Source organism: Methyloversatilis sp. NSM2 (genome assembly GCF_038066675.1).
GTDB classification, from domain to species: Bacteria; Pseudomonadota; Gammaproteobacteria; order Burkholderiales; family Rhodocyclaceae; genus Methyloversatilis; species Methyloversatilis discipulorum_A.
In genome coordinates this window covers 221,818-321,446 of sequence record NZ_JBBUKV010000013.1, presented here as the reverse complement: position 1 = coordinate 321,446, position 99,629 = coordinate 221,818, and the positions used below count along the sequence as shown (strand labels likewise).

Annotated in this window: 101 protein-coding genes (1 of these 101 running past the window's edge); 60 read left to right on the top strand and 41 right to left on the bottom strand. The window is 66.9% G+C overall.

From position 1 onward, the window contains the following. Nucleotides 1–235: 235 nt before the first annotated feature. Complete coding sequence (tyrS, locus tag WJU27_RS18450) at nucleotides 236–1,435, bottom strand: tyrosine--tRNA ligase (protein ID WP_341423035.1); 1,200 nt, start codon at nucleotides 1,433–1,435, stop codon at nucleotides 236–238. A gap of 105 nt (nucleotides 1,436–1,540) precedes the next feature. On the opposite strand from tyrS, the gene WJU27_RS18445 reads away from it, so the two are divergent. Then, the gene (locus WJU27_RS18445; RefSeq protein WP_341423029.1) at nucleotides 1,541–2,629 is read left to right on the top strand and encodes an anhydro-N-acetylmuramic acid kinase; all 1,089 of its coding nucleotides are present in this window, start codon (nucleotides 1,541–1,543) and stop codon (nucleotides 2,627–2,629) included. Nucleotides 2,630–2,641: 12 nt separating this feature from the next. Here the strand turns inward: WJU27_RS18445 and erpA are convergent, their stop codons facing one another. The 6 genes from erpA to rplM form a co-directional block, all read right to left on the bottom strand. Next, nucleotides 2,642–2,992 carry an iron-sulfur cluster insertion protein ErpA gene (erpA, locus tag WJU27_RS18440; protein ID WP_019916445.1) on the bottom strand — a complete coding sequence of 117 codons (351 nt, stop codon included), beginning with the start codon at nucleotides 2,990–2,992 and terminating at the stop codon, nucleotides 2,642–2,644. 33 nt (nucleotides 2,993–3,025) lie between these two features. Further along, nucleotides 3,026–3,427 carry a bactofilin family protein gene (locus WJU27_RS18435; protein ID WP_020166119.1) on the bottom strand — a complete coding sequence of 134 codons (402 nt, stop codon included), beginning with the start codon at nucleotides 3,425–3,427 and terminating at the stop codon, nucleotides 3,026–3,028. 23 nt (nucleotides 3,428–3,450) lie between these two features. After that, nucleotides 3,451–4,140, bottom strand: a complete 690-nt coding sequence (locus WJU27_RS18430; protein WP_296813749.1) for a DUF6776 family protein — start codon at nucleotides 4,138–4,140, stop codon at nucleotides 3,451–3,453. A 44-nt stretch (nucleotides 4,141–4,184) separates the two neighbouring features. Then, nucleotides 4,185–5,216, bottom strand: a complete 1,032-nt coding sequence (argC, locus tag WJU27_RS18425; protein WP_020166121.1) for an N-acetyl-gamma-glutamyl-phosphate reductase — start codon at nucleotides 5,214–5,216, stop codon at nucleotides 4,185–4,187. A gap of 124 nt (nucleotides 5,217–5,340) precedes the next feature. Then, nucleotides 5,341–5,739, bottom strand: a complete 399-nt coding sequence (gene rpsI / locus WJU27_RS18420) for a 30S ribosomal protein S9 (RefSeq protein ID WP_019916439.1) — start codon at nucleotides 5,737–5,739, stop codon at nucleotides 5,341–5,343. Between the two features lie 13 nt (nucleotides 5,740–5,752). Further along, the gene (rplM, locus tag WJU27_RS18415) at nucleotides 5,753–6,181 is read right to left on the bottom strand and encodes a 50S ribosomal protein L13 (RefSeq protein WP_020166122.1); all 429 of its coding nucleotides are present in this window, start codon (nucleotides 6,179–6,181) and stop codon (nucleotides 5,753–5,755) included. 477 nt (nucleotides 6,182–6,658) lie between these two features. On the opposite strand from rplM, the gene WJU27_RS18410 reads away from it, so the two are divergent. Next, nucleotides 6,659–7,081: an OsmC family protein gene (locus WJU27_RS18410; protein ID WP_020166123.1), complete on the top strand. Its 423-nt coding sequence runs from the start codon at nucleotides 6,659–6,661 to the stop codon at nucleotides 7,079–7,081. 10 nt (nucleotides 7,082–7,091) lie between these two features. Here WJU27_RS18410 and coq7 read toward each other — a convergent pair whose 3' ends face one another. From coq7 to WJU27_RS18380, 6 genes are all read right to left on the bottom strand, one after another. Beyond that, nucleotides 7,092–7,718, bottom strand: a complete 627-nt coding sequence (gene coq7, locus WJU27_RS18405; protein WP_198291263.1) for a 2-polyprenyl-3-methyl-6-methoxy-1,4-benzoquinone monooxygenase — start codon at nucleotides 7,716–7,718, stop codon at nucleotides 7,092–7,094. Between the two features lie 21 nt (nucleotides 7,719–7,739). Then, complete coding sequence (locus WJU27_RS18400) at nucleotides 7,740–8,312, bottom strand: CNP1-like family protein (RefSeq protein WP_341423027.1); 573 nt, start codon at nucleotides 8,310–8,312, stop codon at nucleotides 7,740–7,742. 1 nt (nucleotide 8,313) lies between these two features. Beyond that, nucleotides 8,314–8,901: a DUF3501 family protein gene (locus WJU27_RS18395; RefSeq protein WP_020166126.1), complete on the bottom strand. Its 588-nt coding sequence runs from the start codon at nucleotides 8,899–8,901 to the stop codon at nucleotides 8,314–8,316. A 13-nt stretch (nucleotides 8,902–8,914) separates the two neighbouring features. Next, nucleotides 8,915–10,258 carry a heterodisulfide reductase-related iron-sulfur binding cluster gene (locus WJU27_RS18390; protein ID WP_341423026.1) on the bottom strand — a complete coding sequence of 448 codons (1,344 nt, stop codon included), beginning with the start codon at nucleotides 10,256–10,258 and terminating at the stop codon, nucleotides 8,915–8,917. A gap of 93 nt (nucleotides 10,259–10,351) precedes the next feature. Then, nucleotides 10,352–10,771, bottom strand: coding sequence for a rubrerythrin family protein (locus WJU27_RS18385; protein ID WP_019916429.1), 420 nt, complete (start codon nucleotides 10,769–10,771; stop codon nucleotides 10,352–10,354). Between the two features lie 142 nt (nucleotides 10,772–10,913). Beyond that, complete coding sequence (locus tag WJU27_RS18380; protein WP_020166128.1) at nucleotides 10,914–11,492, bottom strand: RNA pyrophosphohydrolase; 579 nt, start codon at nucleotides 11,490–11,492, stop codon at nucleotides 10,914–10,916. A 146-nt stretch (nucleotides 11,493–11,638) separates the two neighbouring features. Between WJU27_RS18380 and WJU27_RS18375 the strand changes: the two genes are divergently transcribed. Both WJU27_RS18375 and WJU27_RS18370 read left to right on the top strand, forming a co-directional pair. Next, nucleotides 11,639–13,360 carry a proline--tRNA ligase gene (locus WJU27_RS18375; protein WP_341423025.1) on the top strand — a complete coding sequence of 574 codons (1,722 nt, stop codon included), beginning with the start codon at nucleotides 11,639–11,641 and terminating at the stop codon, nucleotides 13,358–13,360. A 2-nt stretch (nucleotides 13,361–13,362) separates the two neighbouring features. Continuing rightward, entirely contained in the window at nucleotides 13,363–13,974 is a 612-nt protein-coding gene (locus tag WJU27_RS18370) for a lytic transglycosylase domain-containing protein (protein WP_020166130.1), read from the top strand. On the opposite strand, the gene WJU27_RS18365 is transcribed toward WJU27_RS18370, so the two are convergent. Both WJU27_RS18365 and ffh read right to left on the bottom strand, forming a co-directional pair. Then, nucleotides 13,975–14,598 carry a response regulator transcription factor gene (locus WJU27_RS18365; protein ID WP_020166131.1) on the bottom strand — a complete coding sequence of 208 codons (624 nt, stop codon included), beginning with the start codon at nucleotides 14,596–14,598 and terminating at the stop codon, nucleotides 13,975–13,977. Between the two features lie 15 nt (nucleotides 14,599–14,613). Continuing rightward, nucleotides 14,614–15,969: a signal recognition particle protein gene (gene ffh, locus WJU27_RS18360; RefSeq protein WP_341423024.1), complete on the bottom strand. Its 1,356-nt coding sequence runs from the start codon at nucleotides 15,967–15,969 to the stop codon at nucleotides 14,614–14,616. A 37-nt stretch (nucleotides 15,970–16,006) separates the two neighbouring features. Between ffh and WJU27_RS18355 the strand changes: the two genes are divergently transcribed. From WJU27_RS18355 to WJU27_RS18290, 14 genes are all read left to right on the top strand, one after another. Beyond that, nucleotides 16,007–16,813: a cytochrome C assembly family protein gene (locus WJU27_RS18355; protein ID WP_020166133.1), complete on the top strand. Its 807-nt coding sequence runs from the start codon at nucleotides 16,007–16,009 to the stop codon at nucleotides 16,811–16,813. Nucleotides 16,814–16,816: 3 nt separating this feature from the next. Beyond that, nucleotides 16,817–18,091 carry an HlyC/CorC family transporter gene (locus tag WJU27_RS18350; RefSeq protein ID WP_341423023.1) on the top strand — a complete coding sequence of 425 codons (1,275 nt, stop codon included), beginning with the start codon at nucleotides 16,817–16,819 and terminating at the stop codon, nucleotides 18,089–18,091. 107 nt (nucleotides 18,092–18,198) lie between these two features. Further along, complete coding sequence (gene pilB, locus WJU27_RS18345; protein WP_341423022.1) at nucleotides 18,199–19,914, top strand: type IV-A pilus assembly ATPase PilB; 1,716 nt, start codon at nucleotides 18,199–18,201, stop codon at nucleotides 19,912–19,914. A gap of 56 nt (nucleotides 19,915–19,970) precedes the next feature. Continuing rightward, a complete protein-coding gene (locus WJU27_RS18340) occupies nucleotides 19,971–21,203 on the top strand; it encodes a type II secretion system F family protein (protein WP_020166135.1) in 1,233 nt (410 codons plus the stop codon). 10 nt (nucleotides 21,204–21,213) lie between these two features. Further along, the gene (locus WJU27_RS18335; protein ID WP_341423021.1) at nucleotides 21,214–22,071 is read left to right on the top strand and encodes a prepilin peptidase; all 858 of its coding nucleotides are present in this window, start codon (nucleotides 21,214–21,216) and stop codon (nucleotides 22,069–22,071) included. Nucleotides 22,072–22,237: 166 nt separating this feature from the next. Continuing rightward, complete coding sequence (locus tag WJU27_RS18330; RefSeq protein ID WP_020166137.1) at nucleotides 22,238–22,540, top strand: FmdB family zinc ribbon protein; 303 nt, start codon at nucleotides 22,238–22,240, stop codon at nucleotides 22,538–22,540. Beyond that, nucleotides 22,540–23,169, top strand: coding sequence for a DUF502 domain-containing protein (locus WJU27_RS18325; RefSeq protein ID WP_341423020.1), 630 nt, complete (start codon nucleotides 22,540–22,542; stop codon nucleotides 23,167–23,169). The genes WJU27_RS18330 and WJU27_RS18325 overlap by 1 nt, the downstream gene beginning before the upstream one ends. A 40-nt stretch (nucleotides 23,170–23,209) precedes the next feature. Next, entirely contained in the window at nucleotides 23,210–25,003 is a 1,794-nt protein-coding gene (gene aspS / locus WJU27_RS18320) for an aspartate--tRNA ligase (RefSeq protein ID WP_341423019.1), read from the top strand. A 7-nt stretch (nucleotides 25,004–25,010) separates the two neighbouring features. Next, entirely contained in the window at nucleotides 25,011–25,391 is a 381-nt protein-coding gene (locus WJU27_RS18315) for a ribonuclease domain-containing protein (RefSeq protein ID WP_341423018.1), read from the top strand. A 3-nt stretch (nucleotides 25,392–25,394) separates the two neighbouring features. Continuing rightward, complete coding sequence (locus tag WJU27_RS18310; RefSeq protein ID WP_232416089.1) at nucleotides 25,395–25,850, top strand: barstar family protein; 456 nt, start codon at nucleotides 25,395–25,397, stop codon at nucleotides 25,848–25,850. Further along, nucleotides 25,847–26,296 (top strand): dihydroneopterin triphosphate diphosphatase, encoded by a 450-nt coding sequence (gene nudB / locus WJU27_RS18305; protein WP_341423017.1) that lies wholly within the window; start codon nucleotides 25,847–25,849, stop codon nucleotides 26,294–26,296. The genes WJU27_RS18310 and nudB overlap by 4 nt, the downstream gene beginning before the upstream one ends. Nucleotides 26,297–26,365: 69 nt before the next feature. Further along, nucleotides 26,366–26,788 (top strand): Hsp20/alpha crystallin family protein, encoded by a 423-nt coding sequence (locus WJU27_RS18300; protein WP_020166143.1) that lies wholly within the window; start codon nucleotides 26,366–26,368, stop codon nucleotides 26,786–26,788. Nucleotides 26,789–26,897: 109 nt separating this feature from the next. Then, complete coding sequence (gene argB / locus WJU27_RS18295; protein WP_019916408.1) at nucleotides 26,898–27,800, top strand: acetylglutamate kinase; 903 nt, start codon at nucleotides 26,898–26,900, stop codon at nucleotides 27,798–27,800. A gap of 131 nt (nucleotides 27,801–27,931) precedes the next feature. Next, nucleotides 27,932–28,537, top strand: coding sequence for an HAD-IA family hydrolase (locus WJU27_RS18290; protein WP_341423034.1), 606 nt, complete (start codon nucleotides 27,932–27,934; stop codon nucleotides 28,535–28,537). Between the two features lie 52 nt (nucleotides 28,538–28,589). Here WJU27_RS18290 and WJU27_RS18285 read toward each other — a convergent pair whose 3' ends face one another. The 3 genes from WJU27_RS18285 to yihA form a co-directional block, all read right to left on the bottom strand. Then, nucleotides 28,590–29,141: a hypothetical protein gene (locus tag WJU27_RS18285; protein WP_341423016.1), complete on the bottom strand. Its 552-nt coding sequence runs from the start codon at nucleotides 29,139–29,141 to the stop codon at nucleotides 28,590–28,592. Between the two features lie 271 nt (nucleotides 29,142–29,412). Beyond that, entirely contained in the window at nucleotides 29,413–30,417 is a 1,005-nt protein-coding gene (gene hemB, locus WJU27_RS18280; RefSeq protein ID WP_341423015.1) for a porphobilinogen synthase, read from the bottom strand. A 233-nt stretch (nucleotides 30,418–30,650) separates the two neighbouring features. Further along, entirely contained in the window at nucleotides 30,651–31,277 is a 627-nt protein-coding gene (yihA, locus tag WJU27_RS18275; protein ID WP_020166146.1) for a ribosome biogenesis GTP-binding protein YihA/YsxC, read from the bottom strand. 108 nt (nucleotides 31,278–31,385) lie between these two features. Between yihA and WJU27_RS18270 the strand changes: the two genes are divergently transcribed. Then, the gene (locus WJU27_RS18270) at nucleotides 31,386–32,036 is read left to right on the top strand and encodes a c-type cytochrome (RefSeq protein WP_296813724.1); all 651 of its coding nucleotides are present in this window, start codon (nucleotides 31,386–31,388) and stop codon (nucleotides 32,034–32,036) included. Here WJU27_RS18270 and WJU27_RS18265 read toward each other — a convergent pair. After that, nucleotides 32,015–32,827: a ferritin-like domain-containing protein gene (locus WJU27_RS18265; protein ID WP_341423014.1), complete on the bottom strand. Its 813-nt coding sequence runs from the start codon at nucleotides 32,825–32,827 to the stop codon at nucleotides 32,015–32,017. The two genes, WJU27_RS18270 and WJU27_RS18265, sit on opposite strands and share 22 nt — an antisense overlap. Before the next feature lie 67 nt (nucleotides 32,828–32,894). Here WJU27_RS18265 and msrP point away from each other — a divergent pair, with 67 nt between their 5' ends. The 3 genes from msrP (at nucleotide 32,895) to WJU27_RS18250 (ending at nucleotide 35,150) form a co-directional block, all read left to right on the top strand. Continuing rightward, nucleotides 32,895–33,851, top strand: coding sequence for a protein-methionine-sulfoxide reductase catalytic subunit MsrP (msrP, locus tag WJU27_RS18260; RefSeq protein ID WP_341423013.1), 957 nt, complete (start codon nucleotides 32,895–32,897; stop codon nucleotides 33,849–33,851). A 2-nt stretch (nucleotides 33,852–33,853) separates the two neighbouring features. Further along, nucleotides 33,854–34,489, top strand: a complete 636-nt coding sequence (locus tag WJU27_RS18255) for a sulfite oxidase heme-binding subunit YedZ (protein ID WP_341423012.1) — start codon at nucleotides 33,854–33,856, stop codon at nucleotides 34,487–34,489. A 70-nt stretch (nucleotides 34,490–34,559) separates the two neighbouring features. Beyond that, nucleotides 34,560–35,150, top strand: coding sequence for a YqaA family protein (locus WJU27_RS18250; RefSeq protein ID WP_341423011.1), 591 nt, complete (start codon nucleotides 34,560–34,562; stop codon nucleotides 35,148–35,150). A gap of 4 nt (nucleotides 35,151–35,154) precedes the next feature. Here WJU27_RS18250 and WJU27_RS18245 read toward each other — a convergent pair whose 3' ends face one another. From WJU27_RS18245 to bioB, 6 genes are all read right to left on the bottom strand, one after another. After that, nucleotides 35,155–35,874 (bottom strand): PEP-CTERM sorting domain-containing protein, encoded by a 720-nt coding sequence (locus tag WJU27_RS18245; RefSeq protein ID WP_341423010.1) that lies wholly within the window; start codon nucleotides 35,872–35,874, stop codon nucleotides 35,155–35,157. A 32-nt stretch (nucleotides 35,875–35,906) separates the two neighbouring features. After that, nucleotides 35,907–39,002: an ExeM/NucH family extracellular endonuclease gene (locus WJU27_RS18240; RefSeq protein ID WP_341423009.1), complete on the bottom strand. Its 3,096-nt coding sequence runs from the start codon at nucleotides 39,000–39,002 to the stop codon at nucleotides 35,907–35,909. Nucleotides 39,003–39,139: 137 nt separating this feature from the next. After that, entirely contained in the window at nucleotides 39,140–40,336 is a 1,197-nt protein-coding gene (locus WJU27_RS18235) for an MFS transporter (RefSeq protein ID WP_341423008.1), read from the bottom strand. Beyond that, nucleotides 40,333–40,503 carry a hypothetical protein gene (locus WJU27_RS18230; RefSeq protein ID WP_304004409.1) on the bottom strand — a complete coding sequence of 57 codons (171 nt, stop codon included), beginning with the start codon at nucleotides 40,501–40,503 and terminating at the stop codon, nucleotides 40,333–40,335. The genes WJU27_RS18235 and WJU27_RS18230 overlap by 4 nt, the downstream gene beginning before the upstream one ends. Next, nucleotides 40,500–41,402: a methyltransferase domain-containing protein gene (locus WJU27_RS18225; protein ID WP_341423007.1), complete on the bottom strand. Its 903-nt coding sequence runs from the start codon at nucleotides 41,400–41,402 to the stop codon at nucleotides 40,500–40,502. Before WJU27_RS18225 ends, WJU27_RS18230 begins: the two co-directional genes overlap by 4 nt. 91 nt (nucleotides 41,403–41,493) lie before the next feature. After that, nucleotides 41,494–42,474, bottom strand: a complete 981-nt coding sequence (gene bioB, locus WJU27_RS18220; protein ID WP_341423006.1) for a biotin synthase BioB — start codon at nucleotides 42,472–42,474, stop codon at nucleotides 41,494–41,496. 23 nt (nucleotides 42,475–42,497) lie between these two features. Between bioB and WJU27_RS18215 the strand changes: the two genes are divergently transcribed. Then, a complete protein-coding gene (locus tag WJU27_RS18215) occupies nucleotides 42,498–43,256 on the top strand; it encodes a ComF family protein (protein ID WP_445928443.1) in 759 nt (252 codons plus the stop codon). A 19-nt stretch (nucleotides 43,257–43,275) separates the two neighbouring features. On the opposite strand, the gene WJU27_RS18210 is transcribed toward WJU27_RS18215, so the two are convergent. Further along, nucleotides 43,276–44,166, bottom strand: a complete 891-nt coding sequence (locus tag WJU27_RS18210) for a LysR family transcriptional regulator (RefSeq protein ID WP_341423004.1) — start codon at nucleotides 44,164–44,166, stop codon at nucleotides 43,276–43,278. A 201-nt stretch (nucleotides 44,167–44,367) separates the two neighbouring features. Here WJU27_RS18210 and WJU27_RS18205 point away from each other — a divergent pair, with 201 nt between their 5' ends. The 7 genes from WJU27_RS18205 to WJU27_RS18175 all read left to right on the top strand — a co-directional run bounded on the left by WJU27_RS18205 (nucleotide 44,368) and on the right by WJU27_RS18175 (nucleotide 53,834). Continuing rightward, the gene (locus WJU27_RS18205) at nucleotides 44,368–46,530 is read left to right on the top strand and encodes a xanthine dehydrogenase family protein molybdopterin-binding subunit (RefSeq protein WP_341423003.1); all 2,163 of its coding nucleotides are present in this window, start codon (nucleotides 44,368–44,370) and stop codon (nucleotides 46,528–46,530) included. A gap of 80 nt (nucleotides 46,531–46,610) precedes the next feature. Further along, nucleotides 46,611–47,069 (top strand): (2Fe-2S)-binding protein, encoded by a 459-nt coding sequence (locus WJU27_RS18200; protein ID WP_341423002.1) that lies wholly within the window; start codon nucleotides 46,611–46,613, stop codon nucleotides 47,067–47,069. An 11-nt stretch (nucleotides 47,070–47,080) separates the two neighbouring features. Next, complete coding sequence (locus WJU27_RS18195) at nucleotides 47,081–49,291, top strand: xanthine dehydrogenase family protein molybdopterin-binding subunit (protein WP_341423001.1); 2,211 nt, start codon at nucleotides 47,081–47,083, stop codon at nucleotides 49,289–49,291. 63 nt (nucleotides 49,292–49,354) lie between these two features. Next, the gene (locus tag WJU27_RS18190; RefSeq protein WP_341423000.1) at nucleotides 49,355–50,383 is read left to right on the top strand and encodes an XdhC family protein; all 1,029 of its coding nucleotides are present in this window, start codon (nucleotides 49,355–49,357) and stop codon (nucleotides 50,381–50,383) included. Nucleotides 50,384–50,507: 124 nt separating this feature from the next. Further along, a complete protein-coding gene (locus WJU27_RS18185; protein WP_341422999.1) occupies nucleotides 50,508–51,083 on the top strand; it encodes a nucleotidyltransferase family protein in 576 nt (191 codons plus the stop codon). 146 nt (nucleotides 51,084–51,229) lie between these two features. Continuing rightward, nucleotides 51,230–52,357: an HD domain-containing phosphohydrolase gene (locus WJU27_RS18180; RefSeq protein WP_341422998.1), complete on the top strand. Its 1,128-nt coding sequence runs from the start codon at nucleotides 51,230–51,232 to the stop codon at nucleotides 52,355–52,357. Nucleotides 52,358–52,424: 67 nt separating this feature from the next. Beyond that, a complete protein-coding gene (locus tag WJU27_RS18175; RefSeq protein ID WP_341422997.1) occupies nucleotides 52,425–53,834 on the top strand; it encodes a hypothetical protein in 1,410 nt (469 codons plus the stop codon). Here WJU27_RS18175 and WJU27_RS18170 read toward each other — a convergent pair whose 3' ends face one another. Beyond that, nucleotides 53,835–54,689, bottom strand: a complete 855-nt coding sequence (locus tag WJU27_RS18170) for a S1 family peptidase (RefSeq protein WP_341422996.1) — start codon at nucleotides 54,687–54,689, stop codon at nucleotides 53,835–53,837. A 114-nt stretch (nucleotides 54,690–54,803) separates the two neighbouring features. On the opposite strand from WJU27_RS18170, the gene WJU27_RS18165 reads away from it, so the two are divergent. The 19 genes from WJU27_RS18165 to WJU27_RS18075 all read left to right on the top strand — a co-directional run bounded on the left by WJU27_RS18165 (nucleotide 54,804) and on the right by WJU27_RS18075 (nucleotide 71,570). Further along, nucleotides 54,804–55,652 (top strand): urease accessory protein UreD, encoded by an 849-nt coding sequence (locus WJU27_RS18165; protein ID WP_341422995.1) that lies wholly within the window; start codon nucleotides 54,804–54,806, stop codon nucleotides 55,650–55,652. Between the two features lie 18 nt (nucleotides 55,653–55,670). Continuing rightward, nucleotides 55,671–55,973, top strand: a complete 303-nt coding sequence (locus WJU27_RS18160) for an urease subunit gamma (RefSeq protein WP_020166169.1) — start codon at nucleotides 55,671–55,673, stop codon at nucleotides 55,971–55,973. Between the two features lie 9 nt (nucleotides 55,974–55,982). Then, a complete protein-coding gene (locus WJU27_RS18155) occupies nucleotides 55,983–56,261 on the top strand; it encodes a hypothetical protein (RefSeq protein ID WP_020166170.1) in 279 nt (92 codons plus the stop codon). A 20-nt stretch (nucleotides 56,262–56,281) separates the two neighbouring features. After that, the gene (locus WJU27_RS18150; protein ID WP_029143877.1) at nucleotides 56,282–56,608 is read left to right on the top strand and encodes an urease subunit beta; all 327 of its coding nucleotides are present in this window, start codon (nucleotides 56,282–56,284) and stop codon (nucleotides 56,606–56,608) included. After that, on the top strand, nucleotides 56,605–56,820 hold the full coding sequence (locus WJU27_RS18145) for a hypothetical protein (protein ID WP_304004441.1): 216 nt from the start codon (nucleotides 56,605–56,607) through the stop codon (nucleotides 56,818–56,820). Before WJU27_RS18150 ends, WJU27_RS18145 begins: the two co-directional genes overlap by 4 nt. A 7-nt stretch (nucleotides 56,821–56,827) precedes the next feature. Continuing rightward, nucleotides 56,828–58,540: an urease subunit alpha gene (ureC, locus tag WJU27_RS18140; RefSeq protein WP_341422994.1), complete on the top strand. Its 1,713-nt coding sequence runs from the start codon at nucleotides 56,828–56,830 to the stop codon at nucleotides 58,538–58,540. Nucleotides 58,541–58,566: 26 nt separating this feature from the next. Then, nucleotides 58,567–59,061, top strand: a complete 495-nt coding sequence (ureE, locus tag WJU27_RS18135) for an urease accessory protein UreE (protein WP_341422993.1) — start codon at nucleotides 58,567–58,569, stop codon at nucleotides 59,059–59,061. Then, nucleotides 59,058–59,735: an urease accessory protein UreF gene (locus WJU27_RS18130; protein WP_341422992.1), complete on the top strand. Its 678-nt coding sequence runs from the start codon at nucleotides 59,058–59,060 to the stop codon at nucleotides 59,733–59,735. Before ureE ends, WJU27_RS18130 begins: the two co-directional genes overlap by 4 nt. Before the next feature lie 190 nt (nucleotides 59,736–59,925). Further along, a complete protein-coding gene (ureG, locus tag WJU27_RS18125; protein ID WP_341422991.1) occupies nucleotides 59,926–60,552 on the top strand; it encodes an urease accessory protein UreG in 627 nt (208 codons plus the stop codon). A gap of 66 nt (nucleotides 60,553–60,618) precedes the next feature. After that, entirely contained in the window at nucleotides 60,619–62,046 is a 1,428-nt protein-coding gene (gene trkA, locus WJU27_RS18120) for a Trk system potassium transporter TrkA (RefSeq protein ID WP_341422990.1), read from the top strand. Beyond that, a complete protein-coding gene (locus tag WJU27_RS18115) occupies nucleotides 62,046–63,494 on the top strand; it encodes a TrkH family potassium uptake protein (RefSeq protein ID WP_341422989.1) in 1,449 nt (482 codons plus the stop codon). Before trkA ends, WJU27_RS18115 begins: the two co-directional genes overlap by 1 nt. A 75-nt stretch (nucleotides 63,495–63,569) precedes the next feature. Next, nucleotides 63,570–64,637: a uroporphyrinogen decarboxylase gene (hemE, locus tag WJU27_RS18110; RefSeq protein WP_341422988.1), complete on the top strand. Its 1,068-nt coding sequence runs from the start codon at nucleotides 63,570–63,572 to the stop codon at nucleotides 64,635–64,637. Nucleotides 64,638–64,997: 360 nt separating this feature from the next. Beyond that, on the top strand, nucleotides 64,998–67,181 hold the full coding sequence (locus tag WJU27_RS18105) for a primosomal protein N' (RefSeq protein WP_341422987.1): 2,184 nt from the start codon (nucleotides 64,998–65,000) through the stop codon (nucleotides 67,179–67,181). A gap of 402 nt (nucleotides 67,182–67,583) precedes the next feature. Further along, nucleotides 67,584–68,360, top strand: coding sequence for a TlyA family RNA methyltransferase (locus WJU27_RS18100; RefSeq protein WP_341422986.1), 777 nt, complete (start codon nucleotides 67,584–67,586; stop codon nucleotides 68,358–68,360). Then, nucleotides 68,353–69,192 carry a methylenetetrahydrofolate reductase [NAD(P)H] gene (gene metF / locus WJU27_RS18095; RefSeq protein WP_341422985.1) on the top strand — a complete coding sequence of 280 codons (840 nt, stop codon included), beginning with the start codon at nucleotides 68,353–68,355 and terminating at the stop codon, nucleotides 69,190–69,192. The genes WJU27_RS18100 and metF overlap by 8 nt, the downstream gene beginning before the upstream one ends. A 30-nt stretch (nucleotides 69,193–69,222) precedes the next feature. Beyond that, nucleotides 69,223–69,651 (top strand): hypothetical protein, encoded by a 429-nt coding sequence (locus tag WJU27_RS18090; RefSeq protein ID WP_341422984.1) that lies wholly within the window; start codon nucleotides 69,223–69,225, stop codon nucleotides 69,649–69,651. Then, the gene (locus WJU27_RS18085; RefSeq protein ID WP_341422983.1) at nucleotides 69,648–70,829 is read left to right on the top strand and encodes a multidrug effflux MFS transporter; all 1,182 of its coding nucleotides are present in this window, start codon (nucleotides 69,648–69,650) and stop codon (nucleotides 70,827–70,829) included. The genes WJU27_RS18090 and WJU27_RS18085 overlap by 4 nt, the downstream gene beginning before the upstream one ends. Next, on the top strand, nucleotides 70,826–71,041 hold the full coding sequence (locus tag WJU27_RS18080; protein ID WP_296813691.1) for a hypothetical protein: 216 nt from the start codon (nucleotides 70,826–70,828) through the stop codon (nucleotides 71,039–71,041). The genes WJU27_RS18085 and WJU27_RS18080 overlap by 4 nt, the downstream gene beginning before the upstream one ends. A gap of 124 nt (nucleotides 71,042–71,165) precedes the next feature. Beyond that, complete coding sequence (locus WJU27_RS18075) at nucleotides 71,166–71,570, top strand: universal stress protein (RefSeq protein ID WP_296813690.1); 405 nt, start codon at nucleotides 71,166–71,168, stop codon at nucleotides 71,568–71,570. A 69-nt stretch (nucleotides 71,571–71,639) separates the two neighbouring features. On the opposite strand, the gene WJU27_RS18070 is transcribed toward WJU27_RS18075, so the two are convergent. Beyond that, nucleotides 71,640–72,773, bottom strand: coding sequence for a PilT/PilU family type 4a pilus ATPase (locus WJU27_RS18070; protein ID WP_296813688.1), 1,134 nt, complete (start codon nucleotides 72,771–72,773; stop codon nucleotides 71,640–71,642). Nucleotides 72,774–72,824: 51 nt separating this feature from the next. Further along, nucleotides 72,825–73,868, bottom strand: coding sequence for a type IV pilus twitching motility protein PilT (locus WJU27_RS18065; RefSeq protein WP_296813686.1), 1,044 nt, complete (start codon nucleotides 73,866–73,868; stop codon nucleotides 72,825–72,827). A 63-nt stretch (nucleotides 73,869–73,931) separates the two neighbouring features. Between WJU27_RS18065 and WJU27_RS18060 the strand changes: the two genes are divergently transcribed. From WJU27_RS18060 to WJU27_RS18045, 4 genes are all read left to right on the top strand, one after another. Continuing rightward, entirely contained in the window at nucleotides 73,932–74,621 is a 690-nt protein-coding gene (locus WJU27_RS18060) for a YggS family pyridoxal phosphate-dependent enzyme (RefSeq protein ID WP_296813684.1), read from the top strand. Between the two features lie 107 nt (nucleotides 74,622–74,728). Beyond that, on the top strand, nucleotides 74,729–75,694 hold the full coding sequence (gene corA / locus WJU27_RS18055) for a magnesium/cobalt transporter CorA (protein WP_341422982.1): 966 nt from the start codon (nucleotides 74,729–74,731) through the stop codon (nucleotides 75,692–75,694). A 74-nt stretch (nucleotides 75,695–75,768) separates the two neighbouring features. Continuing rightward, nucleotides 75,769–76,587, top strand: a complete 819-nt coding sequence (gene lgt / locus WJU27_RS18050) for a prolipoprotein diacylglyceryl transferase (RefSeq protein WP_304009884.1) — start codon at nucleotides 75,769–75,771, stop codon at nucleotides 76,585–76,587. Then, a complete protein-coding gene (locus tag WJU27_RS18045; protein WP_341422981.1) occupies nucleotides 76,584–77,045 on the top strand; it encodes a VOC family protein in 462 nt (153 codons plus the stop codon). Before lgt ends, WJU27_RS18045 begins: the two co-directional genes overlap by 4 nt. 50 nt (nucleotides 77,046–77,095) lie before the next feature. Here WJU27_RS18045 and WJU27_RS18040 read toward each other — a convergent pair whose 3' ends face one another. The 6 genes from WJU27_RS18040 to WJU27_RS18015 are packed head-to-tail and all read right to left on the bottom strand — an operon-like array spanning nucleotide 77,096 to nucleotide 84,191. Then, nucleotides 77,096–78,415, bottom strand: coding sequence for a TolC family outer membrane protein (locus WJU27_RS18040; protein ID WP_341422980.1), 1,320 nt, complete (start codon nucleotides 78,413–78,415; stop codon nucleotides 77,096–77,098). Nucleotides 78,416–78,418: 3 nt separating this feature from the next. Beyond that, entirely contained in the window at nucleotides 78,419–78,742 is a 324-nt protein-coding gene (locus WJU27_RS18035; protein WP_296813675.1) for a rhodanese-like domain-containing protein, read from the bottom strand. A 10-nt stretch (nucleotides 78,743–78,752) separates the two neighbouring features. Then, nucleotides 78,753–79,406, bottom strand: coding sequence for a protein-L-isoaspartate O-methyltransferase family protein (locus WJU27_RS18030; protein ID WP_304000769.1), 654 nt, complete (start codon nucleotides 79,404–79,406; stop codon nucleotides 78,753–78,755). A gap of 47 nt (nucleotides 79,407–79,453) precedes the next feature. Then, nucleotides 79,454–82,573, bottom strand: coding sequence for an efflux RND transporter permease subunit (locus WJU27_RS18025; protein WP_341422979.1), 3,120 nt, complete (start codon nucleotides 82,571–82,573; stop codon nucleotides 79,454–79,456). Continuing rightward, on the bottom strand, nucleotides 82,570–83,568 hold the full coding sequence (locus WJU27_RS18020) for an efflux RND transporter periplasmic adaptor subunit (RefSeq protein WP_341422978.1): 999 nt from the start codon (nucleotides 83,566–83,568) through the stop codon (nucleotides 82,570–82,572). Before WJU27_RS18020 ends, WJU27_RS18025 begins: the two co-directional genes overlap by 4 nt. Beyond that, nucleotides 83,565–84,191: a TetR/AcrR family transcriptional regulator gene (locus WJU27_RS18015; RefSeq protein WP_341422977.1), complete on the bottom strand. Its 627-nt coding sequence runs from the start codon at nucleotides 84,189–84,191 to the stop codon at nucleotides 83,565–83,567. Before WJU27_RS18015 ends, WJU27_RS18020 begins: the two co-directional genes overlap by 4 nt. A 241-nt stretch (nucleotides 84,192–84,432) precedes the next feature. On the opposite strand from WJU27_RS18015, the gene gcvT reads away from it, so the two are divergent. The 4 genes from gcvT (at nucleotide 84,433) to WJU27_RS17995 (ending at nucleotide 91,928) form a co-directional block, all read left to right on the top strand. Continuing rightward, nucleotides 84,433–85,548 carry a glycine cleavage system aminomethyltransferase GcvT gene (gene gcvT, locus WJU27_RS18010; RefSeq protein WP_341422976.1) on the top strand — a complete coding sequence of 372 codons (1,116 nt, stop codon included), beginning with the start codon at nucleotides 84,433–84,435 and terminating at the stop codon, nucleotides 85,546–85,548. Nucleotides 85,549–85,677: 129 nt separating this feature from the next. Next, on the top strand, nucleotides 85,678–88,575 hold the full coding sequence (gene gcvP, locus WJU27_RS18005; RefSeq protein ID WP_341422975.1) for an aminomethyl-transferring glycine dehydrogenase: 2,898 nt from the start codon (nucleotides 85,678–85,680) through the stop codon (nucleotides 88,573–88,575). Nucleotides 88,576–88,740: 165 nt separating this feature from the next. Continuing rightward, nucleotides 88,741–90,318: a choice-of-anchor I family protein gene (locus WJU27_RS18000; RefSeq protein ID WP_341422974.1), complete on the top strand. Its 1,578-nt coding sequence runs from the start codon at nucleotides 88,741–88,743 to the stop codon at nucleotides 90,316–90,318. 389 nt (nucleotides 90,319–90,707) lie between these two features. Beyond that, the gene (locus WJU27_RS17995; RefSeq protein WP_020166194.1) at nucleotides 90,708–91,928 is read left to right on the top strand and encodes an NAD(P)H-dependent flavin oxidoreductase; all 1,221 of its coding nucleotides are present in this window, start codon (nucleotides 90,708–90,710) and stop codon (nucleotides 91,926–91,928) included. On the opposite strand, the gene WJU27_RS17990 is transcribed toward WJU27_RS17995, so the two are convergent. The 4 genes from WJU27_RS17990 to WJU27_RS17975 form a co-directional block, all read right to left on the bottom strand. Beyond that, nucleotides 91,909–92,325: a DUF6691 family protein gene (locus tag WJU27_RS17990; protein ID WP_341422973.1), complete on the bottom strand. Its 417-nt coding sequence runs from the start codon at nucleotides 92,323–92,325 to the stop codon at nucleotides 91,909–91,911. The two genes, WJU27_RS17995 and WJU27_RS17990, sit on opposite strands and share 20 nt — an antisense overlap. Before the next feature lie 2 nt (nucleotides 92,326–92,327). After that, nucleotides 92,328–92,762 carry a YeeE/YedE family protein gene (locus tag WJU27_RS17985; RefSeq protein ID WP_296813657.1) on the bottom strand — a complete coding sequence of 145 codons (435 nt, stop codon included), beginning with the start codon at nucleotides 92,760–92,762 and terminating at the stop codon, nucleotides 92,328–92,330. Next, nucleotides 92,759–93,082, bottom strand: coding sequence for an ArsR/SmtB family transcription factor (locus tag WJU27_RS17980; RefSeq protein WP_020166197.1), 324 nt, complete (start codon nucleotides 93,080–93,082; stop codon nucleotides 92,759–92,761). Before WJU27_RS17980 ends, WJU27_RS17985 begins: the two co-directional genes overlap by 4 nt. Before the next feature lie 67 nt (nucleotides 93,083–93,149). Next, nucleotides 93,150–93,584 carry a YciI family protein gene (locus WJU27_RS17975; RefSeq protein ID WP_296813763.1) on the bottom strand — a complete coding sequence of 145 codons (435 nt, stop codon included), beginning with the start codon at nucleotides 93,582–93,584 and terminating at the stop codon, nucleotides 93,150–93,152. Between the two features lie 154 nt (nucleotides 93,585–93,738). Between WJU27_RS17975 and WJU27_RS17970 the strand changes: the two genes are divergently transcribed. The 3 genes from WJU27_RS17970 (at nucleotide 93,739) to WJU27_RS17960 (ending at nucleotide 97,720) form a co-directional block, all read left to right on the top strand. Next, entirely contained in the window at nucleotides 93,739–94,512 is a 774-nt protein-coding gene (locus WJU27_RS17970; RefSeq protein WP_341422972.1) for an MOSC domain-containing protein, read from the top strand. Between the two features lie 289 nt (nucleotides 94,513–94,801). Then, entirely contained in the window at nucleotides 94,802–95,785 is a 984-nt protein-coding gene (locus WJU27_RS17965) for a TerC family protein (RefSeq protein WP_341422971.1), read from the top strand. A 102-nt stretch (nucleotides 95,786–95,887) separates the two neighbouring features. Beyond that, complete coding sequence (locus WJU27_RS17960) at nucleotides 95,888–97,720, top strand: putative nucleotidyltransferase substrate binding domain-containing protein (protein WP_341422970.1); 1,833 nt, start codon at nucleotides 95,888–95,890, stop codon at nucleotides 97,718–97,720. Here the strand turns inward: WJU27_RS17960 and WJU27_RS17955 are convergent. Together WJU27_RS17955 and WJU27_RS17950 are read right to left on the bottom strand one after the other, a co-directional pair. Further along, the gene (locus WJU27_RS17955) at nucleotides 97,702–98,175 is read right to left on the bottom strand and encodes a GNAT family N-acetyltransferase (RefSeq protein WP_081629114.1); all 474 of its coding nucleotides are present in this window, start codon (nucleotides 98,173–98,175) and stop codon (nucleotides 97,702–97,704) included. The two genes, WJU27_RS17960 and WJU27_RS17955, sit on opposite strands and share 19 nt — an antisense overlap. A gap of 27 nt (nucleotides 98,176–98,202) precedes the next feature. Then, on the bottom strand, nucleotides 98,203–99,629 hold the 3' portion of the coding sequence (locus tag WJU27_RS17950; protein WP_341422969.1) for a 3'-5' exonuclease. 751 nt of this gene lie beyond the right edge of the window; only the last 1,427 of its 2,178 coding nucleotides appear in the window; the start codon falls outside the window, past its right edge — the gene reads right to left on this strand; the stop codon is at nucleotides 98,203–98,205.

Sequence of the window (99,629 nt, the reverse complement as noted above, 5' to 3'; positions counted from 1 at the left end):
CGACAGCTGCTCGCCGTTACAACCATGCCGTGCCCACACCTATCGGCTGTTTGTTTTGTTAAAGAACGTTCGCTGCTGAGCAACGAGAGGTGCGCATTCTACGGATAATTTCGAGGTGGTCAACACTTTCGCCAAAGATTTTTTAAGTTTTTTTGGCGCACCTCTTTCATGCGGCTACGGGAAAGTACAATTGAATAAAAACATCCCGAAAAATCAAGCCCGAGACGTGCGCGTCTCAGCGCACGATGAGGCGAGAAAATTTTCGCTTGCCCACCTGCGCCACGACCGTTGTACCTGCCGCGAGCACGAGTCCGCGATCGGAAACCTTGTCGCCATCGAGCCGGACCCCGCCCTGATCGATCATGCGCAGGGCCTCGGAGGTGGTGGCGGTGAGCCCGGCCGCCTTCAACGCCTGTGCGATGCCGATACCTGCACCCGCACTTTCGAGCACCACCTCCTCGAGGTCTTCGGGGATGCCGCCCTGACGGAAACGCGATTCGAAGTCGACCAGCGCTGCCGCCGCTGCCGCCGCGCCATGAAAACGGCCGACGAGTTCCTGCGCCAGCATCACTTTCACGTCTCGCGGATTGCGCCCCGCGGAGACTGCAGCACGCAGGCCCGCGATCTCGTCGAGACCGCGGAAGGACAGCAGTTCGTAGTAACGCCACATCAGTTCGTCGGACACCGACATGACCTTGCCGAAGATTTCGTTCGGCGGCTCGGACACGCCAATGTAGTTGCCCAGTGACTTCGACATCTTGTTGACGCCATCCAGCCCCTCCAGCAGCGGCATCATCAGCACGACCTGTTGCGCCTGGCCGTACTGCTTCTGCAGTTCGCGCCCCATCAGCAGATTGAAGCGCTGATCCGTGCCGCCGAGCTCGACATCCGCCTTCAGCGCAACCGAGTCGTAGCCCTGACACAAGGGATAGAGGAATTCGTGGATGGCGATCGGTTGGTTGCCGGCGTAGCGCTTGGCGAAATCGTCGCGCTCGAGCATGCGGGCAACCGTGTGCCGCGACGCCAGCCGGATCATGCCGTCGGCGCCGAGCTGATTCATCCAGGTCGAGTTGAACACGACCTCCATGCGGGACGGGTCGAGGATCTTGCCCACCTGTTCGCGGTAGGTTTCCGCGTTCTGCAGCACCTGTTCCGGCGACAGCGGCGGGCGGGTCACGTTCTTGCCCGACGGATCGCCGATCGCGCCTGTAAAGTCGCCAATCAGGAACAGGATCTGGTGACCGAGGTCCTGGAAGTGCTTCAGCTTGTTCAGCAGCACGGTGTGACCGAGGTGCAGGTCCGGTGCGGTAGGATCGAACCCCGCCTTGATGCGAAGCGGTCGCCCCGACTTGAGTTTCTCGACCAGATCCGCTTCGGGGAGCAGTTCTTCGACCCCCCGCTTGATCAACGCCAACGCCTGTTCCACTTCAACCATGACCGAACCCCGAATACACGCGCCTCGCGCAGGCAGTTGCCACGCGACGACCGACAAAGCGCTCGATGTTAGCGCAAGCGGGTCGGCGGACAGAAGGATGAGCCGATGAGCTCGCTGTACATCGGGCTGATGTCGGGCACCAGTCTGGACGGGGTAGATGCGGTGCTTGCGGACCTGGCCTCCCCGCGCCCGCAGGTGGCGGGACATGCGCACCGGGCCTTTCCAACCGCCTTGCGGGAAGAACTGCAGACGCTCTGCTCAAGCGGCGACGACGAAATACACCGGTCGCAGATCGCGGCGATCGAATTGGCGCACGTCTATGCAGGGCTGGTCCGCACACTGCTGAACCAGACAGGCGCTGCGGCTGCTTCAATCAAGGCCATAGGCTGCCACGGACAGACCGTCCGCCACATGCCGGCTCACGGCTACACCGTTCAGCTGAACGCACCGGCCATCCTCGCCGAGGAGACGGGTATTTGCGTGGTGTCGGATTTCCGCGCGCGCGACCTGGCCGCCGGCGGACAGGGCGCGCCTCTCGTCCCTGCGTTCCACGCGAGTCTGTTCGGATCAACGGACCGGGCGCGCGCAGTACTGAATCTGGGCGGAATGGCTAACCTGACGCTACTGGAATCCGCCCGGCCCGTGCGCGGTTTCGACTGCGGCCCTGCGAATGTGCTGATGGATGCCTGGATCGCGCATCGTCGCGGCCTTGACTACGACAGGGACGGCGCCTGGGCGGCGAGCGGCCAGGTCGACGCGGCATCGCTTGGGAGACTGCTTGCGCACCCCTTCTTCGCCGCGCCGCCGCCGAAAAGTTGCGGGCGCGAGCAATTCAATCTTGAGTGGCTGCTCGGACTGCTGCCGGAGCACATCCGCGACGAGGACGTCCAGGCCACGCTGGCGGAACTGACCGCACAGTCGGTAGCCGACGCGCTGAACACCGCGGGTTTTCGCCCGGACGATGTCGCGGTGTGCGGCGGGGGCGCGTTCAATCGTCACCTGCTGCAGCGACTCGCCTTACACGTCGGCTGCCCTGTGCGGAGTACGGCCGATGAAGGCGTACCACCCGAGCAGGTGGAGGCGCTGGCATTCGCGTGGCTGGCGCAGCGCACGCTGAACCGCGAGACGGGCAACCTGCCGGAGGTGACCGGGGCACGCGGCCAGCGCGTGCTCGGCGCGATCTGGCCCGCCTGAGGCAGCGGTCGATCAGACCGAGAAAGACGATCCGCAGCCGCAGGTCGAGGTCGCGTTCGGGTTCTTGATCACGAACTGCGCACCTTCGAGGCCTTCGCTGTAGTCGATCTCTGCGCCGACGAGATACTGGTAGCTCATCGGGTCGATCAGCAGCGTCACGCCATTCTTCTCGAGCGCGGTGTCGTCCTCGTTGGTCACTTCGTCAAAAGTGAAACCGTACTGGAAGCCGGAACAGCCACCACCGGACACGAAAACACGCAGCTTCAGATCCGGGTTGCCCTCTTCGAGGATCAGTTCCTTAACCTTGTTCGCTGCGCTCTCGGAAAAGACCAGCGGAAGGGGCATTTCAGTCACTGCATTCATGAGTATGTACTCCTGGTTGACGCTTCGCCGGCATCAGCTTCCGCTGGCCAGCTTCAATTCGACCGCGCGCGGCGCAGTCTCCTGATGTTCGAGTTGCCCCTTGACGATGGCGCCGAGGTGCACCTCCAGACGGTTGTAGACCACGTCACCGGAAATTCGTGCCTGCGGCTGCAGTTCCAGAAACTCGGTCGACACGATAGGACCTTGCACGGTCCCGTTGATCATCGCATGCGTGACGGTCACCGCACCTTCGATACGCGCATGCTCGCTCAGCACCAGCGTACTCGGCGCGTTGTCATCGGCACGTACGTTGCCGATCACCTCGCCATCGACGCGCAGGCCGCCGCGGAAATGGATGTCGCCATTCACACGCGTGCCTGCACCAATCAGGCTGTCGATGCGCTTGCTGGGTTTCTCAGGCTTCTTGCCGAACATGTCCCCTCCGATTCCGGCAACCGTCACAAGGATGCGGTCGCTCTTGCCCTGATCTGTCCATCCTGCAGGAAGCGAGCCTCGATGGAGAGCAACCTCGCCTCCTTCGGTACGGCGAGCACGCCGTCGACACGCTGGAAATGCCGGAAAGTCAGCCGGCTATTCTCGGCACCCGAATCCGGCGGGAAAGTGATGGTAGCACCCTGACCGGCACGGTCAATCGACGCCACGATCTGGTAAGTACCCTTCGTGTCGACGTCGGCCTTCCCTCCCTGGCGGACGATGAGCATCCGATAGCGGTACCGCCCGGCCTCTCCGTCCGGCTCCAGCACCAGCCGGTTGATCTTGAAACCCTGCTCGATACCGCTGGAACCCGCCCCGGCCAGGCTTTCGAAAATCAGAGCGTCTTCCCGCAAGCGTGCGTTCTCGCTCTCCAGCGAGCGTATCCGGGCGGCCAGCTGTTCCTGTGCCGTGCGTTCGATCTGCAGGCTGCTGTGTGCCGAGTCTGCCTGCTGTCGCATGCTCGCAAGCTCGGCATCCATGACCGCCAGACGCTCACGCAATGAGACGACCTCGGCTTGCATGTCATCGACGTCCAGCCCGACCCAGCCTCGACCGGCGTCGTAGATTCCGCGGGCAGCCGCCAGCGCCAACGCCATGACGCCGGCCGCGACTAAAAGCTTGAGCCACCAGGGCGCGTGCGAACGGATCGCCACCTGCCGCGCGGCGATACCGTGGCGGAAGCGCCAGCGGCGCGCCCTCAGGGCAAGACCGGAACGAGTTCTAGCCCACACGACTCGTCGAACCCGAACATCAGATTCATGTTCTGCACCGCCTGCCCGGCGGCGCCCTTGACCAGGTTGTCGATCACCGACAAGACCACGACCGTGTCGCCGCCCTGCGGACGATGAACCGCGATCCGGCAGGTGTTCGACGCACGCACCGAACGTGTCTCCGGATGACTGCCGGCGGGCAGCACATCAACGAAGCGCTCGCCGCGATAGCGGTTCTCGAACAGGGCCTGCAAGTCGCAGTCCTTGGTCAGTCGCGCATAAAGCGTCGCATGGATGCCACGAATCAATGGGGTCAAATGAGGTACGAAAGTCAGGCCCACGTCGGCACCGGCCACGGCGGCCAGCCCCTGGCGTATTTCGGGCAGATGCCGGTGCCCACCGACACCGTAAGCCTTGAAGTTGTCCCCAGCCTCCGCGAACAAGGTGTGCACCTCGGCCTTGCGCCCCGCACCGGACACACCCGACTTCGCATCGGCGATCAGCGTCGCGCGGTCGATGACGCCCGCCTCGATCAGCGGAATGAATCCGAGTTGCACCGCCGTCGGATAGCAGCCGGGATTGGCCACCAGCCGCGCCGTGCGCACCTGCTCACGATTGACTTCCGGCAAGCCGTAGATCGCGGTCTTCAGTACGTCAGGGCACGCATGCGGCATGCCGTACCACTTTTCCCACGCCGCTTCGTCCTTCAACCGGAAATCCGCGGCCAGATCGACCACTTTCACCCCGGCTTCGAGTAGCGCAGGCACCTGCTGCATCGCGATGCCGTTCGGCGTGGCAAAGAAGACGACGTCGCAGTTCTCCAGTCCAGCCTGGGCCGGGTCCGAAAAAGCGAGATCGACATGACCGCGCAGGCTGGGAAACATGTCCGCTACCGGACGACCCGCATCGCCGCGCGAAGTGATGGCCGACAGCTCGACCTCGGGGTGGCGCGCCAACAGGCGCAGCAATTCGACCCCGGTGTAGCCGGTTCCGCCAACGATACCCGCCTTGATACCCACTTCGATCCCTCCTGCGCCGACCCGTGCCGATCCATCCGGATCGATCACGGAAAAAGCGGAATGATGCCAGAAATGAAAAAAGCCGCCCGAAGGCGGCTCTTTCCGTGCGCCGGAGCGCGGTGTATCAGCGCTTCGAGAACTGCTTGCGACGACGCGCCTTGTGGAAGCCGACCTTCTTACGCTCGACTTCACGGGCATCGCGGGTGACGAAACCAGCCTTGCTCAGCGCCGGCTTCAGCGTCGCGTCGTAATCGATCAGCGCGCGGGTGATGCCGTGACGCACTGCACCAGCCTGACCCGATTCGCCACCGCCGGTGACATTCACGAGAATGTCGAAGGTGCTGACGTGTTCGGTCAGTTCGAGCGGCTGACGAACGACCATGCGGCCGGTTTCGCGCGAGAAGAACTCGTCCACCGGCTTGTCATTGACGACGAAAGCGCCCTTGCCCGGACGCAGGAACACGCGGGCAACCGCGGTCTTGCGACGGCCGGTGCCATAGTAATAATCAACTTTGAATGCCATGACCGTTCCGTCCTCAGATGTCCAGAGCCTTGGGCTGCTGCGCGGCGTGCGGATGCTCTGCGCCGGCGTAGCACTTCAGCTTCTTGATCATCGCGTAACCGAGCGGACCCTTGGGCAGCATGCCCTTGACGGCCTTCTCAAGCACGCGCGCCGGGAAGCGCTGCTGCAGCTTGGTGAAATTGGTTTCGTAGATACCGCCCGGGTAACCCGAATGGCGGTAGTACTTCTTGTCCTGCGCCTTGTCACCGGTCACACGCAGCTTCTCGACATTCACGACGACGATGTAGTCACCGGTGTCCACGTGCGGGGTGAAGACAGGCTTGTGCTTGCCGCGCAGACGGCGTGCGATCTCACTGGCGAGGCGCCCGAGTACCTTGTCAGAGGCATCGACAACGTACCAGTCGCGCACGACTTCATGCGGCTTGGCTGAAAAGGTTTTCATCTCGAACGTCCTGTGATTCTGGGCGAGATCGCCCAAAAGCCCGCGAATTTAACTCGCGAGTTCGAGCGTGTCAATCCCTGATAGACAACAAAAAAAGCGCGACTCCTGGGAGTCGCGCTGAATCCACACCAAAGGAGGAGGGTGGAGGAGACACCTGCGGCAGACATCGCATTGAACGACGCCCGCGAAACCTGTCCTGATTATTGATCACGCTCAACGCAAAGGCAAGAATTTTTTGCATCGCACAAAGACGGTGCGCCTGCCATTCCCGCACTACCCGCCAACGCCTGCCACACAAACAACCATTCAAATCATGTGGATAAAAGAGATACCTGCGGCCATCGATCAGAACCCAAGCCAGGAACACCGCTCACCGCACCGTCGCCCGCAAACCGGCTACCGCAGCGCACCAATCCCCATGGGCCGCGCGCCGCCCGACACCTGATTACAATCGCGCATCACTGAAGGGAGTGCGTAATGGACTGTGTGGTGAAGTGGGTGGACAACATGAGCTTCCTGGCCGAGACCGGCTCGGGACACATGATCAATATGGATGGCGCACCCGAAGCAGGCGGCCGCAACCTGGCGGCGCGCCCGATGGAACTGCTGCTGGCGGGCACCGGCGGCTGCACTGCATTCGACGTCATGCTCATCCTGAAGAAGAGCCGCCAGCAGGTCACCGGTTGCGAAGTTGCTCTGAAGGCGGATCGCGCGAGCGAAGACCCCAAGGTATTCACCCGCATCGGCTTTCATTTCAAGATCAGTGGTCGCGGCCTGAAACCCGAGGTGGTCGAGCGCGCGATTCACCTCTCGGCCGAGAAGTACTGCTCCGCGTCCATCATGATCGGCAAGACCGCGAAGATGGAACACACGTGGGAGATCATCGAAACCGGCGCCTGACGCCCCTCGCTCAGACGTAATAGGCGACGCCGGTCATGACCCGGGAGGCGGCCCGCATCGCTAGTCGGACGGGCGCCGGGAGTTGCGCAGCGCCGAGCCGCTCGGCCGTGTGCGCATGTTCGCGCTCGTCCTGGCGCATCTGTTCCAGTATCCGCCAGGATTTCTGGTCGGCCGGCGGCAGGCGGTCAAGGTGCCCCTGCAGGTGTGCTTCGACCTGCTTCTCGGTTTCGGCAAGGAAGCCCAGATTCCACTTGTCGCCGACCAGCCCGGCCGCAACCCCCATCATCAGCGCGCCGCCGTACCACAGCGGGTTGAGCAGGCTGGGACGGCTGCCCAGTTCAGCCATGCGCGAAGCTGTCCAGCTCAGGTGCTCGGTTTCCTCGACAGCCGCACGGCGCAGGGCGTCGCGCACGGCGGGCTCACGGCAGGTCAGGGCCTGCCCCTGGTAGAGGGCCTGGGCGCAGATCTCACCGACGTGGTTGATGCGCATCAGCGCGCCGACCTGACTGCGCTGCGTCTCGTCGAGTTCGGCCTCAGGCAGCTCACCGCCGGGCAGCGGCCGTCCGGTGCGCGCAGGCGCGGCCAGTGTGCGCAGAGCGCGATCAAGTTCGGTAATCAGGCGGTCGAGCATGGAGATCGTCGATGAAAGTCGGAATGTTCAACGATAGCCGGTCAGCGGCGTACCGGTGCGTGCATTGAAACTGTTGGCCAGCATTTCGAGCACCTTCTTCGGCTGCAGCGCGAAGCCATCCGCGCACATGTAGTCCGAATACAGCATGAAGGGGTAGGAGTTCAGGCGGTTTCCGCCGCCGATCGGAAGCCAGCGGCTGCCGCGCGTCGGCGCCCACTCGCGGTTCGAACGCAGGTTTGCATACATCCTGCGCTCACCTGTACCGCAGCGCAGCGCCTCAGCCGCGATGTTCTCGGTCCCGCTCGGCGCGACAACGCGGGATATGTAGCGGATGGCGCCGTCCTTGCCGACAGTCAGCGGCTCGCGCGCGATGTAGTAGCGGTTGCGCGTCGAGGCATTCAGATAGAACTCCTGCCACTCGACATTCTCCGGCAGCGGAGGGACTTCGTAATCGTCCTCGGTCACCTTGGCCGCCGGATCGACAGTTTCACCACGGAAGGGCTCAGGCTTCTGCCAGTCGGTGATCTGCGCATGGACCGCGGAAACACCTGCAAGAAAGATGAGGCCGGACAGCAACCGGCCAACGGGGAAAAACGGCATTTCAGTTCACCAGGTCAGCGCACAGCGATGTTCGCAGCGCCGCCGGCACAGGCGTAACGCCCGCACTGTAGTGCGGATGGTCGACGCCGACCGACAGGGCCGCGCCCTCGACGAGCGCGCGTTTCATTTCGGCAGTCAGTTCAAAGCGCAGAAAATGCACCGCCGAGGTCTTGACCGCGTTCTCGCGCTCAAGATCCTCGTCGGCGATCGCGGACACCGGAGGGAATCCATCGACCTGCATCCACACGGTGTCCTCGATGCCGATCAGTCGGGCGAGGTTCTGCGTTCGCTGCTGCTCGTCCGGATACTCGATCAACATCGTGGCCTTGAAGTTGCTGCCATCGGGGATGAGGGGATTGTAAGCGCCCAGTTCGTCGAGAATGCCCGCCTCCTCGAAAGTGCGTTCGATCCGCAGCATTTCCTGCACCTGATAGCGGACGGTCAGTTCGTCCTCGAACAGCAACGTCACGTGCTCGCCCAGATGCAGCGTGCGCTCACGCTTGTGCGCGATCACACGGGCCCGGAACTGCGGGCGCTCGCGCGCATACTGCTCGAGGCTCATCAGACTGTCGCGTGCGATTGCCGGCATCTATCACCCTCCCTCAGCCCAGTCCATAGGCAATGCACAACAAGGTCAGCGGATGCGCCTTCTGCGCGCGCGTGCCGCCCTGACTGTCGGCGATGCCCTGCATGATGTGGCGGCCGGCGATCGGGCAGTCCGAGCTGACGAAGTCAGGGTCGCCGCCCTGCATCTGCCGGAACACCGGCCTGCCGATCTTCATCGACAGATCGAAGAACTCCTCTTTCACGCCCCAGGTGCCGTCGTGACCCGCGCAGCGCTCGACCGTGCTGACCTGCGTGCCGGGCACCCGTTGCAGCATCTCGCGCGTCTTCTGGCCGACGTTCTGCACACGCGAGTGGCAGGGGATGTGATAGGACACGCGACCGAGTTCGCGCCTGAAATCGCTCTTCAGCAACCCGTCTTTATGCCGCAGTACGAAGTACTCGAACGGATCGAACATCGCATCGGCCACCGCGCGCACATCGGCATCGTCGGGAAACATCAGCGGCAGTTCCTGCTTGAACATGAGCGTGCACGATGGCACCGGCGCCAGGATGGCCCACCCTTCACGCGCGAGGCGTGCGAGTGGCGGAATGTTGATCGCCTTCAGTGCCTCCACCTGCTCCAGATCGCCCAGTTCGAGCTTGGGCATGCCACAGCAGGCTTCCTTCTCGACCAGAACGGAGGGGATTTCGTTGTGCGCCAGCAACTTGAGCAGATCGACGCCGATGCCCGGTTCGTTGTAGTTGATGTAGCACGTCGAGAACACCGCCACCTTTCCGGGCGTGCGCTGTCCGTCGCGCACGGCGAAACCGTCCGCCGGCTCGGCAATGCCGCGGAAGCGACGCGGCGCGTAAGGCGGCAGCTGGCGATCCTTGTGTACGCCGAGCACCCGCTGCATCAGCGAACGCGCAGCACCATTGCCGTTCACCGCATTGACGGTCTGCGCCACCACCGGAATGGCGGCGAGCTTGCCGATGGCATCGGTGCTGGTGAGCAGGCGGTCGCGGAAGCGCGTCTCGCCCTTCCTGAACTTGATCGCCTTGGCGCGCAACATGAGGTGCGGGAAGTCGAGATTCCACTGATGCGGCGGCACGTACGGACACTTGGTCATGAAGCACATGTCGCACAGATAGCACTGGTCCACCACCTCCCAGTACCGCTGCTTCGGAATCGCATCCACTTCACCGCTGTCGCCTTCGTCGATCAGGTCGAACAGCTTGGGGAAGGCGGTGCACAGATTCACGCACCGGCGGCAGCCGTGGCAGATGTCGTACGTGCGTTCGAGTTCCTGCATCAGCGCCGCCTCGTCGTAGTAGGCGGCACTTTTCCAGTCTATCGGGTGGCGCTTCGGTGGCTCCAGACTGCCTTCGCGAACGGTCATCGCACATCCTCCGGTCGACGCACGGGGCGGTGGACGCCGGCAACGCCCGCGCCCACCGTAGCGGAGCGCTGCCGGCCCGCGGCCGGCGCGCACTCAGTCGAGCAAGCCGTCGAGCGCCTTCTGGAAACGATTGGCGTGCGAGCGCTCGGCCTTGGCCAGCGTCTCGAACCAGTCGGCAATTTCCTCAAACCCCTCGTCGCGAGCGGTCTTGGCCATGCCCGGATACATGTCGGTGTACTCGTGCGTCTCGCCGGCTATCGACGCCTTCAGGTTGTCACGCGTACCGCCGATCGGGAGACCGGTCGCGGGATCGCCACAGGCTTCGAGATATTCCAGGTGCCCGTGTGCGTGACCCGTTTCGCCCTCGGCCGTGGAACGAAAGACGGCGGCGACGTCGTTCTGTCCCTCGACATCGGCCTTGGCCGCAAAGTACAGATAGCGGCGATTCGCCTGCGACTCTCCGGCAAACGCGCACTTCAGATTGTCCTCGGTCTTCGAACCCTTGAGTTGCATGGACGCCTCCTTCAACAATGGGTGAGGGATGCCCCGGAGGGCAGGGCCGCGCCGGCAACAGGCGAAGAAACGGCGCGACTTAGACCCAGTATAAGCAGGCATTGCGCCGCTTCAAGGACGGCGGATCGACTGAGGGGTGAGGTCAGGAAGACGAGTGCAGCGGATCCTGCAGCGCACCAGGGCCCGGAAGCGCGTGTTCGCCGGCGTCGTCGCCGTCGGGCTGCCGCATCGCACCACGCGGACGCGGTGGACGAAAAGCCAGACGCGCAAGTTCGGTGAGCGCCTGCTGGTAGACCTGACGCTTGAACTCGATCACCGAGTCGAGCGGAATCCAGTAGTCGCTCCAGCGCCAGGCATCGAATTCCGGGTGGTCGGTGGCGCGCAGGCAGACATCGCAGTCGCGACCGACCATGCGCAGCAGATACCAGATCTGCTTCTGGCCGCGGTAGGCGCTGCGCCATTCGCGTCGCACCCAATTGCGCGGCACGTCGTAGCGCAGCCAGTCGCGCGTGCGACCGACGATGCGCACATGCTGCGGACGCAGCCCCAGCTCTTCCCAGAGCTCGCGATACATCGCCTGCTCCGGCGATTCGCCGTGGTTGATGCCCCCCTGGGGAAACTGCCAGGCGTGCTCGCCTATGCGCTTGCCCCAGAAGACCTCGTTGCGCCCGTTGATCAGAATGATGCCGACGTTCGGGCGGTACCCTTCCCGGTCGAGCATGGTTGAACCTGCTGTGTAAGATTTTCCGTGGATTCTTCCACATTTCGCCGCCGAATTGAAGCAAACGACCTGGCGCGGGCCGATCCGCGCGAAACGGCTAGAATCGGAGGTTTATTGCCTGATCCGCAGCGGATTCCACTCCCTCCATGTACGCCAGCAAATTCTTCATTTCCACGCTCAAGGAAGCCCCCTCGGACGCCGAGGTCGTGTCGCACAAGCTCATGACCCGCGCCGGCATGATCCGCAAGCTCGCCGGCGGCATCTACAACTACATGCCGATGGGGCTGCGGGTGATCCGCAAGATCGAGGGCATCATCCGCGACGAGATGAACAGCGCCGGCGCCATCGAACTGCTGATGCCGCTGATACAGCCGGCCGAGCTGTGGCAGGAAACCGGCCGCTGGGACAAGATGGGGCCGGAAATGCTGCGGGTGAAGGACAGGCACGACCGCGACTTCATCATCCAGCCGACGTCGGAAGAGGTGGTGACCGACATCGCTCGCGCCGAAATCCACAGCTGGCGCCAGTTGCCGAAGAATTTCTATCACATCCAGACCAAGTTCCGCGACGAACGCCGGCCGCGCTTCGGCGTGATGCGCGGCCGCGAATTCACGATGAAGGACGCCTACTCCTTCGACCGTGACGAAGAAGCCGCCGGCCGCAGCTACGACATCATGTTCGACGCCTACATGCGCATCTTCCGTCGCCTGGGCCTCGAATTCCGCGCCGTCGCCGCCGACACCGGCGCCATCGGCGGCTCGCGCAGTCACGAGTTCCAGGTGATCGCCGACACCGGCGAGGACCTGATCGCCTGGTGCCCGGATTCCGACTACGCCGCCAACATCGAACTGGCGCAGGCGTCAGCGCTGATCGCCGACCGCGCAGCGCCGACCCAGGCGCTGGAAAAAGCCCCCACGCCGGGCACCGTGCGCTGCGAGGACGTCGCCACCCTGCTCGGCCTGCCGCTCGAACGCACGGTCAAGTCGGTCGTGCTGGCGACCGATAAGGAAGGCAAGACCGAACTGTGGCTGCTGATGCTGCGCGGCGATCACGAACTGAACGAGGTGAAGGCGTCGAAGCTGGCCGGCCTGAAGGACGGCTTCCGTTTCGCGACCGAAGCCGAGATCGTCGAGCATTTCGGCTGCAAGCCGGGCTATCTGGGCCCGGTCGGACTGAAGAAGCCGGTACACGTAATCGCCGACCTGACGGTGGCCAACATGAGCGATTTCGTCACCGGCGCGAACGAGGTGGACACCCACCTGACCGGCGTGAACTGGGGACGCGACCTGCCGGAGCCCGAGGCGGTGGCGGACCTCCGCAACGTGGTCGAGGGCGACCCGTCGCCGGACGGCAAGGGCCGGCTGTCGATACAGCGCGGCATCGAGGTCGGTCACGTGTTCTTCCTCGGCACCAAATATTCGGAAGCGATGAACTGCACCTATCTCGACGAAACCGGCAAACCGCGCATCATGGTCATGGGCTGCTACGGCATTGGCGTGACCCGTCTGGTCGGCGCCGCCATCGAGCAGAACCACGACGAGCGCGGCATCATCTGGCCGCAATCCATCGCGCCCTTCGAAGTGGTCATCTGCCCGGTCGGCTGGAGCAAGTCGGAACAGGTGCGCGCCACCGCCACTCAGCTTTACGACGAACTGAGCGAGGCGGGCTTTGACGTCATCCTCGATGACCGCGACGAGCGCCCGGGCGTCATGTTCGCCGACTGGGAACTGATCGGCGTGCCGCACCGGATCACGGTCGGCGAGCGCGGCCTGAAGGAAGGCGTGATCGAGTACCAGAACCGGCGCGACGCGGCGGCGCAGAAGGTGGCGCCGGATGCCGTGCGCGCGCTGATCGGCGAGCCGGTCTGACCATGAAGCGGCTGGCTGCGACCTTCGTGCTGACGCTGGCCCTGACGGCCGGCGGCGCGCGCGCGTCGCAGCAGTACGAACCGCTGGCCGACAGCGTGCGCGCGGCGCTGCATCTGGCCATCAGCGACCGCGCGGCCCCCGACCTGCCGGCGTTCTCATCGCCACAGAAGCAGTTGTGGCTCGGCACGATGTCGGAGCGACTGGCCAAGCGCATGCCGGACGAGGCCGGGCGCATGGAATTCCTGAAGACGGTGCATTACGAAGCCACGCGCGCCGGCCTGGACCCGCAACTGGTGCTGGGCCTGATCCAGGTCGAGAGCGGTTTCCGCAAGTACGCGGTATCCAGCGCGGGAGCGCGCGGCTACATGCAGGTGATGCCGTTCTGGGTGAAGCTGATCGGCAGCGAAGAAAGCAATCTTTTCCATCTGCGCACCAATCTGCGCTTCGGCTGCACCATCCTCCGTCACTATCTCGACATCGAGAAGGGCAACCTCTTCCGCGCGCTCGGCCGCTACAACGGCAGCCTGGGCAAGGCGGAGTATCCGAACATGGTGCGCGGCGCCTGGGAACGCCACTGGTCGTGGCCAGCCATCACGTCGGCCAGTAATCCCTGATCAGACCGACTCGGACAGCACCCGCCATTCGGTCACGCGCGCGACCAGTTCGGCCAGCGACCCGGCGCGCATCTTGTCCATCACGCGGGCGCGGTGCTGCTCCACCGTCTTCGCACTGATGCCCAGTTCGGCGGCGATGCCTGTGTTCGGCAGCCCGCGCACGACGCGATCGAGCACCTCGCGCTCACGTGCGGTGAGGTTCGCCAGGGCGTCGGCGACCTGCTGCACGCGCTGACGCCGCGCGTCCGCCGAACTCGCGCGGACCAGCGCCTCGGTGACCCGCAAGCGCAGCACCGCTGCTTCGATCGGCATCAGCATGAAATCGAGTGCGCCGGCCCGCAAGGCACGTACCGCAACGGTCACGTCGCACGGGCCGGACACGAAGATCACCGGCGCCCGATTGCCGACCACGCGCAGGCTGGACTGCAGATCGAGCCCGCTGATGCCGCGCAGCGACGCGTTCAGCAGCACGCAGGCGGCGCGCCCCAGCGCCTCGCGGTCCTGCAGCAGCACGCCGGCGCCGGAAAATCCCTGCACGTCCGCATCGACCCCGGTCAGCGCCTGGCACAGCGCCCGCCGCATCGCGGCGTCGTCGTCGACTACGCAGACCAGCGGACGCGCCATCGGATCGTCGGCGGCTCAGCGCATGCCGGGCAGCATGCCCTTCATTCCGCGCATCAGCTTCTGCATGCCGCCCTTGGAGAACTGCTTCATCATCTTCTGCGTCTGCTCGAACTGGTTCAGCAGGCGGTTTACCTCCTGCACCGAGGTACCCGAACCCGCCGCGATGCGACGCTTGCGGTTGGCCTTGATCAGTTCGGGCTTGGTGCGTTCGGCCGGCGTCATCGAGTTGATGATGCCTTCGATGCGACGGATCGCCTTCTCGTCCTGACCGCCCTGCAGTTGCTGGGCGGCACCGGCGAACTGCGCCGGCAGCTTGTCCATCAGCGCCGACAGGCCGCCCATCTTGCGCATCTGCGCGATCTGCGTCTTGAAGTCGTTCAGGTCGAAGCCCTTGCCGCTCTTCAGCTTCTGCGCGAATTCCTTGGCCTGGTCCTCGTCGACCTGGCGACGCGCTTCCTCGACCAGGCCCATGATGTCGCCCATACCGAGAATGCGCGACGCCATGCGCTGCGGATGGAATTCCTCGAGCCCGGTCAGCTTTTCGCCGACGCCGGCGAATTTCAGCGGCGCGCCGGTGACGTGGCGCACCGACAGCGCGGCGCCACCGCGTGCATCGCCGTCGAGCTTGGTCAGCACGACGCCGGTCAGCGGCAGCGCGTCCTTGAACGCCTTGGCGGTGTTGACCGCGTCCTGACCCAGCATCGCATCGACGACGAACAGCGTTTCGATCGGATTCAGCGCCTGATGCAGCGCGCGGATTTCATCCATCATCGCCTGGTCGATCGCCAGCCGGCCGGCGGTATCGACCAGCAGCACGTCGAAATAGCGCGTCTTCGCGAATTCGACAGCGGCGCGGGCGATGTCGACCGGCTTCTGGTCCGGCGTCGACGGGAAGAACTCCGCTCCGGCCTGCCCAGTGACGGTGCGCAGCTGTTCGATGGCGGCCGGACGATAGACGTCGCAGGACACCGTCAGCACCTTCTTCTTCTGCGTTTCCTTCAACCACTTGGCCAGCTTGCCGACCGTGGTGGTCTTGCCGGCGCCCTGCAGGCCGGCCATCAGCACGATGGCCGGCGGCTGCGTCGCAAAGTTGAGGCTGGCGGTGGCGCCGCCCATCAGCGCCGCCAGTTCGTCGTGCACCACGCCCACCAGCGCCTGGCCCGGCGTCAGGGAGCCGACGACTTCCTGGCCGACCGCCTTTTCACGGATGCGGGTGACCAGTTCCTTCACCACCGGCAGGGCGACGTCCGCCTCGAGCAGCGCCATGCGCACTTCGCGCAGCATGTCCGAAATGTTCTCGTCGGTCAGTCGCGCCTGTCCACGCAGCGTCTTGACGACCTTGGCGAGCCGTTGGGTGAGGTTATCCAGCATGAAAGAGCGGCGTGCGCCTTGGGTTAAACTGAAGCCAATGATTCTAATCGAACTGCTTCCTTCCGCCCTCTACGCTGCGCTCGCCTTCTGGTTCATGCGCCCGGCGCGAGCAGGCGCACACGCCGCGGCCGGCGGTGTGCGGCCGGCGGCACTGGCCGCGGCACTGCTGGTGCACGCCGCGGTGCTGTCGCTGCAGATCTTCCCTGAGGGCCGCATGCGCTTCGGTGCGGGAGACGCACTGGCGGTGATGACCTGGCTGGCGCTGGTGTTCTACTGGATCGAAAGCCTGTCATCGCGACTCGACGGTCTGCACATGCTGGCCCTCCCTGCCGCAGCGCTGTGCGCAGCGGTACCGGTGATCTGGCCCGGCCGGCACGACATCGGCAACGCCGACAATCTGCTTTTCCGCGCCCACTTCGTCATGGCGATGACCGCCTACAGCCTGTTCACGTTGGCGGCACTGCACGCGATGCTGATGTCGGCGGTCGAGCGCAACCTGCACCGCGGCCGCCTGATCCGTCTGCTGGAGAACATGCCGCCGCTGCTGGTGATGGAAGGCCTGCTGTTCCGCCTCATCACCATCGCCTTCGTGCTGCTGAGCGCCACGCTCATTACCGGCATTGCCTTCTCCGAACAGGTGTTCGGCAAACCGCTCGCGTTCAGCCACAAGACGGTGTTCGCCATACTTGCATGGGTGGTTTTCGGCACGCTGCTGGCCGGCCGTCATTTCCGCGGCTGGCGCGGTCGGCTGGCGCTGCGGTGGACGCTCGGCGGCTTCTTCGTCCTGCTGCTCGCCTATATAGGTACGCAATTCGTGCTCGAGGTCGTGCTCGGCCGCGCCTGACCGATGGATTCGATCCCACTTTCCACCCAGCTGATCGTGCTGGGTGTGCTGCTCGTGCTGTCCGGCTTCTTCTCGATGGCCGAGACGGCGATGATGGCCTCCAACCGCTTCCGCCTGAAGGCGGCTGCCCAGAACGGTTCGCGCGGCGCGCAACGCGCCCTCGACCTACTGGGGCAGACGGACAAGCTGCTCGGCGTCATCCTGCTGTTCAACAACCTGGTCAATGCCGCCGCGGCAACGCTGACTGGCGTCATCGCGATCGACCTGTTCGGCGAGGGCGAACTGGCGCTGGGGCTGGGCACGCTGCTGATCACCTTCATGATCCTGGTGTTCTCGGAAATTACGCCGAAGGTCGTGGGCGCGGGCTACGCGAACGCGATCGCGCCGGTGGTGGCCTTCGTGCTGACGCCGCTGCTCAAGGTGTTCTATCCGGTGGTATGGACGGTGAACCTGTTCGTGTCGGCGCTGCTGCGCATCACGCGGCTGCAGCCGGGCAACACGGACGAGGGGCAGACGCTGTCGGCCGAGGAATTGCGCGCGCTGATGACGGAATCGGGCCACTTCATCCCGGCCGCCCACCGGCGCATCCTGATCAATCTGTTCGAACTGGAGGACGTGACGGTCGAGGACGTGATGACGCCGCGCAACCAGATCGAGGCGATCGACCTCGAGCAGCCGCTCGAAGTGATCCAGCACCAGATCGCCACCAGCCATCACGGTCGGGTGCCGGTGTTCGAAGGCGACCTCGACCGGGTGCTCGGCGTGCTGCCGCAGCGGCGGGTGGTCAGCGCGCTGTCGGCCGGCGAACTGGATCAGGACGAAATCCGCGGCCTGCTGACCCGGCCCTACTTCGTGCCGTCGGCGACACCGCTTTACAGCCAGCTGCAGTTCTTCCAGGAGAACAGGCAGCGTCTGGCGCTGGTGGTGAACGAATACGGCGAGGTCGAAGGGCTGGTCACGCTGGAAGACATCATCGAGGAAATCGTCGGCAAGTTCACCACCGGCGTACCGGGCAGCGGACAGTCGCTGAGCTGGAACGGTGACAACAGCGTCATCGTCGATGGCGGGCGCAGTCTGCGCGAGCTGAACGGCAAGCTCGGGCTGACCCTGCCGCTGGATGGCCCGAAGACCTTGAACGGCCTGCTGCTCGAACATCTGCAGGACATTCCGGAATCCGGTCTGTCGGTGCGCATCGGCAATGTCGCGATGGAAATCCTGCACACCGAGGACCGCATGGTGCGTAGCGTGCGCCTGTTCAAACCACAGGACGCAGCCTGAGCCGGGGCTCAAGATGCGCCGACCACAAACCGTTTACAGATCAAGCCTGAATCGTCATCATCGAAGACGACACTTCAACACCGCTCGCACATTCCCCCTAACGCGCCATGGCCGCCACCGCTAAGAATGCACTGTCGGGTCTTGCCCGCGCGCTGGCGCAGAGCGGGCGGCTGACCGAGACCGAGGCCGAGAACCTGACGCGCGAAGGCGCGCAATCCGGCCACGGTTTCATCGCGCAACTGGTCGCCAGCGGCAAGATGAGTGCCCGCGACGCAGCCGCTTTCGCGTCGGAAACCTTCGGCTATCCGCTGCTGGACCTCGCGCAGTACGACCCGGACCAGTTCCCGGCGGACGCGATCGACAAGAAGCTGATGCGCACCCACCGCGTGCTGGCGCTGAAGAAGCGCGGCAACCGGCTGGCGGTGGCGATCGCCGATCCGTCGAATCTGCGCGCCATCGACGAAATCCGCTTCCAGACCGGCCTGGCCGTGGACCCGGTCGTCGTCGAAACCGACAAGCTCGCGACCCTCGTCGACAAGCTGTCGGAAACCGTCGAGAAGGCCCTGGAATCGATTGCTTCGGTCGACTTCGACTTCGACGGTGAGATGGCGCCGGAGGAAGATGCCGCCGCCAGCAACGACGCCCAGGTCGAAATCGACGATGCGCCGGTGGTGCGCTTCATCCAGAAGATACTTCTGGACGCGATCAACGAGGGCGCCTCGGACGTCCACTTCGAGCCCTACGAGAAGTACTACCGCATCCGCTATCGCACGGACGGGGTGTTGCGCGAGATCACCCAGCCGCCGCTGGTGCTGCGCGAGAAGATCGCATCGCGCATCAAGGTCATTTCCCGGCTGGACATTTCGGAGAAGCGGGTGCCGCAGGACGGCCGGATGAAATTCGTGCTGTCCAAGACCAAGGCGATCGACTTCCGTGTCAGTACCCTGCCGACACTGCACGGCGAGAAGATCGTCATGCGTATCCTCGACCCGAGTTCGGCCATGCTGGGCATCGACGCGCTCGGTTACGAGCCCGAACAGCGCGCCTCGCTGATGCATGCGATCGAGCGCCCCTACGGCATGATTCTGGTGACCGGTCCCACCGGTTCCGGCAAGACGGTGTCGCTATACACCTGTCTGAACATCCTGAACAAGCCGGGCGTGAACATTTCGACCGCCGAAGATCCGGCCGAAATCAACCTGCCGGGCATCAACCAGGTCAATGTCAATGACAAGGCCGGCCTCACCTTCGCCGCCGCACTAAAGTCCTTCCTGCGGCAGGATCCGGACGTGATCATGGTCGGCGAAATACGCGACCTCGAAACGGCCGAAATTTCGATCAAGGCGGCACAGACCGGTCACCTGGTGCTGTCGACGCTGCACACCAACGACGCGCCGACCACGCTGGATCGCATGCGCAACATGGGCATCGCCGCGTTCAACATTGCGTCCAGTGTCATTTTGATCACTGCGCAGCGGCTGGCGCGCCGGCTATGCTCCTGCAAGCAGCCGATGGACATTCCGGTCGAAGCGCTGCTGGAAGCGGGATTCACCGAAGCGGACCTCGACGGCAGCTGGCAACCCTATGCACCGGTCGGCTGCGAGCGCTGCAAGGGCAGCGGCTACAAGGGTCGGGTCGGCATCTATCAGGTGATGCCGATCTCCGACGAGATTGCGCATATCATCATGACCAACGGCAATTCGATCGACATTGCCGCGCAGGCACGCCGCGAGGGCGTCAAGGACCTGCGCCAGTCCGGTCTGCTGAAGGTCAGGCAGGGCGTCACTTCGCTGGCCGAAGTGCTCGCCTGCACCAACGAATGAGCGACGCCGCGCGCGGCGTCGCCGCATGAGCGGACTTATCCCGCAAGGAGCTTGATTTGGCCACCGCAACCCGCCCCGTACGCAAGGACAGCGGTTCCAAGGAAACGGTCTTCAATTGGGAAGGCAAGGACAAGAGCGGCAAGCTGGTGCGCGGAGAGATGCGTGCCGGTGGCGAAGCCATGGTCCAGGCCACGCTGCGTCGCCAGGGCATCCTGGTCACCAAGGTCAAGAAACGCAGCTTCGGCCGCGGCGGCAAGGTGACCGAAAAGGACATCACGCTGTTCACGCGGCAACTGGCGACGATGATGAAGGCCGGTGTGCCGCTGCTGCAGGCCTTCGACATCGTCGGCAAGGGCGCCGGCAACCGGGCGGTATCGAAGCTGCTCGGCGACATCCGGCTCGAAGTCGAGTCCGGCTCCAGCCTGAACCAGGCTTTCCGCAAGTATCCGCAGCATTTCGACCAGCTGTTCTGCAACCTCGTTGCCGCAGGTGAGCAGGCCGGTATTCTCGACGGCCTGCTCGATCGCCTCGCCACGTATCGCGAGAAGATCCTGGCGATCAAGGGCAAGATCAAGTCGGCGATGTTCTACCCGATCGCGGTCATCGTGGTGGCCATCGTGATCACCGCGGTGATCATGATTTTCGTCATTCCGGAGTTCAAGAAGGTTTTCTCGAGCTTCGGCGCCGATCTGCCGGCGCCGACGCTGTTCGTCATCGCGATATCGGACGCCTTCGTCGAGTACTCGTGGCTCATCTTCGGCGGAGCTTTCGCGGCGATCAGCGCATTCTTCTACATGCTGAAGCGATCGGTGCCGCTGCAGATCGCAGTCGACCGTCTGTCGCTCAAACTGCCGGTCCTTGGCGAAATCCTGCGCAAGGCAACCATTGCCCGTTGGGCACGCACCTTGTCGACGATGTTTGCGGCGGGCGTGCCGCTGGTCGAGGCGCTCGATTCGGTCGGCGGCGCGGCCGGCAACCACATCTACAAGATGGCCACGCGGCAGATCCAGAACGAGGTCAGCACCGGCACCAGTCTGACCGTCGCGATGCAGAACACCAATGTGTTCCCGGTCATGGTGATCCAGATGGCCTCCATCGGTGAAGAGTCCGGCCAGCTCGATTCGATGCTGTCCAAGGTTGCCGACTTCTTCGAACAGGAAGTCGATGACTCGGTCGATGCGCTGTCCAGCCTGCTCGAACCCATCATCATGGTGGTGCTCGGCACGCTGATCGGCGGTCTGGTGGTCGCCATGTACCTGCCGATCTTCAAGGTCGCCCAGTCGGTCTGAAACCCGAATCGTGAGCGGACTCGAATCGCTGGCCGAAAGCGGCCTGCTGCTGCCGCTGGTCGGCCTGCTCGGGCTGGCCGTCGGCAGCTTCCTGAACGTGGTGATTCACCGCCTGCCCATCATGATGGAGCGGGAGTGGGCGGCGCAGTGCGCCGACCTGCGCGGCGAACCGGCGCCGGAGTTCGACGCGCTGTCGCTGCTGGCGCCGCGTTCGCGCTGCCCCAAGTGCGGCCACGGCATCGGTGCGCTGGAGAACATTCCGGTGCTGTCGTGGCTGCTGCTGCGCGGCCGGTGCAGGGGCTGCGGCATCGGCATCGGCGTCCGCTATCCGCTGGTCGAACTGCTGACCGGGCTGCTGAGCCTGGCCTGTGCCTGGACGTTCGGACCAACATTGCTGCTGATCGGCGCACTGGCCCTGGTGTGGGCACTGATCGCACTCACCTTCATCGACCTCGATACCCAGTTGCTGCCGGACAGCATCACGCTGCCGCTGATCTGGGCCGGACTGCTGCTCAACCTGCTCGGCGGCTTCACCGATCTGCAGTCGGCGGTCGTCGGCGCAATCGCCGGCTATCTGGTGCTGTGGAGCGTCTACTGGGCGTTCAAGCTGGCCACCGGCAAGGAGGGCATGGGTTACGGCGACTTCAAGCTGCTGGCCGCGCTCGGTGCCTTTCTCGGCTGGCAAATGCTGCCCGTGATCATCCTGCTGTCGTCGCTGGTCGGCGCCGTGGTCGGCATCGCACTGATCGTGCTGCGCTCGCATGGCCGTGACGTACCGATTCCGTTCGGGCCCTATCTGGCCGCCGCCGGCGTGATCGCGCTGTTCTTCGGCACCACGATCAACCGCACCTATCTGGGGCTGATGTAGGCATCTGCCGGGACTTGAATCCCCAGAACGGGCGCCCCATTTCTCCAGCGCAGCGTCCATTTCGCGCACCCGCTCCGGCCACGCGTGGGGCTGGCGATTTCCTGGCGCGAAATGTGCATGTGCAACAATGCCTTAGTCTATAATTTCGCGTTTTCTGGAGCTCGACATGCCGATCTACGGTTACCGCTGCTCGTCCTGCGGTTTTGAAAAGGACGTGATGCAGAAGATCAGCGCCGCCCCGCTGACTGATTGCCCGTCCTGCGGCGCATCGACCTTCACCAAGCAACTGTCCGCAGCCGGCTTCCAGCTCAAGGGCAGCGGCTGGTACGCCACCGATTTCAAGGGCGGCGGCTCGGGCAGCACCACCACGCCGAAGGCGGACACGTCCGCGTCGAGCGCGTCCTCGTCTTCAGGCGACAGTGCTGCCGCGCCCTCGACGCCCTGTGGCGGCTCCTGCGCCTGCCATTGATGAAGCGTTACTTCATCACCGGTCTGCTGATCTGGATTCCGCTGGCCATCACGATCTGGGTGCTGGCCTGGATACTGGGCACGCTGGACCAGACCATGCTGCTGGTGCCCTGGCAGTGGCGGCCGGCACAGCTGTTCGGCTTCGACGTGCCGGGCCTGGGCGTCATCTTGACCGTGCTCATCATCGTGGTCAGCGGCGTCATCGGCCACAACATCATCGGCCAGCGCCTGCTGCGTTACTGGGAAGGCCTGCTGTCGCGCATCCCGGTCGTGAAGTCGATCTACAACGGCGTCAAGCAGGTGTCGGACACGCTGTTCTCCAGCTCCGGCGAAGCCTTCCGCAAGGCGCTGCTGGTCCAGTACCCGCGCCAGGGCAGCTGGACCATTGCCTTCCTGACCGGCCAGCCGGGCGGAGACGTGGTCAATCACCTGCCCGACCACGTCAGCGTCTACGTGCCGACCACACCCAACCCGACCTCGGGCTTCTTCCTGATGCTGCCGCGCAGCGAGGTGATCGAGCTCGACATGACGGTGGATGAAGCACTCAAGTACATCGTGTCGATGGGCGTCGTCCCGCCGACCAGAAAACCGAAACCGCATGCGGCCGTCGTGCCCGCACTCGACAACTGAACCGGGGTTTTCCGACCCCGCACTTTCCCGGAATCACACCATGCGCACGCAATACTGCGGCCTGCTCGACGCGGGCTACCTCGACCAGACCGTCACCCTGTTCGGCTGGGCTCACCGTCGCCGTGACCACGGCGGCGTCATCTTCATCGACCTGCGCGACCGCGAAGGTCTGGTGCAGGTGGTGTGCGACCCGGACCGTGCGGAAACCTTTGCAGTGGCCGAGTCGGTGCGCAACGAGTTCTGCCTGCGAGTGACAGGCCGCGTGCGCCGCCGCCCGGAAGGCACGACCAATGCCAACCTGGTGTCGGGCGAGATCGAAGTGCTGGCCCATGAAGTCGAAGTTCTGAACGCCTCGGTCACGCCGCCCTTCCCGCTGGACGACGACAACCTGTCGGAAACCGTGCGCCTGACCCACCGCGTGATCGATCTGCGTCGCCCGGCGATGCAGAAGAACATGATGCTACGCTACAAGACGGCGATGGCCTTCCGCCGCTTCCTCGACGGCAAGGGCTTCATCGACATCGAAACGCCGATGCTGACCAAGAGCACGCCGGAAGGCGCGCGCGACTACCTGGTGCCCAGCCGTGTACACGACGGCCAGTTCTTCGCGCTGCCGCAGTCGCCGCAGCTGTTCAAGCAGCTGCTGATGGTGGCCGGCTACGACCGCTACTATCAGATCACCAAGTGCTTCCGCGACGAGGATCTGCGCGCCGACCGCCAGCCGGAATTCACCCAGGTCGATATCGAAACCAGCTTCCTGACCGAGCACGAAATCACCGCGATGATGGAAGACATGATCCGCTATGTCTTCAAGGAAGCGCTGTCGGTCGACCTGCCCGCGCCCTTCCCGCGCATGACCTACGCCGAGGCGATGAGCCGCTTCGGTTCGGACAAGCCGGACCTGCGCGTGACGCTGGAACTGGTAGACGTCGCCGACGCGGTCAAGGATGTCGCGTTCAAGGTGTTCTCCGGTCCGGCCAACGACCCCGCCTGCCGCGTCACCGCGCTGCGCGTGCCGGGTGGTGCATCGCTGTCGCGTGGCGAGATCGACGGCTACACCGAGTTCGTCAAGATCTACGGCGCCAAGGGCCTGGCCTACATCAAGGTCAATGACGTGACCAAGCTGAACGAGGAAGGCCTGCAGTCGCCCATCGTCAAGAACCTGAGCCCGGAATCGCTGGCCGCCATCATGGCGCGCACCGGCGCGCAGAGCGGCGACGTGATCTTCTTCGGTTCGGACAAGGCCAAGGTGGTGTCGGACGCGCTCGGCGCGCTGCGCCTGAAGATCGGCCACGAGAAGGGTTATGTCACCGGAGACGCCTGGCGTCCGCTGTGGGTGGTCGACTTCCCGATGTTCGAGTACGACGAGGACGAAAAGCGCTGGAATGCCTGCCACCACCCCTTTACCAGCCCGAAGGACGAGCACGTCGCGCTGCTGAAGACCGATCCGGGCAAGTGCCTGGCCAAGGCCTACGACCTGGCGCTGAACGGCTGGGAGATCGGCGGCGGTTCGGTGCGTATCCATCAGGCGGCGGTACAGGAAACCGTGTTCGAGGCGCTCAACATCGGTCCGGAAGAACAGCAGCTCAAGTTCGGCTTCCTGCTCGACGCGCTGAAGTACGGCGCGCCGCCGCACGGTGGCCTGGCTTTCGGTCTGGACCGCATCGTCACGATGATGACCGGCGCCGAATCGATCCGCGACGTGATCGCCTTCCCCAAGACCCAGCGCGCCCAGTGTCTGCTGACCCAGGCGCCGAGCCCGGTGGACGAGCGTCAGTTGCGCGAACTGCACATCAAGCTGCGCAACACGTCGAAGGCCGACGCCGGCGCCTGAGCCCGTGATGACCCGCCTGACACGCCGGCTCCCGGCGCCACTGCTGGCGCCGATTCTGGCCCTGTGGCTGTTGCTGACCGGTTTCGCCTCGCCCGAGGTGGAGCTGGCGCAACTGCCGCCTGAAGCGGCGCAGACGCTGGCGCTGATCCGCCAGGGCGGGCCCTTCCCGTACAACCGTGACGGCGTCGTGTTCCACAATCGCGAACGCCGTCTGCCAATGCAGCAGCGCGGCTATTACCGCGAATACACGGTGCCCACGCCCGGCCTGAATCACCGCGGCGCCCGTCGCATCGTCGCTGGCAGCGGTGCCGACGGCGACGTCCGCAGTTCGGGCGAATACTGGTACACGGCGGATCACTACCGCAGCTTCCGCCGCATCAAGGAATGAACGATGTCCGCATTGCCCCCTGATTCGATGCAGGCCCGACTGGGCGACGCCGCCCGCAGCGGCGTCTTTTCCGCGCAGCCGACCGCCGCCGCGCGCGCCGCGCGCTTTGCCGAACCGGCTGGCCTGCTGCTGATCGGCCTCGACCTGAAGGACAGCCGTGACCAGGCGTCGCTGCTGCAGCTGTTCGCAGAGACGATGGGCTTCCCCGACACCTTCGGCCACAACCTCGACGCACTCGGCGACTGCCTCGGCGATCTGTCGTGGTTGCCGGCCAGCGGTGGCTACCTGCTGCATCTGAGCAACTGCGCCAAGCCGGTCGAGCGCTGCAAGGACGATTTCGACGCGCTGGTCGCCGTGCTGAACGACGCCGCCGACGAGTGGCGCAGCCGCGGCACACCGTTCTGGGTGCTGATCGACCAGCCGCACACGCGCGCCCGCCCATTCATGGCCAGCGCATGAAGCGGCCGCAGTCGGTCCTGGTGCTGATCCACAGCGACGGCGGCGACATCCTGCTGATCGAGCGGGCGAAGCACCCGGGCTACTGGCAGTCGGTCACAGGCAGCGTCGAAGCCAGCGAAACGCCGGAACAGGCGGCGCGGCGCGAAGTCGAGGAAGAGACCGGCATCGTCGCGCCGGCCGAGGCTTTCGACCGCTGGCACCACAGCAGCCGCTTCGAAATCTATCCAATCTGGCGCCATCGCTATCCGCCCGGTGTCACCCACAACACCGAGCACGCCTTCAGCCTCTGCGTCCCGCGCGACACGCCGATCCGGCTGGCGCCGGACGAGCACCGCGACTGGCGCTGGCTGCCCTGGCGCGAGGCACTCGACGCGGTGTTTTCGTGGACCAACCGCGATGCGATACGGATGTTGACCCAGCGCAAGCGCCTGAACAGGCGGCCTTGAAATCGGTTTTTTCCAACCCTAGTTTGGGTGTACGCGGATACCCGCACCCGACATGGAAAGGACGAAACGATGAATCAAGTGACCCGCTGGGATCCTTTTGAAAACCTGTTCAAGGACTTTCGCGGCCTCGTGCTGCAACCGGTCGACCTCGCCAACAACCCCGACGTGCCGGCGCTCAAGGTCGACGTGAAGGAAGACAAGGACGCCTACACCGTGCACGCCGACCTGCCGGGCGTGGCGAAGGACGACATCCACGTGAACATCGAAGGGTCGGTGGTGTCGATCAGCGCCGAAAAGAAGCGCACGGTGGAGAATAAAGAGGGTGAGCGCGTGCTGCGTTCCGAGCGCCACTACGGCAAGGTGTCGCGCAGCTTCCAGCTCGGCCAGGACATCGACGAAGCCAGGGCGCAGGCACGTTTCGCCGACGGCGTGCTGGAACTGACACTGCCGAAGAAGGTTGTCGCCGCCTCGAAGAAGCTCACCATCCAGTAAGCCGTTCGCACTCCGGAAAAAGCGGACACCCTGCCGGTGTCCGCTTTTTGTTTGTGCGGTGCAAGGCTAGAATCCGGCCTCATCCTCACACCTCGCCCGAGCCCGGAAAATGCCTCTGACCTCTGACCTCACCTCCGGTATCACGCCGCACGCCAAGGCCGCGGTGCTGTCCGAGGCGCTGCCCTATATCCGCCGCTTCCAGGACCGCACCATCGTCGTGAAATACGGTGGCAACGCGATGACCGATCCGGCACTGAAACTGGGCTTCGCACGCGACGTGACGCTGCTCAAGCTGGTCGGCATGAACCCGGTGGTGGTGCATGGCGGCGGCCCGCAGATCGACGACCTGCTCAAGCGCGTCGGCAAGCAGGGCACCTTCATCCAGGGCATGCGCGTCACCGACGAAGAGACCATGGACATCGTCGAAATGGTGCTCGGCGGTCATGTGAACAAGGACATCGTGAACCTGATCAACCAGGCTGGCGGCAAGGCCGTGGGCCTGACCGGTCAGGACGGCTCCTTCATCCGCGCCACCAAGCTGATGATGCCGAACAAGGACAAGCCGGACGAAATGCTCGACATTGGCCTGGTCGGCGACATCGTGTCGATCGACCCGACCATCATCAACTTCCTCGACAGCGGCGACTTCATCCCGGTGATCGCGCCGATCGGCGTCGGCCCGGACGGCGAAAGCTACAACATCAACGCCGACGTGGTCGCCGGCAAGCTGGCGGAAATCCTGAAGGCGGAAAAGCTCGTGCTGCTCACCAATACGCCGGGCGTGCTCGACAAGGAAGGCAATCTGCTGACCGGCATCACGCCACGCGACGTCGACGCCATGATCGCCGACGGCACGCTGTCCGGCGGCATGCTGCCGAAGATCGGCTCGGCGCTGGATGCAGCCCGCAGCGGCGTGAAGAGCGTGCACATCATCGACGGTCGCGTGCCGAACGCGCTGCTGCTCGAAGTGCTGACCGACGACGGCGTCGGCACGCTGATTAAGAGCAAGTGAACCCGCCCCCTGGGCCGGGCGTCGCCCGGCCCGTCCCCCGGAAGGCGTAAGACATCAGCCCTGACCCGATTCACGCGCGACGCCTGGACGCCGGCAGGCAGCCGGTCTGGATCTTCGATCTGGACAACACGCTGCACGACGCCAATCCGCACGTCTTTCCGCACCTGAACCGGGCGATGACCGCCTGGCTGATGACGGAGCTGGGGCTGGAGCATGCCGAGGCAGACCGCCTGCGCGTGCACTACTGGCACCGCTACGGCGCCACGCTGCTCGGCCTGATGCGTCATCACGGCACCCGCCCCGCGCACTTCCTGCGCGGCACGCACGACGTCGAGGCGCTGCGCCCGGGCATCGTGTTCGACCGCGCGCTGCTGCACGTGCTGCGCCGCCTGCCCGGCCGCAAGATCGTGTTCACCAACGGACCTCTGCACTACGCCGAAGCGGTGCTCGACGTGATGGGCATGACCTCGCTGTTCGACGGCATCCACGCGATCGAGCACTCGCGCTACGCACCGAAGCCGCGGCTGAAGGGCTTCCTGCACCTGCTGCGCGACTACCGGCTCACCGCTTCACGCTGCATCATGGTCGAGGATACGGCGACCAATCTGCGCACCGCCAAGCAGCTGGGCATGCGCACGGTGTGGATCAGCCGCGATGCTGCCCATCACTCCTTCGTAGACGTGCGACTTACGTCGGCACTGCAGCTGCATCGCATGCGTTGGGTCATGAACCGCTGACGAATGAAATGGCCCGATGCAAGATCGGCCGGATTCCCTGCGAACAGCCCACCTACATCACGGCTGCGCTTCGGCCCCTGATGAGCCACGCCCACCCGCATACCGTAAGTAGCCCGCACAGAACAAGCGTCGCCGGCGGCGGCTCCGGTACAGCCGCCGCATATGCGAACTCTACGCTTGAGAAACGATAGCTGTCCTCGGTTGCGAGAACAGAGAACGACGAAAGAGGAGTGGACGCAAACAGACCGGTAATCACCACACTCGGGAAGGGCTCCACATTCGAGGCGGTACCGATCACCGCCCCGTCAGAATTGAAGGCACGTACAACAGCTGAGTGAAACCGAATGCCCCCTAGATTGCCGATTGCAGAAGCATTCAATCTGACGAACGCGACCGGTGCGGCAAACGAGAATGTAAGCGACTCTCCGGGGTCCAGTGTGTTGTCCTCACCGCCTACTACGCCGATTCCATTCAGATCGAGAAACTGGAGGGCACTGGAACCCGTGATCGCGACCCCATCCTTCTGCCAGTTCGAAGTCTGGAAAGTGCCCTTATCATCGAAATCGACGACAACATTCGCCCCCAACGCTGCAGCAGGCAGCACCAGGAGTGCTCCTGCGATGGCGGTCAGACGGCTTAGGCGCGATCTGTTCAATCCTATGAACCGGAGCATGAGGTGACCTCCCGTGAACTTCGTCGAGCGAAGAGCGGCACTCGCGAAGCATAGACATCGGCGCGACAGAAATCACCCCATCATTCGCGAGCGGTCGCTGGACTCCGGTGCGTTGCCCTCATGCTGACCAGGACCTTCAAGCCCGACGTACGGAAACTCCTTGTTCGCGCCCAAGGCGTGCTCAGCTACCTAGGAAAATCCATCACTCCTGCAGCCAGCGCGCCGCGTCCAGCGCGTAATAGGTGAGGACGCCGTCGGCACCGGCGCGCTTGAAGGCGAGCAAGGCCTCCATCGCGGTGGCGCGTTCGTCCAGCCAGCCGTTGGCGACCGCCGCCTTCAGCATCGCGTACTCGCCGCTGACCTGGTAGGCGTAGGTCGGCACTCCCAGTTCGGCCTTCACCCGACGCACGATGTCGAGATAGGGCATACCCGGCTTCACCATCACCATGTCGGCCCCCTCGGCGATGTCGAGCGCCACTTCGCGGATCGCCTCGTCGCTGTTCGCCGGGTCCATCTGGTAGGTGTACTTGTTGCCCTTGCCAAGGTTGCCGGCCGAACCGACGGCGTCGCGGAAGGGGCCGTAGAAGGCCGACGCGTACTTCGCCGAATAGGCGAGGATGCGGGTGTGAATCAACCGGTGCGCGTCCAGTTCGAAGCGGATGCGGCCGACCCGGCCGTCCATCATGTCGGACGGCGCCACCACGTCGGCGCCGGCCTGGGCGTGGCACAGCGCCTGTCTGGCCAGCGCCTCCAGCGTTTCGTCGTTCATGACATAGCCGGACGCGTCGATCAGGCCGTCCTGGCCATGTGAGGTGTAGGGGTCGAGCGCAACGTCGGTGATCACGCCCAGTTCGGGAAAGCGCTGCTTCAGCGCACGCACGGTGCGCGGCACCAGACCTTCCGGGTTCCACGCTTCGGCCGCATCGTCGGTCTTCAGACCGGCGTCGATGACCGGGAACAGCGCCAGCGCCGGCACGCCCAGCACCACCGCCTGCTCGGCCACGCCGAGGAGCAGATCGATACTGACCCGGTTGACGCCCGGCATCGACGCCACCGCTTCGCTGCGGCTCGGGCCGTCGAGTACGAACACCGGATAGATGAGGTCGTCGGCGCTGAGGCGGTTCTCGCGCATCAGGCGGCGCGAAAAGTCGTCGCGGCGCATGCGGCGCATGCGGGTCGAGGGGAAGTGGCTGGCGGAAGAGGACATCGTCTGGACCTGCGAAAACGGAAGCCGCGATGATAGTACGCGGCACCCTCCCGCTCGATCCGCAGCCGACTCAATTAGCGCACGAAGCGAGCGGAACTTTGAAAAAGAGGCCCCGGTCAGAGCGTGCGACGGTGCGAGCCGTCACCCGCTTCACCTCCCTGAGCGGGTGCCTTGCGTGCGAGGCGTTTCGAGCCCACGGCTTCATCCCCTTTAGCCGTGGGCTTTTTCTTTTTTCAGGCCGCGGACGTGTCCGGCGGTGGCAGGGCCGCGCTCAGCCACGGCGCGACTGCTTTCTCGACCTCATCGACGCCGGTCTTCTTCAGGCTGGAGAACAGTTGCACCGTTACCTGCTCACCCATGCCCGAAAGCTGGCGACGCACGTCGGCCAGCGTGGCCGCCTGTGCGCTGCGCGTGAGCTTGTCTGCCTTGGTCAGCAGCACGTGCATCGGCTTTCCGCTCTGCGAGAACCACTGGATCATGTTCCAGTCGAGTTCGGTCAGCGGGTGACGGGAATCCATGATGAGCACCAGCCCGACCAGGCTCTCGCGCTCCTTCAGGTAGCGCTCGATCAAGCCCGCCCAGGCGCGACGCACCTCGACCGGCACCTGGGCGAAGCCGTAGCCCGGCAGATCGACCAGGAAGCCGCCCTTGACCAGCTTGAAGTAGTTGATCAGCTGGGTGCGGCCCGGCGTCTTGCTGACGAAGGCCAGCCGTGTGTGACCGACCAGCGTGTTGATGGCGCTGGACTTGCCGGCGTTCGAACGCCCGGCGAAAGCGATCTCCGGGCCGATGGGCGCTGGCAGGCCAGACGGCTTGGCAACGGAGATATGGAAGGAGGCGCCGCGGAAGAGAGAGGACAAATCAGAATCGCGCAATGCGCGCCCGGGAAAACACGGTAAAATGAGGAGTTTAGCGTATCACCGAAATTTTCCCGGACCTTTGCCCGGCATCACCGCTCAAGGAAAGTCATGCGCCACCTCACCGCTCTTGGTTTCGCCCTGTCCCTGACCCTCGTTTCGGCCAGCGCGCTGGCCTCCGAAGAAAAAGCAGCCCCGAAGGCCGACGCAGCCGCGGGCAAGACCATCGCCACCCAGGTGTGTGCGGCCTGTCATGGCGCCGATGGCAACAGTGCCATCCCGGCCAATCCTAAGCTCGCCGGCCAGCACCCGGAATACCTGTACAAGCAGCTGATGAACTTCAAGGCCAAGGACGGCAAGCCGGCCGAGCGCGTCAATGGCGTGATGGCTGGCATGGTGGCCGGTCTGTCCGAACAGGACATGCGCAACCTTGCTGCCTACTATGCCGGCCAGAAGCCGAGCGGTGGCGAAGCCAAGGGCTCGCGTGAAAGCATCGAACTGGGTCAGAAGCTGTGGCGCGGTGGCGACCAGAGCAAGGGTCTGCCCGCCTGTGCCGGCTGTCACGGCCCGGCCGGCGCCGGCCTGCCGGCTCAGTACCCGCGCATCGCCGGTCAGCACGCCGACTACACCGAAGCGCAGCTGAAGACCTTCCGCGTCGGCGAACGCGCCAACGACCCGGCCAAGATGATGCGCATGATCGCGGTGAAGATGACCGACGCCGAAATCAAGGCGGTGGCCGACTACGCAGCCGGCCTGCGCTGATTCGCCAGCGTTTCGATCTCGCTCTCCGAAAAGCCCGCCGCCAGGCGGGCTTTTTCGTTGACTGGCGGCTGCAGCCGCGGCGCATCGAACTCGTTGAACAAGCGCAGGAAGGTCGCTTCCGGCGCCAGTCCGCGCTGCGCGCACAGGTGACGGAACCAGCGGTCACCGACCGCCACGTGGGTGATTTCGTCGCTCAGCACGATGTCCAGGATATCCAGCGCCGCCTGATCGCCGATCGCGCGCAGCTTGGCCATGATGGGCGGCGTGGCATCCAGCCCGCGCGCTTCGAGCACGCGCGGCACCAGCGCCATGCGCACCAGCGCATCGTGCGCGGTGCGGCGCGCCATGTCCCACAGACCGGCGTGCGCCGGAAAGTCGCCATAGTCGTAGCCCAGCGTGCGCAGGTGGGTACGCAGCAGACCGAAGTGGCGCGCCTCGTCGGCGGCGACACGCAGCCAGTCGCCCAGATAGTCGTCCGGCAGTTCACGGAAGCGCCAGGCAGCGTCGAGCGCCAGATTGATGGCGGTGAATTCGATGTGGCAGATGGCGTGGATCATCGCGCCGTGGCCTTCGCGACTGCCGATGCGGCGCGAACGCAGTGCCGACGGTTCGACCAGTTCGGGCCGGGTCGGCCGGCCAGCGTCGTCGACGGCGTGCGGCGGGGCTGCCGCCCGGTCGAACACGGCACCGGCCTGCCAGTCGCGCCACAGGCTCGCCACCTGCGCGCATTTGTCGTCGGGGTCGGCACACATCAGCGCATCGTGCAGTGCGTCGAAAATCTTTCTGCTCATTTGCGGTCTTCGGTAAGGTCTGGCGACCTGACACGGTCTGCACAGACATGAAGCCAGGAGTGTACCCATGCTGATCAAACGCCAGACGGACATCGTGCCGTCCGAAATCACCCCGCGTGCGCTGTTCGACAGCCGCCGCGACTTCATCCGCGCCGCCGGTCTCGGCGTCGGCGCCGCGCTGCTCGGTGCCGGCCTGTCGGGCGAGGCGCGCGCCGCCGGCTACGGCGGTCAGTCGCTGGGTCCGCTGCTGAAAAGCCCGCTGTCGACCGACGAGAAGCTGAACGACTACAAGGACATCACCAGCTACTGCAATTTCTACGAATTCGGCACCGACAAGAGCGACCCGTCGCGCAACGCGCACCGCATGTCGACCCGGCCGTGGACAGTGAGCATCGAAGGCATGGTGCAGAAGCCGAAGACGCTGGCGATCGAGGACGTGCTGAAGCTGGCGCCGCTGGAAGAGCGCATCTACCGGCTTCGCTGTGTCGAGGCGTGGTCCATGGTGGTGCCTTGGGTCGGCCTGCCGCTGTCGTCCCTGCTGAAGCAGGTCGAGCCGCTGGGCGGCGCGAAGTACGTCGAATTCACCACGCTGGCCGATCCGAAAAGCATGCCCGGCGTGCGCAGCGCCGTGCTCGACTGGCCCTATGTCGAAGGGCTGCGCATCGAGGAGGCCATGCACCCGCTGACGCTGCTGGCGGTCGGCCTGTACGGCGAAGTGCTGCCGAACCAGAACGGCGCACCGATGCGCCTGGTGGTGCCGTGGAAGTACGGCTTCAAGAGCGCGAAATCGATCGTGAAGATCCGCTTCACCGACAAGGAGCCGGTCAGTTCCTGGACCCGTGCCGCCGCCCGCGAATACGGCTTCTATTCGAACGTGAATCCGGAAGTCGATCACCCGCGCTGGAGCCAGGCACGCGAGCGGCGCATCGGCGAATTCACCAAGCGCAAGACGCTCATGTTCAACGGCTACGGCGAGCAGGTCGCGTCGCTGTACGCGGGCATGGATCTGAAGAAGCAGTTCTGACGATGCGCGAGCGCGCCTTCAGCCCCGACCGCATGCAGTTTGCCTGGATCTGGCGTGCGGTCTGGGCGGCCTGCCTGCTGCCGCTGATGCTGCTGGTCGCGGGCGGTCTGCGTGATGCACTGGGCGCCAATCCGATCGAGCACATCACGCGCGCCACCGGCGACTGGACGCTGCGCCTGCTGCTGCTGACGCTGGCGGTGACGCCTCTGCGTCAGCTCACCGGCTGGCACTGGCTGGTGCGACTGCGCCGCACGCTGGGGCTGTACGCCTTCTTCTACGGCTGCCTGCACCTCGCCACCTATGTCTGGCTGGACCAGTTCTTCGACTGGCCGGGCATCGTCGCGGACATCGTCAAGCGACCCTTCGTCACGCTCGGGTTCGCTGCCTTCGTACTCATGCTGCCGCTGGCGGTCACCTCGACCAACGGCATGATCCGGCGCCTCGGCGGCCGCGCCTGGCAGCGACTGCACCGCGCCGTCTATGCGGTCGGCGTGCTCGGTGTCGCGCACTACTGGTGGCTGGTGAAAAAGGACCTGACCGAACCCATCGCGTACGCCCTCGTACTGGCCACGCTGTTCGCGCTGCGCCTGTGGCACGGTCGCCGCATGCGGCGCACGCTCGAAGCGCAGGCCGCCTGAGACGGATGCACGCCGGCCGCCCGTCGGGCGCCGGTATCATGGCGCCCGATCCATTCACGGAACGTTCCGGGTGAACATCTTCTCTCCGCTGTACACGCGCGCCATGCAGTGGGCGCGCCATCGCCGCGCGCCCTGGTTTCTCGGCGCGATGAGCTTCGCCGAATCGTCCTTCTTTCCGATCCCGCCCGACGTGATGCTGGCGCCGATGAGCATGGCCGCGCCGCGGCGCGCGATGTTCTACGCGCTGATCACCACGCTCACATCGGTGGCCGGCGGCCTGTTCGGCTACCTGATCGGCGCCTTCGCCTTCGACCTGATCGAGCCCTGGCTGCGCGAAAGCCGCTACTGGGCCAGCTACGAAACCGCGCAGCAGTGGTTCGGTGACTGGGGCTTCTGGGCCATTTTCGTCGCCGGCTTCTCGCCGATTCCGTACAAGGTTTTCACCATCGCCGCCGGCGCCATCTCGATGGCGCTGCTGCCTTTCACGCTGGCCTCCATCATCGGCCGCGGTGCACGCTTCTTCCTGGTGGCCGGGTTGATGGCCTGGGGCGGGGAAAAGATGGAGGCGACGCTGCACCGTTACATCGATCGCCTGGGCTGGGCCACCGTGCTGCTGGTGGTGATCGGTGCAGCGGTGTGGAAGATGACGCGCGGCGCCTGAGCGCTCAGATGCGACGGCGGGCGCTGGCGATGATGACGCCGAGGCCGCCGAGCAGCAGCGCCCAGCCCGACGGCTCGGGCACCGGCCTGATGCTCAGGCTGTCGATCGCCAGCGCACTGGTCGCCGTGTAGTCGCCGACATCGACGATGCCGAAGCCGAGGCGGACCGCGCCGGACTGCGTGAACACGTATTCGAAGGTCGACAGATTGCTTTCGCGACGGAAGGGCGTGATCGACGGAAACGGCGCGTTTGAGGTGTCGGCGATGCGGATGATCTGATCGCCAACCAGCAGGAAGGCGTAATCCGGCAGCGGATCGACATAGGGCTCGGACGTGGCGAACAGCCAGTCGAAGCGCAGCGTATCGCCAGCGCTCACCGTCAGCTCGCGCCACATCGCCGAACCTTCGTAGGCGAAGCTGTCGGCACTGTCCAGCGCGCCGGGCATCAGGCCAATGCGGCTTTCCAGCCCGTCGGCGACGCCGACCTCGACCGCGGCGACGCCGGAGAAATTGAACACGCCGGCCGGCAGCGGAGCGTCATCCCCCTCGGTCAGCGAGGCGGTGGTGAGCGCGATGTAGCCACCCGGGTTGGACACGTCGCCAGCGGTGAACCAGCCGTTCAGGCCGCTTTCAAAATTGTCCGCGAAGACGGCTGCGCTGGCGGCGCCGCTCGCCAGCACGAGGCCAGCCGTCATCAGGCAACGGACGAGGGCGTGGGTTTTCATGGTGTGTCTCCTGCAGGTTTTCGGGAAGGGATTCAGTTGGCGAAGTTCTGGCCGCTCAGTTGGCCCGGCTGCACGCCATTCAGCGTGACCAGCGTGCGCGGCACACCGGCGCCGGCGAAGCCGTCGCTGTCGATCTGCACCAGCGTGCCGGCGGCACTCGCGACAAGACGCAGGTGGCCGGACTGCTGCGGATCGCCACTGACGCCGAGCCCTGCGAGCAGAGTGCGCAGATCCAGCACATCCTGCGCCGGCGCGAAGTCGGTGATGAGGTCGGCCGCGTCGCGCATCGACTGATAGACGAAGGTGTCTGCACCGGCACCACCGGTCAGCGTGTCCGCGCCGGCGCCACCGGTGATCACGTCGTCACCGGCGCTGCCGTTCAGGCGGTCACGACCGGCCGTGCCGGCAATCTTCTTCTGCAGCGACAGACCGATCACCACCGGGTCGTGATCCGACGACCGGTAGGCGTGCGGCGCGTACAGGTCCTGCGGCTTGAACTCGGTGTTGTAGTCGATGACGAAGGGCTCGTCGGTGTTGATATGCCAGTGCGCGATGCCGCTGGTCTTTGCCGCCAGCGCAGGCGTGGCCAGCGCGTGGTCGAGCGCACCGCTCTCGCCGTCGAAGGTGTAGCTGTAGGCCAGATCGATGCCGGCGGCCAGATTCACCATGCCGGCCGCGGTCAGCGCATTGACCGGGTCCTCCTTGGAGTAGGCGTTCACATCGCCGATCACCAGCACGTCGGTGGCGCCGCTGCCCGTCGTCAGCTGCTGCACGAAGGCGTTCAGCGCGGCAGCCTGCTGCACGCGCAGCGGGTTCCAGCAGCCCTGGCCGTCGCCCTGGTCGGCCTCGACACCGGCCGCGTCGCCGCAGGACTTCGACTTGAAGTGATTGACGACGACGCTGAAGCGCTCGCCGTTGGTGGCTGCGAAGGTCTGTGCCAGCGGCGGACGGTTGTGTATGACGGCCGTGTCGCTGATCGCCGCGCCCACCGTCGACACGCGTGCCGGCTTGTAGATCATGGCCTGGCGGATGGCATCGCCGCCGCTGCCGCCGACCGGCATGCCGACCGCGGCGTACACATTGGCGCCGTAGGCCGCGTTAAGCGCCGACACCAGATTGTTCACCGCGGTCTGACCGTTGTTCTCGATCTCGATCAGGCCCACCACGTCAGCATCGATGGCGCGCAGCGCGGCAACGATCTTGGCCTGCTGGCGCGAGAACTCGAGCGCGCTGTCGGCGCCACGGCAGTCGCTGCGCGTGCCCGACGGGAAGCACGACGCGCCGGCCTGATCGACCGTCGTGAAGTAGTTCAGCACGTTGAAGCTCGCCACCTTCACATTGCCGCCGACCGGTGCCGGCGCTGCGGTGCGCGGATGCGTGCGCTCGAACACCGGGGCGACGGTCGGGTGGATCTTGTAGTCGCGCGGGCCGTCGCTGGCGGCAGTGATCAGACCGTGGTCGATCACGCCGGTCAGCATCTGCACCGTATCGCCGGCGCGCAGCGTGTCGTCGGCACCGATGAAGGGGATGGGATTCGGATTCTGGGCAGTCGAACCGTCGTCGAGCACGATGCGGCGACGCGCATTATCGTCGCGCAGCGCGAGCGCCTCGGCAGTACCCGCAGCATGGCGATTGGTCGGGATTTCCAGGCGGCCATCGGCAGACAGCGTCACCTGACCGTAGCGCCCCTGGAAGTAGTTCTGTGACACGGTGAGCGGCGACACGATGCGCACCAGCATGCCCTCGTAGCGCTCCAGCTCGCCTTCGAACGCTTCCGGCAGCACAACGTCGGTCGGCTGCACGCTCACTCCGCTGCCCAGCACCTGGACGGCCGTCGGCGACACCAGTTCGGTCACCGTATTGAACTCGGTCACGCCAGCACTGAGGCGCAGGCGCTGACCGACCTGGGCAGCATTCCCCGGCGCGTAGACGAAAATGCCGTCCGAGGTGGCGACGTCGCCGTCGCCCGCTTCGTCCTGCAGGTAGTAGCCGGACAGGCCGGGGAACACCGCGGTGACGACGCCCTCGGTGGTGACCGTCTGGCCGTTCAGCGGACTGGCGCTGCCGCTGCCCTGGATGGCCGGAATCGGTGTGATCGCCGCCGCCGTGGCGACGGTGATGTCGACCGTGCAGTCGGCGGTCTGTGCGTCGTCATTGGCAAAGCGCAGTCCGATGGCATAGCTGCCGGCAGAGGTACTCGCAGCGACCGTGACGCTGGCCGACGCGCTGGCGCCGTCGCCGGCAGCGGGCGTCAGCGCACCCAGCGTGATGCCGGTCGGCAGGCTGCCGATCAGGCTCAGCGCATTGACCGTGCTGTCGGCATCGCTGGCCGACACATTCACGCCGCCGCCCTCACCCGCCTGCAGGCTCAGCGCCGGGCAGCGGGTGACGATGGGCTGATTCACGCCACCGCCGTTGCTGCCATCGACCACGATGTTGTCGACGCCCACCCATTCGTCGTTGCCGACGGCATTGGTCGTGATGATGCGCAGCTGCAGCAGCGGCTGGTTGTCGGCCGCTGCCGGCAACGTCACCGACACCGGCGTCACCTTGCCGGCCAGCGACGGACCTTCGGTCGCATCGGCGACGAAGGCGGCCGGCACGTTGATGAAGTTGCCGCTGTTGCCGACGCGATACTGCAGCGCCACCGGCTGGACCGCGTTGTCGGTCGAACCATCGAGATCGCGCAGGTCGTAACGCACGGTGATGCCGCTGCGGCCGCTGGTGTCGAGAGACAGCAGCAGGAAGGGCGCGTCGGCGGTACCGGAACCGGTCAGCGCGACCACCGGATCGGCCAGATGGAATTCGGTCACACCGCCGGTGGTGAACGTGTCCGGATTGGTCTGGTTGGCATTCACGTCCACCGGCGTGCCGTTGCCGTCAGCGACGATGGCCTGCGGATCGGCAGCCGTGGTGCCGGTCAGGCTGTCACCGCGATAACCGGTGACGCCCGGCACCGCGGACCAGTCGTCGTTGCCGACGATGAGGCCGATGTTCGACCAGTCCTGACCAAAGGGCAGCGCTTGCGGCGTGCTGTCGGCAAGTACCGGCTGACTGAGCAGACCGGCGGCGGCGAGCGCGAGAACGAGGGTGCGCGGCAGCACCGGGCGAACGATTTTCGATGACATGTGGAAATCCGGTCGAGATGGCTAGCGTAGCCCATGGACCCGCGGCGTGCGGGCCCTGGACACCGAAAGACATCAGACTAGATCGCCAGCATGACCGTCGCGTGGCTGCACGCCCCCGCATCGATGATCCGAAGGAACTATGCCGCCCGCCGCCCGAGCATCGCCCACAGCAGGCAACCGGCGCCCAGCGTGCCAAAACCGAACATCCACGCCTGTGGCTCGGTCGTACCCCCACCCAGATCGAGCGCGGCACCGAACACCAGCGGCGCGACGAAGCCGGCGCCGAAGCCGCCCAGCGAGTACAGCGCCATCGCCGCGCCGCGCTGCGCCACCGGCGCGGCGTGCACCAGCCCTGCGGTGAGCGAGGCCGAATCGGCCATCACGGTCACGTTGTACAGCGACAGCAGGATGAGCAGCAGCCACCACGGTCCGCCGGCCGCGGCCCCGGCGACCCAGCACATGAGGCCGGAGGCGATCATCATCCAGACGATCCAGCGCTGGCGTCCGAAGCGGCTGGCCGCCTCGTTGCCCAGTATGCTGGCCGGTTGCCCGAGCAGCATGACCAGCGCCGCCGCCTCGGTCGGCGTCAGCCAGGGCGTGCTCGCCGACAGCGTCCAGCCGAAAGCGATGAAGGCGACCAGCCAGGAACGCAGGCCGAACAGTTCCCAGCAATGCACGGCATAGCCGCTGACCAGGCTGCGCACGCGCGGATGCGCCAGCACCGGGCCGAAGCGCGGCAGCCAGCGCGCCTCGTGCGCGGCCGGCGGCTCGACGTGGGTGACATTCAGCCAGACGAGCGCGGCAGCCAGCAGCGGTCCGATGGCCATCAGCGCCACCGCGATGTGCCAGTCGAGATGACGGCCGAGCACGCCGGCCAGCAGCAGCGCGGCGCTGGTGCCAATGCCGAAGCTCGACGTGTAGAAGGCGATGTGGCGGGTACCGGCGTCGTGCGGCACGCGATCGGCCAGCACGCGCAGGCCGGGCATGTAACAGCCCGCCAGCCCGGCGCCGCTGAGCGCCTGGAAAAAGGCCGCGCTCCACAGCCCGTGCGCGGCGAAGGCGAAGCCCACCATGCCGAGCGCCATCAGCAGGTTGGACAGCACGAACACGAGACGCGCGTCGACGCGGTCGGTGGCGCCGGACAGGAAGGGCACGGCCACCATGTAGCCAAAGAAGAAGGCACCGCCAATGAAGCCGGCTTCGGCGCCGCTGAGCGACCACAGTGCCGACAGTTCGGTCAGGAAGGACGGGTAGGCGGCGAGGCTGGTCATGCCCAGCACCTCGGCCGCGCACATCAGCAGCGTCAGGCGCGCGGTGCCGACGGTCGCGCTCACTCGTCGCGCGACTTCAGCCAGGCCGCCTTCTGGCGGGCGCGCCCGGCCTTCTTGTCAGTACGCGCGTGCTCGCCGCCCTTGCGCATCAGCGCCGCCGTCGCCAGCGGATTGCGCGGCTTCAAGGTGCGCCGCTTGCTGCTCAGCCGGGCAGCCGACTTCTCGTTCATCGCCGACCTCCGCGCTCGAACTTGATGATGGCGCGACCGTCTTCGGTCTGCTTCGGCTCGCCGCGCCAGGCGTGTCCGTAGATGATTTCCATGGTTGCCGGCAGACGGCCGTCGTCGAGCCGGCGCAGCAGCGCCGCGTCGAGCCGGGACCTCGCGCGCGGCGTCAGCAGCCCGCGCGGACGTGTCGCCAGCGCGCCGAAACTGCCGGTGTCGGCGAGGTCGCGGTAGAGGTCGGCCGGCGACGCGAACGTGAGCGTGATGTGCTCCATGTCCATCACCGGCTCGGCGAAGCCGGCTTCGACCAGCATGTCGCCCACGTCGTGCATGTCGATGAAGCGGTGCACGCGGCCGTGCAGGCCGGCCTCGACCAGCGCTGCGCGCAGTTCCTGCAGCGTGTCCGGACCCAGCATCGAGAACATGAACAGGCCGCCGACACGCAGCGTGCGCTGCACCTCGCGCAATGCGCCCGGCAGATCGGGCAGCCAGTGCAGCGCCATGTTGGACCACACCATGTCATGGCTGCGCGGAGCGATCGGCAGCCGCGCGATGTCGGCCTGCACGACTGCGGTCTGGCTGCCGCCCAGCACGCCGGGCAGCCAGCGACGCCAGCGCGGCGTGCGGGTAGCCGCCTGTGCCAGCATCGCCGCCGAACGGTCGAGACCGGTCATCAGTGCGTCGGGATAGCGCGCGCGCAAGGGCTGCAGGTCGGCGCCGCTGCCGCAGCCGAGATCGAGCAGGCGATGCGGTTTCAGCGTGACCAGATCGAGCCGCTCGGCCATCCGGCGGGCGACTTCCCGGTGCAGCACCGCCGCGCTGTCGAAACGACCGGCGGCACGCTCGAAGCCGCGTGCGACTGCACGGGCGTCGAGCGCAAAGTCTGGCGGGACTGAAGAGGTCATCGCCACCCCCTGCGGCATCAGACGACCCTCCTGTCGCTGCGCGACACCTCCCCGAGGGAGGGCTGAGCGACTTCGGGCGGCCGAGCGGCGCTCACGTCGAACGGATACCCAGCCGCTCGAACAGACGGCGATCGTTCTCGGCCTGCGGATTGCCGGTGGTGAGCAGCTTGTCGCCGTAGAAGATCGAATTGGCGCCGGCGAGGAAGCACATCGCCTGCATTTCGTCGCTCATCAGCTCGCGGCCGGCCGACAGGCGCACGTAGCTCTTCGGCATCGTGATGCGGGCAGCGGCAATCGTGCGCACGAACTCGAACGGATCGAGGTCGGGCGTATCGGCCAGCGGCGTGCCTTCGACCTTGACCAGATTGTTGATCGGCACCGATTCCGGCGGCGTGTCCATCGACGCCAGCGTGGCGATCAGGCCGGCGCGCGCACGGCGCGATTCGCCCATGCCGACGATGCCGCCGCAGCACACGTTCATGCCCGCTTCGCGCACCGCTTCCAGCGTGTCGAAACGGTCTTCCTGGGTGCGCGTGCCGATCACCTCGCCGTAGTAGTCGGGCGCGGTGTCGATGTTGTGGTTGTAGTAGTCGAGGCCGGCTTCCTTCAGCTTTTCGGCCTGGCCCTCGCGCAGCAGGCCCAGCGTGGCGCAGGTCTGCAGGCCGAGGCCCTTCACCGCCGAAATCATCTCGGCCACCTTCTCGACATCGCGGTCCTTCGGACCACGCCAGGCCGCGCCCATGCAGAAGCGGGTGGCGCCGGCATCCTTCGCGGCACGGGCCGCTTCGAGCACTTCGTCGATCGGCATCAGCTCCTGGCTGGCGACGCCGGTGTCGTAACGCACCGACTGCGGGCAGTAGCCGCAGTCTTCCGGACAGCCGCCGGTCTTGATCGACAGCAGCGTCGACCGCTGGATGGCATTGGCATCGAAGTTCTCGCGATGTACCGTCTGTGCGCGGAACATCAGATCGGCAAACGGCAGTTCGTACAGCGCCTCGACCTGTTCGGTGGTCCAGCGCTGGGGCGCTTGCGAACGGGAGGACGGCGGCAGATGGATGACCTGGGTGTGCATGAGTACAAGACGGGCGCACGCGAATGCGCCGGAACGGCGAAGCCGCCATTTTCTTCGAAAACAGGCACTTCATGTTGCAGCGCGTGATCGGCGGTCCGGCGCGCCGGGTACTTGACCTGCTGCTGCCGCAGGAATGCAGACTGTGCGGCCTGCCTGCCGGCAAGGCGCTGCTGTGTGCCGGCTGCCGCAACGAGCTGCCGCGACTGCCAGCGGCGCACTGCCCGGTGTGCGCGCTGCCGGTGCCGACAGCACAGGTGTGCGGCCGCTGTCTGAAGCATCCGCCCGCCTTCGACGCGACGCTGGCCGTGTGGGCCTACGCCGAGCCGGCGGACGGGCTGATCCACGCGTTGAAGTTCCGCGCCCAGCTGCCGCTGGCCGGGCTGTTCGCCGATGCGCTGCTGTCGCTGGGCCTGCCGCCGGCGGACCTGCTGCTGGCGATGCCGTTGCACCCGCGGCGGCTGGCGGAACGCGGCTTCAACCAGTCGGTCGAGATCGGCCGCCTGCTGGCCCGGAACGCAGGGCTGCGCTTCGACGCCTTCGGCCTGCAGCGTCTGCACGACACGCCACCGCAGCGCGATCGCGCCTGGTCGCAGCGCAGGCGCAACGTACGCGGCGCCTTCGCGTTGCGCGCCGAGGTCGCCGGGCTGCATGTCGCGGTGATCGACGACGTGCTCACCACGGGCGCCAGCCTGCACGAGGTCGCCCGCGTGTTGAAAGCCGGCGGCGCACTGACGGTGACCAATCTGGTGCTGGCGCGCACGCCGAAGCTGCGCGGGCGCTAGTGCAGCGCTTGAGGCGGCCCTAGCGCGCCTCGTTCGCCTGCTGGAAGTAATCGATGAAGGCGCGCAGGCGTTCCGGCATCTGCGCCCGGCTCGGGAAATACAGGTGTATCGCCGACATCGGCATCGCGACATCGCTCAGCACGGCACGCAGCGTGCCGCGCGCGAGATCGTCGGCCACCAGCGAATCCAGCGTCTGCACCATGCCCAGGCCACGGCGCGCCAGATCGATTTCGGCGTCGGCGTCGTTGACGATGTAGCGACCATCGACCTCCACCTCGAGCGGCCGGCCGTCGCGCTGGAATATCCAGCGCATCGTGCGACCGCTCGACGCGTAACGGTAGCGCACGCATTCGTGGCGGCCGAGATCGTCCACCGACTGCGGCGGCGGCCGCTGCGCCAGATAGTCCGGCGCGGCGACGGTGATCATGCGGTTGGGCCCGCCGATGCGCACCGCCACCATGTCGGCCTCTATCGTGTCAGTCAGGCGCATGCCGGCGTCGAAGCGCTCGGCCACGATGTCGGCCAGCCCGTCGTCCAGCGCCAGTTCCAGCTGCACATCCGGATGACGCACCGCGAATCCGGCCAGATGCGGCGCGATCAGCACCCGGTAGGCCGGGCGCGGCATATTGATGCGCAGCGTGCCGGTGACCCGTCCCTGCGACTGGGCCAGGCTGTCCAGCGCCGCGCCCAGTTCATCCAGCCCGACGCGCACGCCATCGTAGAAGCGCTCGCCCTCTTCGGTCAGCGACACGCTGCGCGTCGTGCGGGTGAGCAGTCGCACGCCCAGCCGCTGTTCCAGCGTGCGCACGCTCTGTGACAGCGCCGACGCCGACACGCCCAGCTCGGCCGCCGCACGGGTGAAGCTCGCATGCCGCGCCACGCACTCGAAAGCGCTCAGCGCCGGCAGCATGGCGGGCTCCAGTTTGAAGTTCTGCTTCATATGGCTTGAAAGATTACCCCGTCGATCTAAAAAAACAAAGCGACTATGTTTCGCACTGTGTCGTGCGAAAGTGCGGACACACCCCGCCCCGGTCAACGAGCGCGACGACGCCTCGCCCCGATGCGCCGCCTTTGATTCGCCCGCGGGTTTCCGCAGTACGGAGGTATTCCCATGAACATCATTGCCCCCAGCACCGGCCTGAGCCGACGCAGCTTCCTCAAGCTGAGCGCGGCCGCCGGCGGCGGCCTGCTGATCGAACTGAGCCTGCCGGGCGCACGCGCGCTGGCCGCAGAGAACGCACGCTTCGAACCGAACGCCTTCATCCGCATCGGCCGCGACGGCGTGGTCACGCTGGTGATGCACAAGGTCGAAATGGGCCAGGGCACCTACACCGCCATCCCGCAACTGATCGCCGAAGAACTCGACGTGCCGTTGGACGCGGTGAAGCTGGAGCACGCGCCGCCGGACCCGAAGTACGCCGACCCCATCATCGGCGCCCAGATCACCGGCGGCTCGACCTCGATACGCGGCGCCTGGAAACCGATGCGCGAAGCGGGCGCGACCGCGCGCACGCTGCTGGTCCAGGCGGCGGCGAAGAAGTGGAATACCGACGCCGCCAGGCTCACCACCCGCGACGGCACGGTGATCGACGCAGCCGGCGGACGCCGCGCCGGCTACGGCGAACTGGTGGATATCGCCGCCACGCTGCCGGTGCCCACGGCCGTAACGCTGAAGGACCCGAAGGACTTCCGCCTGGTCGGCAAGCCGGTGCGCCGCATCGACGCCGCCGGCAAGGTGAACGGCAGCGCACGCTTCGGCATCGACGTCGTACTGCCCGGCATGAAGGTGGCCACCGTCGCCGCCTCGCCGGTGTTCGGCGGCACGCTGGCCGGTGTCGACGACGCGGCCGCGCAGAAGGTGAAAGGCGTGCGCCAGGTGGTGAAGCTGGACAACGCGGTGGCCGTCGTCGCCGACCACATGTGGGCCGCCAAGCAGGGCCTCGCCGCCTGTGCGCCGCGCTGGAAGGACGGCGCACACGCCAAGCTCGACACCGCGCAGATCTTCGCTCACCTCGAAAAGTCGTCCGAAGGTCCGGGCGCCATCGCCCACAGGGCCGGCGACGCGGCGACCGCGATGAAGACCGGCGCCCGCCGCATTGACGCCATTTACCGCCAGCCCATGCTGGCGCACGCGACGATGGAACCGATCAACTGCACGGTGGACCTGAAGGCCGATGGCCTGGACGTCTGGGTCGGCACCCAGGTACCGGGCATCGCGCAGGCGGTGGCCGCGCAGACCGCCGGCCTGAAGCCCGAGCAGGTACGCATCCACAACCATCTGCTGGGCGGCGGTTTCGGTCGCCGGCTCGAAGTCGATTTCATCGCCCAGGCAGTGGCCATCGGCAAGCAGGTGCGCGGCCCGGTCAAGGTCGTGTGGACGCGCGAGGAAGACATCCAGCACGACATGTATCGCCCGCCCTATCTCGACCGCATCAGCGCAGCGGTCGATGCGAAAGGCATGCCGGTGGCGTGGACGCACCGCGTCGCCGGCTCATCCATCATGGCCCGCTTCTTCCCGCCGGCATTCAAGGACGGCATCGATCCGGACGCGGTCGACGGTGCGGTCGAACTGCCGTACGTCATTCCGGCGATGCAGGTCGAGTACCAGCGGGTCGAGCCGCCGGCAGTGCCGACCGCCTTCTGGCGCGGCGTCGGTCCGACCCGCAACGGTTTCGTGGTTGAAGGCTTCATCGACGAACTGGCCGCTGCCGCCGGACAGGACCCGGTGGCCTACCGCCGCGCACTGGTCAAGGACGCCCGCACGCGCGCCGTGCTCGACCTGGCGGCGGAGAAGTCCGGCTGGGGCACCCCGCTGAAGGCCACCGCCGGTACGCGCGCCGGCCGCGGCATCGCGCTGATGCACGTGTTCGGCAGCCGCGTCGCCCAGGTCGCCGAAGTCGAAGTGAACACGGACAACGAAGTGCGCGTGCGCCGCGTCACCTGCGTCATCGACTGCGGCTTCGCGGTCAATCCGCTCACCGTCGCCGCACAGATGGAGGGCGGCATCATGTTCGGCCTCACCGCCGCGCTGTGGAACGAGATCACGCTGGCCGACGGCCGCGTGCAGCAGAGCAATTTCCACGACGTGCGCATGATGCGGATGAACGAAGCGCCGCAGATCGACGTCCACATCGTGCCCAGCGCCGAAGCGCCTGGCGGCGTCGGCGAACCCGGCACTTCGGTGGCGATTCCGGCCGTGGTGAACGCGGTGTTCGCCGCCACCGGCCAGCGCGTGCGCACGCTGCCGATCGCCGGGCAACTGAAGACAGCCTGATTTTCCATTTGAACTGCGGGCGCCGCCCGCGCATTCCAACCACCACCGGCGGCCCGACCGCCATCGATGAGGGCTCAACCATGGCAACGATCAATCTGAATGGCCGCGACGTCGCGGTCGACCTGCCCGACGACACCCCGCTGCTGTGGGCGCTGCGCGACGGCCTGAACATGACCGGCACCAAGTTCGGCTGCGGCATCGCGATGTGCGGCGCCTGTACGGTGCATGTCGACGGCCAGGCCACGCGCTCCTGCGTAACGCCGCTGTCGGCCGTCGCCGGCAAGAAGATCACCACCATCGAATCGGTCGGCGAAGCCAAGGTCGGCGCCGCGGTGCAGGCCGCCTGGCAGAAGCTGGACGTCGTGCAGTGCGGCTACTGCCAGTCCGGCCAGATCATGTCGGCCACCGCGCTGCTCGCTTCGAATCCGAAGCCGACCGACGCCGACATCGACGCCGCGATGAGCGGCAACCTGTGCCGCTGCGCCACCTATGTCCGCATCCGCGCGGCCATCCACGAAGCCGCCAAGTCACTGGCCTGAGGAGCGCACAGATGAATTTCCGCATCGAGAATGCATTCCAGACCACCCGCCGCGGCTTCCTCAAGGGCGGCGCCGGGCTGGCACTCGCCATCGTCGCGCCGACCGTTGCACTGGCCGAGGTCGGCGGTCCCGGTCACGCCGGCAGCGCGATGGTGGACGGCGAGTTCTCGCCGAACGCCTTCCTGCGCATCGGCACCGACGGCACGGTCACCGTGGTGTCCAAGCACCTCGAAATGGGCCAGGGTGTGTACACCGGCCTGGCCACTCTGGTGGCTGAGGAGCTGGATGCCGACTGGTCGCGCGTGACGGTCGAGGGCGCACCGGCCGACGCCAAGCGCTACAGCAACCTGTTCTGGAAGGCGCAGGGCACCGGCGGCAGCACCGCCATCGCCAACTCCTACGAACAGATGCGCCGCGCCGGCGCCACCGCGCGCGCCATGCTGGTGGCCGCCGCAGCGAAGGAATGGAAAGTGCCGGCCTCGCAGATCACGGTGAAGAACGGCGTCGTGTCGCACGCCGCCAGCGGCCGCAAGGCCGGCTTCGGCGAACTGGCCGAGGCGGCGGCGCAACTGCCGGTGCCGGCCAACGTGAAGCTGAAGAATCCGAAGGACTTCACGCTGATCGGTCGCAGCGCACCGCGCGTGGACAGCGTCGCCAAGACCACCGGCCGCGCCACCTTCACCCAGGACGTGAAGCTGCCGGGCATGCTGGTCGCCGTGGTCGCCCACCCGCCGCGCTTCGGCGGCCGGGTGAAGTCGGTCGACGACAAGGCGGCCCGCGCGATCAAGGGCGTCAGCGACGTCGTCGTTATCCCGAACGGTGTGGCGGTGCTCGCATCCGACTACTGGACCGCGAAGAAGGGCCGCGACGCGCTGAAGGTCGAATGGGACGAGGCGCAGGCCTACCGCGGCAGCAGCGACGCCATCGTCGCCGACTACCGCGAACGCGCGAAGACGCCCGGGCTGAACGCACGCAACGACGGCAACGCCGAGGCCGCGCTGGCCAAGGCGGGCAAGGTGATCGAGGCGGAATACGTGTTCCCCTACCTGGCGCACGCGTCGATGGAGCCGCTGAACTGCGTCATGAAGCTGGAGAACGGCGAATGCGAGGTGTGGAACGGCGAACAGCTGCACACGGTCGATCAGTTCTCGCTCGCCAAGACGCTGGGCATCGAAGCCGACCGCGTGAAGCTGAACATGGTGTATGCCGGCGGCAGCTTCGGCCGACGCGCCAACCCGCAGTCGGACTACCTGCTCGAAACCGCGCAGATCGTGAAGGCGATCAATGGCCGCGCACCGGTCAAGCTGGTGTGGAGCCGTGAGGACGACATGCGCGGCGGCTTCTATCGCCCGATCTACCTGCACCGCGTGCGCGCCGCGCTCGACGCCAAGGGCATGCCGGTCGCCTGGCAGCAGCGCATCGTCGGCCAGTCCATCATCGCCGGCTCGCCGTTCGAACCGATGCTGGTCAAGGACGGCGTCGACATCACCTCGGTCGAGGGCGCCTCCACGCTGCCCTACGCCATTCCCAATCTGAACGTGGATCTGCACACCACCAACGCCGACGTGAAGGTGCCGGTGCAGTGGTGGCGTTCGGTCGGCTCGACCCATACCGCCTACGCGACCGAACTGTTCATCGACGAGCTGGCGCTGAACGCCGGCAAGGACCCGGTCGCCTACCGCATGGCGCTGCTGAAGAAGCACCCGCGCCACGCCGGCGTGCTCAAGCTGGCCGCCGACAAGGCCGGCTGGAACAAGCCGCTGGCGCCGGCCGCCGACGGTGCGAAGCGCGGTCGCGGCGTCGCGGTGCATGAGTCGTTCAACAGCTTCGTCGCCGAAGTGGTCGAGGTGACGGTGCAGAAGGACGGCAGCTTCAAGGTCGACCGCGTGGTCTGCGCCGTCGATTGCGGCGTCGTCGTGAATCCGGACGTGGTGCGCGCGCAGATGGAAGGCGGCATCGGCTACGCGCTGGCCGCCGCGCTGACCGGCTCGATCACGCTGAAGGACGGCGTGGTCGAACAGTCCAACTTCAACGACTACCCGGTGCTGCGCATCAACGAGATGCCCAAGGTCGAGGTGCATATCGTGAAGTCGGCCGCCGCGCCCACCGGTGTCGGCGAACCGGGCGTGCCGCCGCTGGCCCCGGCACTGGCGAGCGCGCTGCGTGCGGCCACCGGCAAGGTGATCCACACGCTGCCGATCGGCGAACAGCTGCAGGCCTGACCGGCGCATCGCCCCCGCGGGCGGCCGCTCACGTGTGCCGCCCGCGTCATGAAGGAATGAAATATGGACAGCCTTGATCTCGAAGTACTGACCCGCGCCCGCGACTGGTTGCGCGGCGGCCACCGCGTCATGCTGGCGACCGTGGTGCGCACCTGGGGCTCGTCGCCGCGCCCGCCCGGCGCGCTGCTGGCGCTGCGCGACGACGGCCGCGCGGTCGGTTCGGTGTCCGGCGGCTGCATCGAGGACGACCTCATCTACCGGCTGCGCCGTGACGGCCTGCCGACCGAAGCGCACCCGGTCAGCTACGGCGTCACCGCCGACGAGGCACGCCGCTTCGGGCTGCCCTGCGGTGGCACGCTGCAACTGGTGCTGGAACCGCTGGCCGACGCTGGCGCGCTGGACGAACTGCTCACCCGCCTGGGTCGCGGCGAACTGCTCACACGCCGCCTCGATCTGGCCAGCGGCCGCGCCACGCTGCACGCCGGCCACGCTGACCAGGCACTGCATTTCGACGGCCACACGCTGATCAGCGTGTTCGGCCCCCGCTACCGGCTGCTGCTGATCGGTGCCGGCCAGCTGTCGAGCAGCCTCGCGCGCATCGCCAGTTCGCTCGATTTCGCGGTCACCGTGTGCGACCCGCGCGAGGAATACAGCGAAGAGTGGGCGGTACCGGGCACGACGCTGACGCGCGACATGCCGGACGACGTGGTGATGGCGATGCAGCCGGACGCGCGCACCGCGGTGATCGCGCTGACGCACGACCCGAAGCTGGACGATCTGGCGCTGATGGAGGCGCTGAAGTCGCCCGCCTTCTATGTCGCTGCACTTGGCTCGCGCCGCAACAACGACGTGCGCCGCGAACGGCTGAAGGAATTCGACCTCAGCGAGGCACAGATCGACCGCCTGCGCGGCCCGGCCGGTCTGTACATCGGCAGCCGCACGCCGGCCGAGATCGCGGTGTCGATCGCCGCCGAACTGGTGGCGATGAAGAACGGCGCCGCGGCCGACAGTCTGTTGAATGTGCGGGACGCCAAGGCCGCGCTCGACATCGCGGCCGACACGCTGTCGTCGTGCACGCTCGGTCCGAACTGAATCTCGCGCCCGCCCCGGCGGGCGCGACCACGAACGGCGTACGGCCGCCGGGCAGACGACCCCCCCCTCCGTCGTCGGTCCGGCGCGCCGGCACGCCGTACCCCGGCCGTCCGCCGATCAGGCAATGATCCAGGGCGTCCTGCTCGCCGCCGGCTACGGCCGGCGCTTCGATCCGAGCGGCCACAGCAGCAAGCTGCTGGCCACGCTGCCCGACGGTCGCAGCGTCGCCTGGCACGCCGCGCGCGCGCTGTGCTCCGCATTGCCCGGCAGCATCGCGGTGATCCGCCCCGGCCACGCCGTACTGGCCGAGGTGCTGCGCGACGCCGGCTGCCGTGTACTGGAAAGCCGCGACGCCGAAGCGGGCATGGGCAGCGCGCTCGCGCACGCGGTGCGCGACAGCGCCGGCGCCGATGGCTGGCTGGTGGCGCTGGCCGACATGCCCTGGCTGCCGGTCGACACCATCCGCGCGGTCGCTGCCGCCATCGACCGGCCGGAGCGCATCGCCGCCGCGGCCCACGCCGGCCAGCGCGGCCACCCGGTCGGTTTCGGCGCGGCACACGGTGCGGCGCTGGCGGCCCTGCGCGGCGACAGCGGCGCGCGCGAACTGCTGCGCACGCATCCGGTACAGCTCATCGAAGCCGGCGACGACGGTGTGCTGCGCGACATCGACCTGCCGGATCATTTGCAGCGCGCACGCTGACACCATTCGTTCCCCCGCACCCGGCATGACAGATGCACAGCGCCCGGTGTAGGCTGCGCACGTCCGCGCAAGCACGACGCGCGGCCGACCAAACGACGAACGAGAACGCGGCGCCCCGGGGCCACCGCGCATTCCGGAGCATGGCCATGAACGACACGGTTTCATTCGAAACCCTAGACGACAACAGCGGCGGATCGCTGACCGCCCAGATGCAGTGGTTGCATGCACGCGTGCGCCAGCACCATCCGCAGGTGCACCGCATTGCGATCACGCTGTACGACGCACGCCACGACGTGCTGAAGACCTATGTGAACAGCAGCGACGTGACCGATCCGCTGTCGCTGTACGAGCGGCCGCTGGCACAGGTCCCGTCGCTGCTCGAACTGGCCGGCAAGCGCGAATCCCGCGTCATCCACGATTTCACCCAGCTGCCGCTGCCGCACGGCGAACATACCGCCTGGCTGCTGGCGCACGGCTATCGCAGCAGCTACACAGTGCCGCTCTACCAGTCGGGCACGCTGCTCGGCTTCCTGTTCTTCGATTCACGCAAGCCGGGTGCCTTCGACGGTCGCCTGCCGGACGAACTGCAGATCTACGTGCAGCTGTGCCGGCTGTCGGTGCTGAACGTGTTCAGCCTGTCGCATGCGGTCGAAGGCATGGTGAAGGTGGCGCGCGGGCTGGCGCATCTGCGCGACATCGAAACCGGTCGCCATCTCGACCGCATGTCCAGCTACAGCCGGCTGATCGCGCAGCGCGTCGCCGCGCACTTCGGTGTCGGCGACGAGTTCATCGAGCACGTGTATCTGTTCTCACCGCTGCACGACATCGGCAAGGTGGGCATTCCGGACAGCGTACTGCTGAAACCCGGCCGCCTGACCCCGGATGAGCGGCTGACGATGCAGGGCCACGTCGAACTGGGCGTGCAGCTGATCGACGAAGTGATGCAGGAAGCGGGTCTGGCCGAAACGCCCTATCTGTCCATCCTGCGCAACATCGTCAGCCATCACCACGAGTGGCTGGATGGCAGCGGTTACCCGCGCGGTCTGCGTGGCGCGGCGATCCCGCTCGAAGCGCGCATCGTCGCGGTTGCCGACATCCTCGACGCGCTGACCTCTGAGCGACCGTACAAGAAGCCGTGGAGCAACGAGGACGCGCTGGCCGAACTGCGTCGCATGGCCGACGACGGCAAGCTGGACCCGGTCTGCGTCGGTGCGCTGGCACAGTCGGCCGAGGAATTGCGCGCGATCCAGGCGCTGTTCGGGCTGGACGACTGAGGGCGGCGCGGCGCCCGCGTCACCAGACCGGCATAGAATCCGGCCATACATTCAGGGACCGGACCGGATGAAGACCTCTACGCCGCATCGCCGCTCGGTCGCACAGCGACTGTTGCGCGCCCTCGTCATCGGCGTTGCCGCAGTCGCCACCGTGGTGGTGACACTGATCGCCATCGCCTGGCTGCTGCCGGACGCCACGCGCAGCGCGCCGGCACAGGCCCTGCTCGATACGCCCCCCGCCATCGACGAAACCGGCAACGGCGCGCTGCTGCTCGAAGGCCTGCGCGCGCCGGCTGGCAGCGACAGTGCAGCCTTCGGTCGTGCGCGGCTGGCGCACGCGCGCGCGCACTTCGCCCGCGCCGACGCCGGCCCGTATCAGCCGCCCGAACTGCCGGCCGATGCCTTGCCGCTGCCCGACACGCAGGCGCTGTGCGACCCGGCGCACGGCGCCTGCGTTGAGCGCTGGCTGGCGCAGGCAGCGCAGATCGTCGCGCTGTCCGACGCGCACCGCGCCGCACTCGACCGGCTCGACACCCTCGTCGCGCAGCCGCGCTTCCAGGCGCAGATGCTGGCGCACCCGGACGCCCCGCTCACCGCCTACGGTCCGCTGGCCGGTCTGCTGCGCCTGAGGCTGGCCGAGGCGACGGTGGCGATGGAGAACGACGACAGCGCACGCGCGCTCGACATCCTGGCCGCACAGACCGGCTTCCTGCGCCGCCTGCTGGCCGCCCCCGACGCGTCGCTGATCCAGAAGATGGTCGGCACCAGCCACCTGCGCGTGCATCTGACGGTGCTCGGCGAATGGCTGCATCGCTGGCCGGACGCGGTCAAGGACGCAGCACAGCTCACGCCGCTGCTGGCCGACGCCAGCGACGCCGAACTCGATCTGCGCGGTGCCATCCGGCAGGAAGCGAGCTGGATGGCCGCCACGATGAACGCCCTGCGCAGCGGCCAGGCGAACGCCGTGTTCGCCGACGGCAAATCGCCGTCGCTGCTCGAACAGCTGCTGCTGCCCGCCTTCTACAAGCGCGACGCGACACTCAACGACTGGGCGACGCACACGGCAGCGCTCGACGCTGCGCTGGCCGGTCCGCACGACGCACGACTGGCGGCGCTGCAGGCGCAGAACCGCGCCTTCCTGCAGGACGCGGCGGACTACGGCGACCTGTCGCGCGCGCTGTACAACCCGGCGGGCCGGCTGCTGCTGACGCTGGCCACCACCGACTACGGCGACTACCTGCTGCGCCTGTACGACACGCAGGCGGTCGGTCGCATGGTGGCGCTGCAGGCTACGCTGATCCGCGACGGCGTAGGTGCCGACGATATCGCCGGACGTCTCGTTGTAGGCACACCCGCTTCGCCGCAGCGCATCGGCTACGACGCGAAGGCGCACGCACTGACGTGGGCGCCGCTGGGCAGCAAGGGCATCGTGCAGAAGCTGGAGGGCAGCCTCTACGTGGCGCAGCTCCCGCGCTGATCAGCGCGGCACGCCACCCGCGCGCGCCAGCGCCTGTTCCAGCGTATCGCGCGCCTCCGGCGCGTCCGGCTCGCGCGCCAGCCACAGCTGCGCGTGCTGCGCCAGCGCGTCCCAGCGACCTTCGTGTTCGTACTGCACCGCCTGCAGGAAGGGCAGGCGCGCGTCGGTGGCGTCGGCCCAGAACGGGCGCGCGTCCGCCGTCTTCGGCTGCACGCCGCGCGCCAGCACCTCCGGCACCCAGTCGGCCGGAATGGCAAAGAACATGCTCTTGTCGCTGCTCAGCTTGTAGAAGGTGAGGATGCCGACCAGCCGCCCTTCGGCGTCGAACAGGCCGCCGCCCGAGGCGCCGGCGGCGAAGGCCGCGCTGCCGCGCAGGACGCGGCTGCCGTCCATCGCGTACAGCTGGCGTACTTCGCCCAGGTCGTAGGCGAAGCGGCCGCCGGTGAAGCCGAGGCTGAACACGACGTCCTTCTTGCGCACCTGGCTGGCCGGAATCAGCGGCGCCGCGCGCGTGCTGATGATGTCCGACTTCAGGATGCACAGGTCGCGCCGCCAGTCGGCGGCGACCAGCGCAACCTGCAGCGCCTCGCCGGTCTGCACCACCACTGCGTGCGTGGCGTCGTTCAGCACGTGACAGCTGGTGGCCAGCAGACCAGGGCCGACCATCACCGCCGAACCGCTGGCAGTGCCGCGCTCGCTCTTCGCGTACAGCTGAAACACGGTGCGCGCCGCCACCGGCACGCGGTCGAGCAGGCCGGGCGGTGCGTCATCGCTGGCCGCAACCGGCGTGGCACCGAGAAGCAGCAGCGCCAGCAGTGGCGCGCACAGTCTGCAGACAGGGTTCGGGCGGGTCATCGAAGCTCCTTGCAATCGGCGTAGGCTTTGGCGTCGGCGTTCGGCACACGTCGTGCTTTGTGTCGGCAAAGCGGTGGCCGGTTCCGGCCGTGCCGCGATTTTTGACACGTCCTCATGCACACCCCGATACCAGACGCCGGCAGCGACGCCGGCTGGCAGGCCCGCATCGCGCTCGGCTACCGCGCACTCGACGGACGCACCGTGCTGGCGCGGCGCGAACACAGCGGCCCGCTGCGCGTGCAGAAGCCGCTCTACCCGGAGGGCGACGCGGTCTGCCACACGCTGCTGCTGCACCCGCCGGGCGGCATCGCCGGCGGCGACGCACTGCGGGTCGAGCTCGACGCCGGCCCCGGCACGCACGCGCTGATCACCACGCCGGGCGCGACCAAGTGGTACCGCAGCGCCGGACCGCAGGCGCGCTCGGACCTGCATCTGCGCGTCGGCGCCGGCGCCGTCGTCGAATGGCTGCCGCAGGACGCCATCGTGTTCGACGGCGCGCGGGCGCAGGCGCGCAATCACATCGATCTGACGAGCGACGGCCGCTTCATCGGCATGGACCTGTGGTGCCTGGGCCGCACCGCCAGCGGCGAGCGCTTCGAACGCGGCGAACTGGCACTGGACACCCGCATCACCCGCGACGGCCGCACGCTGTGGCTGGAACAGGCGCGGCTGGCCGCTGGCGCGCCGCTGCTCGCGTCAGCGGCGGGACTGGCTGGCGCGCCGGTGTTCGGCACGCTGGTCGCCGCCGGCATCGACGCCGACGCCACGCTGCTCGCCGCCTGTCGCGCGGTGCCGTCCCCGTCCGGACACTCCGGCGTCACCCGCCTGCCCGGTCTGCTGCTGGCCCGCTACCGCGGCGACTGCACGCAGGCGGCGCGGGCATGGTTCGTGCATCTGTGGGCGCTGATACGTCCGGCCATGACCGGGCGACCGGCGCAGACGCCGCGCATCTGGAACACCTGACGGGCACACAGAAGAAAAATGGAACTGACACCGCGCGAGAAGGACAAGCTGCTCATCTTCACCGCCGCCCTGCTGGCCGAGCGCCGCCGGGCGCGCGGGCTCAGGCTCAACTACCCGGAAGCGGTCGCCTACATCACCGCCGCCATCATGGAAGGCGCGCGCGACGGCCGCAGCGTGGCCGAACTGATGAGCTACGGCACGACGCTGCTCGGCCGTGACGACGTCATGGAAGGCGTGGCGGAAATGATTCCGGACATACAGGTGGAAGCCACTTTCCCGGATGGCACCAAGCTGGTCACCGTCCATCATCCGATACCGTGAGAGCCGCCCGTGAGTGACGACGACATGGAACTGGCACGCCGCCTCGCGCGCTTCAAGCTGGGCGTGCGGCGCAGCCTCGGCGAATCGGTGAACCTCGACGCGCTGCGCACCGATCTCGATTACCGCACGCGCACGCTGGCCGATATCGAGGAGCGGGCGGACGACGAGGACCTGCTGGTCAGCCTGCTGCTCGTGCGCGAAATGCTCGATCGCCGCAGCGACAGCGACGTGACCAGCGATGGCACCAAGCCCGGGCGCGATTACCGTTTTGGTGCGCGTTCGGGCTGACCGGCGCGGGAAGGAACACGATGATTCCAGGACAGATGCAGGTCGCCGATGGCGACATCGAACTGAATGCAGGGCGCGCCACGGTGACGCTGGACGTGCGCAACAGCGGCGACCGGCCGGTGCAGGTCGGATCGCACTACCACTTCGCCGAAACGAATGACGCGCTGCTGTTCGACCGCGCCGCGGCGCGCGGCTTCCGTCTCGACATCGCGGCCGGCACCGCGGTGCGCTTCGAACCGGGCCAGATGCGCACAGTGACGCTGGTCGCGCTGGCCGGAGAACGCAGGGTTTTCGGATTCAAGGGACGGGTACAGGGCCCGCTCGACACACAGGGAGAACAGCAATGATGCAGGCACTGATGACTTTGGCACTGGCGTGGAGCAGCGTCGCGTGGGCCCACCCGGGCGAGCACCACGGCAACGTCGGCGACGCGCTGCTGCACCTGATGAGCGAACCGGATCACGTGGCGCTGCTGATCGCGGCAGCCGTCATCGGCGGCCTCGGCGGGCTGATGATGCGCCGGCGCGCGAAGGCCGCGCGTCGCATGTTCAAGGACTGATCGACGCATGAGCACGCGCATCAGCCGGCAGGCCTATGCGGAAATGTTCGGCCCGACCACCGGCGACCGCGTGCGGCTGGCCGACACCGAACTGTGGATCGAGGTCGAGCGCGACTACACGGTCTACGGCGAGGAAGTGAAGTTCGGCGGCGGCAAGGTGATCCGCGACGGCATGGGCCAGAGCCAGCGCTGCGCGGCGGAGGTGATGGACACTGTCATCACCAATGCGCTCATCGTCGACCACTGGGGCATCGTCAAGGCCGACATCGGCCTGAAGAACGGCTTCATCGCCGGCATCGGCAAGGCCGGCAATCCGGACATTCAGCCGGCGGTCACGCTGGTCATCGGCCCGGGCACCGAAATCATCGCTGGCGAAGGCATGATCGTCACCGCCGGCGGCATCGACTGCCACATCCACTTCATCTGCCCGCAGCAGATCGAGGAGGCGCTGATGTCGGGCGTCACGACCATGCTGGGCGGCGGTACCGGACCGGCCACCGGCACCTATGCCACCACCTGCACGCCGGGACCGTGGCACATCCACTCGATGCTGGCCGCGGCCGACGCCTTTCCGATGAATCTCGGCTTTCTCGGCAAGGGCAACGCATCGCAGCCGGCACCGCTGCGCGAGCAGATCGAGGCCGGCGTGATCGGCCTGAAGCTGCACGAGGACTGGGGCACCACGCCGGCGGCCATCGACACCTGCCTGTCGGTGGCCGAAGAGATGGACATACAGGTCGCCATCCACACCGACACGCTGAACGAGTCGGGCTTCGTCGAAACGACGATGGACGCCTTCAAGGGCCGCACCATCCACACCTTCCACACCGAAGGTGCGGGCGGCGGCCATGCACCGGACATCCTGCGCGCGGCCGGTCTGCCCAACGTGCTGCCGTCGTCGACCAATCCGACCATGCCGTACACGGTGAACACCATAGACGAGCACCTCGACATGCTCATGGTGTGCCACCACCTCGACGCCGCCATCGCCGAAGACGTCGCCTTCGCCGAAAGCCGCATCCGGCGCGAGACGATCGCGGCAGAGGATATCCTGCACGACCTCGGCGCCTTCTCGATGATGTCGTCCGACTCGCAGGCCATGGGCCGCGTCGGCGAAGTGATCATCCGCACCTGGCAGGCGGCGCACAAAATGAAGATCCAGCGCGGCGCGCTGAGCGATCCCGAAGGACGTTCGCCGGCGGCCGACAACTTTCGCGTGCGCCGCTACATCGCCAAGTACACGATCAACCCGGCGATCACGCACGGCATCGGTCACATCGTCGGCTCGGTCGAACCGGGCAAGCTGGCCGATCTGGTGCTGTGGCGCCCGGCCTTCTTCGGCGTCAAGCCCAGCCTGATCCTCAAGGGCGGCATGATCGCCGCCGCCGCGATGGGCGACCCCAACGCGTCGATCCCGACGCCGCAACCGGTGCACTACCGGCCGATGTTCGGCAGCTACGCCGGCGGCCTGAAGACCTCGCTCACCTTCGTGTCGCAGGCGGCGCTGAACAACCCCGCCGTGCGCGACCTGGGCCTCGCCAAACGGCTGGAGCCGGTGCGCAACACGCGTGCCATCCGCAAGTCCGACATGGTGCTGAACGGCTGGCAGCCGCAGATCGACGTCGATCCGGAAACCTACGAAGTGCGCGCCGACGGTGAGCGGCTGGTGTGCGAACCGGCCGAAGTGCTGCCGATGGCGCAGCGCTATTTCCTGTTCTGAACCCGCGGGCTCTGCCCGCATACGACATGCTGCTGATCGAAACCTTCGCGCCGGCCGACGCCGTGCCGGCCGAAACGCTGACGCTGAGCTTCGAACTTCGCGCCAAGTGCAGGCTGCGCACGCGCCTGGATTCGGGCGAGGAGGTCGGACTCTTCCTGCCGCGCGGCACGATACTGCGCGGCGGCGATCTGCTGGCCGGCAAGGACGGGCGCGTCGTTGCCGTGCGCTCGGCGCCGGAGCGGGTGATCGAGGCACGCAGCGCAGACGCGCTGCTGATCGCGCGCGCCGCCTACCACCTCGGCAACCGCCACGTCGCGGTCGAGGTGCAGCCCGGTCTGCTGCGGCTGGCGGCCGACCACGTGCTGGCGCAGATGCTGGTCGGCCTGGGCCTCGACCTGCGCGAGACGCAGGCGCCGTTCGAGCCCGAGGCCGGTGCCTACGGCGGTCACCCTGCCCACCACACGCACGCCCACGCCGAGGAGACCGGCGCCCGGCTGCACCTTTTCGCGGGCGGCGCATGAATCCGCTCGCGCTGGTCCGCCTGCTGCAGCTGGCCAGCCCGACGCTGCCGGTCGGCGCCTTCAGCTATTCGCAGGGGCTGGAATGGCAGGTCGATTGCGGCGACATCCGGACCGAAGCGGACGCCGGCGACTGGATCGCCGCTGTGTTCGACGCTGGCATCGCCTCGTTCGAACTGCCCTTGCTGGCCGAGCAGATGCGCGCCTGGACGGCCGACGACGTCGTGGCGGTGATCAATCTGAACGACAACTACCTGGCCAGCCGCGAAGCGGCCGAGCTGCGCGCCGAGACGGTGCAGATGGGCTATTCCTGCCTTCAGCTGCTGAAGGCGCTGCCGGAATGCAGCGCGGTCGCGGCACGGCTTGCGGACATCGGCGACGTCGCCTTCCCGACTGCGTGGTCGGGCGCCGCGGTGGCGCTCGGCGTGCCGATCGAGCCGGCGCTGACCGCCTGGGCCTGGGCCTGGGCGGAGAACCAGGTGATGGCGGCGATCAAGGCGGTCCCGCTCGGGCAGACGGCAGGGCAGCGGCTGCTGATGTCGCTCGGGGCGATGATCCCGCCGCGCGTGGCGACCGCGCTGACCCTGCCGCGCGAGGACTGGAGCAATTTCGCACCCGGCCTCGCCATCGCCAGTTGCCGGCACGAAACGCAGTATTCAAGGCTGTTCAGATCATGACCACCGCCAGACCACACGCCAGGTGCCGCTGCGGATTCCCGTGGGAGCGACGCCTCGTCGCGATGCGGCCTCGGTCACGCGCCGGCGCTCGATCCACCTCCGCATCGCGGCGGGGGCGCCGCTCCCACAATCCGGGCACGACCGCAGAGCCGGCGATCCTGATCTGCATTTTCGATGAAAGGCTGACAACATGACCCCACCCACTCCCCGCCCGCCGCTGCGTGTAGGCATCGGCGGCCCCGTGGGCTCCGGCAAGACCGCCCTCACGCTGGCGCTGTGCCGCGCGCTGCGCGACCGCTACAACATCGCCGCGGTCACCAACGACATCTACACCGAGGAAGACGCGCAGTTCCTGGTGCGTAACGAGGCGTTGCCGCCGGAACGCATCATCGGCGTGGAGACCGGCGGCTGCCCGCATACGGCGATACGCGAGGACGCGTCGATCAACCTCGAAGCGGTGGCGCGTCTGAGCGCGCGCTTTTCCGGGCTGGAGGTGATCCTGATCGAATCCGGCGGCGACAACCTGGCCGCCACCTTCTCGCCCGAATTGTCCGACCTCACGCTGTACGTGATCGACGTCGCCGCCGGCGACAAGATTCCGCGCAAGGGCGGCCCCGGCATCTGCAAGTCGGACCTGCTCATCATCAACAAGATCGATCTGGCACCGATGGTCGGCGCCTCGCTCGACGTCATGGAACGCGACGCGAGGAAGATGCGCGGCGAGCGGCCCTTCCTGTTCTCGAACATGAAGACCGGTCACAACCTCGACGCCATCATCGCCTTCATCGAGCGCGAAGGCATGCTGGGCGCCGGCTGACGCGTATCGTGCTGCGCCGCCACACTTGACGCTACACTTCCGCGACTTTCCACAGCGGGCAGGCGCGTGAAGATCATCATTCTCGGGGCAGGACAGGTCGGTTCCTCGGTGGCGGAAAACCTGGTGTCGGAGGCCAACGACATCACCGTGGTCGATACCGACGTCCCGCGCCTGCAGGCGCTGCAGGACCGTCTCGACCTGCGCGTGGTGGCCGGCAATGGCGCCAGCCCGGCGGTGATGCGCCAGGCCGGCGCCGACGACGCCGATCTGCTGATCGCGGTCACCGCGTCCGACCAGACCAATCTGTGCGCCTGTCGCATCGCGCAGACGCTGTTCAACCTGCCCACCCGGATCGCCCGGCTGCGCTCGATCGACTACGCCGACTACCCAGAGCTGCTCGACGACAACAATTTCGCCGTCGATTTCTCGATCTGCCCGGAACAGGAGGTCACCGACTACCTGAAGCGGCTGATCGCCTTCCCGGAAGCGCTGCAGGTGATCGAGTTCGGCAAGGGCCGGGTGAGCATGGTGGCGGTGCGCGCGGTCGGCGGCGGGCCGCTGGTCGGCCGCCAGATCAAGGCGCTGCGCGAGCATCTGCCCGACATCGACGCCCGCATCGCCGCCATCTACCGGCGCGACACCGCCATCATCCCGGATGGCGACACGGTGATCGAGCCGGGCGACGAGGTGTTCTGCGTTGCCGCGACCGAGCACATCCGCGCCGTCACCGCCGAACTGCGCCGGCTGGACAAGCCGATGCGCCGCATCATGATCGCCGGCGGCGGCAACATCGGCTACCGCCTCGCTTCGTCGCTGGAGAACCGCTACGAACTGAAGCTGATCGAGCATTCGCGCACGCGCGCCGAATTCCTGTCCGGCAGCCTGCACAAGACACTGGTGCTGGCCGGCGACACCACCGACGAGATGCTGCTCGAAGCAGAGAACGTCGACGACATGGATCTGTATCTGGCGCTGACCAACGACGACGAAAACAACATCATGTCGTCGCTGATGGCCAAGCGCATGGGCGCGCGCCGCGTGGTGGCGCTGATCAACCGCCGCGCCTACGTCGACCTGGTGCAGGCGGGCGCCATCGACATCGCCATCTCGCCGGCGCAGGTGTCGATCGGCTCGCTGCTGGCGCACGTGCGCCGCGGCGACGTGGTGGCGGTGCACAGCCTGCGCCGCGGTGCGGCCGAAGCGCTCGAACTGGTGGTGCACGGCGACCGCAAGACGTCCAAGGTGGTCGGTCGGCGCGTCGATGAGATCAAGCTGCCCGAGGGCGCGATGATCGGCGCCATCGTGCGTCACTCGGAAAAACCGATCAGGGTCGAGGTGACCGATCTGGCCGTGCGCGAGACGCACGAGCAGGTGATCATGCCGCACCACGACACGGTGATCGAGCCGGAGGACCACGTGATCGTGTTCTGCTCGACCAAGCGTGTGGTGGCACGGGTCGAGGGGCTGTTCCAGGTCGGATTCGGGTTTCTCTGATGCTGGCCGTACTGAATGTGCTGGGCCGCCTGCTGGCGGTGTTCAGCCTGACCTACCTGGCGCCGATCACCTGCTCGCTGGTGTTCCACGACGGCATGCTGTGGCATTTCATCGACAGCATGGCAATCAGCGCGGCCGGCGGCGTACTGCTGTACATGGCGACGCGACGCCACTACCGCGAGCTGAAGCCGCGCGACGGCTTCCTGCTGGTCACCTTGTCCTGGGTGCTGATGTCGGCCATCGCCGCCGTGCCGCTCATGCTGTCCTACGACACGATGAGCTTTACCGACGCGTTCTTCGAAACGATGTCCGGCCTGACCACGACCGGTGCCACGGTGATGACCGGGCTGGACCATGCGCCGCAGTCGATCAATCTGTGGCGTCACCTGCTGAACTGGATAGGCGGCATGGGCATCATCGTGTTCGCCGTCGCCATCCTGCCGCTGCTGGGCGTCGGCGGCATGCAGCTGTACAAGGCGGAAACGCCGGGGCCGATGAAGGACAGCAAGCTCACCGCGCGCATTACCGATACCGCCAAGGCACTCTACCTCGTCTATGTCGGCATGACCGCCGTGTGCCTGCTGTCACTGCGACTGGCCGGCATGGACTGGTTCGACGCCGTCTGCCATTCCTTCTCGGCGATGGGTCTGGGCGGCTTCTCGACACGAGATGCCAGTGTCGGCGCCTTCGATTCGGTCGCGATCGAGGCCGTGCTCAGCTTCTTCATGCTGCTGGCCGGCGTCAATTTCGCAACGCACTTCCTGGCCTTCCGGCGGCTGTCCATCGGTCCCTATGTGCGCGACGCCGAAGCACGCGCCTACATCACCATCATGCTGCTCGCCTTTGCCGGGCTCACGATCTTCCTGCTCGCCGAGGGCGTGTACGCCGACGTGGGCACCTCGGCTCGCATGGTCATGTTCAACCTGGTATCGCTGGGCACCGGCAGCGGCTATGCCAGCACCGATTTCGCGCAGTGGCCGATCTTCGCGCCGCTGCTCATGCTCTTTCTCGGCGGTCTCATTCCCTGTGCCGGCTCGACCGGCGGCGGCATCAAGATGGTGCGCACGCTGGTGCTGTTCGGTCAGAGCCAGCGCGAAATCCTGAAGCTGATTCATCCGGCGGCGGTGCGTCCGCTGATGATCGGCCGCACCGCCGTGTCCGAGCACGTCGCCCAGTCCGTGCTCGGTTTCATCTTCCTGTACTTCATGAGCGCCGCACTGATGGTGTTCGCGCTGCTGCTGACCGGTCTGGATTTCATCACCGCCTTCACCGCCGTGATTGCCTGCATCAACAACATCGGCCCTGGCCTCGGCGATGTCGGGCCGGCCGGCAACTACCAAGGCCTGACCGGCCTGCAGACCTGGATATGCAGCTTTGCCATGCTGCTCGGCCGGCTGGAAGTGTTCGCCGTGCTGGTCATCTTCACCCCGGGTTTCTGGCGCAAATAGGCCCGATCGTCGCCTGCCCGGGCAGGCAGGCGGGCGCATCGGCTATCCTTGCGCCCTGTACTTCAAGGATTTCCCATGTCCGCACTCCGCAACGACACCTTCCTGCGCGCGCTGCTGCGCCAGCCCACCGACTACACGCCGATCTGGCTGATGCGCCAGGCCGGCCGCTACCTGCCCGAGTACTGCGCCACCCGCCGTCGCGCCGGCAGCTTCCTGCAGTTGTGCAAGTCGCCGGCCATGGCCTGCGAAGTGACGCTGCAGCCGCTGGAGCGCTTTCCGCTCGACGCCGCCATCCTGTTTTCGGACATCCTGACGGTGCCGGACGCGATGGGTCTGGGCCTGTATTTCGCCGAAGGCGAAGGCCCGAAGTTCGAGCGCCCGCTGCGTTCGGAAGACGCGATCCGCGCGCTGGCCGCGCCCGACCCGACCGCCGAACTGGGCTACGTCATTGACGCCGTGAGTGAAATCCGCCGCGCGCTGGACGGCCGGGTACCGCTGATCGGCTTCTCCGGCAGCCCGTGGACGCTGGCCTGCTACATGGTCGAAGGCGGCGCCTCGGACGACTACCGGCACCTGAAGACGCTGATGCTCGACCGCCCGGAACTGCTGCACCACATGCTGTCGGTGACGTCGAAGGCGGTGACCGACTACCTGAATGCGCAGATCGAAGCCGGTGCGCAGGCGGTGATGATTTTCGACTCCTGGGGCGGCGCGCTGTCGGCGCACGGCTATCGCGAATTCTCGCTCGCCTACATGCAGCGCATCATCGCCGGCCTGAAGCGGGAAAAGGACGGCCAGCGCGTGCCGGTCATCATGTTTACCAAGGGCGGCGGTCAGTGGCTGGAGGCACAGGCCGAAGCAGGCGCCGACGCGCTGGGCCTGGACTGGACCACCGATATCGGACAGGCCCGCCAGCGGGTCGGCGACAAGGTGGCGCTGCAGGGCAATTTCGACCCGACCGCCCTGTTCGCGCACCCGGAGGGCATCCGCGGCGAGGCGCGCCGCATCCTCGACAGCTACGGCAATCACCCGGGCCACGTGTTCAACCTCGGCCACGGCATTTCGCAGCACACGCCGCCGGAGCACGTAGCCGCGCTGGTGGAGGAAGTTCATCGCCACAGCCGGGCCGTGCGGGCAGGCTGAACGGGGCAGCCGGCAGGTTCGGCCGGCTTATTCCGCACAGTTCGGCCACCGCAAGGGGTTGACTTATGCACAGTCGGCCGCTCAGGCCGACTACAAGCCGAAGGGCCGGTCCACTACAAGAGCCCTCCGCGCAAGTCACTGATAAGCAAGGAAGTATTTTTTTCTTGACGCCTGGCGGAAAATTTGGTGGCCGTTGATGTCCGGTTCGTGACGGACGGACACGAAGTTTCCCACAAAGTTATCCACAGCTTTTGTGGCACTCAAAACCTTGCCGGATGAGTGCGTTGCGGACACAAGCACCCAGTCTTGTTGAACGACATGCCGCAAGTCACTGAATCCATTAAAAGCCCGCATCAGCGCTTGGAAAGCACCGCAGCAATTCTGCCGTCGCATCTGTTGCAGGTCGCGCTTTCGCGACCGATTCCCACGCTGTTCGACTATGACGCCTCGGCCTTTCCCGATGCCGAACCGGGACAGCGTGTGCGCGTGCCCTTCGGCCGCAGCGAACTGTGGGGCATCGCCTGGGGCTGGCGCGAAGCGGGCGAGGTCGACGCAGCGCGCATCAAGCCGCTGCTCGACATCGACCGCGGCAGCCCGCCGCTGCCCGCCAGCTGGCGGGCGCTGGTCGAGTTCGTCGCCCACTACTATCAGCAACCTATAGGCGAAGTGGCGGCGATGGCGGCACCGCCGGCCATCAGCGCGAGCCGTGCCGAGCGGGCCAACCGGCGTTTCCGTGCCACCCCGGCCGGCACCGCCGCGCTCGACGCGCTGCCGGCGCGCGATGTCCGCCGCAAGCTGATCACCGCGCTGACCGAGGCCGGCGACCTGAACGAGGCGGAACTGCGCGCTCTGTCATCGCGCGCCGCCGTGGCCCTCGAACGCCTGCTGGCCGACGGGCTGATAGAGCCGGCCCTGCCGCAGGCGCCAGCCGAGGCCGCACATGTACTGAGCGCCGACCAGGCGGCGGCCCTGGCCGCACTGCAATCGACCGCCGGCTACGCTGCCAGCCTGCTGCACGGCGTGACCGGCAGCGGCAAGACCGAGGTTTATCTGCGACTGATCGAGGATCAGATCGCCGCCGGCCGGCAGTGCCTGCTGCTGGTGCCGGAAATCGCGCTGACACCGCAGTTGCAGGCGCGGGTGGCCGCCCGCTTCCCGCGCGCCTGCCTGCACGTGATGCACAGCGAAATGAGCGACGGCGCCCGCGCGATGGCGTGGGCGGCGGCGCAGTCCGGCGAGGCGGACATCCTGCTCGGCACCCGGCTGGCGGTGTTCGCGCCGCTGCCGCGACTGGGCTGCATCGTGCTCGACGAGGAACACGACCCCTCCTTCCGCCAGACCGAGGGCGTGCGCTATTCGGCGCGCGACGTCGCCATCTGGCGCGCGCGCAACGAGAACGTGCCCATCGTGCTGGGCAGTGCCACGCCTTCGCTGGAAACGCTGCGTCACGCGATCGACGGCCGCTACCGCTGGCTCAAGCTGACCACGCGGGCCGGCAGCGCCCGCCTGCCCGAGGTGCACCTCGTCGACACGCGGGTGTTCCGTGCCACCGACGGCCTGAGCCAGCCCATGGTGCGGGCCATCGAAAGCCGGCTGGCGCGCGGCGAACAAACGCTGCTGTTCATCAACCGCCGCGGCTACGCGCCGGTGCTGAGCTGCCCGGCATGCGGCTGGGCCGCCGGCTGCACGCAGTGCACCGCCAACCTGGTGCTGCACGCCGCCGACCGCCGGCTGCGCTGTCACCACTGCGGCGCCGAAGGCCCGGTACCGCAGGCCTGCCCGAAATGCGGCAACCAGGACATCCAGGGCTATGGCCGCGGCACCCAGCGGCTGGAAGAAACGCTGGCCAGCCGCTTCCCGACCGCACGTCTGCTGCGCATCGACCGCGACAACGTCCGCGGCCGCGAGCACTGGCAGGAACAGCTGGACCTGATCCGCCGCGGCGAGGTCGATCTGGTGGTCGGCACCCAGTTGCTGGCCAAGGGCCACGACTTCCCCGGCATCACGCTGGTCGGCGTGATCAGCGCCGACGCCTCGCTGCACGCCGCCGATTTCCGCGCACAGGAGCGGCTGTTCGCCCAGCTGATGCAGGTCGGCGGCCGGGCAGGTCGAGCCGACACCGCCGGCGAGGTGCTGATCCAGACCGCGCAACCCGAACACCCCTTGTTCGCCGCGCTGAAGGCGCACGATTTCGACGGCTTCGCGCGCAGCCAGCTGGCGGAACGCGCCGCGCTCGGCCTGCCGCCGCATGGCTTCCAACTCATGCTGAGCGCCGACGCGCCGGAACTGCAGGCCGCACTCGACTTTCTCGAAGCGGCGCGCCGCGCCGCGCTGGCGCTGGCTGTCGATGGCGTGCAGATCTACGACGTCGTGCCGATGCGCATGGTGCGCCGCGCCAACCGCGAACGCGCCCAGCTGGTGGTCGAATCGCGCAGCCGTCCGGCCCTGCGTACGCTGCTGCTGCCCTGGGTCGCCAACCTCTACCGCCTGCGCGTCGCCCGCGGCCTGCGCTGGCATATCGACGTGGATCCAGTCGAGGTGTGACCGGGCGGTGACGTGTGGGCCGCTGGCTTCGATCAAGGCCGCAATCGCGAGCAAGCTCGCTCCCACGGCGCCCCATCTGACGCCGCGCACAGCCCTCCGCTGCTGTCGGGGTCAGAAGACCCCTCCCACAAAATCCTGGCTCCGACCCCGGATCGGGCCCGGCCCCTGTGGGAGCGGCCTTGGCCGCGACGCAGCCGTCGTGGGCCGCTGGCTTCGATCGAGGCCCCAATCGCGAGTGAGCTCGCTCCCACAGTGCCCCATCGAGCGCCACGCACCACTCTCCGCCGCTGTCGGGGTCAGAAGACCCCTCCCACAAAATCCCGCTCCGACAAAATGCCCCGCCGAGCTTGCAGCGCCAGCCGTTCTCGGTTCTCATCCGCGCTCCGCCCCTGTCGAACACCCATGAGAGCCGACCAGACCCTCGTTGCCCGCAGCCTCGCCCGTTCCCGCACCGTTGCCCAGGCGCTCATCGCGGCCGGGCGGGTTCGCGTCGCTGTCGGTGCCGGCTGGACGGTAGTGACCAAGCCGGCCCAGGACATCCCTGACGGTGCCGAGCTGCAGGTCGAGCTGTCGGACGACGACCGCTATGTGTCGCGTGGCGGGCTGAAGCTGGCCGGCGCACTGGACCGGGCCGGGCTGGACGTCGCCGGCCTGACCTGCCTCGACGTCGGCCAGAGCACAGGCGGCTTCACCGACTGCCTGATCCAGCGCGGTGCCGCACGCGTGGTCGGGGTCGAGGTCGGCCACGGCCAGCTCGACCCGCGGCTGCGCGGCGACCCGCGCATCGTCTGCATCGAACACCTGAATGCGCGCACGCTGGACGCCGCCGCGCTCGGTATACATATGGCGGCCGGTGGCTTCGACCTGCTGGTGTGCGACGCCAGCTTCATTTCGCTGACGCTGCTGCTGCCGCAGTGGCCGGCGCTGCTGGCGCCCGGCGGACGCGTGCTCACGCTGGTGAAGCCGCAGTTCGAACTGGGCCCGGATGCACTGGGGAAAGGCGGCATCGTGCGCGATGCGGCACAATACCCGGCCCTGGAGGTGCGCATGCGGACGTTTGCCGAAGCAAACGGTCTCAGCGCACTGGATTACTTCGACAGCCCGATCAAGGGCGGCGACGGCAACCGCGAGTTCTTCCTGTACGCGGCCCGGCGCGACGCGACCGACCACCATGACTGACAACCCCACGCGCATCTGCAGCGTCGAATTCTTCCCGCCGGCCACCGAAGAGGGTGCGGAAAAGCTGCGCGCCACCCGCCGTCAGCTGCGCCAGCTCAACCCGTCCTTCTTCTCGGTCACCTACGGCGCCGGCGGCACCACGCGCGACCGCACGCTCGAAACCGTGCTCGAAATGAAGGCCGAAGGCCTGAACGCGGCGCCGCACCTGTCGTGCATCGGTTCGACCCGCGACAACCTGCGGCAGACGCTGGAGCGCTACAAGGAGGAAGGCATCCACCACATGGTGGCGCTGCGCGGCGACCTGCCCTCCGGCGTGGTCGATCCGGGCGATTTCCGTTACGCCAACGAGCTGGTCGAGTTCGTGCGCGCCGAAACCGGCGACTGGTTCCACATCGAAGTGGCCGCCTACCCGGAAGTGCATCCGCAGGCGCGCAGCGCGGCCAAGGACCTGCAGAACTTCGTGCGCAAGATGAAGGCCGGCGCCGACTCGGCCATCACCCAGTACTTCTACAACACCGACGCCTACTTCGCCTTCGTCGATGACGCGCGCGCGATGGGCGTCGAGGCGCCCATCTACCCGGGCATCATGCCGATCGCCAACTTCTCGAAGATCGCGCGCTTCTCGGAAGCCTGCGGTGCCGAAATCCCGCGCTGGATGCAGCGCAAGTTCGAAGGCTTCGGTGACGACGCCGCATCGGTCAGGGCCTACGGCCTGGACGTCGTGACCACGCTGTGCGAGCGGCTGCTGGCCGGCGGCGCACCGGGCCTGCACTTCTACACGCTGAACCAGGCGGGGCTGACCTCGACCATCTGGCAGCGGCTCGGCCTGTAATTTCACCCGCGACCCTTCCCGGAGAACGGCATGCGCATCTTTTCCGTCCTCGCCCTGCTGCTGGCGCTGTTCGGTGGCTACACCTGGCTGGTGCTGAACTGGAGCTATTCCACCGGCGAACGTGCCGGCTACGTACAGAAATTCAGCAACAAGGGCTGGTTCTGCAAGACCTGGGAAGGCGAACTGGCGATGGTCACCATGCCCGGCACGCTGACCGAGAAGTTCGAGTTCTCGGTGCGTGACGAGAAGGTGGCGCAGAAACTGAACGAAAGCATGGGGCAGCGCGTGTCGCTGCACTATGCGCAGCACATCGGCGTGCCCACCTCCTGCTTCGGCGAGACGCAGTACTACGTCAGCGACGTGCGCGTGGTGGAGATGCCGGACGTCGAACGCCGCGCCTTCGAAGCACTGCCAGCCGTACCGGCTGCCGCGCCGCCAGCGGCCGCCCCAGCCCAGTGAGTCGTTCGCCGCGCAGCCTGGCCTTCCTGCTGGCGGGCCTGTCCGCCATCGGTCCGTTCGCGATCGACACCTATCTGCCGGCTTTTCCGGCGATCGGTGCCGATCTGGGCGCGACCAAGCTCGAAGTGCAGCAATCGCTCACCATCTATCTCGGCTTCTTTGCGCTGATGACGCTGTGGCATGGCGCCGTCGCCGACGCGCTGGGCCGGCGGCGCGTCGTGCTGTGGTCGCTGGTCATGTTCTTCCTGACTTCGGTCGGCTGCGCGCTGGCCACGCAGATCGAGCACCTGTGGATCGCCCGTGCGCTGCAGGGCATGTGCGCCGGCGCCGGCATGGTGGTCGGCCGCGCCGTCGTGCGCGACCTGTTCGAGGGCGCCGAGGCGCAGCGGCTGATGAGCACGATACAGCTGCTGTTCGCGCTGGCGCCGGCGGCCGCGCCCATCATCGGCGGCTGGGTGTTCGGCCTGTTCGGCTGGCGTGCGGTGTTCTGGTTCCTTGCCGCCTACTCGGCGCTGATGTGGCTGCTCTGCCTGCTGCGCCTGCCGGAAACGCTGGACCCGGATCACCGGCGCAGCCTGCATCCGGTCAAGCTGGCACGTGATTACGCCCACATGTTCGCCCGCCCGGCCCTGCTGGCGCTGGTGATCGCGGTGTCGATGAACTTCGCCGGTTTCTTCCTCTATGTGATGTCGGCGCCGGTATTCCTGATGGAGCACCTGGGCGTATCGCCGCAGGGCTTCGCCTGGCTGTTCGGCCCGACCGTCGCCGGCATGATGACCGGCTCCTGGCTGGGTCGCCGGCTGGCCGGCAAGATGGCGCCGCAACTGCAGCTCAGGATGGCCTACACCATCATGCTGGTAGCCGCCTTCGGCAACGTGCTGCTGAACGTGCTCACGCCGGCCAGCCTGCCGTGGGCGGTGCTGCCGATCGCGCTGTACAACATCGGCCAGGCGCTGGCCATGCCGATACTGTCGCTGCTGGCGCTGGAGCTGTTCCCGCGGGCGCGCGGCATGGTTTCGTCCTGCCAGGGTTTCGCGCAGTCGCTGACGAATGCGATGGCCGCCGGTCTGGTGGTGCCGGTGCTGTGGGGCGAACCGCTGCATCTGGCTGCCGGCATGGCCGCTTTCGTCTTCGTCGGCTGGCTGGCCTGGCTGCGCTACCGGAGCATGCAGGCATGAGCGACAAGCGCTATCAGGTACGCAGCCGCAGCGAACACAACTTCTGGCTGCACGAGGTGTTCGACAGCACGACCGGCCTGGCGGTGCTGGAACCGAACACCGACCTGTCCTGGTGTTTCGACGGTGCGGCGCTGCTCGAATCCGGACTGAGCATCGACGAGACGCTGGAACTGCTGGCAGTGCGCCCGGTGATCCGCCAGTGCGGCTGCTGAACCGCCGGCCCGCCACGCCTACCCACTAGGGATTACTCCCTCCTGAGAATTGCCGCTCGCCACGGCCGCCCAGAATAATGCTCAGGCCGGCGCACCGACGTGCGTCACCTATCGGGAGAGAGCAATGAAAGTGGTGGTGGCCTACGACGGCTCGAAACACGCGCACAAGGCGATCGATCAGCTGCAGATACTGAACGGTCCGCTCGATGCGGTCATCGTGTCGGTGGTGCGCGGCCCCGCGCTGGGCATACGCGGCACGGCGGTGGAAGTGGACCAGGCCGAGATCGACCACGCGCGCGCGGCACTCGACAAGGTGGCGGCCGAACTGGCGGCCCGCGGCGTCACCGCACGCACCCGGCTGGCGATGGGCGAACCGGCCGACGTCCTGGTCGATATTGCGGAGGAGGAGAAGGCCGAACTGATCATCCTCGGTACGCGTGGCCTGAGCCTGGCCAAGCGCATCGTGATGGGATCGGTCAGCAGCAACGTGCTGCACCACGCACCGTGTGCGGTGCTGGTGGTGCGCTGAACGGGCAAGCGACCAGCTGTCGTGGTCGCGGTCTTCTGACCGCGACCGCCTGACCCTGCCGACGCCTGCTCAGACCAGATCCAGCCCCGACGTCACGTTCAGGTTGCGGTCCTGCGCTTCCTTGCTGTTCAGCTTGATCTGCAGGCGCAGGTCGTTGACCGAGTCGGCGTTGCGCAGCGCGTCCTCGTAATTGATACGGCCGGCTTCGTAGAGGTCGAACAGCGCCTGGTCGAAGGTCTGCATGCCCAGCTCGCGCGAGCGCTTCATCACGTCCTTGATCTCGCCGACATTGCCCTTGAAGATGTGATCGGCGATCAGCGGCGAATTCAGCATCACCTCGATCGCCGCCGCCCGGCCCTTGCCTTCCTTCAGCGGCACCAGACGCTGCGAAATCATCGCCCGCAGGTTCAGCGACAGGTCCATCAGCAGCTGCTCCCGCTTGTTCTCGGGGAAGAAGTTGATGATGCGGTCGATCGCCTGGTTGGAGCTGTTCGCGTGCAGCGTGGCGAGGCACAGGTGGCCGGTTTCGGCGAACTGGATCGCGTGCTCCATCGTTTCGCGGTCGCGGATTTCGCCCATCAGGATGACGTCCGGCGCCTGCCGCAGCGTGTTCTTCAGTGCGATTTCCCAGTCAGCGGTATCGAGCCCGACCTCGCGCTGCGTCACTACGCAGTTCTTGTGGTCATGCACGTACTCGATCGGGTCCTCGATCGTGATGATGTGGCCGTAGCTGTTGGTGTTGCGCCAGTCGACGAGCGCGGCCAGCGAGGTGGTCTTGCCGGTGCCGGTACCGCCGACGAAGATGACCAGGCCGCGCTTGGTCATCGCGACGTCCTTCAGCACCGGCGGCAGGCCCAGTTCGTCCAGCGTCGGAATCTTGGCGTTGATGGTGCGCAGCACGCAGCCTATCTTGCCCTGCTGCACGAAGGCATTGACGCGGAAGCGGCCGATGCCGGCCGGCGAGATCGCGAAATTGCACTCCTTGGTCGCCTCGAATTCAGCCGCCTGCCGGTCGTTCATGATGGCGCGCGCCAGTTCGGCCGTGTGCTGCGGCGTCAGCGACTGGTTGGACTGCGGCACGATGCGGCCATCCACCTTGATCGCCGGCGGAAAACCGGCGGTCACGAACAGGTCGGAACCGCGCTTGGTCACCATCAGGCGCAGCAGGTCGTACATGAATTTGAGGGCCTGATCTCTTTCCATCTGCGCTCTCCGCGGCGGTTGTCGTTGTCAGTGTAGCGGCAGGCGCGGCACTCAGCCGGCGAACATGTCCTTGTTTTGCGCACGGGTGCGCGCTTCGGCCGGCGAAATGACGTTGCGACGCACCAGTTCCTGCAGGTTCTGGTCCAGCGTCTGCATGCCCAGGCTCTGACCGGTCTGGATGGCCGAATACATCTGCGCGATCTTGTTCTCGCGGATCAGGTTGCGGATGGCCGGCGAGCCGACCATGATTTCGTGCGCGGCGACCCGGCCGGTGCCGTCCTTGGTCTTCAGCAGCGTCTGCGAAATGACCGCGCGCAGCGACTCGGAAAGCATGGCCCGCACCATTTCCTTTTCCTCGGCCGGGAACACGTCGACGATACGGTCTATGGTTTTCGCGGCACTGGAGGTGTGCAGCGTGCCGAACACCAGGTGGCCGGTTTCGGCGGCGGTCAGCGCCAGCCGTATCGTTTCGAGGTCGCGCATTTCACCGACCAGGATCACGTCCGGGTCTTCCCGCAGCGCCGAACGCAGCGCGTTCGAGAAGCTCAGCGTGTGCGGCCCGACTTCGCGCTGGTTGATCAGGCAGCGCTTGGATTCGTGCACGAACTCGATCGGGTCTTCGACGGTCAGGATGTGGCCGTACTCGTTCTCGTTGATGTAATCGACCATGGCCGCCAGCGTGGTCGACTTGCCGGAGCCGGTCGGGCCGGTCACCAGCACGATGCCGCGCGGCGTGTTGGCGATGTCCTGAAATATCTTCGGCGCCTTCAGATCCTCCAGCGTCAGCACCTTGGACGGAATGGTCCGGAACACCGCGCCGGCGCCACGGTTCTGCACGAAGGCATTGACCCGGAAACGCGCCAGGTTGGGCACCGCGAACGAGAAGTCGGCTTCAAGGTGCTCTTCATACACCTTGCGCTGGGTGTCGTTCATGATGTCGTAGATCATGCCGTGCACATCCTTGTGCTCCATCGGCGGCAGATTGATCCGGCGCACGTCGCCATGCACGCGGATCATCGGCGGCAGACCGGCCGAGAGATGCAGGTCGGACGCCTTGTTCTTGACGGAAAACGCGAGCAGTTCGGTGATGTCCATGACAGGCCTCGGGCAATGAATGGGGTGTTGTGCCGAATATAATTCGAAGAAATTCAGGGCATTATGATGAGCATTTCAGACAACCTGCAAGCAATTCGCCACCGTATCGCCGACGCCGCCCGCGCCTGCGGTCGCGACCCCGCGGACATTCTTCTGCTGGCGGTGAGCAAGACCAAGCCGGATGCGGACATCATCGCCGCGCATGCCGCCGGTCAGACCGCCTTCGGCGAGAACTACGTGCAGGAAGGCTGCGACAAGGCGCAGCGCCTCGAAGAAGCCGGCCTCGCGCTCGACTGGCATTTCATCGGACCGCTGCAGAGCAACAAGACGCGCCAGGTCGCGACCTGGTTCGACTGGGTGCATTCGGTGGACCGCGAGAAGATCGCCGCGCGACTGTCCGAACAGCGCGACCCGCATCGGCCGCCGCTGAACCTGTGCATACAGGTCAACGTCAGCGGCGAAGCCTCGAAGAGCGGTGTCGCCCCGGACGAGGTCGCGGCCCTGGCCGACGCCATCGCGGCGCTGCCGCGACTCGCACTGCGCGGCCTGATGGCCATTCCCGAACCGACCGATGATGTCGCCCTCCAGCGTCGCCGTTTTGCCCATTTACGGCAGCTGAAAGACGATCTGAACGCGCGCGGACACCGTCTCGACACACTTTCGATGGGCATGTCACAGGATCTCGAAGCGGCGATCGCCGAGGGCGCGACCATCGTGCGCATCGGCACGGCGCTGTTCGGGGCGCGGGGCTGATCGGAGAAAGTTGCGGACATGGAGGTCGCGACCGCTAACATCCGCCTTGCCGCTGCCCGCCGGTATCGCCCTTGCCGGTTCGAACCGCCCCACCCGGATGTCTGCCGATGATTCACGTTTACACGCTGCAGGACGGCCGACTCACCCGCGCCGCCGAAGCGCTGCACGACGCGGTGCCCGACCAGGACATCGTATGGATAGACGCGCTCGATCTCGACGGCGACGAGGAGCGGTGGCTGCAACGTCGCTTCCGCATCGACGTCGAGGCGCCCGATGACGATGCCGACATCGAGGCGAGCGCGCGGGTGTTCGTCGATGCACAGGGCAATCTGAACCTGCGCGCCGATTTCCTGATCGGGCGCGGCCACGAGTACGTGACCGAGGCGCTGCGCTTCGTCATCGGCCCGCACATGCTGATCAGCCTGCACGATGACGAACTGCCCATCATGCGCCTGCTGCGCATGCGCAACCGCGCGCAGCCAGGCAAGCTTGCGCAGCCGACCGACATCCTTATCGAACTGTTCGCGCTGGACGTCGAACAGTCCGCCGATGCGCTGGAACACATCTACACCGAACTGGAATCGGTCAGCGCCAGCGTGCTCGGCGAGCAGCGCGGTTCGGACGACGCAGCGGCCGACAGCATCACCCGCATCGCCCGCAACGAGGACCTGAACGGCACCATACGGCGCAATCTGATGGACACGCGACGCGCCCTGTCCTGGCTGATGCGCGAGCACCGGCTCGGCAAGGCACAGACCGACAAGGTGAAGCAGATCCTGCGCGACATCGAATCGCTGGACGGCCATACCGCCTTCATTTTCGACAAGATCAACTTCCTGATGGATGCCATCATCGGCTTCATCAACCTGAACCAGAGCAAGGTGGTGAAGATCTTCTCGGTCGCGTCGGTCGCCATGCTGCCGCCGACGCTGATCGCCAGCGTCTATGGCATGAACTTCGCGCGCATGCCCGAACTGGGCTGGCGCTGGGGTTACCCGTTCTCGCTCGGCCTGATGGCACTGAGCGTGGCCCTGCCCTTCTGGTACTTCAGGCGGAAGGGCTGGCTGAAATAGCCGCGGGCCGGGAAACGAACGCATCCGCCCGGCAAAGTTAAACTGTCGGGCCGCACAGCCACCTCTCCTCTTCCGTGCCCATCCACGACTACCTGATCCACCCGACCATTTCCCCGATCGCCTTCGAGATCGGCCCGCTGGCCGTGCGCTGGTACGGGCTCATGTATCTGCTCGCCTTCGTCGCCTTCATGCTGCTCGGCCGCGTGCATGCAAAACGGCTGGCCGCGGCCGGTGCGCCCTCACTCGACGCGAAGCAGATCGACGACCTGCTGTTCTATGGCGTGCTGGGCGTGGTGCTGGGCGGGCGGCTGGGCTATGTGCTGTTCTACAAGCCGGCCTACTACCTCGAACACTGGACCGAAATCCCCGCCATCTGGTCGGGCGGCATGAGCTTTCATGGCGGCTTTCTCGGCGTGCTGGTGGCCGTCGCGCTGTTTGCGCGGCGTGCCGACTGGCGCTTCTTCCAGCTCACCGACTTCATCGCGCCGCTGGTGCCGCTGGGCCTGGCGGCCGGACGCATCGGCAACTTCCTGAATGCCGAACTGGTGGGCCGCGTCACCGACGTGCCGTGGGCGATGATCTTCCCGACCGTGGACATGCTGCCGCGCCACCCATCGCAGCTCTATCAGTTCGCTGGCGAGGGCCTCGGGCTGTTCGTGCTGCTGTGGTGGTTCTCGCGCCGTCCGCGACCGATGGCCGCGGTCAGCGCGATGTTCCTGATCGGCTACGGCGGCTTCCGCTTCCTCGCCGAATTCGGCCGCGAACCGGACGACTTTCTCGGCCTGCTGGCCGGTGGCCTGTCGATGGGCCAGTGGCTGAGCCTGCCGATGATCATCGCCGGCATCGCGATGATGATCTGGTCCTACCGACGCAACACAGGAGTGAACACATGAGCCGTCCCTTCCGCATCCTCGGCCTGCAGCAGATCGCCATCGGCGGCCCCGACCGCCTGAAGCTGCGCCGCCTGTGGATAGATCTGTTCGGCCTCGGCCTCGAAGGTGACTTCACCTCGGAACGCGAGAACGTGGTCGAGGACATCGCGGTGCTGGGCAGCGGCCCGCACCGGGTCGAGGTCGACCTGATGCAGCCGCTCGATCCTTCGAAAAAGCCGCGCGTGGACGAGCCGCCGCTGAACCACATCGGCCTGTGGGTGGACGACCTGCCGACCGCGGTCGAATGGCTCACCGCGCAGGGCATGCGCTTCACGCCGGGCGGCATCCGTCGCGGCGCCGCCGGTCACGACATCGTGTTCATCCACCCCAAGGGCAACGAGGATTTCCCGCTGTGCGGCGAGGGTGTGCTGATCGAACTGGTGCAGGCGCCGCCGGAAGTGATTGCGGCGCTGGGGTGATCGACGCACGCCGTCCGCAGCGGTGTGCGTCCGGCGGCCGCAGCCGGCCCTTACTCCAGCAGCGCGTTGACCGCCTCGATTTCCGGCTCGGCCAGCTGGCCGGCGGCGGCTTTCAGGCGGAGCTGGGCGAGCAGCGTGTCATAGCGTGCCTTGGCGAGGTCACGGCGGGTGACGTAGAGCTGCTGCTGCGCGTTCAGCACGTCGATGTTGATGCGCACGCCGACCTCGTAGCCGAGCTTGTTGGCGTCGAGCGAGGACTGTGACGACACCTGCGCGGCACGCAGCGCGGCGGTCTGGGCGATGCCGTTGGCGACGCCCAGCCAGGCCTGGCGCGCCTGCTGCGCGGCGTTGCGCCGTGCGAAATCGACTTCGGCGCGCGCGCGGTCGAGCAGGTGGGCCGATTCACGCACGCGCGATTCCTGCCCCAGGCCCTGGAACAGCGGCACCGACACCTGCACGCCGACGGTGCCGGTCGTGCTCTCGTTGTTCAGCGGTGCACCGGCGAAGGTGATCACCGTCTTGTTCTGACCGTAGGTCGCGACCAGATCGACCGTCGGGTAGTGGCCAGCGCGCTGACGCTCGATTTCGCGGTTGGCGATTTCCTGGTTCGCCAGCTGCGCCAGCACCGTCAGGCTTTCGGTCTGCGCGCGATCGACCCATTCCTCCATGCGCGCCGGTTCGGGCAGCGTGAACGCGACTTCGCTGCGCAGGCCACGCAGCGCCTCCGGCGCGCGGCCGGTGATCACGGCCAGCGCATGCCGCTTCACCTCGATGTCGCTGCGCGCGGCGATTTCCTGCGCGGTGGCCAGGTCGTAGCGCGACTGCGCCTCGTGTACGTCGGTGATGGTGACGGTGCCGACCTCGAAGCTCTTGCGCGCCAGTTCGAGCTGCTCCGAGGCGGCCGTCTTCTGCGCGACGATGGAGGTGAGCACGTCCTGCGCGTACAGCAGATCGAAATAGGCCTGCGCCGCGCGCAGTAAAGTGTCCTGCCGTGCCTGCGCGAGCTGGGCGTCGGCGGCGGCGACCTGCAGCTTGCCCTGCTCGAACTGCACCCAGTTGGCCCAGCGGAACAGCGGCTGGGTCAGCTGGAAGCCGAAGTTGTGCGAGTTGTACTGCGTGCTGCGATCGACCGGCTTGCTGATCTCGACGTCGTTCCACTGCGTCGTGCCGTTCAGCGTCAGGCTGGGCAGCAGGCCGGCGCGCGCCTGCGGCAGCTTTTCCGAAGTCGCCTCGCGCTGCGCACGCGCCGACTGGAACTGGGCATCGTTGGCCAGCGCCGCTCGCGCAACAGCCAGCAGATCTTCAGCCGCCAGCGTGCTGGTCGATGCCAGCAGGCCGGCAATCAGTGCAGCCGTCCGCGAAAGGCGCATTGCTCAGTACCGTGCCATCGTGCTGTCGACCTGCAGCGCCCAGGCGTCTACGCCGCCGCTGAGGTTGAACACGTTCGAAAAACCGTTGCGTTCGAGGAAGATGGCGACCTGCATCGAACGGCCGCCGTGGTGGCAGACGCATACCAGCGGCCGCTCCGGGTCGAGCTCCTGCAGTTGCGCCGGCACCGTGTTCATCGGCATCAGCTGACTGCCCTCGATGCGGCAGATGGCCCACTCGTGCTTCTCGCGCACGTCCAGCAGCTGCGGTTTGGGACGGCTTTCGTCGGCCAGCCAGGCGGCGAGGTCGGTCACGCTCAGTTGCTGCATCGCGCCCGCCTCAGAATACGAAGCGCTGCGCGCCGCGCGCGTTGCGCAGCGTCGGCACCACGGTTTCGAACAGCACTTCCTGCGACTGCGTGCCGTCGGCGTTCAGCCTGACCAGCACGCAGTTCATCAGCGGCTCTTCGCCGATGAAGGCGATCAGGCGACCACCCGGACGCAGCTGGGCCACCAGCTCCTGCGGCAGCACCGGCAGGCCGCCGGACACCACGATCACGTCGTAGGGCGCGTGCGTGGCCCAGCCCTGGGCGGCATCGCCGACTTCGACGCGCACGTTCAGCGCGCCAGCGGCGGTCAGGTTCTCGCGGGCGCGCTCGGCCAGTGCCGGTTCGATCTCGACGGTCGTCACCTGACTTGCGCGGGCGCCGAGCAATGCGGCCATGTAACCCGAGCCGGTACCGATCTCGAGCACGGTGTCGGTGCTTTTCAGCTTCAGTTCCTGCAGCACCCGCGCCTCGATCTTCGGCTCCAGCATCGCTGCGCCGTGACCCAGCGGAATCGCGGTGTCGGCGAAGGCGAGCTGGCGCAGCGGCGCCGGGACGAAGGTTTCGCGCTTGACGACGAACAGCAGGTCGAGGATGTCCTGGTCCAGCACGTCCCACGGCCGGATCTGCTGTTCCACCATATTGAAGCGCGCCTGTTCGATATCCATTTTCCGGTCCCCTGAAAGAAGCGGCGATTGTACCGTGATGCAGTGCGTCAGAAACTTGAGCGAAGTCGGGTGCGTGCAGTGCGCGGGCGCATGCAGGCGATGTAGAGGGCGGGCATCACGAACAGCGTGAGCACGGTGGCGACACCGAGCCCCCAGACAATCGCGCCTGCCACCGGCCCCCACAGCAGCGAATAGCCGCCGATGCCGGCGGCCAGCGAGAACAGGCCGCCGACCGTCGTGCTGGTGGTGATGATGATGGGCACGACGCGGCGGCGGGCGGCGTAGATCGCCGCGTGCAGCACGCTCATGCCGGCAGCCAAACGCTCGTTGGCGGCGTCGATCAGCACGATGGCCGAATTGACGACGATGCCGGTCAGCGCGATCACGCCGTACAGCGTGTACAGCGACAGCGGCGAACCGCTGACCAGCAGCCCAACGGCGACGCCGGTGAAGGCCAGCGGCACGGTGGCCAGAATCATCAGCGGCTGCCAGTAACTGCGGAACTGCGCCGCGAGAATCAGGTAGATCAGCCCGACGCCGAGCAGGAACAGCACCTTCATCGCCTGCAGGCTTTCCTCGACGTCTTCCAGTTCGCCGGAGAAGTCGAGGTCGGTGCGCGGGAAACGCGTGCGCGCTTCTTCCCACGCCGTCTTCAGCGCGTCGGTCACCTGCAGCGCGTTCAGCTTGTCCTTGTCGAGGTCGGCCTCCACCGTGATCGTGCGGCGCAGGTTGTAGTGCTTGATCACGCCGGGGCCGCGCGTCGTGTCGGCGGCGACCAGCGCGCGCAAGGTGGTGGCCGCACCGCCGGGCAGGGCGATCGGCGCGTCGAGCACGCGCATCACGTCGTCATCCGGGTGGCCGGCAGCGGCGACGCGCACTTCGAGCTTGGCGCCCTGGTCGCGGGTGATGGCGACAATTTCGCCCTCCACCTGCAACCGCACCGCGCGCGCCACCTGGTCGGCGGTCAGGCCGGCGTCGCGCAGCGCGTCGCGGTCGAGCTGCAGCGCCAGCTGCGGGCGGCCCGGAATGTCGTCGTCGACGATGTCGCGCACGCCGTCCATGGCGCCGAGAATGCGTTTGACCTCGGCACTGGCGGCGCGCAGTTCGACCAGGTCGTCGCCACGCACGCGCACCTTGACCGGCTTCTGCACCGGCGGCCCGCCGGACAGCTGGGTGAAGCTCACGGTGCCGGCGCCGGGCAGCCCGACCACGGCTGCACGCATGCCATCGACGATGGCGCCGACCTCGCGCCCTTCGTCCGCGCGCGGCAGCAGCGCAACCACGACCTGGCCGTAGGCGTCGCCGAACAGCGCTTCGGCGTCGGTGAACTTGGCGCCGGCCAGCGCCGCCACGCGCCGCGCCTCGCCGTCCTGCAGATGGCGGCGCACCTCGCCCTCGATCTGCTGCACCCGCGCCAGCGTCGCCGACAGCGGGCTGCCGGCCGGCATGTCGATGTTCACGTAGAAGATGCGCATCGGGTCGAAGGCGAAGAACTGCACGCGCACCAGACCTGTCGCCATAGCACCGACCGCGCCGGCGACCAGCGACAGCACGATCACGCACAGCACGATCCAGTGGCGTACCGCGAACGCCAGCACCTTGGCGTAGCGATGGCGCAGCACGCGGGTGAAGCGGGTACGCGCGGCCTGCAGCCGCGACGGCCGCTCGACCGTGCGGCCCATCGACAGCACGTGAGCGGGCAGCATCCAGTACGCCTCGATCAGGCTGATCGCCAGCGCCAGCGTGACGACGAAGGGGATGACGAACATGAACTTGCCGACGATGCCCGGCAGCAGCATCAGCGGCAGGAAGGCCGCCATCGTCGTCGCCACCGAAGCAAGCACCGGCGCCCAGACCTCCTGCACGCCACCGACGACGGCGTCCAGCGTGGCCGCACCGCGCTGCAGCCGGTAATAGATGGCCTCGACGATGACCACCGCGTCGTCGACCAGCATGCCGAGCGCGATCACCACACCCAGCAGCACCGATATGTTCAGCGTGAATCCGGTCGCCTGCAGGATGGCAAAGGTGCCGGCCAGCGAGAACGGGATGCCGAGGCCGACCAGCAGCGCGATGCGCGAGCCGAGGAAGATCCAGCACAGCAGGATGACCATGATCAGACCGACCAGCGCATTCGATTCCATGATGGCGATCGCCTCGCGCGTCGGCACCGTCTGGTCGTCCATCAGTTCGAGCTTGAGCCCCTGCGCCGCCAGCACCGCGTTCTTGCGCTCGACGTATTCATTGACGCGCTCGATCAGCGCCAGCGTGTTCACGCCCGGCTTCTTGGCCAGCGAGAACAGCACGCCGGGCTGACCGTCGGACGACACCTGCTGCGTCGGCCGCGCGCGGGCGCGCACCACGGTCGCCACCTCGTCCAGCTTCACCATGCTGCCAGGGCGCGCTCGCGGCGCGACGCCGACGTCGGCCAGCCAGCCGGGATCGGCATCCTGACCGACTACGCGCACCAGCCACTCCTGCTCGCCGGCGCGCTGCCGGCCGGCGAACACGTCGCGAAACCAGGCGCCGACGCCGTCGGCGATGTCGGTCGGCAGCAGACCGCGCGCCTGTGCCGCCTGCGCCGAGTACTCGACGCGCAGTTCCGGGTCGTGCAGGCCGAGCGAGAACACACGATCGACGCCCTTCATCCGCTCCAGATCGGTCTTCATTTCACGGCCGAGCGCGCGCAGTACCTCGTCGTCGGCACGGCCGGTGAGCAGGATCTGCGCGGTCGGAAAGCCGTTCGAACTGGTGATCTCGATGATCTGCGCTTCCTTCGCCTCGACCGGCAGTTCGGCGCGCGCCTTGTTCTGGATCTCGCGCCGCAGGTCGTTCACCCGCTTGTCGAAGGTGCTGACCGGCACTTCGTCGAAGCGCACCAGGATGCCGGCCAGACCGTCGCGCGCGGCCGACGAGATGAAGCGGATGTCGGATACGTTCTGGATCGCGTCCTCCAGCGGCTGCAGCACCCGCTTCTCGACGTCCTCGGGCGAGGCGCCGGGCAGCGCCACGGTGATCTGCACCCAGTTGAAGTTGATTTCCGGGTCCTGTTCGCGCGGCAGACCGAGATAGGCCATCAGGCCGAGCAGCAGCACCACCATGAAGGTGATGTTGGCGAGCGGATGATTGCTGATGAAGCGCGAATAGAACTGCATGCGGCCCTTCATTTCAGCGACTGTCCGTCGACCAGGCTGTTGCGGCCGTCGACCGCGATGCGCGTGTCGGCCGGCAGATCGGTCCGCGCCGGACGGCCCTCCTGCGCGCCGTCCAGCGGCACGAAGCGGGCGCTGCCTTCGCGCACGACGAACACGCCGAGTGCCGCACCGCGTCGCACCAGCAGTTCGCCCGGCACATGCAGTGCCGGGTCCTGCCACACCAGCCGCCCCTCGGCACCCGAGGGCGCACGCTCTCCGGTGAAGACGGCACGCACCTCGTGCGTACGGGTGGCGTCATCGATCGCCGGCGAGACGCGGGCGATGCGCAGCGGCTGGCGGCCGGCGGGCGATACGAATGCGAGTTCGCGGGCGGCGCGCAGCGCATCGAGATCGCGCGGCGCCACACGCGCCGACACTTCCACCTTCCGTGCGTCATCCAGCGTCATCAGCAGCGTGCCGACGCCGGCCAGCGAACCAGCCGAAGCATCGCGCGTGCGCACTACCGCGTCATAGGGCGCGCGCAGCACGCATTTGTCGACATTGCGCCGCGCGAGATCGACCGCGTTGGCGGCGACGGCCACATCGGCGCGGACCACCTCGACTTCGGTCTCGCGCTGCGTCAGTGCCTCCGGCGAAACGAAGTTCTGGTCACGCAGGGCACGCGTGCGACGCAACTGCGCGTCGGCCTGCGCCAGCCGCGCCTGCGCCGCCTGCAGCTGCGCCTGCGCACGCTCCAGCGCGAGCTGGTAGTCGCGCGCATCGAGGCGAACCAGCACCTGACCCTTCTTCACGTGCTCACCCGGTTCGGCGTGCGTGGACGCGACGCGCGCGCTCAGTTCGGCGGCGAGCTGGGTGCGGTTGAGCGCCACCGCCTGCGCCGGTGCATCGCGCTGCGGATAGGTGGCGATTTCGGACAGCGGCTTGAAGCCGACGGCCGGCGGCGTCTGCGCCGCCGACGGCAGGACCGGCAGCAGCGCGGCGAAGCAGAACGCGAACAGCTTGATCATGGGAGCAGGGCCTGAATGGAAAATTCGATGCGGAAACGGATGTCTTCGGCTTCGGAAGCGCCGCAACAGGCATCGGCAATCGAACCGAAGGAATGTTTCATCAGCACGTACAGCAGCAGCGGCGCCATCACCGCATCGACGGTGCGCGCGTCGCCGGGCGAGCGGAACTCGCCACGCGCGTGGCCGTAGTCGATCGCCCGCGCGACCAGCGCGCAGCCGCGCTGCATCACTTCGCGGTGGTACAGCTCGGCGATATCGGGAAAGTTGCGCGCCTCGGCAACCATCAGCTTGGGCAGGCCACCGAGCGGCGTCTCGCCGATCAGCTGCCACCAGCCGGCCAGCAGCTGGCGCATCAGCTCGGGGCCGCCACCGGTCCAGCCGGCGACCAGCGCCTCGCCCTCGGCCAGCGCCGGCACCAGGCCTTCGCGCACGACCGCGGCAAACAGCGCTTGCTTGGAATCGAAGTAGAGGTAGAGCGTGCCCTTGGACACGCCGGCCGCGTGCGCCACGTCCTCCAGCCGGGTGGCGGCGTAGCCGTGCTCGACGAAGAGGTCGAGCGCGCAGCGTATCAGCGCCGCCGGATCGACCAGCGCGGGTCGCCCGCGGCGAGCTGCGACGCTCATCGTGTGCGCACCCGGAAAGTGGCGGAAAGGCGTGTTGTCACGGCGTACAGGACATCCGGTTTTTAATGACCGAATGTTCAGTTAATAACTTTCCGTCGTCAAGGTGCAACATCGGCGTCGTCGACGCGTCGACCACTGTTGTTGCATGGCATCATGCGCGCCCTTGCCCGCCCACCCGGCGAGCTGGACTCAAGCCATGCGCAGGTCACCCTCCGACCGCACGGCAGGAAAGGATCCAACGATGGACACCCCGAACACCGCGGCGCTGCGCCGCACACCGTTTCATCCGCTGCACCTGGCGGCGGGCGCGAAGATGGTCGCCTTCGCCGGCTGGGACATGCCCATCCAGTACGCCCCGGGCATCCTGCAGGAACACCTCCACACGCGCGCCCACGCCGGCCTGTTCGACGTGTCCCACATGGGGCAGATCGAGGTCAGCGGCCCCGGCGCCTGCGCCTGGCTGGAATCGCTCACCACCGCCGACCTCGTCGCGCTGCCCGACGGCCGCCAGACCTATTCGCTGCTGCCCAACACCGCCGGCGGTCTGATCGATGACCTGATGATCCAGCGCATGGGCGACACCTTCCACGTGGTCTGCAACGCGTCGCGCCTCGATGACGTGATCGCTCATTTCGATGCTCACGCGCCGGGCAACGACTGCACCTGGCGCCTGCGCGACGACCGCGTGCTGCTCGCGCTGCAGGGCCCTGACGCCGAAGCGGTACTGCAGCCCTACGGCGACCTGACCGGCATGCGCTTCCTCGACGTGCGCGAATTCAACGACGGCGCGCGGGTCAGCCGTAGCGGCTACACCGGCGAGGACGGCTTCGAGATTTCGCTTCCGGCCGAAACCGGTCCCGTCTTCGCCGAACGCCTGCTCGAACATCCGCACGTGCGCTGGATCGGCCTCGGCGCGCGCGACACGCTGCGGCTGGAAGCCGGCATGTGCCTGTACGGCAACGACATTGATGCGACGACGACGCCGGTATCGGCGGCCATAGGCTGGGCGGTCGCGCCGGCGCGGCGGGCCGGCGGCGTGCGCGCCGGCGGCTTCCCGGGCGCGGCGGTCATCCTCGGCGAGTTCGCCGCGCCGCCGGCGCGGGTGCGCGTCGGTCTGCTGCCGGAAGGCCGCGCGCCGCAGCGCGCAGGCGCCGTGGTGGTCGACGCCGACGGCCGCCAGATCGGTGTCATCAGCAGTGGCAACCACAGCCCGACGCTGGGCCGCCCGATCGCGATGGCCTATATCGAGCGCGCCGCCAAGCTGGCCGGCACGCCGCTGTTCATCGAATCGCGCGGGCAGAAGGTGCCGGCCGCAGTCGCACCCATGCCCTTCGTGCCGAACCGCTACAGGCGCTGAATCCCGACTGCACACAGCGACGCTTCTTTTTTCTGCTGAACCTCGACTCCGGTCAGACGTCGACATGACGCGAGACCGGTACCTTCACCAAAGGACCGCCAGAAGCGGCCCGGAAAGGACTGTTGAACCATGGACAAGCGTCCCTCCCTCGAAGCGCTGGAAGACCGCGGCGACTTCATCCGCCGTCACATCGGACCCGACGAACGCGACCTCGCCGTCATGCTGGCCGCGCTCGACGTCGCCAGTCTGGATGAACTGATCGCCCAGACCATACCCGCCGACATCCAGCTCGACGCGCCGCTTAACCTGCCGGCGCCGCGCTCCGAGCGCGTGGTCGACGACGCGTTGCGCCGCATGTTCGCGCGCAACGAACTGCACACCAGCCTGATCGGCATGGGCTACTACGACACCATTACGCCCAATGTCATCAAGCGCAACGTGCTCGAGAACCCGGGCTGGTACACCGCCTACACGCCCTACCAGGCGGAGATTTCGCAGGGACGACTGGAAGCGCTGCTGAATTTCCAGCAGATGGTGATCGACCTGACCGGTCTGCCGGTGGCCAACGCCTCGCTGCTCGACGAAGCCACCGCCGCCGCCGAGGCGATGACGATGGCGCACCGCATTTCCAAGGTGAAGTCGCCGCGCTTCATCGTCGACGCCGACACCCACCCGCAGACGCTGGCGGTGGTGCGTACGCGCGCCGAGCCGCTGGGCATCGAGGTGGTGCAATGCGATCCGTGGGCCGGCATCGACGGCGAGTACTTCGGCGTGCTGCTGAGCTATCCGGGTTCCAGCGGCCGCCTGCGTGACCCGTCGCCGGTGCTGGCCGCGGCGCGTGCTGCCGGCGCACTGTCGGCGGTCGCGGCCGATCCGCTGGCGCTGGTGCTGCTGAAGGAACCGGGCGCCGAAGGCATGGGCGCCGACATTGTGTTCGGCAGCGCCCAGCGCTTCGGCGTACCGATGGGTTACGGCGGCCCGCACGCCGCCTTCTTCGCCTGCCGCGACGAACACAAGCGGCAGATGCCGGGCCGCATCATCGGCGTATCGACCGACGCCAACGGCCGGCCCGCGCTGCGCATGGCGCTGCAGACGCGCGAACAGCACATCCGCCGCGAGAAGGCGAACAGCAATATCTGCACGGCGCAGGTACTGCTCGCGGTCATCGCGTCGTTCTACGCGGTCTATCACGGCCCCAAGGGCCTGCGCACGATTGCCGAGCGGGTGCACCGGATGGCCGTGCTGTTTGCGCAGGGCCTGCGCGAGCTGGGCTTCGACGTCGTGCATGAGCGCTACTTCGACACCGTGCAGGTGCGCGTGCCGGGCATCGCCCGCCGCATCGCCGCGCGGGCGCGCGAAGCCGGCTTCAACCTGCACGTGATCGACGCCGACCACCTGTCGGCGGCCTTCGACGAAACCTCTCGCCGCAGCGAACTGAAGCGCCTGCTCGCCACCTTCGCCACGCGCGCCGACAGCGTGCTCGACCTGGCGGAGATGGACGGCCGCGTCGCCGACTGCATCCCGGCGGAGCTGCGCCGCGAATCGGCCATCCTGACGCACCCGGTATTCCAGCGCTATCACTCGGAAACCGAAATGATGCGCTACATGCGCCGGCTGGCCGCGCGCGACATCGCGCTCGACCGGGCGATGATTCCGCTCGGCTCGTGCACGATGAAGTTGAATTCCACCACCGAAATGACGCCAGTCACCTACCGGCTGTTCGCCGCGCTCCACCCCTTCGTGCCGCTGGAGCAGGCGCAGGGCTACCAGCAGCTGTTCGAGGAACTGGAAGAGCGGCTGTGCGAGATCACCGGCTTCGCCGCGATGTCCTTCCAGCCGAATGCCGGCTCGCAGGGCGAATACGCCGGCCTGCTGGTGATACGCAAGTACCACCAGACGCGCGGACAGGGCCACCGCAACGTATGCCTGATCCCCGCTTCTGCGCACGGCACCAACCCGGCCAGCGCGGTACTGGCCGGCATGGAGGTCGTCGTCGTTGCCTGCGATACGCTGGGCAATGTCGACTTCGCCGACCTGAAGGCCAAGGCGGAACAGCACGCCGAGCGGCTGGCCGCGCTGATGATGACCTACCCGTCCACGCACGGCGTGTTCGAGGAGGGCGTGCGCGACATCTGCGCACTGATCCACGCGCACGGCGGCCAGGTCTACATGGATGGCGCCAACATGAACGCCATGGTGGGCCTGGTGCGACCGGGCGACATCGGCTTCGACGTGTGCCACCTGAACCTGCACAAGACCTTCTGCATTCCGCACGGCGGTGGCGGCCCGGGCATGGGTCCGATCGGCGTGGCGCCTCACCTCGCGCCCTTCCTGCCGGATCACCCGGTGGTGCAGGGCGTGAACCCGGTGGCCGGTCCGGCCGGCACCATAGGCGCGGTGTCCGCCGCGCCGTGGGGCTCGGCCAGCATCCTGCCCATCGTCTGGGCCTATATCGCACTGATGGGCGCGGCCGGCCTGAAGCGCGCGACCCAGGTGGCGATACTGAACGCCAACTACATCGCGCAGAAGCTGGCGCCGCACTACCCGGTGCTCTATACCGGCAAGCATGGCCGCGTCGCGCACGAGTGCATCGTCGATCTGCGTCCGCTGAAGGAAACGAGCGGCATCACCGTCGAGGACGTGGCCAAGCGGCTGATGGACTACGGCTTCCACGCACCCACCGTGTCCTTCCCGGTGCCGGGCACGCTGATGATAGAACCGACCGAGAGCGAGAACCGCGCCGAGATCGACCGCTTCTGCGACGCGATGATCCAGATTCGCGCCGAGATTGCCGACATCGAAGCCGGCCGCGCCGACCGCGAGGACAACCTGCTCAAGCACGCGCCGCACACGCACGAACTGCTGATCGCCGATGAGTGGACACGGCCCTACAGCCGTCGTGCTGCGTTCTTCCCGACCGAATCGGTGGATCGCGACAAGTACTGGCCGCCGGTCGCGCGCGTCGACAACGTCGCCGGCGACCGCAACCTGGTGTGTACCTGCCCGCCGCTGTCGGAGTACCGCTAGGCCTCGCCCGCGACGAGGCCGTCGATCGGGTGCCCCCTGCCTGCAGGGCGGCACCCGATTGCAAAACTGTGTCATGTCATCGCGGCGTAACCTTGCCGAAACATCCTGTTGTTGTGATTGCGCGTCCGCAAGGCGCGTTTCGCCCAACAACAACAGGAGTTCGTCATGGTCAGAAAAATCACCGCCGCGGCCATTGCCGCGCTGTTCGTTCCGGTCGTCCAGGCAGCCGATGCCGTCAGCTGGGAAAAGCTGTGGACCTTCACCCACGGCGCCGGTACCAGCGTCGCCGGGCAGACCTCGGAAATCGTCGCCTTCGACAGCCTGAACAACGAACTGTGGGTGGCGGGCCTGAAGGGCATCGACATCCTGAGCGCATCGACCGGCAGCTTCGTGCAGCACATCGACACCACGGCCTGGGGTGAGCTGAACAGCGTCGCCGTCCGCAACGGCGTGGCCGCCTTCGCCATCGCGGCACCGGTCAAGACCGCCGCCGGCACCGTGCTCACCTTCGACACGACCAGCCGCAGCATGCTGAACAGCTACTCGGTGGGCGCCTTGCCGGACATGGTCACCTTCACGCCGGACGGTCGCATCATGACCGCCAACGAAGGCGAACCGCTGGCGCTGACCGCCTCCACCACGCAGGAGGCACGCGGCTCGATCAGCATCATCGACACTACCCGCGATACGGTCACGACGCTGGGCTTCAGCGCCTACGACAGCAGCAGCGGTCTGGGCCGCATCGTCACGCCGGGCAGCAAGCCCTCGCTCGACTGGGAACCCGAGTACATCGCGGTGGCGAAGGACGGCAAGAGCGCCATGGTGACGCTGCAGGAAGCGAACGCGGTGGCGATGATCGATCTGACGACGAACTCGATCACCAGCGTGAAGTCGCTCGGCCTGAAGGACTTCAGCCTGCCGCAGAACGCGATCGACACCTCGGACCGCGACGGCCCGGGCAATACGGCGCTGACCGGCAATTACCGCACGGTGCCGGTCAAGGGCATGTACATGCCGGATGCCATCGCCGCCTACAGCAGCGGCGGCAAGACCTACTACGTCACCGCCAACGAGGGCGACTCGCGCAACCTCGACGACGCGATCCCCGGCGCCTTCAACGAGGAGATCCGCGTCGGTTCCGGCAGCTACGTGCTCGATCCGACCGTGTTTCCGAACGCGGCCGACCTGAAGAAGAACGCCAACCTGGGCCGCCTGACGGTGACGACCTCTGGCGGCGACCTCGACGGCGACGGCGACTACGACGAAATCCACACCTTCGGCGGCCGCTCCTTCTCCATCCTGGACGAGAACGGCAACATGGTGTTCGACAGCGGCAACCAGCTCGAAGCGCTTTTGCTGGCGCAGTTCCCGGCGCTGATCGACGACGGTCGCAGCGACAACAAGGGCGTCGAGCCGGAAGGCGTGACGCTGCTCGAAGTAGGCGACCGCACGCTGGCCTTCATCGGCTTCGAACGTTCGCTGCAGAGCGTGATCGCGATCTACGACGTGACCGACCCGACCGCCGCCACCTTCCTCGACTTCATCGTCGACGCCGACTCGCTGTCGCCGGAAGGCCTGAGCGCCTTCGAATACGACGGCAAGCTCTTCCTCGCAGTGGCCAACGAAGTGTCCGGCACGACCTCGATGTTCTCGATCAGCGCGGTACCGGAACCGGAAACCTACGCCATGCTGCTGGCCGGCCTCGGCATGATCGGCCTGGCCGCGAAGCGTCGCATGCGCTGATCGCCCGGCGCCCCGTGTCGCAGCCTCGGCCGCGACTCGGGGCGCGGCAATCTGCCGGCTTCGATGCAGGCTGCTGTCGGGGTCAAGACCCCGCCCAGAGAACCCCGGCCCCGGCCGCGGATTGGGCGCGATCCCTGTGGGAGCGGCCTTGGCCGCGATACGGCCACTGCGGTCCGCCAGCTTCGATACCGGCGGCTGCCGGGATCATAAACCACCACCCAAAGAACCCTTACCTGGGGCTCGGGCCGCGGGTCTGGCGCACTTTCCGGATGGGAGCAGCCTCGGCCGCGACGCGAGCGCCGTGATCGGGTGACCGGCTTGACCTTGCTCAAGCCGGCACCCGGTACGGCCGGCTATGGTGTCGCCCACACTACGCCGGTCCGTACACCATGATGCTTTCCCCTTCCGAAGTCTCCGCCGTCACGTCGGCGGTCAGTCCGCATGCCGAGCAGTTCGCGCGCAGCGGCCTGCAGCCGCTGAAACTGGGCGGACGCACGCTGCTGCCCATCGTGCAGGGCGGCATGGGTGTCGGCGTGTCGGCACACCGGCTGGCCGGCACCGTGGCACAGCAGGGGGGTGTCGGCACCATTTCGTCGGTGGACCTGCGCCGTCATCACCCGGACCTGATGGAACGCACGCGCGGCCTGCGCGGCGACGAGGCCAAACAGCAGATCAACGCCGCCAACGTCGAAGCCCTGCAGCGCGAGATCGCGGCAGCGAAGGAAATTTCTGGCGGTCGCGGCATGCTGGCGGTGAACGTGATGCGTGCCGTCAGCGCCTACGCCGAACACGTGAAGACCGCGCTGCAGGCCGGCATTGACGCCATCGTCGTCGGCGCCGGTCTGCCGCTGGATCTGCCCGAGCTGGCGCGCGAACACCCGAAGGCGGCGCTCATCCCCATCCTGTCCGACGCCCGCGGCGTGCAGCTCATCGTGCGCAAGTGGGAACGCAAGCAACGCGCGCCTGACGCCGTGGTGCTCGAACATCCGGGCTGGGCGGCCGGCCACCTCGGCGCGGCCAAGGTCGAAGACACCAGCGACCCGCGCTTCGATTTCGAACGCGTGGTGCCGGAAACGCTGGAAGTGCTGCACAAGGCCGGCCTCGACGGGCAGGTGCCGGTCATCGTCGCCGGCGGTCTGCGCACGCACGAAGACATCCGCCGCATGCAGGCGCTCGGCGCCTCGGCGGTGCAGTTCGGCACTTCGTTCGCGGTGACCGAGGAATGTGACGCCGACGACGCCTTCAAGCACGTGCTGGCCGAGGCGCGCGACGAGGATCTGGTCGAATTCACCAGCGTGGCCGGCCTGCCGGCGCGCGCGGTCCGCACGCCCTGGCTGCAGAAATACCTGTCGCTGATCGACCGAACGCAGGCGGTGGCGCACGCCAAGTCGCGCTGCGCCAAGAGTTTCGACTGCCTCGCCCAGTGCGGGCTGCGCGACGGCCTGATCGGCTGGGGCCAGTTCTGCATTGACCACCAGCTGGCCGCCGCGCTGAAGGGTGACCTGAAGACCGGCCTCTTCTTCCGCGGCCGCGGCGCCCTGCCCTTCGGCAACCAGATCCGCAGCGTGCGCGCGCTGTTCGACTACCTGCTCACGCCCGTGGCCGCGTAAGCCAGGCGTGGATCGCCATGCCGGCGATCATTGCCAGCACGAACACCACGGCCGGCGCCGAACCCGTACCCAGCGACACCAGCGCCGGGCCCGGGCAGTAGCCGGCCAGCCCCCATCCGACACCGAAGGTCAGACTGCCCAGCAGCAGCGGCGCGTCGATCTGCGTGGCGCTGGGCAGCGCCAGCGCGCAACCCGCCCAGGCGGTGCTGCGCTTTCTGGCCATCGTGAAGGCGGGCAATGCGGCGCCGATGGCCCCGGCCATGACCAGCGCCAGCGACGGATCCCAGCTGCCGGCCAGATCGAGAAAGCCGATCACCTTGGTCGGGTTGGCCATGCCGGACAGCAGCAGGCCGATGCCGAACAACAGCCCGGCGACGAGTGCGATCAGCGCTTGCATGTTCAGGCTCCCAGCAGGTGACGGACGACGTAGACAGTGGCGAAACCGGCGCCCATGAAAGCCAGCGTGGCCACCAGCGAGCGCGGCGACAGGCGCGACAGGCCGCACACACCGTGGCCGCTGGTGCAGCCCGAGCCGTAGCGCGTGCCGATGCCGACCAGCAGACCGGCGACGACCAGCAGTCCTCCGCCGGCCACCGGCTGCGCCTCTGGCAGCGCGGCAAACAGCCGCCACAGCAGGGGCGCGGACAGCAATCCACCGAGGAAGGCCAGACGCCAGGTCGTGTCCGGGCCGCCCCGCTTGAGCAGACCGCCGACGATGCCGCTGATGCCGGCCACCCGCCCGCTGCCCAGTATCAGCAAGGCGGCCGACAGGCCGATCAGCACGCCGCCGGCCAGTGAACTCCAGGGCGTGAAGGCGTCCCAGGCGATGTTCATCGTGTGTCTCCGTCAGGGTGGGCGCAGAAGCGCGCGTGCAGGGTCTGCATGAGCGCCAGCGCGTCGTCGCTGGCGATGCGGTAGTGGATGTACTTGCCGTCGCGCCGCGTATCGACCAGACCTTCGCGCCGCAGCACACCGAGCTGCTGCGACAGCGTCGGCTGAACGATGCCCAGCGCCTGCTCCAGCTCGCCCACCGTGTGTTCGCGTTCGGCCAGCCGGCACAGCAGCACCAGCCGGTCTTCGTGCGCCAGCACGCGCAGCAGCGCGCAGGCGCGCGAAGCGGAGCTGCGCAGATCGTCGAGCGTTGGTGTATCCATGGCTAACAATATATCTGTTGATATATTGTTTTTCAATAGAGTGTCGGGCTCGGTCCTGCGTCGGTACTCAGCCGCCGGGCAGGTTGCGCTCGATCTGCTCGCGCAGCCGGTCCTCCTGCGCGCGCAGTTCGGGCGTCATCGCGTCGCCGAAGTCGTCGGCTTCGAAAATCTGCCGGATCTCGATTTCCGACTCGCCCGGCATCGGGTTGGGACAGCGCTTCACCCAGTCGATGGCCTCCTGCAGCGATGCGCACCGCCAGATCCAGAAGCCGGCGATCAGCTCCTTGGTCTCCGCGAAGGGGCCATCGATGACGGTTCTTGCCGCTCCCGAGAAGCGCACGCGCGCCCCGCGCGAACTCGGGTGCAGCCCTTCGCCGCCCAGCATGACGCCGGCCTTTACCAGTTCCTCGTTGAAGCGCCCCATCTCGGTCAGCAGCGCCTCGTCCGGCATCACGCCCGCCTCGCTGTTCGCGTCGGCCTTGATCAGCACCATGAATCGCATGTCGGTCTCTCCTTCAAGTGAGTGAGGGGTGTGTGCGGACGACGAAGCAGACGCGCAGGAATCGACAACGCCGGTGCATCCGGTGAACGACTTATTGCCGGTGTCGGCCCGCGCGCCGAGCATCCGCTCATTCCTCACTTCCCCGGGCGCCGCCATGATCACGCTCCGTCAGCTCTACCGTTACCCCGTAAAGGGCCTTTCCGCAGAACCGCTCGCCCGCGTCGAGCTGCGCGTTGGCGAAGGCATGCCGCTGGACCGCCTGTACGCACTCACCAACGGCAGCTGGGACTTCGATGCTGGCAGCTACCAGCCACGCCCGAAGACTGACTTCATCGCACTGATGGACCACCCGGCACTGGCCGCGCTGACCACCCATCTCGACGACGACGCGCGCTGCCTCACCATGCGCACGCCGGACGGTCGCTCGCTGCAGGTCGACCTCGACGACAGCGCCGCCTGCGCCCGCTTCGCCGATTTCGTCGCCCGCCACCTCGGCGCCCGCTTCGAAGGCCCGCCCACACTCGTCGCCGGCGAGGGCTTCCGCTTCACCGACGTGAGCGTGCTGTCGCACGGCATGATGAACGCGGTGTCGCTGATCAACCTCGCCACGGTGCGCCGCATCGGCGAGGAATGGGGCGTGGACATCGATCCCATGCGCTTTCGCGCCAACCTCTACATCGACGGCGCGGAGCCGTGGGCGGAAGCAGGCTGGCTGGATCGCGAGCTGACCATCGGCAGCGTGCGCCTGAAGGCCGTCATGCGCACCCCGCGCTGCGCCGCCACCGGCGTGAATCCGCTCACCGCGGTGCGCGACATGACCATTCCGGCGACCATGATGGAGCGCTACGGGCACCGCGACCTCGGCATCTATCTGGAGGTGGTGGCAGGCGGAACGATAGGTCCGGGCGCAGAGGTGGAAGTGCTCTAGCCGGTCCGGCGCGTAGGACTCTGCCGACAGCCGCCGGACCGTCCCGCCGCCTACCATCCACCCATCCCAAAGGGGAGTAGCTCCATCCGCCGTGTCGTCATTACGGTCCGCCCGACTTCGAGGCGGGCCCGGCACGCCGGGCGGACGTTCGCGCGATGCGATCGTCCGCGAGCAAGACCTTTGCCGCGATGGCAAAGGTCGTTCCGTTTCGCCGGACCGTCCGCGCCAGCGCGTGGATGGCGCGTCGCACTCGCGGCGCAGGGCGAAACGACACAGGAACTCCCTTTTCATGGAAACAATCGGCACCTGGTGGATGTGGGCGGGCTTTTTCGGCATCGTCCTGGTCATGCTGGCGATCGACCTCTTCGTGGTCGGCGGCGGCAAGCGGCATCGCGTGAGCGTGAAGGAAGCGGCCGTCTGGTCGGGCATCTGGGTCATCGTATCGATGACCTTCGCCGGCCTGCTGTGGGCCTATCTGGCAGGCACTGCCGGGCGCGAGATAGCCGACGAGAAAGCGCTGGAGTACGTCACCGGCTATCTGATAGAGAAATCCCTGGCCATCGACAACGTGTTCGTATGGCTGATGCTGTTCAGCTTCTTCCACATCCCGCTGGAGCTGCAGAAGCGCGTGCTGGTTTACGGCGTTCTCGGCGCGATCGTCATGCGTACCGGCATGATCTTCGCCGGGGTCTGGCTGATCAACCAGTTCCACTGGCTGCTCTATGTGTTCGGTGCCTTCCTGCTGGTCACCGGCGTGAAGATGTGGTTCATGGCCGAACACTCGCCGGATCTGGAACGGAATCCGGTGATCCGCTGGATACGCGGTCACATGAAGGTGACCGACCAGCTGCACGGCGAGCGCTTCTTCGTCATGAAGGAGGACGGCGGCCGCCTGGTGCGCTACGTCACGCCGCTGTTCCTCGTGCTGGTGCTGGTCGAGCTGACCGACCTCATCTTCGCGGTGGACTCGATTCCGGCGATATTCGCCATCACCACCGACCCCTTCATCGTGCTCACGTCCAATGTGTTCGCCATCCTCGGCCTGCGCTCGATGTACTTCCTGCTGGCCGACATGGCCGACCGGTTCTCGCTGCTGAAGTACGGCCTGGCGCTGGTGCTGGTGTTCGTCGGCACGAAGATGCTGCTGATCGACCTGGTGAAGATCCCGGTCCTGCTGTCGCTCGGCGTGGTGGCGGTCATCATCGGCGGCTCGGTGGTGCTGTCGCTGAAGCGCTCCGCGCGCGCACAGGATGCGCGGCCGGCGGGACGCTGACGGCGGGCCCCGGCATCCCCGGGGCTTGCGTGCGATCAAGGCGGCGGCGACGATTGCAGGCATGCTTGCGTTATCTGCCCTGCCTGCGGAGCTCCGAACGCGATGACCGACTCCCCTGACGCACGCCTGCGCAACGCGCTGTCGACGCAGCGCGCCCTTGCCTTGCTGGACGACAGCGCCCGCGACGCACTCGCCGCCAGCGCCCGCGTGATCGCGCTCGACGGCGAGGCGGCGGTCGATGCCGACGCGCTCTACCTGCTGCTCGACGGCCACATCGACCTGATCGACGCCGACCACGGCGGCCGCGTCGCGCTCGCGCCGGGCGAACTGTTCGGTTACGGCACCGCCGCCCGCGTGCCCGAGCCATGGACGGTGCGCGCCGATCGCGGCGCCACGGTCGCCCGCTTCGCCGCCAACGACATCGACGCCGCCTGCGCCGCCCTCCCGGCGCTGCGCGCCTTCATCGTGCCGGGCGCCGCAGTCGTGACCACGCGCAGCACCGACCCGCACCTGAACCTGATGACCACGCCAGTGCGGGCCCTGGTCAAGCGCACACCGATCACGCTGGCGCCGGACACCACCATACGCTCGGCGGCGCAGCTGATGCGCGAACAGCGCGTGTCCTCGGTGCTCATCGTCGACGAAGCCGGCCATCTGTACGGTCTGGTGACCGACCGCGACCTGCGCAACCGCGCCGTCGCCCAGGGGCTGGACATCGACCGTCCGGTGATCGACATCGCCACCGTCGCACCGATGACGATGGACGTGCGCAAGCCCGCCTTCGACGCGCTGCTGCTGATGGCGCGCCACAACATCCACCATGTGCCGGTGATGGACGGCGATCGCGTCGCCGGCATGATCACCGCCACCGACCTGACCGAGCAGCACAGCACTTCTGCCGTCTATCTGGCTGGCGACATCTACAAGCAGACCACGGTCGAGGGCCTGGCCGCCGCCGCCTCGCGCGTGCGCCAGCTGCAGCAGAATCTGGCCGCCGCCGGTGCCACCGCCTACAGCACCGGCCACATCATCACCGCGGTGACCGACGCCATCACCTGCCGGCTGGTGCAGCTGGCCGAAGCGAAGTTCGGCCCCGCGCCGGTGGACTACGTGTGGGTGGCCGCCGGCTCGCAGGCGCGTAGCGAACAGACGGCCAAGTCGGACCAGGACAACTGTCTGGTGATCGACGACAGCTACGACGTGGCGCTGCATGGTGACTACTTCAAGGCCTTCGCCACCTGGGTGTGTGACGGTCTGGACGCTTGCGGCTACATCCACTGCCCGGGCGAAATGATGGCGATGACCGACCAGTGGCGGCAGCCCAAGGCACGCTGGATGCAGTACTTCCGCAAATGGGTGGACCAGCCAGAGCCAAAGGCGCTCATGCTCACCTGCGTGTTCTTCGATCTGCGCGCCATCTACGGCAAGACCGCACTGCTCGAAGAACTGCGCCGCGACGTGCTCGCACACACGCGCGACAATCGCATCTTCCTCGCCTACATGGTGGGCAATGCGCTGAGCCATACGCCGCCGCTGGGCCTGTTCCGCAGCCTGTCGACGATACGCAGCGGCGACAACAAGGGCACGCTGGACCTCAAGCACAACGGCATCGTGCCGGTGGTCGACCTGGCGCGCGTCTACGCACTGGCCGGCGGCCACGACGCGGTCAACACGCACGATCGGCTGGCCGTCGCCGCCGCCAGCGGCGAAATCAGCGAACAGGCCGCGCGTGACCTGCGCGACGCGCTGGAATTCATCGCCACGCTGCGCATCCAGCATCAGGCCCGCCAACTCGCCGCCGGCCTGAACGCCGACAACTTCCTGCGCCCGGACGAACTGTCGAATTTCGAACGCAGCCAGCTCAAGGACGCCTTCAGCGTCGTGCAGTCGCTGCAGAACGTGCTTGGGCAGCGCTATCAGGCGGGGCGATTTTGAGCGTTACACGAGGTTCGGTCCGCCGGGCGGCAAAGGATCAGCCGCGGCGCGTCCCACTGCGAACAACGTTCATTTGTGACCGGCGTAAAGCCGCGATTCCGCCAGAACCTCTCCGAACTACGTGGAGCGCACTGGACCTCGATGAACTCTGCGCCCATCGCAAACAACCGTTCGGTGACGTCGTCAGCTAGCAACTTGCCAAGCCCGCGTCCACGCAGCTCGGGCCTGACTTCGAGAAGATCGATTGCAGAGCCGATCGGTTTTCTATTGTGCACAACGAATCCGGCAATCTGGCCCTCACAGAACGCACAGTAAACTTCTCCAGCCTGAAATGACGAGACGATTACATCTCGATGACAGTAGAAGCCTTCGCCGCACTGCTCCTCTTCCGCCCTGAGCCAAGCGAACATTTCCGCAAGATGCTCTTCTCTGGCTTCAGCGATCTGAATGTTCACTGTCGAGGTCCTGCATCGCCTGAATGATCAGTACCTGATCCGCGCGTAATACGTTTCCTGCGCCGCCTCCAGCGCCTGCCCCAGCGTGTGGATGCCCTTCTCGGCGAGCAGCGGTATCAGCTTCAGGAAGACCTCGGCGGTGACGATGGCGTCGCCGAGCGCGGTGTGGCGGCCGATTACGGTGATATTGAAACGTTCTGCGATCGCCTCCAGCCGATGCGATTCCTGGTTGGGGTGCACCAGCGCCGACAGCAGCAGCGTGTCGAGCACAGGCTGGTCGAAGCGCACGCCGGTGAGCGCCTCCTTCAGCTGCAGGAAGCGCATGTCGAAGGCGGCATTGTGGGCGACCAGCACGGTGTCCTGAGCAAAGGTGTGGAAGGCGGGCAGCACGCGGTCTATCGTCGGCTGACCGGCCACCATGTCAGGCGTGATGCCGTGGATCGGAATCGATGCCGCTGGAATGCCGCGCTGCGGATCGACCAGCTGTTCGAAACTTTCCTGCCGCAGCAGCTTGCCGTTGACCACGCGGGCGGCGCCGATCTGGATGATCTCGTCGCCCTCACCCGGGTTCAGGCCGGTGGTTTCGGTATCGAACACGGTGTAGGCCAGTTCGGTCAGCGGCCGGTCGGCCAGTTCGCGGCTGGATTCGGTGGCGCGGAACAGGTCGAAGTCGTAGTACTCGGGCCGGCTGCCCTGCGGCACGAAGGTCGCAACGTCGAGCTGCTCGCGTTCGCCGGCCAGCGGCAGCAGGAAGCGGAAAAAGGCGCGGTGACGCACCCGCTCGCGCTCCAGCCAGAACTCGCCGCCGTGCCGTTCGACCACGTCGCGCACCGACAGTGGCGAGCGCTCGCCGCCGGCCGTCATCGCATCCATCTGCCAGCTCATCACGGTTTCGGTGCTCATGGTCTGGCCCTGCCAGATCAGGTCGAGGTGGGCGCGGTTGTCCTGCGGCGCGGCGGCCAGTCTGAGCATGACGACGCGGATGTCGTACTCGTCGGCCAGGCGCTCGGCCAGATAGGCCAGCGCCTGCAGCAGCGAAAAGCTGTCGACCTTGAGCCACAGCGTCGCGTCGATGTCGTCCGGCTGCACGCGCGGGCCCTTCACCGCCTCGATGCGGCGAGTGGCCGCCGACACCAGATCGGCACCCAGCATGTCCTCCAGCGGCCAGCGCGCCTTCAGGCCGCGCGTCGCTTCATCGGCCAGATCGCGGATGCGCCGGCTCATCGCGCCGACCTCGTCGCGGATGACGCCGTGAAAGCGCTCGCGCATGGCCGGTTCGAGGTCGGGGTAGTCGAGCATGTCGATCGCCGCCTGCATGTTGGCGAGCGAGGCGCGGCTGCCTTCGGTCAGCCCGAGCAACAGGCGGTCGCGCTCCGAATCCTCCTCGAAGTCGCGCGTGATGTTGTCCAGCATCAGCACGAAACCGCTGATCGCACTGTCGCCGTCGTCGCCGC

Excerpts from the sequence above, each read along its gene's own strand:
- tyrS (WP_341423035.1), bottom strand. The coding sequence starts at position 1,435 with ATGGTTGAAGTGGAACAGGCGTTGGCGTTGATCAAGCGGGGGGTCGAA.
- WJU27_RS18445 (WP_341423029.1), top strand. The coding sequence starts at position 1,541 with ATGAGCTCGCTGTACATCGGGCTGATGTCGGGCACCAGTCTGGACGGG.
- erpA (WP_019916445.1), bottom strand. The coding sequence starts at position 2,992 with ATGAATGCAGTGACTGAAATGCCCCTTCCGCTGGTCTTTTCCGAGAGC.
- WJU27_RS18435 (WP_020166119.1), bottom strand. The coding sequence starts at position 3,427 with ATGTTCGGCAAGAAGCCTGAGAAACCCAGCAAGCGCATCGACAGCCTG.
- rpsI (WP_019916439.1), bottom strand. The coding sequence starts at position 5,739 with ATGGCATTCAAAGTTGATTATTACTATGGCACCGGCCGTCGCAAGACC.
- rplM (WP_020166122.1), bottom strand. The coding sequence starts at position 6,181 with ATGAAAACCTTTTCAGCCAAGCCGCATGAAGTCGTGCGCGACTGGTAC.
- WJU27_RS18410 (WP_020166123.1), top strand. The coding sequence starts at position 6,659 with ATGGACTGTGTGGTGAAGTGGGTGGACAACATGAGCTTCCTGGCCGAG.
- WJU27_RS18400 (WP_341423027.1), bottom strand. The coding sequence starts at position 8,312 with ATGCCGTTTTTCCCCGTTGGCCGGTTGCTGTCCGGCCTCATCTTTCTT.
- WJU27_RS18395 (WP_020166126.1), bottom strand. The coding sequence starts at position 8,901 with ATGCCGGCAATCGCACGCGACAGTCTGATGAGCCTCGAGCAGTATGCG.
- WJU27_RS18390 (WP_341423026.1), bottom strand. The coding sequence starts at position 10,258 with ATGACCGTTCGCGAAGGCAGTCTGGAGCCACCGAAGCGCCACCCGATA.
- WJU27_RS18385 (WP_019916429.1), bottom strand. The coding sequence starts at position 10,771 with ATGCAACTCAAGGGTTCGAAGACCGAGGACAATCTGAAGTGCGCGTTT.
- WJU27_RS18380 (WP_020166128.1), bottom strand. The coding sequence starts at position 11,492 with ATGCTCGACCGGGAAGGGTACCGCCCGAACGTCGGCATCATTCTGATC.
- WJU27_RS18375 (WP_341423025.1), top strand. The coding sequence starts at position 11,639 with ATGTACGCCAGCAAATTCTTCATTTCCACGCTCAAGGAAGCCCCCTCG.
- WJU27_RS18370 (WP_020166130.1), top strand. The coding sequence starts at position 13,363 with ATGAAGCGGCTGGCTGCGACCTTCGTGCTGACGCTGGCCCTGACGGCC.
- WJU27_RS18365 (WP_020166131.1), bottom strand. The coding sequence starts at position 14,598 with ATGGCGCGTCCGCTGGTCTGCGTAGTCGACGACGACGCCGCGATGCGG.
- ffh (WP_341423024.1), bottom strand. The coding sequence starts at position 15,969 with ATGCTGGATAACCTCACCCAACGGCTCGCCAAGGTCGTCAAGACGCTG.
- WJU27_RS18355 (WP_020166133.1), top strand. The coding sequence starts at position 16,007 with ATGATTCTAATCGAACTGCTTCCTTCCGCCCTCTACGCTGCGCTCGCC.
- WJU27_RS18350 (WP_341423023.1), top strand. The coding sequence starts at position 16,817 with ATGGATTCGATCCCACTTTCCACCCAGCTGATCGTGCTGGGTGTGCTG.
- pilB (WP_341423022.1), top strand. The coding sequence starts at position 18,199 with ATGGCCGCCACCGCTAAGAATGCACTGTCGGGTCTTGCCCGCGCGCTG.
- WJU27_RS18330 (WP_020166137.1), top strand. The coding sequence starts at position 22,238 with ATGCCGATCTACGGTTACCGCTGCTCGTCCTGCGGTTTTGAAAAGGAC.
- WJU27_RS18325 (WP_341423020.1), top strand. The coding sequence starts at position 22,540 with ATGAAGCGTTACTTCATCACCGGTCTGCTGATCTGGATTCCGCTGGCC.
- aspS (WP_341423019.1), top strand. The coding sequence starts at position 23,210 with ATGCGCACGCAATACTGCGGCCTGCTCGACGCGGGCTACCTCGACCAG.
- WJU27_RS18315 (WP_341423018.1), top strand. The coding sequence starts at position 25,011 with ATGACCCGCCTGACACGCCGGCTCCCGGCGCCACTGCTGGCGCCGATT.
- WJU27_RS18310 (WP_232416089.1), top strand. The coding sequence starts at position 25,395 with ATGTCCGCATTGCCCCCTGATTCGATGCAGGCCCGACTGGGCGACGCC.
- nudB (WP_341423017.1), top strand. The coding sequence starts at position 25,847 with ATGAAGCGGCCGCAGTCGGTCCTGGTGCTGATCCACAGCGACGGCGGC.
- WJU27_RS18300 (WP_020166143.1), top strand. The coding sequence starts at position 26,366 with ATGAATCAAGTGACCCGCTGGGATCCTTTTGAAAACCTGTTCAAGGAC.
- argB (WP_019916408.1), top strand. The coding sequence starts at position 26,898 with ATGCCTCTGACCTCTGACCTCACCTCCGGTATCACGCCGCACGCCAAG.
- hemB (WP_341423015.1), bottom strand. The coding sequence starts at position 30,417 with ATGTCCTCTTCCGCCAGCCACTTCCCCTCGACCCGCATGCGCCGCATG.
- WJU27_RS18270 (WP_296813724.1), top strand. The coding sequence starts at position 31,386 with ATGCGCCACCTCACCGCTCTTGGTTTCGCCCTGTCCCTGACCCTCGTT.
- WJU27_RS18265 (WP_341423014.1), bottom strand. The coding sequence starts at position 32,827 with ATGAGCAGAAAGATTTTCGACGCACTGCACGATGCGCTGATGTGTGCC.
- msrP (WP_341423013.1), top strand. The coding sequence starts at position 32,895 with ATGCTGATCAAACGCCAGACGGACATCGTGCCGTCCGAAATCACCCCG.
- WJU27_RS18255 (WP_341423012.1), top strand. The coding sequence starts at position 33,854 with ATGCGCGAGCGCGCCTTCAGCCCCGACCGCATGCAGTTTGCCTGGATC.
- WJU27_RS18245 (WP_341423010.1), bottom strand. The coding sequence starts at position 35,874 with ATGAAAACCCACGCCCTCGTCCGTTGCCTGATGACGGCTGGCCTCGTG.
- WJU27_RS18240 (WP_341423009.1), bottom strand. The coding sequence starts at position 39,002 with ATGTCATCGAAAATCGTTCGCCCGGTGCTGCCGCGCACCCTCGTTCTC.
- WJU27_RS18230 (WP_304004409.1), bottom strand. The coding sequence starts at position 40,503 with ATGAACGAGAAGTCGGCTGCCCGGCTGAGCAGCAAGCGGCGCACCTTG.
- WJU27_RS18225 (WP_341423007.1), bottom strand. The coding sequence starts at position 41,402 with ATGACCTCTTCAGTCCCGCCAGACTTTGCGCTCGACGCCCGTGCAGTC.
- bioB (WP_341423006.1), bottom strand. The coding sequence starts at position 42,474 with ATGCACACCCAGGTCATCCATCTGCCGCCGTCCTCCCGTTCGCAAGCG.
- WJU27_RS18215 (WP_445928443.1), top strand. The coding sequence starts at position 42,498 with ATGCGCCGGAACGGCGAAGCCGCCATTTTCTTCGAAAACAGGCACTTC.
- WJU27_RS18210 (WP_341423004.1), bottom strand. The coding sequence starts at position 44,166 with ATGCTGCCGGCGCTGAGCGCTTTCGAGTGCGTGGCGCGGCATGCGAGC.
- WJU27_RS18205 (WP_341423003.1), top strand. The coding sequence starts at position 44,368 with ATGAACATCATTGCCCCCAGCACCGGCCTGAGCCGACGCAGCTTCCTC.
- WJU27_RS18200 (WP_341423002.1), top strand. The coding sequence starts at position 46,611 with ATGGCAACGATCAATCTGAATGGCCGCGACGTCGCGGTCGACCTGCCC.
- WJU27_RS18195 (WP_341423001.1), top strand. The coding sequence starts at position 47,081 with ATGAATTTCCGCATCGAGAATGCATTCCAGACCACCCGCCGCGGCTTC.
- WJU27_RS18190 (WP_341423000.1), top strand. The coding sequence starts at position 49,355 with ATGGACAGCCTTGATCTCGAAGTACTGACCCGCGCCCGCGACTGGTTG.
- WJU27_RS18185 (WP_341422999.1), top strand. The coding sequence starts at position 50,508 with ATGATCCAGGGCGTCCTGCTCGCCGCCGGCTACGGCCGGCGCTTCGAT.
- WJU27_RS18180 (WP_341422998.1), top strand. The coding sequence starts at position 51,230 with ATGAACGACACGGTTTCATTCGAAACCCTAGACGACAACAGCGGCGGA.
- WJU27_RS18175 (WP_341422997.1), top strand. The coding sequence starts at position 52,425 with ATGAAGACCTCTACGCCGCATCGCCGCTCGGTCGCACAGCGACTGTTG.
- WJU27_RS18170 (WP_341422996.1), bottom strand. The coding sequence starts at position 54,689 with ATGACCCGCCCGAACCCTGTCTGCAGACTGTGCGCGCCACTGCTGGCG.
- WJU27_RS18165 (WP_341422995.1), top strand. The coding sequence starts at position 54,804 with ATGCACACCCCGATACCAGACGCCGGCAGCGACGCCGGCTGGCAGGCC.
- WJU27_RS18160 (WP_020166169.1), top strand. The coding sequence starts at position 55,671 with ATGGAACTGACACCGCGCGAGAAGGACAAGCTGCTCATCTTCACCGCC.
- WJU27_RS18150 (WP_029143877.1), top strand. The coding sequence starts at position 56,282 with ATGATTCCAGGACAGATGCAGGTCGCCGATGGCGACATCGAACTGAAT.
- WJU27_RS18145 (WP_304004441.1), top strand. The coding sequence starts at position 56,605 with ATGATGCAGGCACTGATGACTTTGGCACTGGCGTGGAGCAGCGTCGCG.
- ureC (WP_341422994.1), top strand. The coding sequence starts at position 56,828 with ATGAGCACGCGCATCAGCCGGCAGGCCTATGCGGAAATGTTCGGCCCG.
- ureE (WP_341422993.1), top strand. The coding sequence starts at position 58,567 with ATGCTGCTGATCGAAACCTTCGCGCCGGCCGACGCCGTGCCGGCCGAA.
- WJU27_RS18130 (WP_341422992.1), top strand. The coding sequence starts at position 59,058 with ATGAATCCGCTCGCGCTGGTCCGCCTGCTGCAGCTGGCCAGCCCGACG.
- ureG (WP_341422991.1), top strand. The coding sequence starts at position 59,926 with ATGACCCCACCCACTCCCCGCCCGCCGCTGCGTGTAGGCATCGGCGGC.
- WJU27_RS18115 (WP_341422989.1), top strand. The coding sequence starts at position 62,046 with ATGCTGGCCGTACTGAATGTGCTGGGCCGCCTGCTGGCGGTGTTCAGC.
- hemE (WP_341422988.1), top strand. The coding sequence starts at position 63,570 with ATGTCCGCACTCCGCAACGACACCTTCCTGCGCGCGCTGCTGCGCCAG.
- WJU27_RS18100 (WP_341422986.1), top strand. The coding sequence starts at position 67,584 with ATGAGAGCCGACCAGACCCTCGTTGCCCGCAGCCTCGCCCGTTCCCGC.
- metF (WP_341422985.1), top strand. The coding sequence starts at position 68,353 with ATGACTGACAACCCCACGCGCATCTGCAGCGTCGAATTCTTCCCGCCG.
- WJU27_RS18090 (WP_341422984.1), top strand. The coding sequence starts at position 69,223 with ATGCGCATCTTTTCCGTCCTCGCCCTGCTGCTGGCGCTGTTCGGTGGC.
- WJU27_RS18080 (WP_296813691.1), top strand. The coding sequence starts at position 70,826 with ATGAGCGACAAGCGCTATCAGGTACGCAGCCGCAGCGAACACAACTTC.
- WJU27_RS18075 (WP_296813690.1), top strand. The coding sequence starts at position 71,166 with ATGAAAGTGGTGGTGGCCTACGACGGCTCGAAACACGCGCACAAGGCG.
- WJU27_RS18070 (WP_296813688.1), bottom strand. The coding sequence starts at position 72,773 with ATGGAAAGAGATCAGGCCCTCAAATTCATGTACGACCTGCTGCGCCTG.
- WJU27_RS18065 (WP_296813686.1), bottom strand. The coding sequence starts at position 73,868 with ATGGACATCACCGAACTGCTCGCGTTTTCCGTCAAGAACAAGGCGTCC.
- WJU27_RS18060 (WP_296813684.1), top strand. The coding sequence starts at position 73,932 with ATGATGAGCATTTCAGACAACCTGCAAGCAATTCGCCACCGTATCGCC.
- corA (WP_341422982.1), top strand. The coding sequence starts at position 74,729 with ATGATTCACGTTTACACGCTGCAGGACGGCCGACTCACCCGCGCCGCC.
- WJU27_RS18045 (WP_341422981.1), top strand. The coding sequence starts at position 76,584 with ATGAGCCGTCCCTTCCGCATCCTCGGCCTGCAGCAGATCGCCATCGGC.
- WJU27_RS18040 (WP_341422980.1), bottom strand. The coding sequence starts at position 78,415 with ATGCGCCTTTCGCGGACGGCTGCACTGATTGCCGGCCTGCTGGCATCG.
- WJU27_RS18035 (WP_296813675.1), bottom strand. The coding sequence starts at position 78,742 with ATGCAGCAACTGAGCGTGACCGACCTCGCCGCCTGGCTGGCCGACGAA.
- WJU27_RS18030 (WP_304000769.1), bottom strand. The coding sequence starts at position 79,406 with ATGGATATCGAACAGGCGCGCTTCAATATGGTGGAACAGCAGATCCGG.
- WJU27_RS18025 (WP_341422979.1), bottom strand. The coding sequence starts at position 82,573 with ATGAAGGGCCGCATGCAGTTCTATTCGCGCTTCATCAGCAATCATCCG.
- WJU27_RS18020 (WP_341422978.1), bottom strand. The coding sequence starts at position 83,568 with ATGATCAAGCTGTTCGCGTTCTGCTTCGCCGCGCTGCTGCCGGTCCTG.
- WJU27_RS18015 (WP_341422977.1), bottom strand. The coding sequence starts at position 84,191 with ATGAGCGTCGCAGCTCGCCGCGGGCGACCCGCGCTGGTCGATCCGGCG.
- gcvT (WP_341422976.1), top strand. The coding sequence starts at position 84,433 with ATGGACACCCCGAACACCGCGGCGCTGCGCCGCACACCGTTTCATCCG.
- gcvP (WP_341422975.1), top strand. The coding sequence starts at position 85,678 with ATGGACAAGCGTCCCTCCCTCGAAGCGCTGGAAGACCGCGGCGACTTC.
- WJU27_RS18000 (WP_341422974.1), top strand. The coding sequence starts at position 88,741 with ATGGTCAGAAAAATCACCGCCGCGGCCATTGCCGCGCTGTTCGTTCCG.
- WJU27_RS17995 (WP_020166194.1), top strand. The coding sequence starts at position 90,708 with ATGATGCTTTCCCCTTCCGAAGTCTCCGCCGTCACGTCGGCGGTCAGT.
- WJU27_RS17990 (WP_341422973.1), bottom strand. The coding sequence starts at position 92,325 with ATGCAAGCGCTGATCGCACTCGTCGCCGGGCTGTTGTTCGGCATCGGC.
- WJU27_RS17985 (WP_296813657.1), bottom strand. The coding sequence starts at position 92,762 with ATGAACATCGCCTGGGACGCCTTCACGCCCTGGAGTTCACTGGCCGGC.
- WJU27_RS17980 (WP_020166197.1), bottom strand. The coding sequence starts at position 93,082 with ATGGATACACCAACGCTCGACGATCTGCGCAGCTCCGCTTCGCGCGCC.
- WJU27_RS17975 (WP_296813763.1), bottom strand. The coding sequence starts at position 93,584 with ATGCGATTCATGGTGCTGATCAAGGCCGACGCGAACAGCGAGGCGGGC.
- WJU27_RS17970 (WP_341422972.1), top strand. The coding sequence starts at position 93,739 with ATGATCACGCTCCGTCAGCTCTACCGTTACCCCGTAAAGGGCCTTTCC.
- WJU27_RS17965 (WP_341422971.1), top strand. The coding sequence starts at position 94,802 with ATGGAAACAATCGGCACCTGGTGGATGTGGGCGGGCTTTTTCGGCATC.
- WJU27_RS17960 (WP_341422970.1), top strand. The coding sequence starts at position 95,888 with ATGACCGACTCCCCTGACGCACGCCTGCGCAACGCGCTGTCGACGCAG.